Below are 87765 nucleotides of genomic sequence, written 5' to 3'. Positions count from 1 at the left end.
CGCCCATGAAGGTGCCGCAGATGCCGAGGATGTGCAGTTTCATGCGTGCGATGCGCGGGCCGCGGCGAACCGCGGCGGCGCTCAGCCGATGTCGGGCGTCGGCGCCAGCACTTCGATGATGCGCTGGAGCACCGCGTCCATCGCGCCCACGCCATCGACGCAGGCCAGGCGGCCCGAATTACGGTAGAAGTCGACCACCGGCGCGGTGGCCTGGTTGTAGACGTTCAGGCGGTTGCGCACGGCTTCCGGGGTATCGTCGGCGCGGCCCTCGGCCTGGGCACGGCCGGCCAGGCGCTCGATCAGCAGCTCGGTGTCCACGTCCAGCTGCACCGCGATGTCGACCGGCTGCTGCAGGCGGGCCAGCAGGGCGTCGAGCGCATTGGCCTGGGCCAGGTTGCGCGGGTAGCCGTCGAGGATGAAGCCGTTGCCGGTGTCGCCGGCGGTCAGGCGCTCTTCGAGCATGCCCAGCACGATCTGGTCGGACACCAGCTCGCCGGCCGCCATCACGGCCTGCGCCTGCAGGCCCAGGGGCGTGCCGGCCTTGACCGCGGCGCGCAGCAGCTCGCCGGTGGAAATGTGCGGCACCTGGAGGTGTTCGCGCAGGCGCGAAGCCTGCGTGCCCTTGCCCGAGCCGGGCGCGCCGAGGAGAACCAGTCGCATGCTTCAAAACCCCTATAAACAAGGACGCACGGCGCCGTCCTCACCCCGTTTGGCTATAGTGGGGCCGCTGACTGGCCGTGCGAATGTGGAAACGCTACTGGCCGGGCCGGTCCAAGTCAATGAAAAGCAGGAAAAAGCCATGAGCAAAGGAACGCTCCTCTACGCCCAGTCCGGCGGGGTCACCGCCGTCATCAATGCCACCGCCAGCGCGGTCATCCAGGCCGCCCGCGGCCGCAAGGTCAAGGTCCTGGCCGCCCGCAACGGCATCCTCGGCGCCCTGCGCGAGGACCTGGTCGATACCTCCCGGGAGTCCCCGGCCGCGATCCGGGCCCTGGCCCATACCCCGGGCGGGGCCTTCGGGTCCTGCCGCTACAAGCTCAAGTCGCTCGAGGAGGACCAGCCCAAGTACCAGCGGCTGCTGGACGTCTTCGACGCCCACGACGTGCGCTGGTTCCTCTACAACGGCGGCAACGACTCGGCCGACACGGCCCTGAAGCTGTCGCGGATGGCGGCCGCCACCGGCTACCCGCTCACCTGCATCGGCGTGCCCAAGACGGTCGACAACGACCTGGTGGTCACCGACTGCTGCCCGGGCTTCGGCTCGGCGGCCAAGTACACCGCGGTCTCGGTGGCCGAGGCGGCGCTGGACGTGGCGGCCATGGCCGACACCTCGACCAAGGTCTTCGTCTACGAAGTGATGGGCCGGCACGCCGGCTGGCTGGCCGCGGCCGCGGGCCTCGCGGCCACCGGCAAGGACGCCGCGCCCCAGGTCATCCTGTTCCCCGAGGTCGCCTACGACGAGGCGAAGTTCCTGGCCCGGGTCCAGGACGTGGTGAAGAAGGTCGGCTGGTGCGTGGTGGTGGTGTCCGAAGGCATCCGCCACGCCGACGGCCGCTTCGTGGCCGACGCCGGCGCCGGCAAGGACGCCTTCGGGCATTCGCAGCTGGGCGGCGTGGGTCCGCTGGTCGCCGCCACGGTGAAGGACAAGCTGGGCCTGAAGGTGCACTGGACCGTTCCCGACTACCTGCAGCGCTCGGCCCGGCACCTGGCGTCGAAGACCGACCTCGAGCACGCCCTGGCCGTCGGCCAGGCCGCGGTCGACTACGCGCTGGAAGGCCGCAACGGCGTGATGCCGGTGATCGTGCGCACCTCGCACAAGCCCTACCGCTGGAAGGTCGAGGCGGCCCCCGTGGCGCGCATCGCCAATCGCGAAAAGACCATGCCCAAGGGCTTCATCGACCGCAGCGGCTACGGCATCACCGCCGCCTGCCGGCAGTACCTCGAGCCCCTGGTGCGGGGCGAGGCGCCGCCGCCGTACCGGCCGGACGGCTTGCCGGATTACGTTCGTCTCAAGCTGTCGACCGTGGCGAAGAAGCTCCCGCCCTACGGCTGATCCCGAGGCCGTGCCCTCCGGCCGGATGGCACGGTGACCGCCGGCACATCCGGGAACGAAAGGCCGCTGGGAGCATACGCACCCCTTGGCCCACCCCGTTCCCGGAGAGTCCCGTGAAACCGATCCAACCCTTCCTCGTCCTGGCCGCCGCGCTCGGCCTGGCGTCCGCGGGCGCCGCCTGGTCCCAGGCGGGTAGCGGCAACCTCTATCGCGTCACCTCGAAGGTGGAGATGGCGGGCATGCCCTTTTCCATGCCGGCCTCCACGGTCGAGGTCTGCGGGCCGAAGGAGCAGGCCAGCGACAAGATGGTGCCGCACGACGAGAACTGCACCGTCAGCAACTTCCGCGTCGTCGGCAACACGTCCAGCTTCGACATGGCCTGCCGCGGCGACAACGCGATGACCGGGCGCGGCGAGTTCGAACGCCTGGGTCCGGACGCCTACCGCGGCCGCATGCAGATGCAGGGCAAGATGGAAGGCCAGTCGGTCGACATGACGATGCAGTTCGAGGGCAAGAAGATCCGCGACTGCAATTACGCCACCGAATCCCCCCAGGCCCAGGGCCAGGCGATGATGGCCAAGACCTGCGAGGACCTGCTGCGGCAGCCGTCACCGCTGGCCTTCCAGAGCTTCGCCGGCGCCGACGCGGTCTGCGCCAGCTACAAGCCGCGCTACTGCAGCGCCATGCTCGCGCAGTCGGTGAATCCGGCGTTCATCCGCACCAACGACGACATGCTCAGGCAGTCGCCGGGCCTGACCAGTTTCTGGGACGCCTTTGCCGCCTGCGGCACGCCGCGTCCGGCTGCCCTGGCCAAGGCCTGCCCGATGGCGGAAAAGAGCCGCGACTATCCCTTCCTCACCGAGTACTGCCCGAACCTGGTGGCCAAGGCCTGCGCCAGCGCCGATCCGCGCACGGAGGCCGAATTCGTCGTCGCCAGCTGCCCGGCGCAGGCCCAGGCCGCGGCGGCCGCGCACTGCGCGGGTCGCGACTACACCGCGATGCGCGCCTCGCCGTACGCGAACTTCTGCGGCCGCTACGCCGGCGGCCAGCTGCAGCAGCGCAACGCCGGGGCCGCCAGCCCGGTGCCCGCGGCGACCCCGGCGACCCCGGCCGCCGGGGACGCGCCGAAGAAGCCGTCCTGGCGCGATCGCCTGCGCGACGCCAAGGACAAGCTGACCGGCGAGGACTGATCCGGTGCGCTGGCTCGCGCTGGCCCTGCTGTTGGGCCTGGTCGGCGCGGGCGCGCGCGCGGCGCCGCCGGCCAATGCCTTCCCGGACGTCGCGCGCGCCTACTGGGTCGAGGTCAACGGCCAGCCGGTCTGGGCCGGCGCCAGCGACGAGCGCCTGCCGATGGCCAGCCTGGCCAAGCTGATGACCGCGCTGCTGCTGGCCGAGTCGGCGGACCTGGACCAGACCCTCGCCGTGAGCGACGCCGCGGCGCGCGCCACCGGCTCGCGCATCGGCCTGCGGGCGGGCGAACGCATGCGTGCATCCGACCTGTTCGACGCCATGCTGGTGCGCTCGGCCAACGACGCCTGCCGCGCGCTTGCCGACTGGCACGGCGGCGACCTGGCGAGCTTCGTGGCGATGATGAATGCCCGCGCCGCGACGCTGGGCCTGCACGACACCCGCTTCGCCAATGCCTGCGGCCACGACGCGCCCGGCCAGGCCAGCAGCGTCCGCGACCTGGCGCGGCTGGCGCGGGTGGCGATGGCGCAGCCGCGGATCGCCGGCACCGTGGCCAGGACCCACGTCGGCTTCCGCAGCCCGGGCGGCCGCGACTTCGCGATGGACACCACCAACGCCCTGCTGCTGCAGTTCGACGGTGCGCTCGGCATCAAGACCGGCTACACGCCCGGCGCCGGCCGCTGCCTGGTCGCGCTGGCGCGTCGCGGCGACGACGAGGTCCTGGTGGTGATGCTGCATGCCCCGGACCGCTGGTGGGACACGGTGGCGCTGCTGGAGCTGGGCTTCGACCACGCCCGACGGTCACGCCACCCTTCGCCATGAACCTGCGCGGACGCGCCGCCGCGGCCGTGGCCCTGCTGCTGGCCGTCGCCTGGGCCTATGCAGCGGCGCTGTCGGCGCCCTTCCACTTCGACGACTACCACGTGATCGTCGACAACCCCCGCGTGCACGGCCTCGCGGCCTGGTGGGCGTCGATGCCCGGCATCCGCCCGTTGCTCAAGCTCAGCTACGCGCTCGACGCGGAACGCGCGGCGGGCGCGGCGGGATTCCATGCCACCAACCTCTGCCTGCACGGCATCAACGCACTGCTGGCCTGGGCCGTCGCGCGCCAGTGGATCGTCCGGCTCGCCCCGCGGCTGACGCAGCCGACGGTGGCCGCCTGGGGCGTGGCGCTGCTGTTCGCCCTGCATCCGTCCGCCACCGAGGCCGTGACCTACGTGAGTGGGCGCTCGCAGTCGCTGATGGCGATGTTCTACCTAGCGGCGCTCTGGGCCCACGGCCGCGTGCAGCCGGCCGCCGGGGTAGCGGGCGTGCAGCTGCTGTCGCCGCTGCTGTTCGCCGCGGCGCTGGGGGTGCGCGAGACCGCGGTCACGCTGCCTTTCGCGCTGGCGCTGATGGCGTGGTACGCCGGGCAGTCGCCGTTGGCCGCGCTGCGCGGGCTGGGTGGCCATGGCGTGGTGCTGGTGCTGGCGGGCGTGGCGGCGCTGGCCTGGCCGGGCTACGACCGCTTCTTCGCCACCAGCCTGCAGGTGCGCGGGCTGACGGACCAGCTGGCCGGGCAGGCCGTGGCCTACTCCCATCTGGTCGGGCACAGCCTCATCGGCCTGCAGACCAACATCGACCCCGACCTGCGCGTGCCCGCCGGCCCGGACGGGCGCGTGGCGTGGGTCGGCGTCGCCTGGATGGCGACGGTCGCCGTGGCCCTGGCCTCCCGCCGGCGCTGGCCCTGGCTGGGATTTGCGCTGGCGTGGAGCCTGCTGCAGCTGGCGCCGACCCAGTCCCTGGTGCCGCGCCTGGACCTGGCCAACGACCGTCATCTGTACCTGGTGCTGCCCGGGGCGGCGATGGCCGTGGTGGTGGCACTGGCCAGCACCGTGGGGGCGCGGCTGGCCGCGGCGGGCGTGCTGGGGCTGGCGCTGGTGCTGGCGACCGCCACCCGGGCGCGCAACGAGGACTACCGCAGCGAACTCGCCCTTTGGCAGGCCACCGTGGCCGCGTCGCCCGGCAAGGCCCGGGCCTGGAGCAACCTGGGCTGGGCCCGCCAACAGGCCGGCGACCTCGACGGCGCGCGACGCGCTTACGCCTGCGCCCTGGCCCGCGACCCCGGCCATCGGCAGGCCGCCATCAACCTGTCCCTGCTGCCGCCGGGACCCGCCGGGACCGCGCGGGAATGCCCGCCGCCGGGCCGTGTGGCTTCCCCCTCCCCCCTTTGACATACTCGGGCGAGGCGGCCAATCGGCCGCTTATGTTTGTTCCGTGTCTGAACTCTGGGGAGGGTTTACATGTTCGAGCAATACGGTTTGCACCTCGCGCTCGCCTGTGCGGCGATCGCCATCCTTTACGGCATCGTGGTCGCGAAATGGATCGTCGGCCAGCCGGCCGGCAACGACAAGATGCAGTCCATCGCCGCGGCCATCCAGGAAGGCGCCGGCGCCTACCTGCGGCGCCAGTACATGACCATCGCCATCGTCGGCGTGATCCTGTTCCTGGTCATCGGCTTCGTGCCGGTGCTGGGCTGGCCCACGGCGATCGGCTTCGCCATCGGCGCCATCCTGTCCGGCGCGGCCGGCTTCATCGGCATGTTCGTGTCGGTGCGCGCCAACGTGCGCACGGCGCAGGCGGCCACGGTCAGCCTCAACACCGCGCTCAACGTCAGCTTCAAGGGCGGCGCCATCACCGGCATGCTGGTGGTCGGCCTGGGCCTGCTCGGCGTCGCCGGCTACTTCTGGTACATCCTGGGCGGCAGCGGCGTGCAGAGCGCCGAAGCGGTGAACGCCGCGCTGCAGCCGATGATCGGCCTGGCCTTCGGTTCGTCGCTGATCTCGATCTTCGCGCGCCTGGGCGGCGGCATCTTCACCAAGGGCGCCGACGTCGGCGCCGACCTGGTGGGCAAGGTCGAGGCCGGCATCCCCGAGGATGACCCGCGCAACCCGGCCGTGATCGCCGACAACGTGGGCGACAACGTCGGCGACTGCGCCGGCATGGCGGCCGACCTGTTCGAGACCTACGCGGTCACCGTGATCGCGGCGATGCTGATCGCCGGCATCTTCTACACCACCTGGGGCTGGGCCGGCGTGCTCTATCCGATGGTGCTGGGCGCGGTGTCGATCATCGCCTCGATCGTCGGCACCTTCTTCGTGAAGGTGCGCGAGGGCGGCAAGATCATGAACGCGCTCTACCGCGGCCTGGGCGTCTCCGGCGTGCTGGCGGCGGTGGCGTTCTACTTCGTCACCGACAGCATGTTCGCCGATGGCGCCGGCATGCAGCTGTTCTACTGCGCGCTGATCGGCCTGGGCCTGACCGCCGCGATGGTGGTGATCACCGAGTACTACACCGCGACCGAATACGGCCCGGTGCAGCAGGTGGCCAAGGCCTCGGAAACCGGCCACGGCACCAATGTCATCGCCGGCCTGGCGGTGTCCATGAAGTCCACCGCGGCGCCGGTGCTGGCCGTGGTCGCGGCCATCTGGGGCTGCTATGAGCTCGGCGGCCTGTTCGGCATCGCCATCGCCGCCACGTCGATGCTGTCGATGGCGGGCATGGTGGTGGCGCTGGACGCCTACGGCCCGATCACTGACAACGCCGGCGGCATCGCCGAGATGTCGGGCATGGACAAGGAGATCCGCAAGACCACGGACGCCCTGGACGCGGTGGGCAACACCACCAAGGCCGTAACCAAGGGTTACGCCATCGGTTCGGCCGGCCTGGCCGCGCTGGTGCTGTTCGCCGACTACGCCCACAAGCTGCAGGAGTCGGGCCAGGAAGTGAACTTCTCGATCGACAACCCGAACGTGGTGATCGGCCTGCTGATCGGCGGCATGATCCCCTACCTGTTCGGCGCCTTCGCCATGCAGGCGGTGGGCCGGGCGGCGGGCGCGGTGGTCGAGGAAGTGCGGCGCCAGTTCCGCGACATCCCGGGCATCATGGAAGGCACCGGCAAGCCGCAGTACGACAAGGCCGTGGACCTGCTGACCAAGTCGGCGATCCGCGAAATGATCGTCCCGTCGATGCTGCCCCTGTTCATCCCGATCCTGGTCGGCCTTATCCTGGGCGCGGACGCCCTGGGCGGCCTGCTGATGGGCACCATCGTGACCGGCCTGTTCGTGGCCATCTCGATGTGCACCGGCGGCGGTGCCTGGGACAACGCCAAGAAGTACATCGAGGAAGGCCACCACGGCGGCAAGGGCAGCGAGGCCCACAAGGCCGCGGTGACCGGCGACACCGTCGGCGACCCGTACAAGGACACCGCGGGCCCGGCCATCAACCCGCTGATCAAGATCATCAACATCGTGGCCCTGCTGCTGATCCCGATGCTCTGATCCGGGATCGATAGCCAGTAACGACGAAGCCCCGGGAAACCGGGGCTTCGCTTTTGGGCGGTTTGTAGGAGCGCCTTCAGGCGCGAAGCTTTTCGCCGAAGGGCTTCGCGCCTGAAGGCGCTCCTACAAAGGAGGGGTCAGATCTGGGGGACTTCCTGGAGCAGCAGGATCAGGGAGTCGCGGACGGCGCGGCGCAGTTCGTTGAACTTGTCGGCCATGGCCGGGGCTGCAATGTCGGCGTCGTCCAGGCGTTCCAGGCCCTGGCAAACCTCCACCAGCTGGCTGGCGCCCATGGCCAGGGCGGCCGAGCGCAGGTAGTGCGCGGCCTTGCCCAGGGCGTCGGTGTCGCGGGCCACGTGGGCCTGCTCCATCTGGCGCACCAGGTCCGGGGCCTCGTGCACGAACATGCGCACGAACTCGCTGAACGAGCCCGGCCGGTCGCGGTCGAGCATGCGCAGCAGTTCCAGGGCCTTGGGTTCGAGCAGGGACAGGGCTGCCATGGCGGTGATTTCCGACGGACCAGCCCGCATTCTGGCCGCTGGCCCGACCCCTGCCTAGCCCCACCTTCGTCCACCCCCCTTCGTCCACCCCCCCTGTAGGAGCGCCTTCAGGCGCGAATCTTTTCGGAGAAGAGCTTCGCGCCTGAAGGCGCTCCTACAGGGAAGGCCTCGGGGAGGGGGATGCGCAGGGGGGGCTGAGTGCGGGCTCCACCCCTTTCCCGTATCCTTTGCGCCCCCACTTCACCGCCCTTTTCCGGGCAAAGCAGGAGTTTCCCCATGGCCCTTGACCTGGTGCCCACCGGCCGCGACGTGCCGAACGAAATCAATGTCGTCATCGAGATCCCCAAGGATGCCGACCCGGTCAAGTACGAGGTGGACAAGGCCACGGGCGCGATCTTCGTCGACCGCATCCTGTCGACCCCGATGCGCTACCCCTGCAACTACGGCTACGTGCCCCACACCCTGTGCGGCGACGGCGACCCGGTGGACGTGCTGGTCATCCTGCCGCTGCCGCTGATCCCGGGCTCGGTGATCCGCTGCCGCCCGGTCGGCATGCTGAAGATGAAGGACGAGGCCGGCGAAGACACCAAGCTGCTGGCGGTGCCGGTGGACAAGGTGTTCGGCGGCTACTCGCACATCCACGACATCCAGCAGGTCAGCCCGCACTGGCTCGAGCGCATCGGCCACTTCTTCGAGCACTACAAGGACCTGGAGAAAGGCAAGTGGGTCAAGCTCGACGGCTGGGAAGGCGCCGAGGCGGCGCGCCGGGAGATCATGGACTCGGTCGAGCGGTTCGAGGCCAGCCCCGAGAAGCTCAACTTCTGAGCCCGCCCCTGTAGGAGCGCCCTCAGAAAAAGGGGTCAGAGTCATTTATTCGGCCAGCACCCCCGGCGAACCGTCGTAACCTCGCCCGAATAAATGACTCTGACCCCTTTTTTTGGTCCGGATGCAAAAAAAAAGCCGCCCATCGGGCGGCTTATTTGTTGCGCGGGTGCGGGGGCCTCAGCGGGCCGCCGCCCGGTGCGGGTATTCCGCGAAGATCTCGGCGATGGTCGAATCGATCCGCGCCGCGCGCTCGGCCGGCTTCAGGCGGGACATGCGGCCCACGGCCACGCCCTCCCAGACCAGCGCCTTCTCGCGCGCATCGACCAGGTCCACGTTCAGCGTGCCCTCGGTGTAGCGATAGACGTCGGTGCGGTTGGTCCAGTACGGCACCGCCACGTAGGAACGGGCGCGGTAGCTGTAGTACAGCGCGGTTTCCACCTGCGGAGTGCTGTAGACGTCGGTGCGCTCGTCCACGTAGGCGTTGATGTTGACCATCAGGTCGGGCGAGGCCTCGTCGTAGACGTAGCCGCGCGACTCGAGCTCGCGGCGCACCGCGGCCTTCATGCGGCTGCTCGAGGGCGTCGAGTAGTCGTCGGTTTCCACCGCCAGCGGGCTGTAGAACGCGAAGCTGCGGTAGTTGCCGAAGTCGGCCGAGGGGTCGGCATCGGTGCTGATGCGGGGGCCGGTGGCGCAACCGGCCAGCAGGATCATGGACAGCAGGGCCAAGGCCTGCCAAAGGCGTGAGACTGACATGACGCACCTCCCGGTTGGATGGCTCGAAACTAGCATGCGGCCGGTGGTCGGGGCATGAATCAAGGCTGAGCCGAACCCCGGATCGCCGGCCGCCGGCAGGCGGCGGCCGACGAGTGGCGCAACCGGTTCAGTCCCGGCGGTAGAGCTGGGCGCCCTGGGCCCGGAACTCGTCCGCTTTCTCGGCCATGCCCTTCTCCAGCGCCTCGGCCTCGTCGGCCACGCCCTGGCTGGCCGCGTACTCGCGCACGTCCTGGGTGATCTTCATCGAGCAGAAGTGCGGGCCGCACATCGAGCAGAAGTGGGCGACCTTGTGGGCGTCCTTGGGCAGGGTTTCGTCGTGGTACTCGCGGGCGCGCTCCGGGTCCAGGCCCAGGTTGAACTGGTCCTCCCAGCGGAACTCGAAGCGGGCCTTGCTCAGCGCGTTGTCGCGCGCCTGCGCGCCCGGGTGGCCCTTCGCGAGGTCAGCGGCATGGGCGGCGATGCGGTAGGCCATCAGGCCCTCGCGCACGTCGTTCTTGTCCGGTAGGCCCAGGTGCTCCTTCGGGGTCACGTAGCAAAGCATCGCGGTACCGAACCAGCCGATCATGGCCGCGCCGATGGCGCTGGTGATGTGGTCATAGCCCGGCGCGATGTCGGTGGTCAGCGGGCCCAGGGTGTAGAACGGCGCCTCGCCGCAGACGGCGAGCTGCTTGTCCATGTTCTCCTTGATCAGGTGCATGGGCACGTGGCCCGGGCCCTCGATCATGGTCTGCACGTCGTGCTTCCAGGCGATCTTGGTCAGCTCGCCCAGGGTCTCGAGCTCACCGAACTGGGCGGCGTCGTTGGCGTCGGCGATGGACCCCGGGCGCAGGCCGTCGCCCAGCGAGAAGGTCACGTCGTAGGCCTTCATGATTTCGCAGATTTCCTCGAAGTGCGTGTAGAGGAAATTCTCCTTGTGGTGGGCCAGGCACCACTTCGCCAGGATGCTGCCGCCGCGGCTGACGATGCCGGTGACGCGCTTGGCCGTCAGCGGCACGTAGCGCAGCAGTACGCCGGCGTGGATGGTGAAGTAGTCCACGCCCTGCTCGGCCTGCTCGATCAGGGTGTCGCGGAAGATCTCCCAGGTCAGGTCCTCGGCCTTGCCGTCGACCTTCTCCAGCGCCTGGTAGATCGGCACGGTGCCGATCGGGACCGGCGAATTTCGCAGGATCCACTCGCGGGTCTCGTGGATGTTCTTGCCGGTGCTCAGGTCCATCACCGTGTCGGCGCCCCAGCGGATCGACCAGACCAGCTTCTCGACTTCCTCGGCGATGCCCGAGGACACGGCGCTGTTGCCGATGTTCGCGTTTACCTTGGTGAGGAAGTTGCGGCCGATGATCATCGGCTCGAGTTCCGGGTGATTGATGTTGGCCGGGATCACCGCACGGCCGCGGGCGACCTCGTCGCGCACGAACTCGGGCGTGATGAACTTCTGGATGCTGGCGCCGAAGGCCTCGCCCGGGTGCTGGCGCAGCAGGTGGGCTTCCTTGATGGCGTCGATGCGCTGGTTCTCGCGGATGGCGATGAACTCCATCTCCGGCGTGATGATGCCGCGGCGCGCGTAGTGCATCTGGCTGACGTTGGCGCCAGCGGTGGCGCGGCGCGGCGGGCGCAGGGCCGGGAAGCGGACGCTGTCCAGGCGCGCGTCGGCGGCGCGGCCGCGGCCGAACTCCGAGCTCAGGCCGGGGAGCGGCGAGGAGTCGCCGCGCTCGGCGATCCACGGCGCGCGCAGCGGGGCCAGGCCGGCGCCCAGGTCGATGCTGGCGTCCGGATCGCTGTAGGGACCGGACATGTCGTAGACGGTGAAGGGCGCATTCGGCTCCTGGATGCCGTAGATGCGCGGCGTCGGGTCCAGCGCGATCTCGCGCATCGGCACCCGGATGTCCGGGCGCGAGCCCTCGACGTAGATCTTGCGCGAGCCCGGCAGCGGGCGCGTCACGGACTCGGACAGCTGCTGGGCCTGGCGCAGCAGCTCGGTGGGCAGGGCATTCATGCGATTCGTCCTCTAAGGCCCCGGACGGGGCGGAACGAAGCGGCGGCGCCGGGGCGCCGGCACGGGGCCAGCACCACGAAGCTCCCTACGCCGGTGCGAGCCGGATCAGGTTCGAAGGGTAATTCTCAGCCCGCTGACGCCTGGGCACCCCCGCTTCAAGGCGGCATTGTTCCACGAGTCCCACCGCAACGGTAGTGTGCTCCAAGCGTGATGCCAGGAGACAGGTGCTGAACACGCCAGCCCTGCACAACGGAGGCTGATCACCTTTCCAATTCTTCAACCCGTTTCGCCATGCCGAGAATGTACTTGAAGGAAACCTTCGCCAATAGCGAAGAAAAAACCATGCCAAGCACCAACCCGACGCCAAAAGGCACGCCTCGACTGACCCATTTATCGGCGTCGGGCAGAATGACAAGCGCCACTACCAGCACGGATCCAAGACCAAGAAGGAAAATATTTAGAATGGCAGCCGTCCAGAAAGCAAACCTGACTGCCGGTCGGCATTGCTTGATCACCACTTGTCCAACCAGCTGTACAAAATAGCCAGAACAAATGGTGGCTCCGGATGCGTACCCGAGGGAAGTGAACAAAACGACGGGTAGAACCGAAAAACCTGCCACAACCGCTTTCTCCAGGTAACGCGCCGAAATTTCTGAAGAGATTTATCGCTCAGCACGCTACGGCAGCAAGGGCATTCGTGCGATTCGTCTCCCAAGGTCCCGGACGGGGCGGAACGAAGCGGCGGCGCCGGGGCGCGGACAGGGCCAGCACCACGAAGCTCCCTGCGCCGGTGCGAGCCGGATCAGGTTCGAAGGGTAATTCTCAGCCCGCCTTATGCCTGGGCACCCCCGCTTCTGAGACTATTGTTCCACGACCAAGGACGGACAGCCACCACCAGGCCAGCGGCTGACAACGAACGAGGCACGAATGAGCCAAAGTAGCCTTTCGTCTTCGTAGGCCCGATCCGAAACCGGGTGTTCCGGCCAAGCGTAGCTTCAGCGCGCGCGACACCCAAAAGCAGGCATATCGTGGAAACACTAAACCTGTCCCGATTTGCCTCGATGAACGCGCTCACCGAGTCCCGTAGCTTCGCGTGCCAGATGGGACCGCGGGGAATCGCCCTTATATGGCGGGAAGAGGCAATCAATCAGAACCCTGATCTCGTCAGAATGATCCGAACTCGCATGAAGCACGCTGGGAGTTGCCGCGTAGAACGTCTCGCTACACTCGTAACGAGCGGCCTCCACGTACTTCCTGCAATCCTCAGCATTCAACCCCGTCTTGACTTGTACACGGCCTCGCTCGCAACGCCCTCCGACGATACGGACTACCCGCTCAAGCATCATCTCTCTGGAAATGGGATAAATTGTTGACCGCCCCGAACCGGCCGAAGGTGCATCACGGCTAGCCAGGCGGGCATCCGGGCGCCCAGGAGAGATGCCTGGGCTCGCGAGGTACAGTACCTGCGATGATTGTTCGGGCAATAGGCCGTCGGCGCTGCCCTGCAGAGCGAGACCGCCTAGTGACAAGATCGTCGTTAGTATCCCGGCCAGGGTCCAAGCCACCACTCTCACTTCCAACTCTCCACGGTCGCCACTTCTGGTCAGTCTCGGCTTTACGCTCGTGCGGACCAGTGAATGCATACTCCCTAACCCCTTCGTATGCAACGGGTGCTACCTCGGCGTATGCATCTGCTGCGTCAGAAACCACGGGGACCTTAAGCAGTCCAACGGCAGTCAAGGCATCGGTCACGAGACTCATAAGCCCATTCGCGTCCTTGCGCCGGTGCGAGCCGGATCATGCTCGAAGGGAATTCCAAGCCGACTGACGCCTGGGCATCACCGCCTCTCGTGGCGTTGTTCCATGGCCAATGGCCAACCGCCAGCGCAAAACCGCCGGTAGGCACGGCCCACCGCAAGAATCCGGGTCTCGCATTCCTCGGGGCCAAAGCCAGCGCCCGAGATCGCCGCCCAACTGGCTAGCGACCGCCTTGGGAATACCTGGCTCAGGTCGAAACCGAACCGGTCGACCGCTTGCCTGCGGTGGAGTCTGGAAGGTGGTCTGGGTGTCCAATTTTGAATCGCAACGGCCAGTTCGGCACGCGCTTGATGAGGCCGGCTCCCCCTGCCCAGAGCCGGATAGGGCCTGCATCGTCAGTCGGACGCCATAGGCCGAAAATCGCATTACCCGGGCGCGCCGTTCTGGCCGCCGCTCCTACCTGGCCAGATTGATTTCAAGCACTTCGGCGTTGCGCTTGGAAATCCTCACCTCAAGGCCAATCGGCATCTCCAGCGTGATGGAATCCGCATGAAGCTCAGAGACATCGCCGGCCCCCTGGCAATGACAGACCGTCCAGGCATCCCCATCGTCATACGCATCAAGCTCCCTGATCGACAGGAGCCGATTGAATGCCTCCTCGCCTTGATAGGCCTGAAGGATGACGTGAGCCAACCCAATGGCTGTTTCCTTGTCGGGAACCAGCGGACGATCAAAGTCCCTGGCCGACGCATGTCCCGCGCACAGCAGCAACGTGACCGCCAACCCGTGGAATGTCTTCATCAAAGCCATGGCCGTTACCTCCCGCCTTTATCAAGACAGGAGCACACGCTTCGTACTCGTCGCCGTCAAGGCCAAGCGGTGATCCCGCTCTAGCCGGACCAATCCAGCCTGCCCCCTCCGACCCCAGGGTTCAGGCCCGGTAAACGACGAAAATCCCGGCCGCATTTCACAGCGCGACCGTCCTGGCTAGATCCTGGCAGGGCGCGGCACGCGGAACCAGGCGGCGTAAAGCGCCGGCAGGAACAGCAGCGTCAGCGCGGTCGCCACGATCAGGCCGCCCATGATCGCCACCGCCATCGGGCCGAAGAACACGCTGCGCGACAGCGGGATCATGGCCAGCACCGCGGCCAGCGCCGTCAGCACGATCGGGCGGAAGCGGCGCACGGTCGCGTCGACGACCGCCTGCGCGGGCGGGTGCCCGGCGGCGATGTCCTGTTCGATCTGGTCCACCAGGATCACCGAATTGCGCATGATCATGCCGCTGAGCGCGATCGTCCCCAGCATGGCCACGAAGCCGAAGGGCACGCGGAACACCAGCAGGAACAGCACCACGCCGATCAGGCCCAGCGGCGCCGTCAGCAGCACCATGGCCGTGCGCGGGAAGCTGCGCAGCTGCAGCATCAGCAGGGTGGTGACGGCGAACAGGAACAGCGGCACGCCGGCGGCAACCGAGGCCGAGCCGCGGTTGGAGTCCTCGACCGTGCCGCCGGTCTCGAGCAGGTAGCCCGGCGGCAGCGCGGCGCGGATCTCCTCCAGGGTCGGCAGGATCTCGGCGGTCACGCTCGGCGGCGTCTTCTCGCCGTAGATGTCGGCACGCACGGTGATCGTCGGCAGGCGGTTGCGGTGCCAGATGATGCCGTCCTCGAAGCCGTATTCCAGCGTGGCGATCTGCGACAGCGGCACGCTGCGGCCATTGCCGGCCGGCACCGACAGGCTGCCCAGCAGCGACAGCTGCTCGCGCTCCTGCGCCGGGCCGCGCAGCAGGATCTCGATCAGTTCGTTGCCGTCGCGGTAGGTGCTGACCGTGGTGCCCGACAGCGAACCGCGCAGGAAGGCCGCCACCTGGGCCGAGCTGATGCCCAGCACCCGGGCGCGGGCCTGGTCGATCTGCAGGCGCACGACCTTGCTGGGCTCGTCCCAGTCCAGGTTGACGTTGGTGACCGCCTCGTTGGCGCGCACCTTTTCGGCGACCTGGCGGGCGATGCGGCGGACGTCGTCGACGTGTTCGCCCGAGACGCGGAACTGGATCGGGAAGCCCACCGGCGGCCCGTTCTCCAGCCGCGACACGCGCGCCTGCACGTCGTTGAACTTCTCGTCGAAGAGCCCGATCAGCCACTGCCGCACTTCTTCGCGGGATTCGATGTCGGGCGTGAGCACCACGAACTGGGCGAAGTTGGCCTGCGGCAGCTTCTGGTCCAGCGGCAGGTAGAACCGCGGCGTACCCGAGCCGACGTAGGCCACGTAGCTTTCGATGCCCTCGCGGCCCTTGAGCTCGGCCTCCAGCCGCTGCGCCACTTCCTCGGTGGCATGCAGCGAGGCGCCCTCGGCCAGCTCCAGGTCCACCATCAGCTCCAGCCGCGTCGAGGACGGGAAGAACTGCTGCGGCACGAACCGGAACATCAGGATCGAAGCCACGAAGGCCGCCACCGTCACCGCGATCACGGTCTTGCGCTGGCGCACGCACCAGGTGACCCAGCGCCGCACGCCGCGGTAGAACTTGCTGGCGTAGGGATCATGCGCCGGGCCGTCGCCGTGCGGCTTGGGATCGGGCAGCAGCTTGTAGCCCAGGTAGGGAATGAAGACCACGGCCGCGATCCAGGACAGGATCAGCGAGATGGTCACCACCTGGAAGATCGAGCGCGTGTACTCGCCCGTGCTCGAGGCCGCGGTGGCGATCGGCAGGAAGCCCGCCGCCGTCACCAGCGTGCCGGTCAGCATCGGGAAGGCCGTGGACTGGTAGGCGAACGCGGCCGCCTTCATGCGGCTGTAGCCCTGCTCCATCTTCACCGCCATCATCTCGACGGCGATGATGGCGTCGTCCACCAGCAGGCCCAGGCCCAGCACCAGCGCGCCGAGCGAGATCTTGTGCAGGCCGATGCCGAAGTAGTGCATGGCCGCGAACGTCATCGCCAGCACCAGCGGGATCGACAGCGCCACCACGAGGCCGGTGCGGAAGCCCAGCGAGAAGAAGCTGACCAGCAGCACGATGATGACGGCCTCGGTCAGCACCTGCACGAACTCGGCCACCGAGCTGCGCACGGCCTGCGGCTGGTCCGACACCTTCTTCAGGGTCATGCCCACCGGCAGGGTTTCCTGCAGGCGCGCGAACTCAGTGTCGAGCACGTCGCCGAGGCGGATGATGTCGCCACCGGCGCGCATCGACACCGCGATGCCGATCGCGTTCTCGCCCATGAAGCGGACGCGCGGCGCCGCCGGATCGGCGAAGCCGCGGCTGACCTCGGCCACGTCGCCCAGCCGGAAGCTGCGGTCGCCGACGCGGATCGGGAAGTTCCGGATTTCCTCGACGCTGTCGAAGCGCCCCGAGACGCGCAGCTGCACGCGGTCGGTCGGCGTCTCGAAGAAGCTGGCCGGCGCGATCGCGTTCTGCTCGTCGATCGCCCGCTGCACCGCCTCCAGCGGCACGCCCAGGGTGGCCAGCTTGGTGTTCGAGAGCTCGATCCAGATCTTCTCGTCCTGCAGGCCCACCAGTTCGATCTTGCCGACGTCGGGAACGCGGTGCAGCTCCAGCTCGATCCGCTCGGCATAGTCCTTCAGCGTCGCGTAATCGAAACCGTCGCCCGACAGCGCGTAGATGTTGCCGAAGGTGTCGCCGAATTCATCGTTGTAGAACGGCCCCACCACGCCCGCCGGCAGCGTGTGGCGGATGTCGCCCACTTTCTTGCGCACGTCGTACCAGAGCTGCGGCAGTTCGCGCGACACCATCGAGTCCTTGCTGGCCAGCATCACCAGCGACTCGCCCGGGCGCGAATACGAGCGCACGAACTGGTAGCGCCCCGTTTCCATGACCTCTTTCTCGACGCGGTCGGTCACCTGGCGCGCCACTTCCTCGGCGGTCGCGCCCGGCCAGAAGGTCCGGACCACCATGATCTTGAAGGTGAAGGGCGGGTCTTCCGACTGGCCCAGGCGCTGGTAGCTGAACCAGCCCACGATCGCCAGCACCACCATCGCGTAGAGCACCAGCGAGCGGTTGCGCAGCGCCCACTCGGAAAGATTGAAGTTGGAAGCCATGGCGTCGGGGCCTCAGTTCGCCGCGGCGGGCGCGGCGGCGGGCGCCAGCGCGACCGGCCGGTTCTGGCGGTCGATCGGCGTGATGCGCTGGCCTTCGAGCAGCAGGTGCACGCCGGCGGCGACCACCCACTCGCCCGCGTCCAGCCCCGACACCACCGGCACCAGGGTTTCGCCGAAGGCGCCGGTCTTCACCACGCGCAGGCTCACCGTCGAGGTGGCCGGATCGACCACCCAGAGCGCGGTCTCGCCGTCCTTCTGGTCGATCGCGGAGAGCGGCACCGACAGGGTCGCTTCGCCGTCCTGCAGCGCGTAGACGCGCGCACTCTGGCCGACCTCGACGCGGGCGTCGCCGGCCTCGAAGCTGACCCGCGCCGCGAAGGTGCGGGCCTGGGCGTCCGCGGCCGGCGAGATCTCGCGCAGCGTTGCCGGCAAGCGCTTGCCCGGCGCCGACCACAGTTCCACCGCGAGCGCGCGGCCCGGGCTGAAGTCGGCGGCGCTCTGCTCGGGCACGCTGATCAGCACCTCGCGGTCGCCGTTCTCGGCGAGCAGGAAGACGGTCTGGCCTGCGGCGACCACCTGCCCGGCGTCCACCAGGCGCTGCGCGATCACGCCGTCGGCCGGCGCGCGCAGCACGGCATAGCCGGCCTGGTTGTCGGACACGCGGGCCTGGGCGCGGGCCTGGCGCACGCGCGCCTCGGCCGCCTGCAGCGCCGATACGCGCGCGTCGTACAGGGAGCGGCTGACCAGCTGGCGATCGAGCAGGCTCTGGTAGCGCTCGAGCTCGGACTTGGCCAGGGCCTGGTCGGACTCCGCCGACGCCAGCGCCGCGCGGGAGGCTTCCAGCTGCAGCGCCACGTCCGAGGCGTCGAGCTCGGCCAGGGCCTGGCCCTTCTTCACCGCCTGTCCGACGTCGGCCTGCACGCGGGTGAGCTTGCCGCCGATGCGGAAGGCCAACGCCGGCTCGTAGCGGGCGCGGACTTCTCCAGCGTAGACGCTCAGCACGTCCGAGGCCGGGGCCGGCTGCACCACCAGCGCCGGTCGCGCCGGGCTTTCGGCGGCTTCGTCGCTACCGCAGGCCGCCAGCACCAGCACGGCGAGGATCAGGAGGAATCTGGAAATCATGGCGGGGGCGCTCATCGGGGAGTCAGGATTTAGTGAACCGGAAGGTATACTATCTTTACCAAACCGCCCAGTTCAATAATAATCTCGCGATGACCCGAGCCACCCGCCCCGCCGCCCCAGGCCGCCCCAAGGACCTGGAAAAGCGCGCCGCCATCCTCGACGCCGCCAAGGCCCTGTTCCCGGCCCGTGGCTACGACGGCGTGAGCATGGATGCGATCGCCCAGGCCGCCGGCGTGTCCAAGCTGACCGTCTACAGCCACTTCCAGGACAAGGACACGCTGTTCGTCGAGGCCGTGCGGGCCCGCTGCGAGGACCTGCTGCCCTCCGACCTGTTCGTGGCCCGGTTCGAGGGCCCGATCCGCGGCCAGCTGCTGCGCATCGCCCGCGCCTTCTTCGGCCTGATCACCAGCGAGGACGCGGTCAACATCCACCGGATGATGTCGCGCCAGCTGCCGGACGACTCGCATCTGCCCAAGCTGTTCTGGGAGGCCGGCCCCAAGCGCACCACCGAGGCTCTGGCCGCGTTCCTGGCGGCCGAGCACGCCGCCGGCGAGCTGCACATCCCCGACTGTGGCCTCGCCGCCTCCCAGTTCTTCTGCCTGCTCAAGGGCGAACAGCACGCCAAGCTGACCTGCGGCTGCCAGGAACCGCTGGACCCGGCGGGGGTCGAGCGGCACCTGGAGGCCACCGTCGACCTGTTCCTGCGCGCCTACGGCCCCGGCCGCCATGGCGCCTGAACCCTGCCTCCCCTGTCGGGCGATCCGGTGACTATCGGCACTACTGGCGCCCCGCGGCCGGCCAGCATCCTGTTGGCGCAACGTGGCGACCGGTTCCGGTCAACGCTTTCACACCCCCGCCGTTCCTCGTCCTGCATCCTGCCTTTCGCCGGACACCGGGCGGGGCGTAAAATCACGACCCTTGCGATTCAAGGATTTAGCCGACATGCCGATTGATTTCCAGCAGGCCCGCTTCGCGATGGTCGAACAGCAGGTCCGCCCCTGGGACGTGCTCGACCCGCGCGTGCTCGAGGCCCTGATGACGATCCGCCGCGAGGACTTCGTGCCGCTGCGCCACCGCAAGCTCGCCTTCGCCGACCTGCCGCTGCCGCTCGAGCACGGCGAGGTGATGATGAAGCCCGTGGTCGAGGGCCGCATGCTGCAGGCGATGAACCTCGAGCCCGGCGACGAAGTGCTGGAGATCGGCACCGGTTCGGGCTTCATCACCGCCTGCCTGGCCGCGCTCGCGCGCGACGTAACCAGCGTCGAGCGCCACGCCGACTTCGTCGAGCGCGTGCGCGTGCGGCTGGCCGCCGACAACGTCACCAACGTCCGCCTCGAGTGCGCCGACGTCTTCGCCTGGCAGCCGGGCCGGCTGTTCGACGCCATCTGCGTCACCGGCGCCGTCGCCACCGATCCCGAGCGCTTCGGCGCCTGGCTCAAGCCCGGCGGCCGCCTGTTCGTGATCCACGGCGATTCGCCGGTCCAGGAAGCGCTGCGCATCACCCGCCGCGGCGAAGGCTTCCACCGCGAAAGCCTGTTCGAAACCGACGTTCCCTACCTGCACGGCGCCGCCCCGGCGCCGCACTTCGCCTTCTAAATTAGAAAACAGGACCTCCCCATGCGCCTGAGCCTCCGCCCCCTGACCTTCGCCATCCTGATGGCTTCCGCCGCCGGCAGCGCCAACGCCGCCGACCTGCTGGAAGCCTATGAAATGGCCCGCCAGAGCGACCCCGTGCTGTCGGCCGCCGAGTCGCGCAGCCTGGCCACCGGCGAGGGCGTGGTGCAGAGCCGCGCCGCGCTGCTGCCCCAGCTCGACGGCAGCGTCAGCTGGAGCCGCACCCAGACCGACAGCACCGGCTCGCAGGCCTTCGGCGCCGTGGTGCAGCCGCCGTCGGAAACCTCCAGCGAGAACACCAGCCGCGGCTGGGGCGTGAACCTGCGCCAGAGCCTGTACGACCACGGCAACTACACCCGCCTGAGCGCCGCCCGGGCGCGCGCCGCGCAGTCCGAGGCCGACTACAAGGCCGCGCAGGACGAGCTGATCGTCCGCGTCTCCACCGCCTACTTCAACGTGCTGACCGCCATCGAGACCCTGGCCTCGTCGCGCGCCGAAGAGCGCTCGGTGAAGCGCCAGCTCGACCAGGCCGAGAAGCGCCTGGAAGTCGGCCTGGCCCCGATCACCGACGTGCACGAGGCCCGCGCCCGCTTCGACACCGCCCGCGCCAACGCCATCGCCGCCGCCAACGCGCTCGATGACGCCCGCGAAGCCCTCGCCGAGATCACCGGCACCGAGGTCGCCAACCTCAAGGGCCTCAACGCCGAGTACAAGCCGACCGACCCGACCGACCTGATCAGCCAGGACTGGGTCGCCGTGGCGATGGAGAACAACCCGTCGCTGCTGGCCCGCGAACTGGCCGTCACCGCCGCCGAGAAGGACATCGCCACCGCGCGTTCCGGCCACCTGCCCTCGCTGGGCCTGACCGCCAGCTACAACGACGGCAATGGCTACGGCGACAACGAAGTCTTCGCGCCGCTGCCGGGCACCACCACCTTCGACAACACCAGCGAATCCACCCGCGTCGGCGTCACCCTGTCGGTGCCGCTGTACGCCGGTGGCGCCATCCAGTCGGGCGTGCGCCAGGCCGTGCACAACCGCGACGCCGCCGCCGACCAGCTCGAGCAGCAGCGCCGCGCCGTGGTGCGCCAGACCCGCAACGCCCAGCGTTCGCTCGGCGCCGGTTCGGCCGAGGTCGAGGCCCGCCGCCTGTCGGTGGTGTCGGCCCAGGCCGCCTACGAGGCCAGCGAAGCCGGCCTGGAAGTCGGCACCCGCACCATCGTCGACGTGCTGATCACCCAGCAGTCGCTGTTCCAGGCGCAGCGCGAATACGCCCGCGCCCGCCACGACTTCCTGGTCAACACCCTGCGCCTGAAGCAGGCCGCCGGCACCATCGCCCTGGTCGACCTGCAGGAAGTGAACCGCGTGCTGGTGCAGGACGCGGAAGCGGCGCTCGACGAGTCGCTGTCGCAGTAATCCCCGCGGCCGGCGCGCCTAGGCGCGCCGGCCCGCCAGCACGTCGTCCAGCAGGTCCAGGGTCCGGCCCAGCGCGCCGGCGTGTTCCCCGACCTGTTGGCGCCCGGCCTCGCCCATCCGCGCGCGGCGCGGGGCATCCCCCAGCAAGGCCAACACGTCGTCGCCCACCGCCGCCGCATCCGCGGCCTGCACCAGCGCGCCCGCGTCACGCAGCCGGCGGGTGGCCTCGGCGAAGTTGAAGGTATGCGGCCCGACCACGCTGGGCACGCCCAGCGCCGCCGGCTCGAGCACGTTGTGGCCGCCGATGTCGCACAGGCTGCCGGCGACGAAGGCCAGGTCGGCCGCGGCGAAGAAGGACAGCAGTTCGCCCAGCGTGTCGATCACGAAGGCCTGGTGGCCGGCGCCCGGCAGGCCCTCGCCGCGCCGCGTGGCCACCGACAGGCCGGCGGCGGCCAGTGCCTCGACGCTGGGGCCGAAGCGCTCGGGATGGCGCGGCGCCCACAGCAGCAGGGCGTCGGGATACCTCGCCAGCACGCGCTGGTGCAGGGCCACCACCGCCGCCTCTTCCGGCGGATGGGTGCTGGCGGCGATCCACACCGGCCGCGCCGCGCCCCAGTGCGCGCGCCACTGCGCGGCCTGCTCATCCAGGCCGGCCGGAATGGCCAGGTCGTACTTGAGATTGCCGGTGACGTGCACCCGCGCCGGATCGGCGCCGATGCGCGCCAGCCGGGCGGCATCGGCGTTGGACTGCGCCGCCACCAGCCGCACCGTGCGCATCGCCAGCCGCGCCAGCGCCTGCACCGGCAGATAGCCACGCAGGGAGCGCTGCGACAGCCGCGCGTTCACCATCACCAGCGGGATGCCGCGGCGACTGCATTCGACGTACAGGTTGAGCCAGATCTCGGTCTCGACGATCACCGCCAGCGCCGGCCGGGCGCGGTCGAGGAAGCGCCGCACCATGCCGCGTAGGTCGTAGGGCAGGTATACGTGGTGCACCCGGTCGCCCCACAGCGCCCGCACGCGCTCCGAACCGGTCGGGGTGATGGTGGTCACCAGCAGCGGCCGCGCCGGGTACTTCGCCAGCAGCGCGTCCACCAGCGGTCGCGCGGCCAGCACTTCGCCCACCGACACGGCGTGCACCCACAGGGTGTCGTGCAGGTCGAGCTGGTCCTCGATCCAGCCGTAGCGCTCGGTCCAGCGGCGCAGGTACTCGCGCTGGCGCATGCCGCGCCAGACCAGGTGGTAGAGGGTAACGGGGAACGCCAGGTGCAGGACCAGCGAATACAGGCCCAACAGCACGCGCTGCCCGAGGGTGAGTGGCATGCGCGAGAGGATACCCGACCGCGCCGGGCGCGCGCTGCCAGCGGATAGAATGGCGGCCATGGCCGAACCCTCGCCGCCGCTGTCCCCGCGCCACTGGCCCACCTGGCTGATGATTGCCCTGGGCTGGGCGCTGGCGCGCGCCCCGCTGCGCCTGCACCGTGCGCTGGGGCCGGCGCTGGGCGCGGCGCTGTACCGGCTGCTGGGCGCGCGCCGCCGCACGGCGGCCACCAACCTCGCGCTGTGCTTCCCGGAACGGTCCGAGGCCGAACGCCAGGCCCTGCTGCGCCGCAATTTCCGGGCCCTGGGGCTGGGCGTATTCGAGTTCCTGCGGGCCTGGTGGGGCCGGCTGCCGGCGCCGTCCGAGTGCGAACTGTCAGGGCTGGAGCACCTCGAGGCGGCGCGCGCCGGCGGCCGCGGCGTCATCCTGGTCTCGGCCCACTTCACCACGCTGGAAATCAGCATGCGCATGCTGTGCCAGCACATCCCGCTGGCGGGCATGTACCGCCCGCACGAGCAGCCGCCGATGGAGTGGGCGGTCCGCCGCGGCCGCCTGCGGCACGCGGTGGCGATGTTCGCGCGCGACGAACTGCGGCCGGTGATCCGCTACCTCAAGCAGGGCGGCCTGCTGTGGTTCGCGCCCGACCAGGAAACCCGGCGCGGCGACAGCGTGTTCGTGCCCTTCTTCGGCCAGCCGGCCTGGAGCCTCACCTCCACCCACCAGCTGGCGCGCCTGTCGGGCGCGGCGGTGCTGCCGCTGTTCCACGAGCGACTGGCCGATGGCCGCTATCGCATCGAGATATTGCCGGCGCTGGACGACTTCCCGTCGCGCGACGCCACCGCCGACACCGCCCGGGTGATGGCGGCGCTCGAAGCCTTGGTGCGCCGCTGTCCCGAGCAGTACCTGTGGCTGCACCAGCGCTTCAAGCGCCAGCCCGACGGCAGCCGGCGCCGCTACGACTGATCAGTACAGCGGCGGTTCGCCCGGCGGCCGCGTCTTGAAGCGGCGATGCACCCACAGGTACTGCGAGGGCGCGTCGCGCACCGCGGCTTCCAGCCAGGCCAGGTAGCGCGCGGCATCGCGCCCCTCGTCGCCGCTGGGCCAGTCCGGCCAGGCCGGTTCGATCCGGAGCCGGTAGCGGCCGTCCTCGCCTCGCCGCACCTGCAGGGGCAGCGCGATCGCGCCGCTGGCCTGCACCAGCCCGGGCACGCCGGCCAGCGTCGCCGCCGGCACGCCGAAGAAGGGCACGAACACGTGCCGGTAGCTGAAATCCTGGTCGGCCAGGTAGCCCACCACCTCGCCGGCGCGCAGCGCGGCCAGCAGCGGCTCGCGTCCGCGCTTCTTCGGCAGCGTCGGTCCCGACACCCGCCGTCGCGAGGCTTCGATCCAGGCCTGCAGGCAGGCGTGGTTGTGGTCGCGCGCCACCAGCCGCACCGGCCGCCCCAGCGCCTCGCCCAGCAGCCGCAGCGCCAGTTCGTAGGACGTGAAGTGCCCGGTGAGCAGCAGCACGCCGCGGCCCGCGGCCAGCGCAGCCTTCACGTGTTCCAGGCCCTCGACCTCGGCCAGGCCGCGCAGCCTGCCGGCGGGCGCATGCCAGGCGCGCAGCATCTCGAGCGCACCGACCACCGTGTCGGCGACGGTGGCGTCGGCGAGCCGGCGCTGCGCCTTGGCCTCGAGCGCGGGGAAACACAGCGCGACGTTGATGGCGGCGATGCGCCGGCGCGAGCGCAGCAGCGGCCGGCCCAGCCACGCCAGCGCGCGGCCCAGCGCCAGCAGGGCGCGCTGCGGCAGCCGCGCCACCAGCGCGGCCGTGGCCTGCAGGGGCGCGGTCAGCAGCCGGCAGCGCACGGCCTGCGGATCACTCGGCGGCGCGTGCCGGCGCGGCCAGCAGGCTGCCGGCGTACAGCGCCGCCAACAGCAGCGTCAGTCCGCCCCAGAACGTCGAATAGAACGCGAGGTGGGTGTTGAGCGGGAACACGGTGACGAACAGCGCCAGCGCGGGCGCCCGCGCCTGGTCGCGCGCCTCCGGGGTCGCGAAGCGCCACGCCCGCCACGCCAGCGCCACGCCACCCAGCCACAGCAGCAGGCCCAGGCCGCCGGTTTCGCTCAGCACTTCGAGCACGATCTGGTGTGCGTGGTAGCCGGCGCCGTGCTCGGCATCGGCAAGCCAGGGATCGTCGGGCGCGGCGTAGTCGGCGTAGGCCTTGCGGAAGCCGCGCACGCCGACGCCGTTGACCGGATGCGCCAGGGCCATGTTCCAGGCCGTGCGCCAGATCGGCAGCCGACCCGACAAGGCATGGTCGACGCCCTCGGTGCCGCCTTCGAGCGCCGCCTCGGTGCGCTCCACGCGCTCCTGCAGCTTGTCCGACATCGTCACCGACAGCGTGAACAGCAGCAGCCCGCCAAGCCCCAGCACGACCAGCGAACGCTTCAGTCCCAGGTGCCGCCAGCCGCTGAAGGCCAACACCAGGGCCAGCGTGAGCCAGGCCGCGCGGGCGCCGGCCAGCAGCACCACCACCACCAGCGCCGCCGCGACCAGCCCCCAGCCGATCGCGCCCAGCCGCTGGGCCGCCGCGGCCAGCGGGAACGGCGCCAGACTGGCCAGCACCAGGCCCAGCTTGAGGTTGTCGGCCCCGAACACGCCGCTGAGACGATCGGCGGTGGCCGGCCCGCCCAGGCTCCAACCGGTGCCGGCCTGCACCAGGGCATCGGCCAGCCACAGCCCGGCGATGACCGCGAGGCCGCCGAACGTGAGGCGACGGCCGCGCGCGCTCGACACCGCCATCGCCACCAGCCACAGGAACGGCAGGTAGCGCAGGTCGACCAGCGACTCGCGCAGCGCGCGGCCGGCATCGACGGCGTCGACCGACGAGAACACCTCCGGCAGCCAGTAGGCAAAGAACAGCACGCTGGTCAGCGCCCAGGCCTCGTGGCTGAGCAGGGCCATGCCGCCGCGGAAGCGCGACAGCGCCAGCCAGGCCAGCGCCACCAGCGCGCCAAGCGAGAGCACGACTTCGGCCGGCCCGGGCAGCGGCCACAGCGCCACGAAGGCGAGCACCCACCACGGGGCCCAGCGCAGGCTGGCGTCAGTCGGCGACGAGCTGGTCATAGAGTTCCAGGGTGGCGGACTGCATCGCCGCCAGGGTGTGGGGGATGGTAACCGGCATCGGCGGCGGCGCGGCAAGCAGCGCACGCGCCGCCTGCGCCAGCGCGGCGCGATCGCCGAGGGGCACGGCGCCGGCGGGACACAGCGCGCGCAGCAGTTCGCCGACGCCGCCGTGGTCCCAGCCCAGCACCGGCCTGCCGATCGACAGCGCCTCGACCACGGTGCGGCCGAAGGCTTCGGGCTTGGCCGAGAGCTGCAGCACCAGGTCGGACACTGCGTACGCCTCGCGCATGTCGTCGCGCGGCGGGCTGGCGACGACCGCGTCGGCCACGCCGCGGGCGGCGGCCAGCGCGCGCAGTTCGTCGAGGTAGGCGCCGCGGCCGGGCGCGTCGGCGCCGGGCAGCCACAGCCGCAGGTCCAGGCCCTGCCCGCGCAGCGTCGCCAGCAGTTCGATGGCCTCGGCGTGACCCTTGAGCCGCGTGCCGCGACCGGGCATCAGCAGCACGCGCCCGCCCTGCAGCGCCGGATGGCGCGCGGCCCAGGCGGCGCGCCAGGCCGGATCGGGCTCGAAGCCGCGCGGAAAGTCCGCCGGATCGACGCCGCGCGGGATCACCCGCAGGCGCGCCGGATCGGTGCCGGGCCAATGGCGGCGCACGTAGTCGTGCACGGTCGTGGACACGCAGACCACGGCGTCGCCGCGGCACATCACGCCGCTGTAGCGGCCCGGCGAGTTGAGGCCATGCACGGTGGTGACCAGGCGCGGCCGCGGTGCCGGCAAGCCACGCAGCGCGAACCGCGCCAGCCAGGCCGGGAGCCGCGAGCGGGCGTGCACGATGTCCGGCGCCAGCGCGGCCAGCCGGCGGCGCAGTGCGAAAGCGGCAGGCAGGATGGCCGGCGACTTGCGGCCAAGGGGCAGTGCGATGTGCTCGCTGCCGCCCGCGACCAGGGCGTCGACCAGGCGACCACCTTCGGAAATGACGATCGAACGGTGCCCGGCGGCGACCAGGGCCGCGGCGATCTCGAGGGTGGAGCGCTCCACGCCGCCGCTGTGCAGCGCCGGCAGCAACTGGACGACGGTGAGCCGGCGCATGCGAGCGCCCGGGTCAGTCCTTCAGGACGAACACGGCGCCGCAGTACGGGCAGGTGGCGCTGCCGTTGGCTTCGACCGGCAGGTAGACGCGCGGGTGCGAGTTCCACAGGGCCATGGCCGGCGTCGGGCACGAGAGCGGCAGGTCGGCGCGGCGAACTTCGTAGCGGCGCTCGGTGTTGGCCGCGGCACGGCCGGTGGCGGTGTCGGTTCGCGACATGGCGGGGATCCTCGTGGACAGACGGCGATTTTACACCCCAAACGCCCCGCCGAGCGCCACGAAAAAGCGGAAAAGGGGTCAGGGTGGATATCTGTTTGAAACAGATATCCACCCTGACCCCTTTTTGTCGGTAGGAGGGCCTTCAGGCCCGAAGCCTTTCGGCGAAAAGCCTCGGGCCTGAAGGCCCTCCTACGGTACGGGGGATTACTGGGCGAGCGTGGCTTCGACGGTGATGTCGATGCGGACCTCGTCGCCGACCACCGGCACGTAGCCGCCGACGCCATAGTCGCTGCGCAGGATGGTGGTGGTGGCGTCGAAGCCGGCGGCCGGGACCTTGGCCATCGGGTGCTCGCCGATCTTGTTGATGGTCACGGCCAGCACCACCGGACGGGTGACGCCGTGGATGGTCAGGTCGCCGGCCACGTCGAGCTTTCCTTCGCCCGCGGCGGTGACGCCGGTGCTCTTGAAGGTGGCGGTCGGGTAGGTGGCGGCGTCGAAGAAATCGGCCTTGAGCAGGTGCTCGTCGAGCTTGTCCACGCCGGTGCTGATGCTGTCGACCGGAATGGTGATGTCGACGCTGGACTGGGTCGGGTTGGCCGGGTCGAACAGGAACTCACCCTGGACCGTGTCGAAGCGGCCGGTGATGTTCGAGAAGCCCATGTGGCTGTAGGTGAACTCGACCTGGGTGTGGGTCGGATCGATGCGGTACTTGTCGGCGGCCTGGGCACCGAAGGCGGCGACGGCGAGCAGGCTGGCAAGGGCGAGGCGCTTGAGGTTCATGCGGGGTCTCCGGGGTGGGCCGCCAGCCTGTGGGCCGGCGAGTGAGGGCAGTGTAGTCATCCTGCTGCTGCAACATAGGCGGGGCCACGCAACGTATCGTTGCGCGCCAAGCCCTCCGTGGCGGGTCCTTGCCCCAGCCGGACGCCAAATTCCGTCTTGTGAAGTGGGCCCGGCCTTTCCGCCGTCCCCTCGCCGCGCCGCCCGGCGCGCGAGCCTCGCCACGGAGACGTCGCATGACCCGCACCGCCCTGTTCGCCGCGCTGCTTGCCCCCGCCATCGCGCTGGCCGCCCCACCCCCGGAGGCCGACGGCTTCCGCTCCCCGCCGCTGGCGGACGCGCTGGCCGCCGGCCAGCAGACCCTCGCCCGCGAGGCCAAGCCGGCCAAGGCCGGCGCCATCACGCCGTTGGCGCTCACCGTCGAGGACGTCGGCGACCCCGACACCTTCGGCAAGGCCGTGAAGTGGCTGGGCCTGGTCTCGATCAACATGACCCTGACCGACAACTGCTCGCCGGTCGCCGGCGAGCCCGCGCTGGAGAACTGCATCGAGCTGGCGCCCGCGCCGGCGCCCACGCCCATCAACGCCCCGGACCTGGCCAGCATCACCCTGCCCGGCCGCAGCGCCGAGAGCCTGCTCTGCCACTGGCAGACGCCGATCGTGTCCTACAGCCTGGCCAACTACACCGGTGCGCCGGCGCAGTACAGCTTCCGCCTGACCCCGACCTACCGCTTCGAGAGCGAGGTGCTCGACGACCCGGCGCTGATCAACCCGGCCACCGGCCTGCCCTTCGGCGGCTCGCTGAGCACGTCGCTGACCTCGGTGAACCGCTTCGGCACGCTGCAGCCCGACGAGTACGAAGTGCAGTACGAGTCCGGCACCCGCATGTGCATCGGCGGCGTGCTGAGCCAGCGCAGCCTGGTGCAGCAGTGGGGCCTGACGGAAGCGCAGGCGCGGCGCTTCTTCCGCCGCCCGATCACCATCGTGATGGGCCTGAGCGGCAATACCCGCCTGGTTGACGGCGCCAGCATCAACTTCGGCACCCGCTTCGTCGGCGACTGATCCCGACCCGCCGGCGGCGCGCGATTCGCGGCGCCGCCGGTTTTCCGGCTAGGCTTCGGCCATGCCGCACGACTCCCCGACCTGGTGCCTCCACGACGGCGCCGCCGGCCACCGCCAGCAGGCGTGGGCTCTGGCGCGCGCGCTCGACCCCGCGGCGCGCGAACTGGCGCTGGTGACGCGCGCGCCCTGGTCCTGGCTGGCGCCGCGGCGACTGCCCGGCGCCGACGCGGCCTTCGGCGCCGCCTTCCGCACGCTGCTGGACGCGCCGCCGGCGCTGGCGGTCGGCTGCGGCCGGCGGCCCGCCCTGGCCACGCGGCTCCTGGGCGCGCGCGGCACGCGGACGGTGCAGCTGCTCGACCCGCGCCTGGATCCGTCGCACTGGGACCTGGTCGTGGCCCCCGCGCACGACGGCCTGCGCGGTCCGAACGTGGTCACGCTGTGCGGCAGCCTCAATCCGGTCGACGACGCCTGGCTGGCCGACGGCCGGGCGGCCTTCCCCGGCTTCGCCGCCCTGCCCTCGCCGCGCACCGTGGTGCTGCTGGGCGGGCGGACGCCGGCGGTGCGCTTCGACCGCGGCGCGTTCGAGGTGATGGCGGCCAGGCTCGAGCACTGGCTGGCGGTGCAGGGCGGCAGCCTGCTGGTGATCGGCTCGCGGCGCACGCCCGCGCAGCTGGCGATGCTGTCGCGCAGCTACTGGGCCGACACCCCGGGCCTGCGCTGGTTCGACGCCAGCGACGGCCCCAATCCCTACGCCGGCGCGCTGGCCTGGGCCGACCGCGTGGTGGTGTCGCCCGACTCGGTGAACATGGTCTCGGAAGCCTGTGCCACCGCGGCGCCGGTGTACGTCGCCGAACCCGGCCGCGCGACCGGACGCGTGAAGCGCTACCTCGACGACCTCCTGGCCCGCGGGCGCATCCAAGCGCTGGGCAAGCTGCCGCATGACGTGGCGGCCGAACCGGTGCGGGAGTTGGCGCGGGTCGTGGCGGCTTTGAAAGAACGGCTTTGAAAGAGCGGTTTTTTGGACACGGATCAGAGCGGAAAGAGCGGATAAAAGCGGATACGGCAAACAGGGATGGGCGCACGGCGGGACGTCATTGCCTTGCGAAAACCCATCCCAAGTTTTTTAGCCTTATCGGCTCTTATCCGCTCTTTCCGCTCTGATCCGTGTTCAATACGCCAACCCGACTTCGCGACAGGCCTCCATCACCGCGCGGCGGGCCGCGTGGAGGGCCTCGTCGGGGGCGACCAGGCGGGGCCGGAGGTCGAGGGTGCAGTCCAGGCCCATGTCGAGCATCAGGGCATGCGCCGCCAGCAGGGGCTCGAGGCGTTCGGGCGGCAGGGCGCCGGCGTCGGCCAGGGCGTGCAGCAGGGCGGGCGTGTCGCGCGGCTCGCACAGGGCCGGGTGGGCGTGCGCGAACTGCAGCACGCGGGCCTGCACCAGGAACTCCAGGTCCACCAGGCCGCCCTCGCCCTGCTTCAAGTCGAAGCGCAGCGCATTGCTGCGGTCGAGTTCGGCGCGCATGCGGCGGCGCATCGCCACCACGTCGTCGCGCACGCCGTCGGGCTCGCGCGGCTGCGCCAGGGTCTCGCGGCGGATCTGTTCGAAGGCCGCGCACACCGCCGGGGCGCCGGTGATCGCCCGGGCGCGCACCAGCGCCTGCCGCTCCCAGGTCCAGGCGCGCTGGCGCTGGTAGTCGGCGAAGCTGTCGATCCCGGACACCAGCATGCCGGTGGCGCCGTCGGGCCGCAGCCGCACGTCCACCTCGTAGAGCTTGCCGGCGGCGGTGACCGTGCCCAGCAGGCTGACCAGGCGCTGCGCGAGGCGGCCGAAGTAGCGGGTGGCGTCGAGCGGCCGGGCGCCGTCGGAGGGCGCGTCGGCGGCGGCGTCGTGCAGGAACACCAGGTCCAGGTCGGAGCTGAAGCCGAGCTCGTGGCCGCCGAGGCTGCCGTAGCCCAGCACCGCCAGGCCCGCCCCGGGCACCCGCCCGTGCGCGGCGATGATGTCGGCCTCCGCCAGGTGCAGGGTCGCCGCCAGCAGCTCCGCCGCCAGCGCCGCCAGCCGGCGCGCGGCGTCGGCCGGCGGCAGCCGCAGGCCCAGCGTGGCCAGCGCCAGCCGGAAGCCGATGGCCTGGCGCAGTTCGTTGAGCGCGGTCAGCGCGGCTTCCGTGTCGCCGGGCGGGAAGGCCGCGCGCGCCGCCGCGACCAGTGCGGTGATCTGTGCTTCGTCCGGCACCGGGCCGGCGGCGCGCGAATCGATCAGTTCGTCGAGCAGCAGCGGATGCGCGGCCAGGCGTTCGGACAGCAGCGCGCTGCGCGCCGTCACGTCGGCCAGCCGCGCCAGCGCCGCGGGCTGTTCCTCCAGCAGGGCCAGGTAGCTGGTGCGGCGGGTGACCGCCTGCAGCAGGGCCAGCCCGCGCGGCAGGGACGCGTCCGGCGCCTCGCTGCGCGCCGCCGCGGCCAGCAGGGCCGGCATCACGTTGTCCAGGCGCTGGCGCCCGCGGCTCGACAGCGCGCGCACCGCGGGCGTGCGGGCGAAGTCGCGCAGGGCCGCGTCCTGGCGCTCGGGCTGGGCGAAGCCGGCGTCGGCCAGCGCCTCGGGCGTGCCGCCGTCGGGCAGCGCGCGCCAGTACTGCACCAGCGCGCTGGTCGGGGCGCGGCGGCGACCGCGGGCCTCGAGCAGCCCGGCGAACTCCTCGGCGACCACGCTGCGGTGGCCGTCGAGCGCCTCGAGCATCGCCGCCTCGTCGCGGTGGCCCAGCGCCAGCGCGATCCGGCGCCGCGACAGTGGATCCTCGGGCAGCGCGTGCACCTGCTGGTCGGCCAGCATCTGCACGCGGTTCTCCAGCCGGCGCAGCCCGCGGTAGGCGGCGGCCAGGCGCTCGGCCGTGGCGGGACGGACGTGGCCGGCGCTGGCCATGCCGGCCAGGGCCGGCAGCAGTGCGCGGCCGCGCAGCGCCGGCTCGCGCCCGGCGCGGATCAGCTGCAGCGCCTGTACCAGGAACTCGACCTCGCGGATGCCGCCGGGGCCGAGCTTGAGGTCCTCGGCCAGTTCGCGCCGCTGCACTTCGGCGCTGATCAGCGCCTTCATCTCGCGCAGGCCATCGAGCGCGCTGTAGTCGAGGTAGCGCCGGTAGACGAAGGGCCGCAGCGTCGCCAGCAGGCGTTCGCCGGCGGCGAGGTCGCCCGCCACCGGCCGCGCCTTGATCCAGGCGTAGCGTTCCCAGTCGCGGCCTTCGCGCTGGTAGTACTGCTCCATCGCACCGAAGCTCAGCGCCAGCCGGCCGCTGGCGCCGAAGGGCCGCAGCCGCAGGTCGACGCGATGGCAGAAGCCGTCGGCGGTGACGTCGCCCAGCAGCTGCGCCAGGCGCTGGCCCAGCCGCGTGAACCAGGCTTCGGCATCGAGCGCGCGGGCGCCGTCGCTTTCGCCGTGTTCGGGGAAGGCGTAGACCAGGTCCACGTCCGAACTGAAGTTGAGCTCGCCGCCGCCCAGCTTGCCCAGGCCGAACACCACCAGCGACTGCTGTTCACCGGCGGCGTTGCGCACCACGCCGTGGCGCTCGGCCAGCTGGTCCGACAGCGCCGAGACCGCCGACTGCAGCGCCAGGTCGGCGATGCGGCTGCTGCCGGCCAGGGTGGCGTCGACGTCGTCGAAGCCATGCAGGTCACGCCACACCAGGCGGGTCGATTCGGCCGTGCGCCAGCGGCGCAGCAGGGTGCCCCAGTCGGCGTCGGCGCCCGCCTCGAGGCCCGGCGGCGCGGTCATGGGCGCGTCCAGGGACCGTGCCAGCGCGGGCTGCCGGCACAGGGTGTCGATGGCGAAATCGCTGCACAGCGCCAGCCGCGCCAGCCGCGCGCGATCGGTCGGGTCGGCCACGGCCTCGGGCGCGCGCTCGGCCAGTCGCGCCATCGCGCGCTCCAGCAGTGCGGCGAGGTCGGCGTCGAGGTCGGGCAGCGGGGTCATGCCGCGATTCTGTCATGCACGGGGTGGTTTGCACGCGCGGGGGCGCTCGGGCGTGCGGGGCTTTTCGTGCTTGCGGCGCTTCTCGTGCTCGCGGGGCTTCGCTTGCTTGCGGCGCTTCTCGTGCGTGCGGGGCTTCGCTTGATTGCGGCGCTTTTTGTAGGAGCGCCTTCAGGCGCGAAGCTTCTCGCGAAAAGATTCGCGCCTGAAGGCGCTCCTACAAAAAACAGGGGAATCGCGGGGGGAGGGGGGGGCGGCGAAAAAAGAAAAGCCCGCAGCGCTTGGCAGCTGCGGGCTTTTCGGCTCCCTCCCCCACGTCGGAAGCGAAAACATCGTGGCCCGGGCCCGGGATCGATGCACGTTGCAGTGCAGCAATCATTGCTGCACCCCGGCGTCAGAGCACCAGCCAGGCCACCAGGCCGAGGAAGCTGCCCATGCTCACGACGTCGGTGAGCGTGGTCAGGAAGATGCTGGAGGCCGTGGCCGGGTCCGCACCCAGGCGCTTGAGCACCAGCGGGATCAGCGAACCCGCCAGGCCGGCGACCATGCAGCTCAGCGCCATCGCCGCCAGCGTGATCCCGCCCAGCAGCAGCGCATTGCTGCTGCCGTCGCGCGACACCACGAAATACATGGCCGCGCCCGCCAGCGCGCCCGTCACCAGTCCGTTGAGCAGGCCCAGCAGCGCTTCCTTCATCACCAGCCGGGCCACGCCCAGGCCGCGCAGTTCGCCCAGGGTCATGCCGCGCAGCATCACCGCCAGCGCCTGGCAGCCCAGGTTGCCGCTCTGCCCGCCCAGCACCGGCAGGAACATCGCCAGCACCACCACGCGCTCGAGCGTGTCCTCGAAGTAGCCCACCACGCCGGCCGCGACGAAGACCGTGAGCAGGTTCACCAGCAGCCAGGGATTGCGGAACCGGAAGGCACGCCACAGCGGCGTCGCCAGCCGTTCTTCCTTCTCGACGCCGACCATGGCGCCGGCCTGGGCGGAGATCTCGAACGCCTGCTGCTCGAACAGGACCTGCCCGCGCACCTGGCCGACCAGCCGGCCGTCCTCCTCGCAGACCGGGTACACCGGGTAGTGGCGGGTCACCACCTCGCGCATGGCTTCGACCAGCGTGGTGGCCGGGCGCAGGCAGAACGGCGAGCGGATCATCACCTCGTCCAGGCTGCGCGCACGGTCGGCGTACAGCAGCTCGCGGAAGGCCACCACGCCCAGCAGGCGCTGCTGGCCATCGACCACCCACAGGTAGGTGACCATGCGCGTCTTCACCACGTCGCGCAGGGCGTCGATCGCCTCGGCCACCGGCGTGCCGCTGGCGAACACGGCCGGCGGATCCTCCAGCAGGCGGCCCACGGTGCCCTCGGCGTAGCGCTGGCCGTCGCCCCAGTCGGTGCCCGCCGGCGCCGCCGCCATCACGCTGGCGCGGCGACCGGGCTCCATGTCGGCCAGCAGGCTGTTGGCGCGGGCCGGCGGCATCCGCCCCAGCAGGTTGGCGATCTCGAGCGGGGCCGCGTCCTCCAGGCGCTTGAGCGCGGTGTCGTTGTCCAGCGCCGCCAGGCGCTTGGCGCGATCGGGCGCCTCGGTATCGGCGTGCGGCGTGGTGGTCATGCTGGCTCCAGAGACGGCCCCGGTAGGAACGGCAACAGGCTACCCAAAAGGACATCGCCCGGGGTGGCTTAAGCCGCGCCAACCCGGGCGGCGCCGCTCACGTCCGGCCCGCGGTCGGCTCTGCGACAATGCGCACCATCGCTTCCGCCGGCCCCTTGCCATGACCCGATCGCGCCTCCCGGCCCTGCTCCTGCTGTCCACCCTGCTGCTGGCGGCCTGCGCCGACGACGCGCCGCCGGCCGAGCCCGCGCCCAGCCTGACGGTGAGCGTCGCCGCGCCGCTGCAGCAGACGCTGCCGCAGCGGGTGGTCGCCTCGGGCTCGATCGCCGCCTGGGAGCCGATGGCCCTGGGCGTCGAACTGTCCGGCCAGCGTGTCGCCGAGGTGCGGGTGGAAGTCGGCGACGTGGTCGCCAAGGACCAGCCTCTGCTGCAGCTCGACACCCGCAGCCTGCAGATGGAGCTGCGCCAGGCCGAGGCCGTGCTGGCCCAGGCCGAGGCCAGCCTGGCGGTGGCCAGCGCCAACGCCCGCCGCGGCGAAACGCTGCGCCGCGAGCGGCTGATCTCCGACAGCGAGGCCGACCAGCTCGCCTCCGGCGAACTCACCGCCAAGGCCCAGCGCCAGACCGCGCAGGCCCAGCTCGACAACGCCCGCCTGCGGCTGGGCTTCGCCACCCTGCGCGCGCCGGCGGCCGGCGTGATCTCGCAGCGGCTGGTGCAGCCGGGCCGGGTGGTGTCGGCCGGCACCGAGCTGCTCACCCTGATCCGCGACGGCCGCCTGGAATGGCGCGCCGAGCTGCCCGAGCGCGACCTGATCCGCATCACGCCCGGCGTCGCGGTCGAGCTGCAGGGCCCGGACGGCGCCGCCGTCGCCGGCACCGTGCGGGCGGTGTCGCCAGCGCTGGATGCGCAGAGCCGCACCGGCGTGGTCTACGCCGACCTGCCCGCGCCCGGCGCGCTGCGCGCCGGCATGTACGCCCAGGGCGCGCTGGTGCTGGGCGACCTGCCCGCGCGCACCGTGCCCGACCAGGCCATCGTCGAGCGCGACGGCTACCGCTACGTGTTCGTGCTGGGCGAAGGCGACGTCGTCGCGCAGCGCCGGGTCGCACTGGGCGTGCGCGAAGGCGGCGTGGTGCAGGTGCTCGAGGGCCTGGCGGGCGACGAACAGGTCGTGGTCGAAGGCGCCGGCTTCCTGGCCGACGGCGACCGCGTGCGCGTGGTCGCGGCCACCGGGGGCTGAGCCGCATGAACTTCTCCGCCTGGTCGATCAACCGGCCGCTGCCGGCCATCCTGCTGTTCATCCTGCTGACCCTGGTCGGGCTGTTCGGCTTCCGGCAGCTGGCGGTATCGCGTTTCCCGGACGTGTCCTACCCCGGCGTCACGGTCACCGTGGCGCTGCCCGGCGCCACGCCCAGCCAGCTCGAGACCGAGGTCACCCGCAAGGTCGAGGACGCGGTCGCCAGCCTGGCCGACATCAACAAGCTGGTCAGCACCGTGGTCGAAGGCTCGTCCACCACCTTCGTCGAGTTCCGCATCGGCAAGCCGCTGGACGATGCGCTGGACGAGGTGCGTGACGCCGTCACCCGCATCCGCGCCGAGCTGCCGGCCGACATCGAGGATCCGGTGGTCGCGAAGATCGAGATCGTCGGCGGCACCCTGGTCACCTACGCGGTCTCGTCCGACAGCCTGGGCGAGGACGAGCTGAGCTGGTTCGTCGACAACGACGTGACCAAGAAGCTGTTCTCGGTGCGCGGCGTCGGCACCGTGGTGCGCAGCGGCGGCATCACCCGTGAAGTGCAGGTGGACCTGCGGCCGGGCGTGCTGGCGGCCTATGGCATCACCGCCGGCGACGTGTCGGCGCAGCTGGCGCGCTCGCAGCTCGAGCGCTCGGGCGGCCGCGCCACCCAGGGCAGCAGCGAGCAGGCGATCCGCGCGGTCGCCACCGTCGACAGCGCGCGCCAGCTCGAGCAGTTCCCGATCGCGCTGCCCGACGGCCGCCAGCTGCCGCTGTCGGCCCTGGCCACGATCACCGACGGCAACGCCGAGCGTCGCCAGCTGGCCATGATCGACGGCCAGCCGGTGGTGAGCTTCGGCATCAGCCGCACCCGCGGCTCCAGCGAGATCGCGGTCGGCGAAGGCATCGAGGCGGCCATCGAGGAACTGCGGGCCGAGAACCCGCGCATCGAGTTCAAGCTCGTCAGCACCGCAATCGACGAGATCCGCGCCTCGTTCGGCTCGTCGATGGCGATGCTGTGGGAAGGCGCGGCGCTGGCCGTGCTGGTGGTGTGGTGGTTCCTGCGCGACTGGCGCGCCACCTGGATCTCGGCGCTGGCGCTGCCGCTGTCGATCATCCCGACCTTCGGCGTCATCTGGCTGCTGGGCTTCAGCCTGAACATGATCACGCTGCTGGCGCTGGCGGTGGTGGTGGGCATCCTGGTCGACGACGCCATCGTCGAGGTCGAGAACATCGACCGCCACCTGGCCATGGGCAAGTCGCCCAAGGCCGCCGCCACCGAGGCCGCCGACGAGATCGGCCTGGCCGTGATCGCGACTTCGGCGACGCTGGCCGCCGTGTTCATCCCGGTGGCCTTCATGCCCGGCATCGCCGGCAAGTTCTTCCTGGAGTTCGGGTGGACCGCGGCCACCGCGGTGATCTTCTCGCTGATGGTGGCGCGCCTGCTGACGCCGATGATGGCGGCCTACCAGCTCAAGCCCAAGCCGCACGTCGAGAAGGAATCGGCGCTGATGACGCGCTACCTCCGGCTGGTCGAATGGGCGCTGGCGAACCGCTTCCTGACGCTGGGACTGGCGCTGGCGATGTTCATCGGCTCGCTGGCGCTGGTGCCGCTGATCCCGGCCACCTTCATCCCGGGCTCGGACCTGGGACGCAGCAACCTGAGCCTGGAGCTGCCGCCCGGCGCGCGCCTGGAGCAGACCGCGGCGATGAGCGAGCGCGCCCGCGCGCTGATCAGCGACATCCCGGAGCTGCGCCAGGCGTATGCCACCGTCGGCGGCGTGCTCGACCTCGGCGACCCGGCGGTGAACGGCATCGGCGAAGTGCGCAAGGTGACGATGGTGCTCGACTGGGGCCCCGAGGGCAGCCGCGACCGCAGCCAGAAAGACCTCGAGCGCGAGGTGCGCCGGCGCCTGGAGCAGCTGCCCGGCGTGCGCCAGCGCTTCCTGAGCAGCGAGCCCGGCGAACAGCTGATGCTGGTGCTCAGCGGCGACGACCCGGTGCGCCTGTACCAGGCGGCCGGCGAGTTCGAACGCGACCTGCGCTCGCTGCCCGGCCTGGGCACGGTCAGCTCCACCGCCTCGCTGCTGCGTCCCGAGCTGGTGATCGTGCCCGACCCGCGCCGCGCCGCCGACCTGGGCGTGTCCACGGTCGACATCGCCGAGGCCGCGCGCATCGCCACCAGCGGCGACTTCCGCCAGCGCCTGGCCAAGCTCAACCTGCCCGACCGCCAGGTGCCGATCCGCGTGCGCCTGTCCGAGGACAGCCTGTCGGACGACGCCCTGCTGTCGCTGCTGCGCGTGCCCAGCGCCAAGGGCGGCACGGTGCCGCTGTCGGCGGTGGCCGAGATCCGCTCCGGCACCGGCCCCTCGCAGGTCAACCGCTTCGGACGCCAGCGCAACATCACCTTCACCGCCGAGCTCAACGGCCGTCCGCTGGGCGACGTGATGGCGGAGGTGCAGAAGCTGCCGTCGCTGCAGCGGCTGCCGCCCGGCGTGCAGGTTCAGAACACCGGCGACTCCGAGATCTTCGTCGAACTCTTCGTCGGCTTCGCGCTGGCGATGGGCGCGGGCCTGTTCTGCGTGTACGCGGTGCTGTTGCTGCTGTTCAACCACGCCAGCCATCCGCTGATCATCCTGATGGCGGTGCCGCTGTCGGCCGGCGGTGCCTTCGGGCTGATGCTGGTCACCGGCACCCTGCTGTCGCTGCCGGCGCTGATCGGCCTGCTGATGCTGATCGGCATCGCCACCAAGAACTCGATCCTGCTGGTGGACTACGCGGTGATCGCCGAGGACGAAAAGGGCATGCCCATGCACGACGCGCTGGTGGATGCCTGCCGCAAGCGCGCGCGCCCGGTCATCATGACCACCATCGCCATGACCGCCGGCATGCTGCCGATCGCGCTCGGCCTGGGTGCCGACGCGTCCTTCCGCCAGCCGATGGCGGTGGCGGTGATTGGCGGCCTGATCACCTCGACCCTGTTGAGCCTGGTGGTGATCCCGGCGGCGTTCGCGGCGATGGAGGACTTCACCCGGCGCTTCACCCGCAAGCCGCAGGCCGGCTGAGCACGGGGCGGGAGGCGCCCCCGGGCGCTTGGGCCGCCCCGGGGTGGCCGAAGCGGCCCGCCGCCCGCGTTGGTCTTGGTCAGGCGCCCGTCCGTGGATGGACAGGCCGCGCCGGGGGACGTCCATGGGCCAGGCGACGATCGCGTCCTCGATGACGCGCCGGCAGCTGCTTCGGATGATCGGCATGACCGCCGGCAGTGCGGTGATGTACCAGGCCATGACCAGCCTGGGCCTCGCCGCCGAATCCAGCTTCCGGGCCATGCCTTCGCTGGGGGCAGCACCCCCGGGCGCCTCGGTGCTGGTGCTGGGCGCGGGCATCGCCGGCATGGTCGCCGCCTTCGAGCTGCGCAACGCCGGCTACCGGGTGCAGGTGCTGGAGTACAACCACCGCGCCGGCGGTCGCGTGATGAGCCTGCGCGGCGGCGATACCTATACCGAGCTGGGCGGGGAAACCCAGCACTGCCAGTTCGACGAAGGCCTGTACATCAATCCCGGGCCGTGGCGGCTGCCGCATCACCACCACGGCATCCTGGGCTATTGCCGGCGGCTGGGCGTGCCGCTGGAGAACTTCGTCCAGTGCAACTACAACGCCTACCTGCACAGCGCCCAGGCGTTTGGCGGCAAGCCCCAGCGGATGCGCGCGGTGAAGGCCGACTACCAGGGGCACGTGGCCGAGCTGTTGGCCAAGGCCACCCAAGGCGGCGCGCTGGATGCGCCGCTGAGCGCGCAGGACCAGGAGATCCTGCTGGCGTCGCTGCAGTGGTGGGGTGCCCTCGACCAGGACTACCGCTACGCCCCTTCGAATTTCAGCAGTGAGCGTCGCGGCTACGACAAGGATCCCGGCGGCGGCCTGGGCGGGCGACCGGTGTTCTCGCGCCCCATCGGGGTTTCCGACCTGCTCGGCGCCGGGCTTTGGGGCTCGCTGCCGATCGCCGACCTGTACGAGATGCAGGGCACGCTGATGCAGCCGGTCGGCGGCATGGACCGGATCGCACAAGCCTTCGCCCGCGAACTCGACGGGCTGATCCGCTTCAATGCCCGCGTCGTCGAGATCCGGCAGGACGGCGGCGGGGTGCGCGCCATCTACGAAGACACCGGCGACGCCGGCCGCCACCACGAAGCCCGTGCGGACTGGTGCGTGTGCACGATCCCGCTCTCGATCCTCGGCCAGATCCCCATGGACGTGGGCAGCGCCATGACCCAGGCGATCAACGCCGTGCCCTACGCGTCGGCGGTGAAGGTGGGCCTCCAGTTCAAGCGCCGGTTCTGGGAAGAGGACGAGCACATCTATGGCGGCATCACCTACACCGACCTGCCCATCGGCAACATCAGCTATCCCAGCCACGGCTACCACGACCGCGGCAAGGGCGTGCTGCTGGGTGGCTACCTATGGGGGCCGGATGCGATGAGGTTCACCTCGATGTCGCCGGCCGAACGGGTGCAGGCGGCGGTGGCGCAGGGCCGGCAGATCCACCCGCAGTACGACGCCGAGTTCGACAGCGGCGTTTCCGTCGCCTGGCATCGTTCGCCGTTCACGCACGGCTGCTTCGGCCTGTGGACCGACCAGACGCGCGAACGGCACTACGACGACCTGTGCGCGTTCGACGGCCGGATCGTGCTGGCGGGCGAACATGCGTCCTTCCTTCCCGCCTGGCAGGAAGGCGCCGTCACCTCGGCCCACGACGCCATCACGCGACTGCACCAGCGCGCCCTGTCCGGGAGCCAGGCCGCATGAGCCCGCGCCCGGGAACACGACGCTTCGCCGGCTGGCGCCTGCTGGCCCTGGCCGCGGGCCTCGCCGCGCCGGCGCTCGCGGTCGAGCCCGCGGCGCCCGATCCGGCCGGCATGCTGGGCGTCACCGGCGGCGCAGAGATCTATGCGCAGGTCTGCCAGGGCTGCCACATGCCCGGCGGCCGCGGCGCCCAGGGCGCGGGCCAGTACCCGGCACTGGCCGGCAACCCCCGGCTCGCGTCGGCGCCGTTCGTGATCACCACCGTGCTGGGGGGGCGGCGCAACATGCCCGCCTTCGACGCCGACCGGGCGCCCGCCGGATTCTTCCCGCCCACCTGGCTCACCGACGAGCAGGTGGCCAACGTGGTCAACTACCTGCGCACCCAGTGGGGCAATGACTACCCTGATCCGGTCACCGCCGCCGACGTGCGCGCCGTTCGTCCCGAAAAAGGAAACTGAGCATGCGCAAGTTCCTCCTGTTCCTGCTGCTGGCCCCGACGCTTGCGACGGCGGGCGACGTGGTCCGGCACAAGCTGCCCAACAACAGCACCTTCCCCATTGCCGCCGCCGTCGAAGTCCCGGCGGGTGCGACCACGGTCTACCTCAGCGGAACGGTGCCGCCGGTGGCCGACGCGACCGCGCCTGCCGGCACACTGGCGGCCTATGGCGACACCGAGCAGCAGACGATCAACGTGCTCAAGGCCATCCAGGCCCAGCTCGAGGGCCTGGGGCTGACGATGGGCGACGTGGTGAAGATGCAGGTCTACCTGGTCGGCGTTCCCGCGATGGACGGCCGCATGGACTTCGGCGGCTTCATGAAGGGCTACAGCCAGTTCTTCGGCACCGAAGGCCAGCCGAACCTGCCGGTGCGCTCCACGTTCCAGGTGGCGGCGCTGGCCAACCCCGGCTTCCTGGTCGAAATCGAAGTCACCGCCGTCCGGCCCTGACGGCCGGCCCGGGCGGTCGCGAAGCGCCGCGCGATCACGGCAAGGCCGGCTCGGTCGGCGTGATGCCGGCGCAGGACGGCACGGGCGGCGAACGCGGGCGGCGGCACAGGCCGTCGCGCGTATAGCGGGCGCCCTGCACCACGTAGTCCGGGGGTTCCGCCAGGCCCGCCAGCTCGGTCTCGGCCAGCACCAGCGTTTCGCCGGCTTCCAGGAAGCGCTTGCTGTTGATCAGGGCACCGGCCCGGATGAGCTTGGCGAATACGGTGTACTCGTTGGCCTCGGGATAGGCGCGGCCGGCGACACCGACCGCTTCGGTCGCCAGCGCCAGGCCGTCCTCGGCGTCGCCGCGCATCAGGGCGACCTGGGCCAGGTCCAGCAGCGGCATCACCATCGCCGGATGGCTGTCGCCCAGCACCGAACGCCGCATCGCCACGGCGCGCTGGCGCATCGCGTACGCCTCGTCGGCCTTGCCCTGGTCGTCGAGCAGGAAAGCGCGGTTGTTGAGCAGCGACGCCAGCTCGGCGCTGCCCAGGTCGCTGACCCGTGCGAACTCGGCCTCGGCCTCGGTGAACAGCCGATCGGCTTCGTCCAGCTCGCCCAGCCCGTGGGCGGCATAGGCCAGGTTCGACAGCAGCACCGCCTGCGCCGTCGGCGCCAGCGTGCCGGGCGCCGGCTCGGGCAAGGCCCGGGCCTGCTCGAGGGTGGTGCGCGCTTCCGGGTAATTCTCCCGGGTCAGGTAGTACTGGCCCAGGTTGGTCAGCACCAGGCGCCGGAGCGGCGCCTCGTCCCGGCCGCTCGCGACCAGGTCGTCGAGCAGCGAGCGCAGCATGGCCTCGCCTTCCTCGTCGCGACCCTGGGCCAGGCGGAGCTGGGCGATGGCCTCGCGGATCTGCAGGGTGCGCAGGTGCCGGGCGCCCATCGACTGCTCGCTCTCGGCCAGGGCCTTGGCCAACTGGGTCTCGGCCGCCGCGAGCTGGCCGCGGTTGAGCAGGCTGTAGCCAAGCGAGAAGCGCACGCCCGAGGCCAGGTGGGGACGCCCGGCGAAGCGCTTGTCGACCGCGTCCACCGCCAGGTCGACGGCCTCGTTGAGGGTGAACTCGCCGCCGGAGGAATACGGGTCGGTCAGCTGCAGCACGCCCATCAGGAACTGGTTGATCTCCTCCATGTCGCTGGCGGCGCGCCGGGCTTCGCCGGCCTGCCAGAAGGCCACGCCGCTGGCGCCCAGGATGGCGGCCAGCGCCAGCGAGGCGGCGGCGGCGCCGATGCGGTGCCGGCCCAGGAACTTGCGCAGGCGATAGCCCGTCGAATCAGGGTGGGCCTGCACCGGTTCGCCGGCGAGGTAGCGGCGGATGTCGTCGGCCATTTCCTGCGCCGAACCGTAGCGGCGGCCGGCGTCCTTGTGCATCGCCTTGGCGACGATTCGTTCGACGTCCACGGTCAGCTGCGCGCGCCGGCGCCGACGCTCTTCGTCGGTGATCGCGGCGCTCCCGAGCTTGCGGACCATCGGCTCGGGCAGGGTGTCGCAAACCACGTGCTCGGCCTCGGCCGGGCGCAGGCCGCCGAGTTCGTAGGGCCTGACGCCGGCCAGCAGCTGGTAGAGCATCACGCCCAGCGAATACACGTCCGAGCTGGTCGTCAGCGCTTCCTGGCGGACCTGCTCGGGACTGGCGTAGGCCGGCGTCATCGCGCTCAGCGAGGTCTGCGGCTTGCCGTCGTCGCCCAGCGGCTCCTGGCCCAGGATCTTGGCGATGCCGAAATCAAGCAGCCGCGGTTCGCCGTTCGCAACCACCAGGATGTTGTCGGGCTTGAGGTCGCGGTGCACCACCAGGTGGCGGTGGGCCTCCTGCACGCCGTCGCAGACCTTGCAGAACAGCGCCAGCCGCGCGGGCACGTCGAGCTTTTCGCGCTTGCAGTACTCGGTCAGCGAGATGCCGTCGACGTACTCCATCACCAGGTAGGGGATGCCGGTGGCGGTGCTGCCGCCGTCCAGGATGCGGGCCACGTTAGGGTGGCTCATGCGGGCGAGGATCGTGCGCTCTTCCTCGAAGCGGGTGATCAGCTGGCGGCGGAAATCCGCGGTCGCCAGCAGGTGCACCGGCCGCACGAGCTTGATCGCCACCTGCTGGTCGTAGGCGTTGTCGGCGCGGCGGCCCAGGTAGACCACGCCCATGCCGCCGGCTTCCAGCGGCCTCACCAGCTCATAGTTGCCCAGGCGCTCTCCGGCCTGGGGAAATTCCGGCGGGGTTTCGTCCGGCAGCACCTCGGTCTCGTCCATCGTCACCGACGTGGCCAGTTCGGCACGCAGCAGGCCCTGCACCCGCCCGGCCACTTCGGCCGGCACCGCCTGCGCGGCCAGCCAGGCCTCGCGCTGGCCCGGCGGCTGCGCCAAGGCCTGCTCGAACAGCTGCAGGACCTGGATCTCAAGTGACGTTGCCATGCGTTTCCCCCCGGCCGCCCAGCGCCACGACGTTACCAGATGTCGCGGGCAGGCCGGAAAGCGACGCGTCCGATGCCGGGCGACGCAGGAACGAAGCCAAAAAAAGCCCCGCCGGAGCGGGGCTGGATAACGATTCCGGGTGGCTCAGCGGGCGCAGGCCTGGCCTTCACCGGGAATGCAGACGTTGCGCAGGGTGTCGTTGGCGCCGGAGCGGGCGCCGCGAGCCTTCTCCTCGCGCTGGGCGACGGTCAGGCACTCGGTGGTCGGGAAGCGGGAACCCAGGCGGATTTCCTTCTTGCAGACCATGCGGCCCTTGTCGTCGTTGCGGATCATCGCGGTGATCAGCTCCTGGGCGTTGTAGAGCTCGATGCGCTCGTCGGGCTGGAGCTCCATCGCGTTCTCGTGGCCTTCGAGCAGGTCGGCGATCTTGTTGCGCGCGGTCTCGGCCTGGGCCATCGAGCCGCGCTTGAGCCGGCCGTAGGTTCCTTCGCGGGCCAGGGCCAGGCTCTCGTCGATTTCGTCGACGAAGGCCTCGGCGTCGGTGATCTTCTCGGCCTCGGCGTCGGCGCGCTGGGCCAGGGAGGCGGTTTCGGTGTCTTCGGCGATGCGCGCCTGGGCGGCGAGCGGCAGCGCCAGCAGGCAGGACAGGAACAAGGTGCGGAGCTTCATGATGGGTCTCCTGTTGTCGGGGCGGGTTGGCCGGTGCCGGACCCTCGGACCTCCGAGCATACCGTGCAGGCCGCGTGAAGCAAGTGCCGGGCGCGGGGCACGCCACCTCGCCCGCGCTGGCGCTGTTTTCCGGGCGCACGGCGGGTATATGCTCCGGCAACACGAGGGCCGCGGGCCGGCGCAGGGGACAAGGCGCCCGCCGGCGGCCCTGGTTCGTCCCACCCACGCATCCACCCCAGGGGTCGTCCTATGAACCGTTCCTCCATTGCTCTCGGGATTCTCATCGGCTGCGCCGTGCTCGCCGGCAGCGTCGGCGCAGCGTCCGGCGACAGCCGCGAACAGCAGCGCCGATCGGACCTGGTGCTGCGGATCGTGGAAAAGTGGGGCGAGCACGTCGAGGGCGCCTACGCGCGTCCGGCCGAGGCCTGGAGCAAGGACATGGTGCCGCTGCTGATGCGGACGCCGATGGCGTCGCTGCAGCGTGCCGCCGATGCCCGCACTTTCGAGGAAATGAACGACGCGCTGCTGGCCAAGGCCGCGCCCGTGCCGGAGATGCCGCGCGCGGACCTGGCGCGCCCGCGGGTCTCGGGCAGCAGTGCCGCGCAGCCGGCCGAGGCCGACGCCACCCCCCAGGCCATCGGTGACGCCAGCCGCGACCTGGTGTACGTGCCGGTCACGCCCTGCCGCGTCATCGACACGCGCCTGGCCGGCGGTCCTATCCCGGCCGGCGGCACCCGCGACTTCGACATCGCCGCCGCCACCGACTACACCGCCCAGGGCGGCGCCGCCACCAACTGCAACGTCGGCAACGTCGGCACCATCGGCTCGGCGGTCATCAACTTCACCGTGGTGACCCCCAGCATCGCCGGCTTCATCACCGCCTACGAAGCCGGCGGCACCCTGCCGCTCGCCGCCACGGTCAACTACGTCGCCGGCGACATCCGCGGCAACCTCGCCATCGTGCCGCTGGACAGCAGCTCGGCCGGCGCCGACATCAGCGTCTACACGTTCGCGCAGACCCACGTGGTGGGCGACATCGTCGGCTACTTCATTGCCCCGCAGGCGACCGGCCTGGACTGCACGGCGACCTTCGTCACCCAGAACGTCGCCGCCAACGGCGTCTTCGACATCGCCATCCCCGCCTGCCCCGTCAGCTACGCCGTCACCGGCGCCGGCTGCCGCACCCCGGGCTTCAACGAGGCCAACTGGGCCATCAACGGCCTCTACTTGAACAACGGTTCCATGCTGGCCTTCTGCTCGGGACAGAACACCACGGCAGGCGTCATCACGGTCGAAGGCACGGCGCAGTGCTGCCGCGTGCCGGGGCGCTGATCGGCCCTGGCGTCCGCGATGGGATTGCGTAGCCTGGCATTCGCCGGACTGGCCGCGCTGGCGCTGGCAGGCTGCACGGCGCGCACGCCGCCCGCCAACGCCCCGATGGCGCCGGCAGCCGGGCCGGCCGTCTCGCAACAGGCCGACCCTCAACAGGCCGAACTGCAACAGACCGACCCACAACAGGCCGACCCACAACAGGCCGACCCGCAGCCGGCCGCCGACGTCCCGCGCCTGGCCGGGCAGTTCGCCGAACCCAGCCGCAGCTGCAGGACCGACAGCGATTGCGCGGTGAAGGACGTGGGCAACTGCTGCGGCTACTTCCCGATGTGCGTCAACAAGGACGCCAGGACGGATCCGGCCGCGGTCCGCGCCCAGTGCGGGAAGGACGGCATGTCGTCGATCTGCGGTTTCCGGGAAATCAGCGGCTGCCAGTGCGTCGACAACCGGTGCGTGGACCTCACCGACGATGCGGTCGCCCGGTAGACCCGGCGGCGTGGCCGGCAAGCGACCGCCCGCGCAGCCGCATTGAACCCGGAAAAAGGGCCCTGATTCCTCCGGGCCCTCCTGTTTCGATCCCGGCGCGAGCCGGTCAGGGCGTGACGGTCAGCCGCACCGGCACCGCCACCGCCGGCGACACCGGGTCGTTGCTGTTGACGCAGACGAAGCCGCCGTAGGTCGCCGCCGCCAGCGCGGACGAGGCCAGGGCGAGGCCGGTGGCCTGGCTGGCACCTGGCGCCACGGAGCCGCTGGCCGGGCTGAGTGCGCCCAGCCACGGCGCGCCGCAGGCCACCTGGCCGGTGATCGTCGTGTTCAGGCCGGCGAACGCCACGTTGGGCGCCCAGGCGCCGGCATTGGCGAGGTCGATGCTGATCGTCATGAAGCTGCCGCTGCCGGTGGCGGAGCCGAACCGCGCCCACCGGTTGGCGAAGGTGCCGCGGGTGCTGACCACCAGCCAGTAGGTGCCCGGCGGCAGGACCAGGTTCTGGCCCGCGGCGGCGAGGTTGAGCGTCAGGAAGCCCGCCGCCGTGCCCACGCCCGGGGCGTTGGCCGCCGCCGTGTAGCTCCACACTGCCGCGCCCGGATTGGTGGCGGGATTGCCTGCCGGCACGCCGGCCAGGTCCGGATAGATCGACCAGGTCAGGTCGACCGCCGCGCCCGGGAAGGCCGCCCCGCTGACCACGAAGCCTTCGGTGCTCAGGCCGGTGACCTGCGTGCTCGCCACCACCTGGAAATCGTCGGCGGCGAACTGCGCGTTGAAGCCGGCCGTCGCCGGATCCGTGTAGATCGTGCTGCGGAAGCCGCTGTTCACGGCGCCCCGGTCGGCACGGTAGACCGTGGCCGCCGCGTTGCCCGTCGTGGTGGCGGTGTACACCAGCGGCGAACCGCCGGTGTTGCCGATGTCGAAGCTGGTCGAGCCGTCGTTGCCGACCGCGACGCTGGCCGACACCAGGCCGGGCACCGACAGCACCGGCGGCGCCACCGTGACGCCGATCGGCAGCCTCAGGGTGCTGTCCGCGGCCGACTGGGCGCCGCTGTAGATCCGGGTCAGCACCAGCTCGCCGAAGTTCCAGGCGTTGTTGGCCGGGATCGCCGACGTGTCGATGGTCACCGTAACCGTGCGGGACGTGCCGGCGGGCACCCAGATCAAGGGACTGTCGACGCTTCCGGCCAGGCCGGACACGCCCAGCGACCACAGCCCGCCCGAGGTGCCCGGGTTGCGGAAGGTGCGGACGAACTGGCAGGTCGGCGCGCAGTTGGCCCGCGCCATGCTGGGCAGGTTGAGCGTGTGCGTCAGCCCGCCCGTGCCGGGATTGGCGGCCAGGTAGCTGGCCTTGGATTCATCCAGCACCAGGCCGGCCCGGATGGCCCGCTCCAGGCGGATGCGTCCCGAGCCACGCGCGAACGGGTCGGCCGGCGACACCTCGTCCTCGAGGTAGACCTGGGGCGTCGCGGTCATCAGCAGCGCCGACTTGATCTCGGCCACCGTCCAGGTGGGACGCGCCTGGCGGATCAGCGCCGCGGCGCCGGCATTGTGCGGCGACGCCATCGACGTACCGCTGATGACGCCGACCAGCGATTCGGAGCCGGTGATGGTGGTGCCGGCCAGCGTGGCCAGGATGTCCACGCCGGGCGCGGTGATGTCGGGCTTGACCAGGTCGAAGTTGCCGGCGGGGCCGCGCGAACTGAACGAAGCCAGCGCATCGACGACGTTGGGCACGCCCACGGCCGGGAAGGCGATTTGCGCCGTCGTGTTGGCCGGGTTGGCGTTGCCGAAGCTGGCCAACGCATTGCCCTCGGCCTCGGTCACGCTGAACACGGGGACCGTGGTGCCGGGCACCGACGGAACGAGGCCGCCCGCCTGGTTGTTGGCGATGACGACCGCGACGGCGCCCGCGGCGGCGGCGTTGTTGGCCTTGATCGAGAACGAGCAGGTTCCGCGGCGGATGAGCACGATGCCGCCGGTGAAGGCGTCGGCCGCGAAGGCGTTGCAGCCGTCGCTGGTGGTGGCGATGCCGGGGCTGATGAACAGGCGCGTGGTGCCCGGGAGGGTGGCCGAGAACGCCACGCCGCCGCTGCCCGGGGTCACCACGATCGGCTGCAGCGGGGCCGGCACGGGTTCCGGGCCGGTCACCTGCATCAGGAACGCGAAGCCGGCGCGGCCGTGCTGCGACGCCGCGGTCGATGAGGTCCAGGGCTCGAGGTGGCCCATCGTGTTGGGTCCCGGACCGCTGTTGCCGGCCGAGGTGGCGACGAAGATCCCGGCGTCGGTGGCATCGAGGAAGGCCAGGGACGTCGCTTCGGACCAGGGCTCGGCGCCGCCGCCGATCGAGTAGTTGATGACGTCGACGCCGTCGGCCACGGCCTGGTTGATCGAGGCCACGGTGGCCACGTTCGGGCACAGGCCCTGGCCGGTGGCGGTGTTGGTGTAGCAGGCGTCGTAGGCAATGAGGTTGGCGCGCGGGGCCACGCCCGAGATCCGGACCTGGGCGCTGCCGAAGACGACGTCGCGGCGGTTGCCGCCGGCGGTGGACGCGGTATGGCTGCCGTGGCCGTTGGTGTCGCCGAAGCCGGGCTCCTCGCGCACGTCGGTCGCGCCGCACTGGTTGCCGGGGGCGAGGCAGACGAAGTCGTAGCCGCCGATCAGCTTGTCGTTGCAACGGCCGACGTCTTCCCCGCCGGCGGCGCAGGAGCCCAGGTAGACGCCGGCGCCGAGCGGATTGACGTGGACGTAGCCGTCCACCGGGTCGATGGCCGCGAACGACGGACTGCCGAAGTTGATGCCCGAGTCGATCATGCCAATGACGATGCCTTCGCCCTGGACCGCGCTGGCGCCGCCCGGCTGGCTGCTGCTGCCGGCCCACGCGACGGGCGCACCGATCAGGGTCGGGCCGACGTCGGTGTTCGCCAGGTACTCGCGGTAGCCCTCGACCAGGCGCACGCCCGGCAGCTTGGCGACACGGGCCGACGCCTCGGCGGTCATGTCGACCACGATGCCGTTGACGGCATGCTGCATGCGCATGCGCACGTCGAGCGCCCGTCCGGCGACCCCGGCCATGCGTGCCTCCATCTCCAACTGGCGGCCCTGCAGGTAGCCCAGGTAGTCGCGGGCCTCCCGGCTCTGGACGTCGATGCGACGCTTGCCGTCCTTGCCCGACGTCCGGGGCGGCGCCGACAGCGCCGCGAGGTCGCCGCGGTAGGCGGCGAGCGAGGGCTCGTCGAACAGCACGATGTAGGTGCCCGGCGCGGCGTCATCGCGGTGGCCGACCGGGGCCGCCGGACGCTCCACGCCGTCGCCGGCGTTCAGCGCGGGGTCGTAATGGAATCCGCCGCCGGGAAGCCGGGTGCGCGGCATCACGACGAAGCGGCTGGCGTCGGTGCCGCGGCTTCCGGCCTGGCCGCGACGCGCAGCGGGGGCGCTGTCGTCGGCGGTGCCGACGGCGCGCGCAGCAGCCGCGTCGCCACGCGCGCTGCCTGCCGCCTGTGCGGCGGGCGCATCCACCGGACGCGCGGGACGCGCCGCGTCCGCCCGGCGTTCCGGCGCGAAGCGCTGGGCCACGGGACTGGCCACGGCGACCAGGGCCACCAGCGCGAGTGCAGCACCCCACTTCTTCATGCTCACCATGTGTGTCCCCGAGACAACCCAATGAAGGCAACGATGCGGATGGTCCCGGGCGTGCAGTCCCTGCAAGCCATCCCCTGGGGATGGACCGGGCCGATAGGGGGGCGGACCCGGCCGCCATGCGCCAGGCCCCTCCCCGCGCGCCGAGTTTAGGCAGAGTTTCCGGGACTTTGCCAACGGCGCGCCGGGCGGCGGGGCGGTGACCGCGCGGGCCGGGCGCGCCAGCGCCCCGGGACAAAAGAAAAGCCCCGCCGGAGCGGGGCTTTTCGATGTCGCGGGGGGCGCGGAGGGACTTAGAAGTCCATGCCGCCCATGCCACCCATGCCGCCACCCATGCCGCCGGCGGCACCGGCGCCGCCGTCGTCCTTCTTCGGGGCCTCGGCCACCATCGCTTCGGTGGTGATCATCAGGCCCGCGATCGACGCGGCGTTCTGCAGCGCGGTGCGGGTGACCTTGGTCGGGTCCAGGATGCCGAACTCGATCATGTCGCCGTACTCGCCGTTGGCGGCGTTGTAGCCGTACGCGGCCTTGCCCTCGACGACCTTGTTGAGGATGACCGACGGCTCTTCACCGGCGTTGGTGACGATCTCGCGCAGCGGGGCCTCCATGGCGCGCAGGGCGATCACGATGCCGTGGTTCTGGTCCTCGTTGGCACCCTTGAGGCCGGTGATGGCCGCCTTGGCGCGGATCAGCGCGACGCCGCCGCCCGGGACGATGCCCTCTTCCACCGCAGCGCGGGTGGCGTGCAGGGCGTCTTCGACGCGGGCCTTCTTTTCCTTCATCTCGATCTCGGTCGAGGCACCGACCTTGATCACGGCCACGCCGCCGGCGAGCTTGGCGACGCGCTCCTGCAGCTTCTCGCGGTCGTAGTCCGAAGAGGTCTCTTCGATCTGCGCCTTGATCTGCTTGATGCGGGCCTGGATGCCGTCGGCCGCGCCGGCGCCATCGATGATGGTGGTGTTTTCCTTCGAGACCTGGATCTTCTTCGCGCGGCCCAGGTCCTTGATGGTGGCCTTCTCGAGCTGCAGGCCGACTTCCTCGGAGATCACGGTGCCGCCGGTCAGGATGGCCATGTCTTCCAGCATCGCCTTGCGGCGGTCACCGAAGCCCGGGGCCTTCACGGCGCAGACCTTGACGATGCCGCGGATGGTGTTGACCACCAGCGTGGCCAGGGCCTCGCCTTCCACTTCCTCGGCCACGATCAGCAGCGGCTTGCCCGCCTTGGCGACGCCTTCGAGCACCGGCAGCAGCTCGCGGACGTTGGCGATCTTCTTGTCGTACAGCAGGATGAACGGGTCTTCCAGCTCGGCCGACATCGACTGCTGGTTGTTGATGAAGTACGGCGACAGGTAGCCGCGGTCGAACTGCATGCCCTCGACGACGTCGAGCTCGTTCTCCAGGCCCGAACCCTCTTCGACGGTGATCACGCCTTCCTTGCCGACCTTGTCCATCGCCTTGGCGATGAGCTCGCCGATGTTGGCGTCGGAGTTGGCCGAGATCGAGCCGACCTGGGCGATTTCCTTCGAGGTCGAGCACGGCTTGGACAGGGTCTTGAGCTCGCCGACGGCGGCCACGACGGCCTTGTCGATGCCGCGCTTGAGGTCCATCGGGTTCATGCCGGCGGCGACCGCCTTCATGCCCTCGCGGATCAGCGCCTGCGCCAGCACGGTGGCGGTGGTGGTGCCGTCACCGGCGATGTCGGAGGTCTTGGACGCGACTTCCTTCACCATCTGCGCGCCCATGTTCTCGAACTTGTCGGCCAGCTCGATCTCCTTGGCGACGGACACGCCGTCCTTGGTGATCGTGGGGGCGCCGAAGCTCTTGTCGAGCACGACGTTGCGGCCCTTCGGGCCCAGGGTGGCCTTGACGGCATTGGCGAGGATGTTCACGCCCTTCACCATGCGGGCGCGGGCGTCTTCACCGAAACGAATTTCCTTGGCAGCCATTTTCTAAACTCCAGAATTCTGTGTGGGGTTGTTGCGGGGCCGGTCGCGCAGGCGCGGGCCGGCGGGGTACGGAGGGACCGAAAGCCTCAGCCGAGGATGGCGAGGATGTCGTCTTCCTTGACCACCAGGATTTCCTGGCCGTCGACCTTCACTTCGGTGCCGGCGTACTTGCCGAACAGCACCTTGTCGCCAACCTTCACGGTCGGGGCGCGGGTCGAACCGTTGTCCAGGGCCTTGCCGGCGCCAACGGCGAGCACTTCGCCCTTGATCGGCTTCTCGGTGGCCGAGTCCGGAATGACGATGCCGCCGGCGGACATCTTTTCTTCTTCCATACGCTTGATGACCACGCGGTCGTAGAGCGGCTTGATGTTCATGGGTATCCTCGTTATTCCTGTGATTTCAACGACATGGGCCTGGTGTGTTAGCACTCGGCCCCGGTGAGTGCCAATGATACGCGCAAGCCTACCCGACAGGTAGGCCGCGACCCGCCCTTGATGGGGTCGGCCCGTGGGCACACAAGGGGGGGCGGGTGTTCGGCCGGGCGTCAGCGGGGCTCACTCCCCCACCCCGACAGGTCCAAATAGCCTGATGCCGGTCACGGTTGATATGTGACCTCAATCTCACTTTACAATCACGCCAGGGACGGGGTCCCGGTATTGGGCGTAAATGTCGGCAAGCCGCCGTCAACTTGCGCCCCGGAAGACCCCGGTGACCGGAAGCCACGACGGCGGCGAAAGCCAATGCGAAGGTCCCGGCAGGCGGACACCGCGAGGTGCCGCCACCCGCAGGACGACGGATGCCGCGAGGTCCTCAGGGGAGGCCGACAGTGGCTGTGTACCGCGCCTGCCCACCACGCCCAGGACCCACGCAGAGGGGGCCGGGCGCTGCAACACGATTTTTTCCGGGGATACACCATGACCTTGCTGTTCAACCGCATCAGGCAGGCGCGCCGCGGCGCCGAACTTTCACAGTCCGAGCTGGCCAACATCGTCGGCGTCGCGCGCAGCGCCGTGGCCCAGTGGGAGCGCCGCGACGGCGCCAAACCCACCACCGACAACATGGCCAAGATCGCCATGGCCACGACCGTCAGCTTCGAATGGCTGGCCACCGGCCGCGGCGGCCGCTGGCTGGGCGGCGACGCCGAAACGCCGGCGATGATGCTCAACTTCTACGCCCAGTGCGGGCTGGAAGAGCGGCTGCTGCTGGCGTTCCGCACCCTGCGCAGCCCCGAGCAGCAGCCGCTGGTCGACTTCGTCGAGGCCATGACCGACCGGGCATGAGCCCTCGCCGGGGCGGGATTCTCGCCCCGGCGACGAACTTCCGGGGATACTTGGGGTCGTAAAGGCCGGCCCGCCGCGGGCCGCCCTCCCAAACGAGACGTCCGCATGACCCGTTGGCTGTTGGCCGCCCTGGCCGCGCTCCTCCTTGCTCCCACCGCCCGGGCGGTGGATGAGTCCGACCTGCTGCCGATCGACGAGGCCTTCGCGCTGACCGCCCGGGCCACCGACCGCGGCCGCATCGAGTTCGCCTGGGACATCGCGCCCGGCTACTACCTCTACCGCCACCGCACCGGCGTCGAGCTGGCCGAGGGCGGCTTCAAGGCCAACCCGGTGGAGCTGCCGGACGGCGAGGCCTACACCGACGAGTTCTTCGGCGACGTCGAGACCTACCGGAACCAGCTGACGGCCGTGGTCACCGGCGCCGCGGCCGATGACGCCACCGCACTGCGGTTCCGGGTGAAGTACCAGGGCTGTGCCGATGTCGGCATCTGCTACCCGCCGCACACCAAGACCCTGACCGTGATGCTGCCGGCCGCCGGCGCCGATCCGCTGGCGGCGCTGGGCGGCAGCCGCGGCCCCGACCTGTTCGGGGGCGGCGACGGCCTCCGCGCCGCCGCCGGCCTGCCCCTGCCCGAAGCCCAGGCCTTCCGCTTCGAGGCCATCGCCGGCGGCCCGGACAAGCTGCTGCTGCGCTTCAACCCCGCCCCGGGCTACTACCTCTACCGCGAGCGCAATTCGGTCGAGGTCGCCGGCGACGGCGTCACCGCCGGCGCCCTGCAGTGGCCGCCGGCGCAGGCGCACCGCGACGAACACTTCGGCGACGTGCAGGTCTACTTCGACCCGGTCGACGCGGTGCTGCCGCTGCAGCGCTCGACGTCCGACGCCACCGTGGCCACCGTCACCGCCACCTTCCAGGGCTGCCAGACCGACGGCATCTGCTACCCGCCGATGACCCGCACCGCCACGGTGACGCTGCCGGCGGGCGCCGCCACGGCGGCGCCGGCCGAGGTCGCGCGCGAAACCCCGCCCGCCCGCGGCGCCACCCCGCTGTGGCTGGCCCTGGCGCTGGCGCTGGGCGGCGGCGTCATCCTCAACCTGATGCCCTGCGTGCTGCCGGTGCTCTCGCTCAAGGCGCTGTCGCTGGCCCAGGGCGGCGGCCAGGCCAAGCGCCAGGCGCTGTGGTACACGGCCGGCGTGCTGGCCAGCTTCGCCGCGGTCGGCGCGATCGCGCTGGCGCTGCGCCAGGCCGGGCTGGCCCTGGGCTGGGGCTTCCAGCTGCAGCAGCCGGGCGTGATCGCGGCGCTGGCGCTGGTGATGATCGCCATCGGCCTGTCGCTGTCGGGCGTGGTCAGCTTCGGCGCCTCGCTGGCCGGCACCGGCCAGTCGCTGGCGCAGAAGTCCGGCCCGGCCGGCGACTTCTTCACCGGCGTGCTGGCGGTGGTGGTGGCCAGCCCGTGCACCGCGCCCTTCATGGGCACGGCGCTGGCGTTCGCCTTCGCGGCGTCGCCGGCGGTCGCGATCCTGGTCTTCCTGGCGCTGGGCCTGGGCCTGGCGCTGCCCTTCCTGCTGATCGGCTTCGTGCCGGCGCTGGCTTCGCGCCTGCCCAGGCCCGGCGCCTGGATGGACACGCTCAAGCAGGTGCTGGCGTTCCCGATGTACCTCACGGCGGTCTGGCTGCTGTGGGTGCTGGCCAAGCAGCGCGGCGCCGACGCCATCGGCCTGGTGCTGGCCGGCGCGGTGGTGCTGGGCCTGGGCCTGTGGTGGTGGGAGAAGGCGCGCTGGGGCCGCCTGCTGCCGCGCCTGCTGGCGGGCCTGGTGGTGCTGGCGGCGCTGTGGCCGGTGCTGGTGGTGCAGCGGATGCCGGCACCCGAGCGCGCGGCGACGACCCAGGAAGGCGTGGTCGCGTTCTCGCAGGAGAAGCTCGACCAGCTGCGCCGCGACGGCCGCGTCGTGTTCGTGAACATGACCGCCGACTGGTGCGTCACCTGCAAGGCCAACGAGCGCACGGTGCTCGGCCGCGACGGCTTCCGCGCCGCACTCGAGTCCGCCGGCGCGGTCTACATGAAGGGCGACTGGACCGACGTGGATCCGGCCATCACCGCCTTCCTGGAATCGCACGGCGCGGTCGGCGTGCCGCTGTACGTGGTCTACCCGCGCCAGGGCGAGCCCCGGGTGCTGCCGACCGTGCTGACCCCGGACGGCGTGGCCCAGGCCCTGGCGGACGCGGCGAACTGATGGCCGCCGCCGGGCATCCACCCACCCAACGAGACCAACGGACGTGAAACGCGAAGCCTTCCTGACCTGGGGCGCCATCGTGGTGCTCGGCGCCACCAGTGCCGGCCTGGGCTGGTGGCTGGGCCACCGCACGATGCTGCCCGCCGAACAGCCGCCGCCGCCCGGCCTGGTGCAGGTCGAGCCCGGCCAGGCGCTGCCACCGATGACCCTGCCCTACCTGGCGCAGGCCGGCGAACGCCGCCTCGACGGCCCCGGCCGGCCCCGCCTGATCAACTACTGGGCCAGCTGGTGCGGCCCCTGCCGCAAGGAAATGCCGATCCTGGACGCCTTCGCCGCCCAACAGGGCGGCAACGGCATCCAGGTGCTCGGCGTGGCCCTGGACACGGCCGAAGAGGCCCGCGCCTTCCTGCGCGAGGTCCCGGTGGGCTTCGAGACCCTGCTCGAGACGCCCGGCCCGCGCGACAGCTCGGTGGTCCTGGGCAATCGCCGCAACATCCTGCCGTTCACCGCACTGGTGGACGACCAGGGGCGGCTGGTGAAGACCCGCTACGGCGAATTCCCCAGCCTGCAGGCCCTGGACGAGTGGGTCCGCGCGCCGGCCGAATGAATTCAAACGCCCGTTAAAATCCGGGAAGTCGCGGCGATCGTCTGGACAGCGGCCCGGCCTTGCCCCCAGACTGTGCCTCCCCCGGGGAGGCTGGCGTGGCGAAGATCCTGGTTTTGCATGGTCCCAACCTGAACCTGCTCGGTGAACGCGAGCCGGGCATCTATGGCCATGCCACGCTCGCCGACATCAACGCCGCCCTTGCCGCCCGGGCCACGGCCGCCGGCCACGTGCTGGTCGACTTCCAGTCCAACGCCGAGCACGAACTGGTCGACCGCGTACAGGCCGCCCGCCGCGACGGCACCGCCTTCATCCTGATCAACCCGGCCGCCTTCACCCATACCTCGGTGGCGCTGCGCGACGCGCTGGCGGCGGTGGCCCTGCCCTTCATCGAAGTGCACCTGTCGAACCCGCACGCCCGCGAGCCGTTCCGCGCCCACAGCTACTTCTCCAGCCTGGCGCTGGGGGTGGTCTGCGGCTTTGGCGCCGACAGCTACGGCTATGCCCTGGAGGCGGCGCTCAAGCGCCTCTCCGCTTCCGAGTCCCCGGCCGGCCGCTGAGGCCGCCGCTTCCGAACCACCCACTCCAACGACGAGACGAGGCCTTCATGGACCTTCGCAAGATCAAGAAACTCATCGACCTGCTCGAGGAATCCAACCTTTCCGAGATCGAGATCAAGGAAGGCGAGGAATCCGTGCGCCTGGCCCGCCATTCGACCGGCGGCTACGCCGCGCCGGCCCCGGTGGCCGTGCAGCACGTCGAGGCGCCGCGCCCGGCGCCCGTCGCGCCCGCCGCCGCGATGTCGGCCGAGGCCGTGGGCAAGTCCACCAAGGACGTGCCCGAGGGCCACACGGTGCGCTCGCCCATGGTCGGCACGTATTACGAGTCGCCCAGCCCGGACAAGCCGCCGTTCGTGAAGGTCGGCCAGACCGTCAAGCAGGGCGAGACCCTGGGCATCATCGAGGCGATGAAGATGTTCAACCCGATCGAGGCCGAAGTGTCCGGCACCGTGACGGCCGTGCTGGTCAAGAACGGCCAGCCGATCGAATTCGACGAGCCCATGTTCGTCATCAGCTGAAGGCGCTTCCCATGCTCGACAAGATCGTCATCGCCAACCGCGGCGAGATCGCGCTGCGCATCCTGCGCGCCTGCCACGCCCTGGGCATCAAGACCGTGGCCGTGCACTCCACCGTGGACCGCAACCTCAAGCACGTGGCCATGGCCGACGAGTCGGTGTGCATCGGCCCGGCGCCGTCGTCGGAGAGCTACCTCAACATCCCGGCGATCATCGCCGCGGCCGAGGTCACCGACGCCCAGGGCATCCACCCGGGCTACGGCTTCCTGAGCGAGAACGCCGACTTCGCCGAGCGCGTCGAGAAGTCCGGCTTCGTCTTCATCGGCCCGACCGCCAACGTGATCCGCATGATGGGCGACAAGGTCGAGGCCATCCGCGCCATGAAGGAAGCCGGCGTCCCCTGCGTGCCCGGTTCGGGCGGCCCGCTGCCGGATGATCCGGCCGAGTGCATCAGCCACGGCCGCGACATCGGCTACCCGGTCATCATCAAGGCCGCCGGCGGCGGCGGCGGCCGCGGCATGCGCGTGGTGCACAGCGAGGGCGCGCTGATGACCGCCATCGCGGCCACCAAGCAGGAAGCCAAGGCCGCGTTCGGCAACGACATGGTCTACATGGAGAAGTTCCTGGAGAACCCGCGCCACGTGGAGATCCAGGTGCTGTCCGACGGCCAGGGCAACGCCATCCACCTGGGCGAGCGCGACTGCTCGATGCAGCGCCGGCACCAGAAGGTGGTCGAGGAAGCGCCGGCCCCGGGCATCACCGACGAGCAGCGCGCCGAGATCGGCCGCATCTGCACCGAGGCCTGCGTACGCATCGGCTACCGCGGCGCCGGCACCTTCGAGTTCCTGTACGAGAACGGCCGCTTCTATTTCATCGAGATGAACACCCGCATCCAGGTCGAGCACCCGGTGACCGAGATGATCACCGGCGTCGACCTGGTGCGCGAGCAGCTGCTGATCGCCAGCGGCCAGAAGCTTTCCATCAAGCAGAGCGACATCAAGATCAACGGCCACGCCATCGAGTGCCGCATCAACGCCGAGGATCCGGAAAGCTTCCTGCCCAGCCCCGGCCTGATCCGCCACTTCCATGCGCCGGGCGGTCCGGGCGTGCGGGTCGATTCGCACATCTACGAGGGCTACAAGGTCCCGCCCAACTACGACTCGATGATCGGCAAGCTGATCGTGCACGGGGCGACCCGGGCCCAGGCCATCGCCCGCATGCGGGTGGCGCTGAGCGAGATGGTGGTCGACGGCATCAAGACCAACGTGCCGCTGCAGCAGCGCATCCTCGCGGACGTGGGCTTCCAGCAGGGCGGCACCAACATCCATTACCTGGAAAAGCGGCTGGCCGAGCGCAAGGAAAAGGCGATCGGCCTCGGATGATCGGCGCGATCGCCCTGGCGCTCGCGGTGGCGGGCGCACCGGCCCCGGTGCCGGCCGACGACACCGGCTGGCTGCGGGTCGAGACCTCGCGCGTCGTGACCGTGCAGGCGCTGTGGGAGCAGCTGCTAGTGCAGCGTGCCCGGCGCTACGGCGCCGCCATGCCCGGGCGCAACCCGGAGCCGCCCGACCTGCGCTTCGACCCGGCCTATCCGCGCGTGGTCGAGACCGAGGGTGAACTGGCCGGCGAATGGCGCTTCCTCGCCGCCGAGGGTGCCGAGCGCCCGCACGCGGGCTACCGCCTGCGCTGGGCCGGCGAGGACCGCTACCGCTGGATCGCCGACCTGTACTGCGAGCCCGGCGCCGGCTGCGAGGCGGCGCGCGCGGCGCTGGACGCCGAGCGCGCGCCGCCGCCGCCCACGCCGGACCACCGGCCGGACTGGGTGGCCATCGTCGGCACCGAGGCCTGCGAGCCGGGCCCGGTGCATACGCCGGCGCCGGACTATCCGTCGCGCGCCCTGCGCGCGGGGGCCAGCGGCCGGGCCACCCTGGTGCTGTTCGTCAATCGCTGCGGCGACGTGCGCCAGGCCTGGGTGGTCGAATCCACCGGCGACCGCACCCTCGACCGCGCCGCCGTGCGCGCCGCGGAACGCTGGAAGACCGCGCCGGTGCCCGACGGCCAGGCCACCGGCACCTATCGCGTGGTCCTGGACTTCGCGCTGCCGGTGGACGAATAACCCGGACTGAACGCAGGCCGGGGCCTTACGGATTTTTGACACGCGACCGCGCCGGTTAGCCGACGATGTCGCCGCACCGACCGGGCGATGGCCACGGTCGCCACCCTGCGCGAGGCTCCCTTGTCGAACCCGACCGTCACCCCCGCCCCGCGAGGCATCGGCGCCAATACCCTGACGGCGATCGTCGCCGCGCTGCTGGCCCTGGCCTACAGCGCCAGCTTCTGGCGGAACCTGGTGGCCGCCGACCTGCCGGGCGGCCTGCGCGGTGCGCTGTTCCTGCTGGCGGCGTTCGCCGTGCTGTTCGTCGCCAACGGCCTGCTGCTGTCCTTCGTCGCCTGGCGCGGCCTGCAGAAGCCGGCGCTCGCGCTGGTGCTGGTGCTGTCGGCCAGCGCCGCCTACTTCATGGACGGCTACGGCGCAGTGGTCGACCGCCACGCGCTGCAGAGCGTGCTCGAGACCGACCTGCGCGAAGGCAGCGAATGGCTGTCGTGGTCGATGGCCGGCTACCTCGCGGTGCTGGGCCTGCTGCCGGCGCTGCTGCTGTGGAAGCTGCCCGTGCGCTACCGCCCCTGGCCACGCGAACTGGCCGCGCGCGCCGGTTTCATGCTCGCCCTGTTGGCGGTACTGGGCCTGGCCGTCCTGCCCTTTACCCGCGAGTTTTCCTCGACCGCGCGCAATCACGCCGAGCTGCGGCACCTGGCCACGCCCACCAACCTGGTCAACGCCGTGCGCGGCTACCTCAAGCACGCCGCGCCGAGCGCGCCCGTGGTCGTCACGCCGCTGGGCGCCGACGCCCGCGGCGGCAGCCGCTACGGCGTGCGCAAGCCGCTGCTGATGGTGATCGTGGTGGGCGAGTCGGCCCGCGTCGACAGCTTCAGCCTGGCCGGCTACCCGCGCGAAACCAATCCCGAACTGGCCAAGATCGCGCCGGTGTTCTTCCCGAACGTGAGCTCCTGCGGCACCAACACCGCGACCTCGCTGCCCTGCATGTTCTCGGACCTGGGCCGCGGCGGCTACGACGAGTCCGATGCGCGTGGCCGCGAGAACCTGCTCGACGTGATCGCCCACGCCGGCCTGCAGGTGGAGTGGGAGGACAACAACACCGGCAGCAAGGGCGTGGCCGCGCGCCAGCGCGAGGAGTCGATGGCGAAGCTGCCGGCCGCGGTTCCCTGCGATGCCGACGGCTGCCAGGACGAGCGCCTGGTCGAACACCTGCGCGATGAACTGGCGGTGCCCGGCACCGGCGACAAGGTCTTCGTGCTGCACCAGATCGGCAGCCATGGCCCGGCCTACTTCAAGCGCTACCCGAAGCCGTTCGAGCGCTTCACGCCCACCTGCCAGAGCGTGGCGCTGCAGGACTGCAGCCAGGAAGAGATCCGCAACAGCTACGACAACACCATCCTCTACACCGACCACGTCCTGGCCGCACTGATCCGCCTGCTCGAGCAGGAGGCCGGCGACCGCACGCCGGCGCTGCTGTACCTGTCCGACCACGGCGAATCGACCGGGGAACATGGCCTCTACCTGCACGGCGCGCCCTACGCGCTGGCCCCCGAAGAGCAGACCCGGGTGCCGATGCTGCTGTGGACCTCGCCCGAGTTCCTTCGCTGGCGCGGCCTCGACGCCGCCTGCCTGCAGTCGCGCCGCACCCAGCCGCTGAGCCACGACAATTTCTTCCACACCGTGCTGGGCCTGCTGGACGTGCAGACCACGGCCTACCAGCCCGGCCTGGACGCGCTGGCCGCCTGCGCGCCGGCCTGAGGCGACCCATTCGGCGTCCCGATCAGGACGGTGCGACAATGGCGGCCCCGCCGTCAGTCTCGCCGCCATGCCCTTCCTTGAACTTTCCTTGCGCGTCCGCGCCGAAGACGAGCACCGCGCCGAGAACGCGCTGATGGACCTGGGCGCGCTGTCGGTGACGCTGATGGACGCCGACGCCGCCACGCCCAACGAGCAGGCCGTGCTGGAGCCGGGCGTGGGCGAGACGCCGCTGTGGCCCGAGATCACGCTGCTGGCGCTGTTCCCCGGCGACACCGTGGCCGAGCTGGTGCTGCACGCGCTGGAATCCTTCGACGACGCCATCGACCTGTCGCAGGCCGACTTCCGCGAAGTGGCCGACCAGGACTGGGAGCGTGCGTGGATGGACCAGTACGTGCCGCTGCAGTTCGGCCGGCGCACCTGGATCGTGCCCTGGAACATGGACCCGCCGCCGGAAGCGCGCGACGGCGTCATCGTCCGGCTCGACCCCGGCCTGGCCTTCGGCTCGGGCACGCACCCGACCACGGCGCTGTGCCTGCAATGGCTCGACTCGCTGGTGCTGCGCGACAAGGTAGTGCTCGATTTCGGCTGCGGCTCGGGCATCCTCGCCCTGGCCGCGCTCAAGCTCGGCGCCAAGGCCGCCGTCGGCGTCGACAACGACCCGCAGGCGCTGGCGGCCACCGCCGACAACGCCGAGCGCAACGGCGTGGGTGACCAGCTCACCGTGTATTCGCCGGAAGACGAGCCGGCCGCGACCTATCCGGTGGTGGTCGCCAACATCCTGGCCTCGGCGCTGGACCTGCTGGCGGAAACGCTGGCCTCGCGCGTCGCGCCCGGCGGCGTGATCGCACTCTCGGGCATCCTGCATGGCCAGGAAGGCGCGCTGCTGGCGCGCTACGCCGAATGGTTCGACGGGCTCGAAGCGGTGCAGGAAGGCGACTGGATGCGGATCACCGGGACCCGGAAGGCCTGAGCGCCAGCGCTTCGCCGTTCCTGTTTCCCGTCCCCCTCGCCCGCTATCATCCCCGCATGCCCCCGCGCGCCCCCCGTTTCGCCGTCACTGACGACGCCCCGCCGACGCTCCGCCGCCTGCCCTGGGGCTGGGCCGGGCTGGTCGTGGCGCTGTTCGCGTTGCTGCTGCTGCAGCTGGTGCTGGCCGACCGCGCGCGCCTGGCCGGCGACGCCCGCTGGCGGCCGCGGCTGGAGCTGGCCTGCGGCCTGCTGGGCTGCGACCTGCCGCCGTGGCATGCGCCCGACGATTTCCGCGTCACCAGCCGCGAGGTGCAGCCGCACCCGACCGTGCCGGGCGTGCTGCTGATCACCGCCAGCTTCCGCAACGACGCCCGCTGGGGCCAGCCCTGGCCGGTGCTCGAGATCGCCCTGCAGGACATCGACGGCCAGGCCCTGGGCCTGCGCCGGTTCCAGCCCGTCGAATACCTGGGCAGCCCGCCGGCCTCGCCGCTGATCGCCCCGGGCCAGTCGGCCAGCGCCACGCTGGAGATCCTCGACCCGGGCAAGCGCGCGGTCGCGTTCACCTTCGACTTCCACTGAATCTTTCGCCCCCGCCCTGTCCGGAAGGACAGGTCGCACGGCGTTTTGGATTGACGTAGACTCCCTTCCCCCGTCGCCCACCGGCGGGACCGCAAGGAAGCGGACGATTCCCCCACGGAGCTGCCTTCCAGTGAATGCCTTGCCGGCCGCGCGCGCGGATTCCAACCCCTCGACCCCCAGCCATACCCCGTTGCGGGACCACGTCTCGCGATCCGTGCGGCGTTACCTGCACGACATCAACGGCTGCGAGATCGACGACCTGTACGAGGTCGTGCTGCGCGAAATCGAGGCCCCGCTGTTCGCCGAAGTCCTGCGCCACTGCGACGGCAACCAGAGCCGCGCCGCCGCCATGCTCGGCCTCAACCGCGCCACCCTCCGCAAGAAGCTCAAGGCCTACGGCCTGGCCTGAAAGCGTTTTTTGCCACGGATGAACACGGATAAACACGGATAGGGCTTTTTTGGCCTGGCCCTGGCCAAGCGCGGGGGCCCGCCCTGCCGACCGTTGAATATCCAGCGGCTTTTTGGCTTCTCGTCCGTGTTCATCCGTGTTCATCCGTGGCAAAAGAAGCACTTCCCGCCGGTATAATCGCGGCTTCCCCACGAGGTGCCCGATGACCGCCGAACGCCAACCCGTCCGACGCGCGCTGCTTTCCGTTTCCGACAAGACCGGCGTGGTCGGGCTGGCCCGCGGCCTGGCCGCGCAGGGCGTCGAACTGCTGTCCACCGGCGGCACCGCCAAGGCCCTGCGCGAGGCCGGGCTGGCGGTGCGCGATGTCAGCGAAGTCACCGGGTTCCCCGAGATCATGGACGGCCGGGTCAAGACCCTGCATCCGAAGATCCACGGCGGCCTGCTCGGCCGCGAGGGCGTCGATGACGCCGTGATGGCCGAGCACGGCATCGCCCCGATCGACCTGCTGGTGGTCAACCTCTATCCGTTCGCGCAGACGGTCGCCCAGCCCGGCTGCAGCTACGACGACGCCATCGAGAACATCGACATCGGCGGCCCTGCGATGCTGCGCGCCACCGCCAAGAACCACGCGCGCACCAGCGTGCTGGTCGATCCCGCCGACTACGACGCCTTCCTCGAAGCGCTCGCGCAGGGCGGCAGCACGCCGGCGATGCGCCGCACCTACGCCGCCAAGGCCTACGCCCACACCGCCGCCTACGACGGCCAGATCGCGCAGTGGCTGTCGCCGCGCGCGGAAGACCCGGCGCAGCCCGAGGCCTGGCCCAGGACCTTCCACGCCTCGCTGCAGCTGGCCTCGGCCCTGCGCTACGGCGAGAACCCGCACCAGCGCGGCGCGCTCTATGTCGAGGCGAACGCGCCGCAGGGCATCGTCGCCACCGCGCGTTTCCTGCAGGGCAAGGAGCTGAGCTACAACAACCTGGCCGACGCCGACGCCGCGCTGGAATGCGTCAAGGCCTTCGACGCCCCGGCCTGCGTCATCGTCAAGCACGCCAACCCCTGCGGCGTGGCCGTGGCCGCGAACCTGATGGACGCCTACGACCGCGCCTTCGCGGTCGACCCGACCTCGGCCTTCGGCGGCATCATCGCCTTCAACCGCGAGCTCGACGCCGCCACCGCCGCCGAGATCCTCAAGCGCCAGTTCGTCGAAGTGGTGATCGCGCCGTCCATCGCCGCCGACGCGATGCCGCACTTCGCGAAGAAGGCCAACGTGCGCGTCCTGGCCTGCGGTGACCTGCGCGTCGCGCCGGGGCTGGAGTACAAGCGCATCGCCGGCGGCCTGCTGGTCCAGGACGCCGACACCGACGCCCTCGGCGCCGCCGACCTGAAGGTCGTCTCGAAGATCGCCCCCAGCGAGACCCAGCTGCGCGACCTGCTGTTCGCCTGGAAAGTGGCGATGTACGTCAAGTCCAACGCCATCGTCTACGCCCGCGACCTGCAGACGGTGGGCATCGGCGCCGGCCAGATGAGCCGCGTGGTCAGCGCGAAGATCGCCGGCATCAAGGCGGCGGAAGCCGGCCTGGTCGTGCCCGGCTCGGTGATGGCCTCCGACGCCTTCTTCCCCTTCCGCGACGGCATCGACGCCGCCGCGTCCGCCGGCATCGCCGCCGTGATCCAGCCGGGCGGCTCGATGCGCGACGCCGAGGTCATCGCCGCCGCCGACGAACACGGCATGGCGATGGTGTTCACCGGCCGCCGCCACTTCCGCCACTGAGGCCCCGCCCATGACGCCCGCCAGCCCGCCGCCGCCCGCCCCCGCCCCGCCGCCGGGCCCCGCGCGGACCGGACTGGCCCTGGGCCTGATCGGCGCCGGCCTGGGGATCATCGCGCTGCTGGTCTGGCTGGCCTACCGCACGCCGCCGCCGGTGCTGGCGCCGGCCGATCCGGTGCAGGCCATCGCGACCGAACTGGTGCGCAAGCTCAACGCCGACCTGCCGCGCGACCTGGGCGACGGCCTGGTGCTCGAGCGCATGGACGTCGAAGGCCGCAACATCATCATGACGATGCGCAGCCGCGGCATGACCCTGGCCGAGGCCGCGCGCGATCCCGCGCTGTTCGCCCAGGTGAAGCTGGACGAGCAGGCGCGGCTGCTGTCGCTGTGCCGCAACGCCGATTTCGCCCTGGTGCTGGACGAGGGCGTGGTCATCACCCGCCGCTTCCTCGACCGCGAAAACCAGCGCTTCTTCGATGTTTCCGTAGCGGCCGCCGACTGCGCCTCGAATCCTTGACCGAACCTTTGACCGAACCGTTCCCGGAGCTGCTTCCCATGAAAGTCCTCGTCATCGGCGCCGGCGGCCGTGAACACGCCCTGGCCTGGAAGCTGGCGCAGTCGCCGCGCGTGAGCGAAGTGCTGGTCGCGCCCGGCAACGCCGGCACCGCCACCGAGGCGCGCTGCCGCAACGTGGCAGTGAAGGCCACCGACATCGAAGGCCTGCTGAAACTGGCCGCCGAAGAGGATGTGGCCGTCACCGTGGTCGGGCCCGAGGCGCCGCTGGTCAAGGGCGTGGTGGATGCCTTCCGCGCCGACGGCCGCCGCATCTTCGGGCCCACCGCCGCCGCCGCGCAGCTCGAGGGCAGCAAGGCCTTCGCCAAGGATTTCCTGGCCCGGCACAAGATCCCGACCGCCTACTACGGCGTGTTCGAGGACAGCGCGCTGGCGATCCAGCACGTGCGCGACCACGGCGCGCCGATCGTGATCAAGGCCGACGGCCTGGCCGCGGGCAAGGGCGTGGTGGTGGCGATGACCGTCGCCGAGGCCGAGGCCGCCATCATCGACATGCTCGAGGACGAAGCCTTCGGCGACGCCGGCGCGCGCGTGGTGATCGAGGAATTCCTGGAAGGCGAGGAAGCCAGCTTCATCTCGATGGTGGACGGCCGCACCGCGCTGCCGATGGCCACGTCGCAGGACCACAAGCGCGTGGGCGACGCCGACACCGGTCCGAATACCGGCGGCATGGGCGCCTATTCGCCGGCGCCGGTGGTGACGCCCGCCGTGCATGCGCGCGTGATGCGCGAAGTGGTCGAGCCGACCGTGCGCGGCATGATCGCCGACGGCATCCCGTTCACCGGCTTCCTCTACGCCGGCCTGATGATCGCGCCGGACGGCGCGCCCAAGGTGATCGAGTTCAACGTGCGCTTCGGCGACCCGGAGACCCAGCCGGTGATGCTGCGCCTGCGCAGCGACCTGCTGGACCTGGTGGACGCCGCGATCGACGGCCGCCTCGACGGCGTCCAGGCCGACTGGGACCCGCGGCCGAGCCTGGGCGTGGTGATGGCGGCCGACCACTACCCCGGCACGCCGCGCACCGGCGACGCCATCGCCGGCCTGGGCACCGACCCGGGCCGCGACGCCAAGGTCTTCCACGCCGGCACCGAGCTGCGCAACGGCATCGTGGTCACCGCCGGCGGCCGCGTCCTGTGCGCCTGCGCCCTGGGCGACACGGTCGCCGACGCCCAGCGGCGCGCCTACGCCGCCGCCGACAACATCCACTGGGAAGGCTGCTTCTACCGCAGCGATATCGGCTGGCGCGCCATCGAGCGCGAACGCAACGCCTGACGCCCGTTCGCGTGCCGGACGCCCGTTCGCGTGCCGGCCTCTGTAGGAGCGCCTTCAGGCGCGAAGCTTTTCGGCGAAAAGATTCGCGCCTGAAGGCGCTCCTACAGAGGGTCCGGATCAGGCAACATCGGGGTTCGTCCATCGCGGGGTCCCGCCCATGAGCCACCGAACCCTTGCCCGCCTGCTGGCCGCGCTCGCCCTGTCCCTGGCCGGCACGGCGGCCGCCGTCGACCAGCCGTCGACCTATCCGGGCTGCGCCACCCGCAGCGTCACCGTGCCCTGGGGCGGGAGCGTCGAGGTGGACCTCAAGACCTGCCACTCGTTCGGGCTGGGCGCGGTGTCGCAGCCGCCCCGGCACGGCACCGCCACGCCGGGCGCGAACGTGCCGGTCGATGGCTACCGCTACACGCACGGCGGCGGCGCGCCGGCGGGCGGCGGCCGCGACCAGTTCGTGGTGCTGGACGACAACAGCGACACCATCACGGTCAGCGTCAGCATCCAGGCGCCCGCCTCGGCCCTGGCGATCACGCCCGCGGCCCTGCCGGCGCTGCGGACCGGCCAGGCCGCCCGGGTCGGCCTGGCGGCCGGCGGTGGCCGTGCGCCCTACACCTTCCGGCTGGCCTCGGGCGGACTGCCCGCAGGCCTGGCCCTGGCCGCGGACGGCGCCCTGTCCGGCGTCCCGACCTCGCGCGCGTCCTTTGCCTTCGAGGTGGAGGTCCGCGACGCCGCCGGCGCCAGCACCCGGCGCAGCTTCGCCGGCGTCGTGCTGCCGGGCGCGATCTCGATCACCCCGGCCGGCGCCGAGGCCACCCGCGGCCAGCCCTTCCGGCAGGTCCTGGCCGCGCGCGGTGGCGTCCCGCCGCACCACTTCCGGCTGGAGGGCGCCGGGCGGCTGCCCAAGGGCCTGGTGCTGTCCCCGGAGGGCGTGATCAGCGGCACCCCGGTCGACCCGCCCGGCCGCTACCCGCTGACGCTGCGGGTCACCGACCGCAGCGGCGGCGACGGGGACTACTTCGAGATCGAGGCCTTCGAGCTGCGGGTGCTGGCGCCGCCGGCACCGGCCGGCGCCGGCGGCGGCTGAGCCCCCCCCGCCCGTTATTCCAGCTTGCTGGCGTGGGGCGTTCGCGATACAACTGGCGGGGTAAACAGGGGAAGGGGAATACCATGAGCCGCAGCGACATGATGGCGCGGCTGCTTCGCATGGCGCGTCTGTCCGAGCGCTGCGAGCAGACCGGCGAAAGCCCGCAGGAAGCCATCGACCGGGGCGAGCCCGGCAGCGAAGGCCGGCGCAAGTTCGCCAAGGGCGTAGTGGCCGCGACCTCGGCCGCCGCGGCCTGGTCGCTGGCCCCCGGGGCCATGGCCCTGGACAAGCGCATCGGCCTCAAGCCGATCACGCCCCGCCTCGGCGGCAACATCGCCATCGTCGGCGCCGGTATCGCCGGCCTGGCCTGCGCCACCGAACTCACCCGCCAGGGCATCCAGGCCCGCGTATTCGAGGCCTCCGACCGCGTCGGCGGCCGTATCGCCAGCCTGCGCGACGTGTTCCCGGGCCAGGTGGTCGAACGCGGCGCCGAATTCATCGGCGCCTCGCACCACGCCATGATCGGCTACGCCCGCGAACTCGGGCTGACGCTCGAGAGCCATGTCGCGGGCGCCGGCGAAACGTTCTACCACTTCGGCGGCCAGCGCTATTCCGAGTCGCAGGTGGTGTCGGAATACCGCGAGTTCGCCGCCTCGATCCGCGAGGACATCGGCACCCTGGGTTCGCCCACGGCCGACCGCTTCAAGGAAAGCGACGCGACGCTCGACTACATGAGCATCGCCGACTACCTGGACCTGCACGGTGCCGGCGCCCTGCTCCGCCGCGTGATCGGCAGTGCCTACCTGGCCGAGTACGGCGCGGGCATCGACGAGCTCAGCGCCATCAGCTTCCTGCGCTTCGTCCACGGCGACCAGCGCAGCCAGCAGGCGCCGTTCGGCGTGCACGGCGGCGAATACGTGCGCGTGCTCGAGGGCAACGACCGCATCACCAGCGGCCTGGCCGAGCGCCTGCCGATGCCGGCCGCGCTGGGCCACCGCCTGGTGTCGATCCGCAAGCTCGCCGGCGGCATGATCCGCCTGGCCTTCGACGCCGGTGGCCGCACGGTCCAGAGCGACCACCACGCCGTGGTCCTCACCCTGCCCTTCAGCGTCCTTCGCGACGTCGAACTGCACCCCAGCCTGCAGCTTCCGGCCTGGAAGACGCTGGCGATCAAGTCCACCGACATGGGCCGCCACAGCAAGCTGATGGTCGGCTTCGACGGTCCGGTCTGGCGCGAGGCGCATGGCCTCAACGGCACCGGCTTCAGCGACCTGCCCTCGGTGCAGTCCACCTGGGAAACCAACCCGATGCGCGCCACGACCGCGCACGCGGTGATGGCCGGTTACTTCGGCGGCCAGCGCGCGCAGGGCATGAGTGCCGCCACCGTGCAGGCCGACACCGGCGCCTTCCTGGCCGGACTCGAGCGCGTGCTGCCGGGCGCCACCCAGGCGGCCGCGCGCGACGCCCGCGGCCAGTTCGTCGCCTACACCGAGAACTGGGCCAACAACCCCTACAGCAAGGGCTCGCACAGCACCAACCGCCCGGGCTACTTCACCAACATCGCGCACCTCGAAGGCAAGGCCGTCGGCAACCTGCTGTTCGGTGGCGAGCACACCTCCAGCTTCTACGAGTGGCAGGGCTTCATGGAGGGCGCGGCGCTGTCGGGCCTGCGCACCGCGGGTGAAGTGCTTGCGCTCGCGAAAGCCTGACGTCCACGGCCCGCGCACGGCCTGAGCCGTGCGCGAGCTCGATCCGATCCTGCTGACCTCGCCCACGGTCCGCAGCGGCACGACGCTGCTGCAGCGTCTGCTGTGCTCGGCTGGAAACACCCTCGTTTACGGCGAAGAGGTTGGCAAGGACCTCGACCTGCAGCTGCAGGTGCTGGCCGCGCGCGAGCAGGTCTACACGCACCAGCGTGCCGCCTTCGCCGATCGCCTGGCGCGGGTGCTGGCCGGCGGCCAGGATGACTGGCTGGTGGACCTGATGCCCGACATCGACGGCTACCTGGCCGCGCTGCGGCAGGGCGCCCTGGCCGGCCTGGCGAACTGCCGCGACCACGCCGCCGGCGTCGGCCGCCCGGTCTGGGGCTTCAAGTACCCCGGCTGGCCGCCGCCGCTGATGCAGCTGCTTCAGCGCGCCCTGCCCCGCACGCGCACCGTGTACGTGATCCGCGACCTGGGTGACACCCTGCGCTCGGCCAAGACCTGGCTGGGGCTGAAGGCGGACGCCGACACCGAGGCGTTCTGCGGGCAGTGGCGAGACCATGTCCGCTTCATGCGCGAATGGGCCCGGGAACACCCGGTGCTGCTGCTCCGGCACGAAGCGCTGCTGGCCGCCCCCGGCGACACGGTGGCGGCACTGCAAGCCTTCCTGCCGATCGGCGCGGTGGACACCGGCCTGCTGGCGCGCCGCATCAACCGCTCCACCGAGGGCGCGGAAACCTGGCAGGGGGCCCGGCCCTACCTCGAGCCGACGCCGCTGACGGCACGCGAGCAGGCCTGCGTGGACGCGGCGATGGCCGCGAGTGGACTAGAATAACGGCGCAAAACAGGGGAACACATGGAACTGCTGACACTGGAGCACTTCGCGGGGTGCCTGAACGAGACTTTCCGCGCCGCGCTCAACGACGGCGACGTCGAGTTCGTGCTGGTGGAGGCGCGGCCGCTGCCCAATTCGCTGCCCAACCCGATGCGCCAGCCGTTCTCGCTGCTTTTCCGCAACGGCGCCGCGCTGCTGTTTCCCCAGCAGATCTACAGCATGTCGCATCCGCGCCTGGGCGAGGTCGCCATCTTCCTGGTGCCGGTCGCCCGCGAGCGCGAGGGTTTCCTGTACCAGGCGGTCTTCAACTGAGCGCGGGCGGCCAGCGCATGCGCTGGTGCGTCGCGGTGCCGCCGTCGCAGTCCTCGAAACCCAGGCGCTGGTAGAGACGCCAGGCGCCGGTGTTGTTGCGCACCACGTGCAGGCCGACGCCGCACCCGAGCGCCGCGGCCTCCGCCTGCGTCGCCCGGATCATCGCCGCGCCCAGGCCCTGCCCGCGAAAGGTCGCCAACAGGCTGATGTCCACCACCAGGTGCTCGGGCGGCGTGCGCTGCAGGTAGTAGCGGCCGCACAGCCGCCCCTCGCGCTCGACCACCATGAAGTCGGCGTCCGCGTAGTGCGTGACGTAGTGGCGGTGCTGGAGCTGGAACTGCTGGTCGAGGAAACCCTGCTTGGCCACCTGCGGCCAGGGCACGCCGGCCATCTCCTCGGCACGGGTATCGGCGTACAGGGCGGCGAGTCCTGGCAGGTCGGCGTCGCCCGCGGCCCGCAGCCGGAAGCCGCGGTCGAGCAGGTAGGCCGGCGTGCCGGCCACGGGCCGGTCCCGGGCCGGGAACGGCGGCAGTGCATTCATGCGCTTACGGGAACGACGGGTAGATGCCCTGCAGCGCGATGCAGAAGTTGACGCCCAGGTAGGGCTGCTCGTTCGTGTGCGGGAAGCCGCCGCCGGCACTGGGCTGGATCATGTTCGCCGGGAAGGCGCTGTTGAGCGACGCGCCCGGACGGAACGCCGTGGCGGTGGTGGACGAGGCCACGGACAGGGCATTGCCGGCCGACGGCGAGGAGGCCCGACTGGCGGTGTTGTTCTGGGCGTAAATGACCACGTTGTGGTTGTGCTGCGGGATCTGCGCGCTGGTCAGCGTGACCGTGCTGGCGCCGAACGACTGGCCGAGGGTACGTGGCGTCAGGCCCGGGCCCTGGCCCTGCTGGGTGGCGGCGCGGCCGGCGAGGTTGGGCAGCTGGAACGTGGTCTGGCCGTTGCCGCCGTAAATCGTCCCGATCAGGGAGAACAGTGCGGTGTTCTGCGAGATGGCCAGGGTGGCGCCGTTGCAGAACGCCCAGCCGCGCGGGTTGAAGTTGAATCCGTAGAGCTGGATTTCGCCGATGTAGGGCTGGGTCATGGTGCTTTTCTCCGGGGTGGCCGCAGGCGCCGGCTGGCGGCCATGGGGCTGGGCGAATCGGGGCGGTCGGTCAGGCTTGGCTCGGGAAGATGCCGAAGGTGGCGATGCAGAACTGGACCGTGAGCGTCGGCATGCAGTTCTCGTGGGGCTGCGAACCGCCCGCCAGGCTCACCGTCTGGGCCGAGGGACTGAACGGCGTGGCGCCCGTCAGGGTGGTCGCGTACATCGTCTGCCCCGACACGGCGCCGGGGATCACGCCGGAGCCCGGGGTACCGGTGGAGGCCGCGGCCGTAGTGGCGACGACGGTGTGGGTGTGGGCCGGCATCTGGGTCGGCAGCACGGCCACCGTCTCGGTGCCGGCCCGCTGGCCGAGCACGTAGGTGCTCAGGCCCGGACCGGTGCCCTGGTGCACCGGCACCCGGCCGCGCAGGTCGGGCACCGCGAAGGTGGTCTGCCCGTCGCCGCCGTAGGTGGTGCCGATCAGCGCGAACAGGGCGTCGAACTGGGAGATCGGCAGCAGGCTGCCGTCGCAGGCCTGCCACCCGTTGGGCGCGCCGCGCGTGCCGAAACTGAACATGCGGATCTCGCCGATATAGGGAGTGGACATGGGGTTTTGCTCCGTGGAGTGAGGGCGGTCGCGCGCAGGGGCAGCGCGTCCCGGGGCCGGGTCGGCGTCAGTTCCTGGACGGGAAGATGCCCGACAGGGCGATGCAGAAGTTGATCACCGAGTAGGGCTGCAGGTTCGGATGCGGCTGGTTGCCGCCCGCCGGCGAGAGCGTCGTGGGGCTCAGGGGCACCAACGACCCGGTGGAGGCACCGTAGAGCGGCACGCTGGTGCTGGCGAACACGTTGCCGTTCGGATTCCGGGTGCTGCCGGCGTCGGTGCTGCCGATCGCCGTGTGCGAATGGGCCGGCAGGTTGGTCGACAGCAGGGTGACGTTCTCGACGCCGGCCACCTGGCCGATCTGCACCGACGGCGGCTGCCAGGACGGGTCGACCGAAGAGGCATAGCCGATCGGCGTGCGGCTGCGCAGGTCCGGCAGGGCGAAGTTGGTGGTGCCGTTGCCGCCGTACTGGGTGCCCAGCAGCGAGAACAGGGCCTGGTTCTGGTTGATCGGCAGCAGTTGCCCGTTGCACTGGGCCCAGAACCTGGGCGCGAAACCGAAGCCGGTCATCATGACCTGGCCGATGAAGAATTCACTCATTGCCGCTTCCCCCTGGAATGCACGCTTTGCGCAGGGAGCGGTCGCCTGGCGAGGGCCCCCCGACCCCGAAGGCCACTTTGCCGCCAGCGGCGGGCCAATACAAGAGAGGATTTCAGTGCACTGCGTCATGGCGCCGCCCCGGGCCTTGGGTTAACTTGGCCGCTCGGGGAGGGGGCCGCCGTTGACCCCCTAGCCGGCCGGGACTGAGCGCCCGGTAGGCAGACACATCCACAGGGGAGCAGGTCAATGCATCACTCATCGAATGCGGCGGGCACGTTTGCCCGGGGCACACGCGGTCTTTCCGGTTTCTGGGCCTTTGCCCTGCTGCTGATGGCCTTCGCCTGGGCCTCCGGCGCCGCCGCCGTCGGCCTGCCCTCCACCTATGCCGGCTGCCAGGTGCGCAACGAGACGGTGGCCTGGGGCGGCACCGTCAACGTCGACCTGTCGGCCTGCCACTTCTTCGGCCTGGGCGTGGTCTCCACGCCGCCGGTGCACGGCACCGCGACCGAAGGCGACATCGCGCCGGTGGACAGCTACAACTACAACCACAACGGCAGCACCGGCACCACCGACCAGTTCGTGGTGCTCGATGACAACAGCGACTTCATCACCGTCAACATCACCATCCAGCCGCCGACCTCGGCGATCACGGTGAGCCCGGCCACCCTGCCCGCCCTGACGGCCGGCACGCCCTTCAGCCAGACGCTGACGTCGGCCGGCGGTACCGCGCCCTACACCTACACGCTCGAGAGCGGCACGCTGGCCACCGGCATCACGCTCAGCAGTGCCGGCGTGGTGTCGGGCACCCCGACCCAGCGCGGCGCCTTCAGCTTCACCGTGCGCAGCACCGACAGCCTCGGCGACTTCGTCACCAAGAGCTACAGCGACACCGTCAACAACCCCACCCTGTCGATCCCGGCCTCCGGCACGGCGATCCAGGGCGTGCCCTTCAGCCAGACGCTGACGGTCACCGGCGGCGTGGCGCCGCATTCCTTCCTGCTCGAGACCGGGGCCTTCCCGGCGGGCATCACCGTGTCCTCCGCCGGCGTGGTCAGCGGCACCACCGCGGAGGCGCCCGGCAACTACCCGGTCACCCTGCGCGTCACCGATTCGAGCACCGGCCCGGGCAGCTACTTTGAACTGGAGTCGTACACGCTCACCGTGTCGCCGCCGCCGAGCGTGTCGATCGCGGTCGCCCCGGCCTCGGTCTCCGAGGACGGCGCCACCAACCTCACCTACACCGTCACCCGCAGCCTCAACCTCAGCTCGCCGACGGTCGTGAACATCACCACCACCGGCACGGCGACCGCCGGCACCGACTACACCGGCAACGTCGCCACCGTCACCATCCCGGCCGGGGCCACCACCGCCGTCGTCACCATCAACCCCTCGGTCGACGGCACCGTCGAGCCGGATGAAACCGTCACCCTCACCGTCGCCGCCGGCACCGGCTACACCGTTGGCGCACCCGCCAGCGCCACGGGCACCATCCTCAACGACGACGTGCCCAGCGCGACGATCTCCGTCTCGCCGGCCGCGGTGGCCGAGGACGGCGCGCCGAACCTCATCTACACCGTCACGCTGAACCAGCCGGCGTTCTCGGCGCTGTCGCTGAACTACACCATCGGCGGCACCGCGGCGAACGGCACCGACTACGCGACGATTGCTTCGCCGCTGGTGATCCCGGCCGGCAACAGCACCGGCACCGTCACCGTGAACCCGACGGCCGACGCCACCATCGAGGCCGACGAGACCGTCACCCTGACGCTCGCCGCCGGCGCCGGCTACACCGTGGGCGTGCCCAACAGCGCCACCGGCACCATCCTCAACGACGACCTGCCGAACCTGACGATCAACGACGTCACGGTGAGCGAAGGCAACGCCGGCATCACCAACTTCACCTTCACCGTGAGCCTGAGCGCCCCGGCCGGTCCGGGCGGCGTCACCTTCAACATCGCGACCGCCAACGGCAGCGCCACGGCGGGCGTGGATTACGTTGCGCAGAGCCTGACCGGCCAGACCATCCCGGCCGGCAGCAGCACCTACACCTTCACCGCGCTGGTCAACGGCGACACGCTGAACGAGCCGTCGGAGACCTTCTTCGTCAACGTCACGGGCGTGGTCAACGCGGTGGTCGTGGATGGCCAGGGCGTGGGCACCATCGTCAACGACGACCCGCTGCCCAGCCTGGCCATCAACGATGTGACCGTGGTCGAAGGCAATGCCGGCACGGTCAATGCGGTCTTCACCGTCACGCTCGGCGCCGCCAGCGGCCAGACCGTGTCGGTGAACTACGCCACCGCGGACGGCACGGCGACCCAGCCGGCCGACTACACCAACACCAGCGGCACACTGACCTTCACCCCGGGCCAGACCACCCGCACCATCACCGTCCCGGTGATCGGCGAGACGGTGCCCGAGGCCAACGAGACCTTCTTCGTCAACCTCAGCGGCGCCACCAACGCCACCATCTCCGACAACCAGGGCGTGGGCACGATCACCAACGACGACGTGCCGGTGACGGTGTCGCCGGGCGCGCTGCCCAATGGCACCGTGGCCGCGGCCTACAGCCAGGCGATCTCGGCCAGCGGCGGCGTCGGCCCCTACAACTTCGCGGTGACGGCCGGCGCCCTGCCGGCGGGCCTGACCCTGTCGCCGGGCGGCGTGCTCTCGGGCACCCCGACCGCGGGCGGCAGCTTCAATTTCACCGTCACGGCCACCGACAGCTCGCCCTTCCCGGGTCCGTTCTCGGGCAGCCAGGCCTACCTGCTGACCATCGCGCCGCCGACCATCAGCCTGCCGGCCACCGCGCTGGCGGGCGGCACGCTGGGCAGCGCCTACAGTGAGTCGATCACCGCAGCCAGCGGCGGCACCGCGCCGTACGCCTACGCGGTGACCGCCGGCGCGCTGCCGGGCGGCCTCACGCTGAACCCGGCCTCCGGCGCCATCACTGGCACGCCGTCGGCGCTGGGCACGTTCAACTTCAGCATCACCGCCACCGACAGCAGCACCGGCACCGGCCCCTACACCGCCACCCAGGCCTACGCGATCACCGTGATCGACGTGCCGCCGGTCGCGAATGCGGTCTCGGTGACCGTGCCGTTCAACGCGGCGGCCACCAATGTCACGCTCGACATCACCGGCGGCGCGCCGGTCTCGGTCGCCATCGGCACGGCGGCCAGCAACGGCACGGCCATCGCCTCCGGCACCAGCATCACCTACCAGCCGAACGCCGGTTACTCGGGTCCGGACAGCTTCACCTACACCGCCACCAACAGCGGCGGCACCTCGGCGCCGGCCACGGTCACCGTGACCGTCACCGACCCGGTGATCAGCATCACCAACGGCAACCCGCTCACGGGCACGGTCGCGGTGGCCTACACCCAGACCTTCAGCTTCAACGGCGGCACGGCGCCGTGGTCGGGTTACCAGGTCACCAACCTGCCGGCGGGCGTGTCGATCACCGGCACCACGGCCAACACCGTCACCGTGTCGGGCACGCCGACCGAGGCGGGCACCTTCACGCTCAACGTGTCGGCCACCGACAGCAGCACGGGCAACGGTCCGTTCACCGTCGGCCAGGCCTTCAGCCTGAGCATCGGCGCCCCGACGCTGACGCTGTCGCCGGCGGCGGGCTCGCTGAACGCGCCGTACGCGGTGGCCTACTCGCAGGCCTTCAGCGCCGGCGGCGGCACGGGTCCGTACAGCTACGCGGTCACCGGCGCCCTGCCGGCCGGCATCAGCCTGGTCGGCGATACGCTGGCCGGCACGCCGGTCGCGCCGGGCAGCTACCTGATCACCATCACCGCCACCGATACCGGCAGCACCGGCACCGGCGCACCGTTCACCATCGCGCAGGACTACACGCTCGTCGTGCCGGCCCCGGTGATCGTCGTGGATCCGACCACCTTGCCGGCCCCGACCGCGGGTGCCGCCTACAGCCAGACGATCACGGCCACCGGTGGCGTCGCGCCCTACGGCTTCGCGGTCACCGCGGGCAGCCTGCCGAACGGCCTGGTGCTCTCGGCCGGCGGCACGCTGTCGGGCACGGCCACGGAAGTGGGCGCCTTCAACTTCACCGTCACCGCCACCGACGCCAACGGCCAGACCGGCAGCCGCGCCTACAGCTTCAACGTGGCGGCCCCGGTGCTGACGATGACCCCGGCATCGGGCACGCTCAACGCGCCCTACGCCGTGGCCTTCTCGCAGGCCTTCACCGCCGGCGGCAGCCCCGGCCCGTACAGCTACGTGCTCACTGGCACCCTGCCGGCGGGCATGAGCTTCAGCAGCGGCACGCTGTCGGGCACCCCGACGGTCCCGGGCAGCTACCCGGTCACCGTGACGGCCACCGACACCGGCCTGACCGGCGTCGGCGCCCCGTTCTCGATCGCGCAGAACTACACGATCGACGTGCCGGCGCCGACCATCGTGGTCAACCCGGCCACGCTGGCCAACGGCACCGCGGGCCAGGCCTACGCGGCCAGCCTGTCGGCCACCGGCGCGGTCGCGCCCTACGGCTTCGCAGTCACCGCCGGCGCCCTGCCCCCGGGCATGGCGCTGTCGACCGGCGGCGCGCTGTCGGGCACCCCGACCAGCAGCGGCACCTTCAACTTCACCGTCACCGCCACTGATCCCAATGGCCAGACCGGAAGCCGCGCCTACGGCCTGGTGATCGACGTGCCGGTGCTGGCGATCACGCCGGCCACCCTGCCCTCGGGCATCGTCGGCGTGGCCTACGGCCAGACGGTGAGCGCCAGCGGCGGCGTCGCCCCGTACAGCTTCGCGGTCACCGCCGGCGCGCTGCCGGGTGGCCTGGCGCTGGCGCCGGACGGCACGCTGTCGGGCACGCCGACCGCGGCGGGCATCTTCAACTTCACCGTCACCGCCACCGACAGCACCGGCGGCACCGCGGCGACGGCGGCCCAGGCCTACAGCGTCGAGATCGTGTTCGCCCCGCCGGTGGCGGTGGATGACACGGCCACGGTGCTGGCGGGCGCGTCGGTGACCATCCCGGTCACGGCCAACGACACCAGCGCGGCGCCGATCACCTCGATCGCCATTGCCTCGCCGCCGGCCACCGGCACGGTCACCGTGTCCGGCCTGGACGTGGTGTACACCGCGCCGACCCTGTCGCCGGCCAGCGTTACCTTCACCTACACCGCGACCGGCCCGGGCGGCACCTCCGCCCCGGCCACCGTCACGGTGACGGTGAACCCGCTGCCGATCCCGGCCAACTTCGACGTCACCACCACCCCGGCCACGCCGGTGTCGGTGACGCTGACGGCGGGCGCCACCGGCGGTCCGTTCACCGGCGCCAGCGTGGTGTCGGTGAATCCGGCGGCCTCGGGCACGGCGGTCATCACCGCCTCGGGTGCCGACTACGTGCTGACCTTCACCCCCGACGCCGCCTTCAGCGGGTCGGTGGTGGTCGAGTTCACCCTCGACAACGCCTTCGCGACCTCGGCGATCGGCCTGGTCAACATCACCGTCGAAGAGCGCCCGGATCCGTCGCAGGATCCGGAGGTGCAGGGCATGCTCGACGCCCAGGCCGAAGCGACCCGTCGCTTCGCCACCGCCCAGATCGGCAACTTCCAGCAGCGCCTCGAGCGCCTGCATCGCGGCGGCGGCGGCACCGACGGCATCGACAACACGCTGGGCTTCTCGATCCGCCCGCAGTGCGTCGAGTCGGTGGTCACCGACTGGATGGATCCGTGCAGCGACACCCTGGGTTCGAACGAGGGTGGCCGCGGCCCGGCCGGCAACGGCGCGGCCAACGGCGGCCGCACCGGCGGCGGTCGCGACTCGGCGCTCAACGCCTGGGTCGGCGGCGTGATCCGCTCGGGCAGCGCCGACGGCCGCAACGGCAGTGCCGACGTGTCCTTCGAGACCGACGGCGCCAGCGCCGGCATGGACTACCGGGTCAGCGAGTCGCTGGCGCTCGGTGCCGGCATCGGCTACGGCCGCGACGACAACGAGATCGGCAGCAACGGCAGCCGGGTCAAGGGCGACGCGACCACGCTGGCGACCTACGCCAGCTACCACCCGGGCGAGAGCTTCTATCTCGACGGCCTGCTCGGCTTCCAGCGCCTGTCCTTCGACCTGCGCCGCTACGTCACCCCGACCGATGCCTTCGTCTACGGGCAGCGCGACGGTGACCAGTGGTTCGCGTCGATCTCGACCGGTGCCGACATCCGCCGCGGCGCCGTGAACTGGAACCCGTACCTGCGCCTGGACCTGGCCCGCGCCACGCTCGACGGCTACACCGAGACCGGTGACGCGATCTACGCCCTGCGCTTCGGCGCGATGGACGTGGACACGACCACCGGCAACCTGGGCCTGCGGGTCGACAGTGCCTACCCGATGGGCTGGGGCGTGTTCTCGCCGATGTTCCGGGTCGAGTACCAGCACGACTTCCACGACCGCGCCAACGCCAGCGTGCAGTACGCGGACCTGGTGGGCGGCCCGGCCTTCCCGCTGGTGGGCACCGAGTACGACAACAACCGCTGGGTGCTGGGCCTGGGCGCACGCTTCGACCTGACCAGCGACTGGTCCTTCGGCCTGGAGTACCGCGGCCAGGTCGGCAGCGACGGCGAGCGTGACAACGGCCTGCTGCTGAACGTGCAGAAGGACTACTGATCCTTCGGCAAGCCATGAAAGGCCCCTCTCCGGAGGGGCCTTTTTTTTGCGCGTTGGTAGGAGCGCCTTCAGGCGCGAAGCGCTTCGCCAAAAGATTCGCGCCTGAAGGCGCTCCTACAGGGTCCGGGGTGTCGGCGGGTTCCGGTGTGTCCACGGGTTCGGGTGTGCCGGCGGGCAAACGGGATGGGGGGCGTCTGGTAGGCTGCGCGCTGACCCCGGGGGAACCATGGCCCACAACCAGTTCGAGCTGCTGAAACAGCGCCGCTTCCTGCCCTACTTCGTGACCCAGTCGCTGGGCGCGTTCAACGACAACGTCTACCGACAGGCGATCATCGGGCTGCTGTTCGCCCTGGGCATCGACCTGGAGCAGCGCACGCTGTACACGAACCTGGCGCCGGCACTGTTCATCCTTCCCTACTTCCTGTTCTCCGGCCTGGCCGGCCAGATCGCCGAGAAGCTGGAGAAGTCCCGGCTGGTGCGGATCACCACGATGATGGAGATCGTCATCATGTCGGTGGCCGCCGTCGGCTTCGTGCTCGAAAGCCTGCCGGTGCTGCTGGTGGCGCTGTTCCTCACCGGCCTGCAGTCGACCCTGTTCGGGCCGGTGAAGTATTCGATCCTGCCCAGCGTGCTCAAGCCCGAGGAGCTGACCGGCGGCAACGGCCTGGTCGAGATGGGCACCTCGATGTCGATCCTGCTGGGCATGATCGCCGGTGGCCTGGTGTTCGTGGTGGCCGGCGAGCACGGCCCGGAGGCGGCGGCCTTCACCATCGTGGCCCTGGCGATCACCGGCAACCTGGTCAGCCGCGCGATTCCGCGCGTGGAGGCCTCGGCCCCGGACCTGAAGATCAACTGGAACCCGCTGCCGGAATCGCTCAAGGCCCTGCGCCTGGCCCGGCGCACGCCGGCCGTCCGCAATGCGGTGCTGGGCGTGTCGTGGTTCTGGTTCGTCGGCACGGTGATCACCGCGCAGCTGCCCACCTACGCCGAGCTTCACCTGGGCGGCGGCAACACGCTCTACCTGTTCTGCTTCGTGCTGTTCTCGGTCGGCACCGGCATCGGCTCGCTGCTTTGCGAGAAGCTGTCGCGCCGCACGGTCGAGATCGGCCTGGTGCCGCTGGGCGCCTTCGGCATGACCGCGTTCTGCGTGGACCTGTACTTCGCCCGGCCCGGCCTGGCGCTGGCGGCCGGGCTGGATGTCGCCGGGTTCATCGATGCCCCCGGAAGCTGGCGGATCATGGCCGACCTCACGCTGATCGGCCTGTTCGCCGGCCTGTACATCGTGCCGCTGTTCGCACTGGTGCAGAGCCGTACGCCGAAGGGGGAGCTCTCGCGCGTCATCGCCGGACTCAACATCCAGAACGCTTTCTTCATCGTCCTGGCCGCCATGATCGGCATCGCCGTGCAGCGCTTCCTGGGCTGGTCGATCCCGGAAGTGTTCCTGGCCCTGGGCATCGCCAACGCCCTGGTGGCGATCCTGATCTTCTCGATCGTGCCGGAGTTCTTCCTGCGCTTCATCGCCTGGATGTACGTGACGCTGTTCTATCGCGTCACCATCCGGGGCGTGGAGGAGCACGTGCCCGACGAAGGCGCCGCGCTGCTGGTCTGCAACCACGTCAGCTACATGGACCCGGTGCTGATCAGCGCCGCGGTGCCGCGGCCGATCCGCTTCGTCATGTACTACAAGATCTTCCGCGTGCCGATGATGAACTGGGTGTTCCGCGCCTACCGCGCGATCCCGATCGCAGGCGCCAAGGAAGATCCCGAGGTCATGGAAGCCGCGTTCGAGGAGATCCGCGCCGCGCTCGACGCCGGCGAGCTGGTCTGCATCTTCCCCGAGGGCGCGCTGACCAAGGACGGCGAGATCGCGCCCTTCCGCGGCGGCGTCGAACGCATCCTGGCCACGCACCCGGTGCCGGTGGTGCCGATGGCGCTGACCGGCCTGTGGGACAGCATGTGGAGCAAGCGCGACTCCCGCCTGGGCCGGCTGCGCGTGCCGCGCCGGCTGCGCGCGGCGGTGGCCGTCATCGCCGAAGCGGCGATTCCCGGCGCCGTCGCCACGGCCGCCTCGCTCGAGGCCCGGGTGCGCGCGCTGCGCGGCAACCAGCCCTGAATCCGGACCGATGCCGGCGCGCGGCATTGACCGCGCGCCCGGCCAGCGGCTAGTTTCCTCCCCACGGCATCGGCGCCGCGCGCCGGCTTCCAGGGGAAAACCATGTACTGCCAGAACTGCGGCCAGAGCAATCCGGCCGACGCCGTCCAATGCAGCGCCTGCGGCGTCACGCTGGCCATCGCCGTGCCCGCGCCCCAGCCGCCGCCGCCCTACATCCCCAACCACCTGGTGTGGGCGATCCTGGCCACCCTGTTTTGCTGCCTGCCCGGCGGCATCGTCGCGATCGTCTATGCCGCGCGCGTCGACGGCAAGGTCGCCGCCGGCGACATCGCCGGCGCCCGCAGCGATTCCGAGAACGCCAAGCTGTGGTCGATGATCTCGATCGGCTTCCCGGCGGCGTTGTTCGTGCTGTACTTCCTTTTCCTCTTGTTCGCCGGCGCCATCGGCGCGATCAACAACTAATCCCCGGGAGCCTCCGATGTATTGCCAGAACTGTGGACAGAGCAACCCGCCCGAGGCCGTGCAGTGCTCCGCCTGCGGCGTCACGCTGGCCATCGCCGCGCCGGCGCCACCGCCGCCGCCGGCCGCGCGCCCGCACGTCGAGAACAACCTGGTCTGGGCCATCCTGTCCACGATCTGCTGCTGCGTGCCCTTCGGCATCGTCGCGATCGTCTATGCCGCCCGGGTGAACACCAAGCTCGCGGCCGGCGACGTGCAGGGCGCGATGAGCGACGCCAACAACGCCAAGATCTGGAGCTGGGTCTCGTTCGGCCTGGGGCTGGTGGTCGGCCTGCTGTATCTCGCGGCCGGGCTGTCGGATGTCAACAACTACTGACCGATCCGCCGACCAAGGCGCCCGCCGCTGGCTGGCGCTGGCGCTCGCGCTGGGCGGCGTCGCCGCCGCCCTCGTGCTGCTCCGGGTCGATCCCAACGCCGCCGGCAACCCGCTGCCGCCCTGCCCGTCGCAGTGGCTGACCGGCCTGTACTGCCCCGGCTGCGGCGCCACGCGGATGCTGCACGCGCTGCTGCACGGCGACCTGGGCCAGGCGCTGGCGATGAACCCGCTGCTGCTGTTCGCGCTGCCGCTGATGCCCTTCCTGCTGCTCGAGCCGCTGGGCTTCGCGCCCGAGCGCTGGAAGCCGGCGCTGCGCCGCCTCGGCGACGCCCGCCCCTGGGCCGTGCTGGTGATCGGCTACGCCATCGCGCGCAACCTGCCCTGGTGGCCCTTCAGCTGGCTGGCGCCAGGCTGACTCAGGTCGCCCAGCCGGCCAGCACGAACAGCGCCAGCAGGCCCAGCCAAAGCAGCAGGATGCGCCAGACCAGGCTCATCGCATCGCGAAGCTCCAACAGGTCGGGCGCCTGCGCGGCGCCGTCGACGGCGTAGGCGTCTTCCTCGGCGAGCTCGCTGGCGACGCTGGCGCGCGCGGCGGCGTCCAGGAAGCCGAGCTCCAGCCGCACGCCCTTGGCATGCCAGTCGCGCCAGGCGCTGAGCACCTTGTCGAAATCGGCGGCCAGCGCCAGCGCAAAGGTCATCAGCTGCGCCACCGGCCAGTTCAGCACCGCCAGCGCGGTGCGGGCCAGGCCGCGCTGGGCTTCGGGCAGGCTGCGCCGGGCCTCGCCCTGGGCGCACAGCGACACCAGGCGATAGCCGATGGCGCCGACCGCGCCCGCCACCACGAACCAGAACAGCACGCCGAACCAGCGCCACAGCGCGCAGTGGAACACCGCCGCGACCAGGGTGGGACCCTCGACCACCGGCTCGCCGCCCTCGGGGAACAGCGCCGCGGCGGCGCTGCGCCGCGCCTCCGGGCCGCGCGCGTCGATCACCGCCTCGACGTCGAGGTTCAGGTCGCGCGGGCCCCAGGTGTAGACCAGCGCCAGCAGCGCGAGGAAGAAGGCCGGCAGGCCGTACCAGAGGTCGTCGATCAGGAACTGCACCGCGCCGATCGCCAGCAGCGGCAAGCCCACCGCCAGCAGCAGGCCGATGCGGTTGGGCCATTCGTCGCCGCTGGTTTGCTTGCCCAGCCAGTGCAGCCAGCCGATGAACCAGTCGTAGCGCCGCAGCAGCGGCAGCGACGGCACCAGGTGGCCGAGCAGCAGGGAAACGACGACGGCGATGAGCGCGGCGGACATGCCCGGATTCTAGCGCTGAATCAGGTGGCCGTTGCCGCCGCGCGGCGGGCGCGTGCGCCGGCGACCCATTCGTCGACCAGCCAGCGCGAGATCGACAGCACGGGCGGGAGCTTGACCTCGCCGGTGGCGATCGCGCTGTCTAGCGCGTCCACCGTGAACCAGCGCGCCTGCTCCAGTTCATCGCCCACCGACGGCGCCAGCGGCAGGCCCTGGGCCTGGAAGCCGATCATCAGCGCGGCCGGGAAGGGCCAGGGCTGGGAGGCGGCGTACTGGCACTCGAGGACCGGGATGCCGGCCTCTTCCATCACCTCGCGGGCCACGGCCTGCTCCAGTGATTCGCCCGGCTCGACGAAGCCGGCCAGCACCGACCAGCGACCGGCCGGCCAGCTGGCCTGGCGGCCCAGCAGCAGCCGCTCGCCGTCGCTGACCGCGACGATGATGGCCGGGTCGGTGCGCGGGTAGTGCTCCAGGCCGCACTGCGTGCAGCGCGCGCACCAGCCGCCCTTGCACAGGCCCAGCGCGTGGCCGCAGCCGCCGCAAAACTTGTTGCGCTGCTGCCAGTGCAGCAGGGCGCGGGCCTCGGCCAGGGCGGCGGCGTCGCGCGCCGGCCATTCGGTCGCGGCGGCGCGCAGGTCGATCTTGCCGGGCAGCGGGTCGGGCAGGACCTCGTGCGGCAGCGCGAACCACGCGCCTTCGTCGCCCAGGCCCAGGAAGCTGGCGGCCTCGGGCAGCTCCGGCATCAGCTCGGCGCCGAGGCAGTAGCCGACCGCGCCGGAGGGATCGGGGAAGCGGCCGTGGCCGTCGGCGTCCACCACCAGCACGCGCGCCGCGGCCCAGCGGGCGCGCAGGTCATCGGGGCGTTCGCGGAGCAGCTCGGACCGGTCCAGGCCCGGACCGCGGAAGGCGTAGCCGGGCGCTGACGAGGCCATGCGTCCGGGCGCCGGGATCAGGCGGAGAAGCTGCTGCCGCAGCCGCAGGTGGTCTTGGCGTTGGGGTTGCGGATGACGAACTGCGCGCCCTGCAGGCTTTCGCGGTAGTCGACCTCGGCGCCCATCAGGTACTGCAGGCTCAGCGGATCCACCAGCAGGGTGACACCGTCGCGCTGCAGGGCCAGGTCATCCTCGGCCTGCTGTTCGTCGAACTCGAAGCCGTACTGGAAGCCCGAGCAGCCGCCGCCGGTGATGTAGACGCGCAGCTTCAGGCCCGGATTGCCCTCCTCGGCGATGAGGGAGGCGACCTTGGCGGCCGCCGCCGGCGTGAAGTCGAGGGGCGCGTCGAGCGACTGGTAGCTGGGCGTGGTTTCCATGGGGCCAAGATGGGCGCCGCGGCGCCCTTTATCAAGTTCGGTCAGGCTTCCTGGGCCTCGCCCTTGGCCTTCACGCGGCCGCCGGCGGCCGGGGTCTCGGGGCCCGTGAGCTGGGCCAGCGGCGCGTCGGCGTGGATCAGGCGGCCGGTGATCATGGCACCCGCGGCCATTTCGACCACCTTGTAGTGGATGTTGCCGTTCACGCGGGCGTTGGCGGCCAGCTCGATGCGCTCGCCGGCGTAGACGTCGCCGGTCATGCGGCCGCTGATCACCACCACCGGCGCGCGGACCTCGCCTTCGATGTGGCCGTCGTCGGCGATGGTCAGCACCGCCGCCGAACCGTCCTCGGCGGTCACCTTGCCGTGGATGCTGCCCTCGACGTACAGGCCGCCGGTGAAGCCGACGTCGCCGCGGATGACCGCGCGCGGGCCGATCAGGGTTTCGACGGCGTGGCCGCCTTGGCGGGGGGATTTGCTCTTGCCGTTGCCGAACATCTCAGTCTCCTCGTGGACCCGGGGTCTGCCAGGGGAACGCCTGGTCCACGGTGCTTCCGTCCGAGCGCAGCTGCACCCGGACGCGTTGGGGGGTAAAGCCTTCGGGCAGCATGATGCTCCCTTCGAGCTGCTGGAAATAGCGGAACGAGAACGGCTGGCCAGGGGCCTCCGGCTTCTGCAGGAGGTCTTCCCAGCGCAGGCTCTGCAGGCGGCCCTCGCGGACGCCTTCCACTGACACCCGCGCCTCGCCCTTGCTGATGGCGCCGCGGTTGAGGTTCTGGGTGAGGGTGACGGTGTAGCGCCAGGTGCCGCCGGCCTCGGGCTGGAACACCACTTCGTGCACCGACAGGCCGCGGCGCTGGCCGGTGGCGCCGACCAGGCGCTCGTAGAAGGCGACGTCGGCGCGCAGGCCGGACACTTCCTCCTCGCGCTCGGCCAGGCTGGCCTGCAGCTCGGTGTTGGCGCTGCGGCTGATCTGGTCGCTGCGGCGCAGGGTGGACACGTTCTGGCGCAGCTGCTTCACCAGGGCCTCGGCCTGCACCGCGCGCTTGCTGGCCACCGCCAGGTCGGCCCGGGCCTTGGACAGGCCGGGCGCCGCCCGGCTGCTGGCCCAGTAGCCCACCGCGACCAGGCTGGCCAGCCAAAGCACGGCCGCGATCACCAGCAGCGCCCGGGCATGGGGCCGGTGCGGCACGATCACGAAGCGGTGCTTGTCGGGCGAGGGCGTGCTCATGGGCGGGGGCAGGCAGGGGGATCGCGAACATCGCTGGCGCGGTAAGCCAGCGTCAAGGCGGGGCCTCACTATACTGTGAACTGCGTCACCCTCCGGGAGCCCGTGATGACCGAAGCGCACATCTTTGCCCTGGGCCTGGCCCTGGCCTGCCTGGCCGGCGTCCGCGCCTACCTCACCGTCTTCGGCGTCGGCATCGCCGGCCTGATGGGCTGGGTGGACCTGCCCCAGGCCCTGGCCGCCACCACGTCGCCCTGGGTGCTGGGCACGGCCGGCGCCCTGGCGGCGGTCGAGTTCGCCGCCGACAAGATCCCCGGCGTGGATTCGGGCTGGGACCTGCTGCAGACCCTGGCCCGGATCCCGGCCGGCGCCTTCCTGGCGGCCGCCACCCTGTCCGACGACGGCCAGCTGGGCGGCACCGCCCTGGCCCTGGGCGCCACCGCGGCGCTGGGCACGCACGCGCTCAAGTCCACCACCCGCGCGATCATCAACGCCTCGCCCGAGCCGGTGTCGAACTGGACCGCGTCGCTGGGCGAGGACGCCACCGCCCTGGGCGCGCTGGCGCTGGTGTTCACGCATCCGTTCATCGCCCTGGGCCTGCTGCTGGGCGTGATGGGCGCGGGCGCGCTGGTGGTGTTCGCGCTGGCGCGCTGGGTGTGGCGGCTGGGCCGGCGCCGGCGCCCGGCGGCGCCTGCGAACGCGGCGTGAAATGCGCTCGCGCTGGCCGGTGCGCAGGGGCGAGGGCGTTTGCCCCCTCGTGACCGAAGACAGACTGACAGCCGCCACCCCCGGGGGCATAATCCAAGGCCAACCAGGGGCGAAGTGATGAATCCGCACGACGAGTCCAGACTCGCCGAACACCGCCATGCCTTCCTGCGCCTGCTGCCCCGGCGCGTGGAGGTCATGGGCCGCCGGCTGCATCGTTTCCTGCAGGACGGCTGGGACATCAACGGCCTGTCGCTGATGCACGACGAGGCGCGCTTCCTCGGCGACGCCTGCAGCCGCCACGGGCTGGACGACGCCAGCGGCCATTTCCAGCTGATGCACCAGCTGCTGGGCGACACGCTGCAGCAGCAGGCGCTGCCCGATCCGAGCCTGGGCGAACGCCTGTGGCATCTGGTCGAAGACATCGGAAGCTCGGTGCCGATGAACACCGAACCCGCGCCCGACCTGGCCGCGCCGCGCCAGTCCGACCACGGCGGCCGCGCCGAAACCCCGCCCGCCAACTACTGGCGCCGCTGGGGCGACGACGCGCCGAT

74 protein-coding genes and 2 riboswitches are annotated in these 87765 nt (G+C 71.0%); of the genes, 44 read left to right on the top strand and 30 right to left on the bottom strand.

Going from position 1 to position 87765, the window contains the following annotated elements:
* Positions 1–81: 81 nt before the first annotated feature.
* A complete protein-coding gene (locus VFQ84_RS06285) occupies positions 82–660 on the bottom strand; it encodes an adenylate kinase (protein ID WP_325130336.1) in 579 nt (192 codons plus the stop codon).
* Positions 661–799: 139 nt separating this feature from the next.
* Between VFQ84_RS06285 and VFQ84_RS06280 the strand changes: the two genes are divergently transcribed.
* From VFQ84_RS06280 to VFQ84_RS06260, 5 genes are all read left to right on the top strand, one after another.
* The gene (locus VFQ84_RS06280; protein WP_325130335.1) at positions 800–2053 is read left to right on the top strand and encodes a 6-phosphofructokinase; all 1254 of its coding nucleotides are present in this window, start codon (positions 800–802) and stop codon (positions 2051–2053) included.
* Positions 2054–2166: 113 nt separating this feature from the next.
* Positions 2167–3243 (top strand): DUF3617 domain-containing protein, encoded by a 1077-nt coding sequence (locus VFQ84_RS06275; RefSeq protein WP_325130333.1) that lies wholly within the window; start codon positions 2167–2169, stop codon positions 3241–3243.
* A 4-nt stretch (positions 3244–3247) separates the two neighbouring features.
* Entirely contained in the window at positions 3248–4063 is an 816-nt protein-coding gene (locus VFQ84_RS06270; RefSeq protein ID WP_325130331.1) for a D-alanyl-D-alanine carboxypeptidase family protein, read from the top strand.
* Positions 4060–5454, top strand: a complete 1395-nt coding sequence (locus tag VFQ84_RS06265) for a hypothetical protein (protein ID WP_325130329.1) — start codon at positions 4060–4062, stop codon at positions 5452–5454. The genes VFQ84_RS06270 and VFQ84_RS06265 overlap by 4 nt, the downstream gene beginning before the upstream one ends.
* 69 nt (positions 5455–5523) lie before the next feature.
* Complete coding sequence (locus VFQ84_RS06260; RefSeq protein WP_325130327.1) at positions 5524–7560, top strand: sodium-translocating pyrophosphatase; 2037 nt, start codon at positions 5524–5526, stop codon at positions 7558–7560.
* Between the two features lie 137 nt (positions 7561–7697).
* Here VFQ84_RS06260 and VFQ84_RS06255 read toward each other — a convergent pair whose 3' ends face one another.
* Positions 7698–8060 (bottom strand): Hpt domain-containing protein, encoded by a 363-nt coding sequence (locus VFQ84_RS06255; RefSeq protein ID WP_325130325.1) that lies wholly within the window; start codon positions 8058–8060, stop codon positions 7698–7700.
* A gap of 276 nt (positions 8061–8336) precedes the next feature.
* Here VFQ84_RS06255 and ppa point away from each other — a divergent pair, with 276 nt between their 5' ends.
* The gene (gene ppa / locus VFQ84_RS06250) at positions 8337–8885 is read left to right on the top strand and encodes an inorganic diphosphatase (RefSeq protein ID WP_325130323.1); all 549 of its coding nucleotides are present in this window, start codon (positions 8337–8339) and stop codon (positions 8883–8885) included.
* A 177-nt stretch (positions 8886–9062) separates the two neighbouring features.
* Here the strand turns inward: ppa and VFQ84_RS06245 are convergent, their stop codons facing one another.
* The 6 genes from VFQ84_RS06245 to VFQ84_RS06220 form a co-directional block, all read right to left on the bottom strand.
* Positions 9063–9638, bottom strand: a complete 576-nt coding sequence (locus tag VFQ84_RS06245) for a DUF4136 domain-containing protein (protein ID WP_325130321.1) — start codon at positions 9636–9638, stop codon at positions 9063–9065.
* Between the two features lie 127 nt (positions 9639–9765).
* The gene (gene thiC, locus VFQ84_RS06240; RefSeq protein WP_325130320.1) at positions 9766–11649 is read right to left on the bottom strand and encodes a phosphomethylpyrimidine synthase ThiC; all 1884 of its coding nucleotides are present in this window, start codon (positions 11647–11649) and stop codon (positions 9766–9768) included.
* 65 nt (positions 11650–11714) lie between these two features.
* Positions 11715–11811, bottom strand: a riboswitch (TPP riboswitch).
* Between the two features lie 98 nt (positions 11812–11909).
* Positions 11910–12164: a hypothetical protein gene (locus VFQ84_RS06235; RefSeq protein ID WP_325130318.1), complete on the bottom strand. Its 255-nt coding sequence runs from the start codon at positions 12162–12164 to the stop codon at positions 11910–11912.
* Between the two features lie 247 nt (positions 12165–12411).
* A riboswitch (TPP riboswitch) is annotated at positions 12412–12509 on the bottom strand.
* Positions 12510–13863: 1354 nt separating this feature from the next.
* On the bottom strand, positions 13864–14217 hold the full coding sequence (locus VFQ84_RS06230; protein WP_325130316.1) for a hypothetical protein: 354 nt from the start codon (positions 14215–14217) through the stop codon (positions 13864–13866).
* Between the two features lie 177 nt (positions 14218–14394).
* Positions 14395–17457 (bottom strand): efflux RND transporter permease subunit, encoded by a 3063-nt coding sequence (locus tag VFQ84_RS06225; protein WP_325130313.1) that lies wholly within the window; start codon positions 17455–17457, stop codon positions 14395–14397.
* A gap of 12 nt (positions 17458–17469) precedes the next feature.
* Positions 17470–18594 carry an efflux RND transporter periplasmic adaptor subunit gene (locus VFQ84_RS06220; RefSeq protein ID WP_325130311.1) on the bottom strand — a complete coding sequence of 375 codons (1125 nt, stop codon included), beginning with the start codon at positions 18592–18594 and terminating at the stop codon, positions 17470–17472.
* Between the two features lie 74 nt (positions 18595–18668).
* Between VFQ84_RS06220 and VFQ84_RS06215 the strand changes: the two genes are divergently transcribed.
* The 3 genes from VFQ84_RS06215 to VFQ84_RS06205 all read left to right on the top strand — a co-directional run bounded on the left by VFQ84_RS06215 (position 18669) and on the right by VFQ84_RS06205 (position 21609).
* Positions 18669–19316: a TetR/AcrR family transcriptional regulator gene (locus VFQ84_RS06215; RefSeq protein ID WP_325130309.1), complete on the top strand. Its 648-nt coding sequence runs from the start codon at positions 18669–18671 to the stop codon at positions 19314–19316.
* A gap of 205 nt (positions 19317–19521) precedes the next feature.
* Positions 19522–20175, top strand: a complete 654-nt coding sequence (locus VFQ84_RS06210; protein ID WP_325130307.1) for a protein-L-isoaspartate O-methyltransferase — start codon at positions 19522–19524, stop codon at positions 20173–20175.
* A 21-nt stretch (positions 20176–20196) separates the two neighbouring features.
* A complete protein-coding gene (locus VFQ84_RS06205) occupies positions 20197–21609 on the top strand; it encodes a TolC family outer membrane protein (protein WP_325130305.1) in 1413 nt (470 codons plus the stop codon).
* Positions 21610–21627: 18 nt separating this feature from the next.
* Here VFQ84_RS06205 and waaA read toward each other — a convergent pair whose 3' ends face one another.
* Positions 21628–22932 carry a lipid IV(A) 3-deoxy-D-manno-octulosonic acid transferase gene (gene waaA, locus VFQ84_RS06200; RefSeq protein WP_325130302.1) on the bottom strand — a complete coding sequence of 435 codons (1305 nt, stop codon included), beginning with the start codon at positions 22930–22932 and terminating at the stop codon, positions 21628–21630.
* A gap of 58 nt (positions 22933–22990) precedes the next feature.
* On the opposite strand from waaA, the gene lpxL reads away from it, so the two are divergent.
* Positions 22991–23893 (top strand): LpxL/LpxP family Kdo(2)-lipid IV(A) lauroyl/palmitoleoyl acyltransferase, encoded by a 903-nt coding sequence (gene lpxL / locus VFQ84_RS06195; RefSeq protein WP_325130300.1) that lies wholly within the window; start codon positions 22991–22993, stop codon positions 23891–23893.
* On the opposite strand, the gene VFQ84_RS06190 is transcribed toward lpxL, so the two are convergent.
* From VFQ84_RS06190 to VFQ84_RS06170, 5 genes are all read right to left on the bottom strand, one after another.
* Complete coding sequence (locus VFQ84_RS06190) at positions 23894–24778, bottom strand: lysophospholipid acyltransferase family protein (protein ID WP_325130298.1); 885 nt, start codon at positions 24776–24778, stop codon at positions 23894–23896.
* Between the two features lie 10 nt (positions 24779–24788).
* Positions 24789–26039 (bottom strand): O-antigen ligase family protein, encoded by a 1251-nt coding sequence (locus VFQ84_RS06185; protein WP_325130297.1) that lies wholly within the window; start codon positions 26037–26039, stop codon positions 24789–24791.
* A complete protein-coding gene (locus VFQ84_RS06180; RefSeq protein ID WP_325130295.1) occupies positions 26017–27126 on the bottom strand; it encodes a glycosyltransferase in 1110 nt (369 codons plus the stop codon). The genes VFQ84_RS06185 and VFQ84_RS06180 overlap by 23 nt, the downstream gene beginning before the upstream one ends.
* A 13-nt stretch (positions 27127–27139) precedes the next feature.
* Positions 27140–27343, bottom strand: coding sequence for a zinc-finger domain-containing protein (locus tag VFQ84_RS06175; RefSeq protein ID WP_325130291.1), 204 nt, complete (start codon positions 27341–27343; stop codon positions 27140–27142).
* 204 nt (positions 27344–27547) lie between these two features.
* A complete protein-coding gene (locus VFQ84_RS06170; RefSeq protein ID WP_325130289.1) occupies positions 27548–28123 on the bottom strand; it encodes a YceI family protein in 576 nt (191 codons plus the stop codon).
* Between the two features lie 233 nt (positions 28124–28356).
* On the opposite strand from VFQ84_RS06170, the gene VFQ84_RS06165 reads away from it, so the two are divergent.
* On the top strand, positions 28357–29181 hold the full coding sequence (locus tag VFQ84_RS06165) for a hypothetical protein (protein ID WP_325130287.1): 825 nt from the start codon (positions 28357–28359) through the stop codon (positions 29179–29181).
* A gap of 61 nt (positions 29182–29242) precedes the next feature.
* Positions 29243–30187, top strand: a complete 945-nt coding sequence (locus VFQ84_RS06160; protein ID WP_325130286.1) for a mitochondrial fission ELM1 family protein — start codon at positions 29243–29245, stop codon at positions 30185–30187.
* 162 nt (positions 30188–30349) lie between these two features.
* On the opposite strand, the gene glnE is transcribed toward VFQ84_RS06160, so the two are convergent.
* Positions 30350–33142: a bifunctional [glutamate--ammonia ligase]-adenylyl-L-tyrosine phosphorylase/[glutamate--ammonia-ligase] adenylyltransferase gene (gene glnE / locus VFQ84_RS06155; RefSeq protein ID WP_325130284.1), complete on the bottom strand. Its 2793-nt coding sequence runs from the start codon at positions 33140–33142 to the stop codon at positions 30350–30352.
* 391 nt (positions 33143–33533) lie between these two features.
* Entirely contained in the window at positions 33534–34748 is a 1215-nt protein-coding gene (locus VFQ84_RS06150) for a magnesium transporter (protein WP_325130282.1), read from the bottom strand.
* A gap of 160 nt (positions 34749–34908) precedes the next feature.
* Here VFQ84_RS06150 and VFQ84_RS06145 point away from each other — a divergent pair, with 160 nt between their 5' ends.
* The 5 genes from VFQ84_RS06145 (at position 34909) to VFQ84_RS06125 (ending at position 41722) form a co-directional block, all read left to right on the top strand.
* The gene (locus VFQ84_RS06145) at positions 34909–35985 is read left to right on the top strand and encodes an efflux RND transporter periplasmic adaptor subunit (RefSeq protein ID WP_325130280.1); all 1077 of its coding nucleotides are present in this window, start codon (positions 34909–34911) and stop codon (positions 35983–35985) included.
* A gap of 5 nt (positions 35986–35990) precedes the next feature.
* Complete coding sequence (locus VFQ84_RS06140; protein WP_325130278.1) at positions 35991–39044, top strand: efflux RND transporter permease subunit; 3054 nt, start codon at positions 35991–35993, stop codon at positions 39042–39044.
* A 151-nt stretch (positions 39045–39195) separates the two neighbouring features.
* Positions 39196–40779, top strand: a complete 1584-nt coding sequence (locus tag VFQ84_RS06135; protein ID WP_325130344.1) for a flavin monoamine oxidase family protein — start codon at positions 39196–39198, stop codon at positions 40777–40779.
* Positions 40776–41234 carry a cytochrome c gene (locus VFQ84_RS06130; RefSeq protein ID WP_325130275.1) on the top strand — a complete coding sequence of 153 codons (459 nt, stop codon included), beginning with the start codon at positions 40776–40778 and terminating at the stop codon, positions 41232–41234. Before VFQ84_RS06135 ends, VFQ84_RS06130 begins: the two co-directional genes overlap by 4 nt.
* Before the next feature lie 2 nt (positions 41235–41236).
* Positions 41237–41722, top strand: coding sequence for a RidA family protein (locus VFQ84_RS06125; RefSeq protein ID WP_325130273.1), 486 nt, complete (start codon positions 41237–41239; stop codon positions 41720–41722).
* A 34-nt stretch (positions 41723–41756) separates the two neighbouring features.
* On the opposite strand, the gene VFQ84_RS06120 is transcribed toward VFQ84_RS06125, so the two are convergent.
* Both VFQ84_RS06120 and VFQ84_RS06115 read right to left on the bottom strand, forming a co-directional pair.
* A complete protein-coding gene (locus tag VFQ84_RS06120; protein ID WP_325130271.1) occupies positions 41757–44159 on the bottom strand; it encodes a serine/threonine-protein kinase in 2403 nt (800 codons plus the stop codon).
* Between the two features lie 144 nt (positions 44160–44303).
* Positions 44304–44828, bottom strand: a complete 525-nt coding sequence (locus VFQ84_RS06115; RefSeq protein ID WP_325130269.1) for a hypothetical protein — start codon at positions 44826–44828, stop codon at positions 44304–44306.
* Positions 44829–45077: 249 nt separating this feature from the next.
* On the opposite strand from VFQ84_RS06115, the gene VFQ84_RS06110 reads away from it, so the two are divergent.
* Both VFQ84_RS06110 and VFQ84_RS06105 read left to right on the top strand, forming a co-directional pair.
* On the top strand, positions 45078–46160 hold the full coding sequence (locus VFQ84_RS06110) for a hypothetical protein (RefSeq protein ID WP_325130266.1): 1083 nt from the start codon (positions 45078–45080) through the stop codon (positions 46158–46160).
* 18 nt (positions 46161–46178) lie between these two features.
* Positions 46179–46646, top strand: coding sequence for a hypothetical protein (locus VFQ84_RS06105; protein ID WP_325130264.1), 468 nt, complete (start codon positions 46179–46181; stop codon positions 46644–46646).
* Between the two features lie 106 nt (positions 46647–46752).
* On the opposite strand, the gene VFQ84_RS06100 is transcribed toward VFQ84_RS06105, so the two are convergent.
* The 3 genes from VFQ84_RS06100 to groES form a co-directional block, all read right to left on the bottom strand.
* On the bottom strand, positions 46753–50277 hold the full coding sequence (locus VFQ84_RS06100; RefSeq protein WP_325130342.1) for a S8 family serine peptidase: 3525 nt from the start codon (positions 50275–50277) through the stop codon (positions 46753–46755).
* Positions 50278–50576: 299 nt separating this feature from the next.
* The gene (gene groL, locus VFQ84_RS06095) at positions 50577–52229 is read right to left on the bottom strand and encodes a chaperonin GroEL (protein WP_325130262.1); all 1653 of its coding nucleotides are present in this window, start codon (positions 52227–52229) and stop codon (positions 50577–50579) included.
* Positions 52230–52315: 86 nt separating this feature from the next.
* Positions 52316–52603, bottom strand: coding sequence for a co-chaperone GroES (groES, locus tag VFQ84_RS06090; RefSeq protein WP_034213129.1), 288 nt, complete (start codon positions 52601–52603; stop codon positions 52316–52318).
* 540 nt (positions 52604–53143) lie between these two features.
* Between groES and VFQ84_RS06085 the strand changes: the two genes are divergently transcribed.
* The 18 genes from VFQ84_RS06085 (at position 53144) to VFQ84_RS06000 (ending at position 70801) form a co-directional block, all read left to right on the top strand.
* Complete coding sequence (locus VFQ84_RS06085; protein ID WP_325130260.1) at positions 53144–53509, top strand: helix-turn-helix transcriptional regulator; 366 nt, start codon at positions 53144–53146, stop codon at positions 53507–53509.
* 105 nt (positions 53510–53614) lie between these two features.
* Positions 53615–55744 carry a protein-disulfide reductase DsbD gene (locus tag VFQ84_RS06080; protein ID WP_325130258.1) on the top strand — a complete coding sequence of 710 codons (2130 nt, stop codon included), beginning with the start codon at positions 53615–53617 and terminating at the stop codon, positions 55742–55744.
* A gap of 43 nt (positions 55745–55787) precedes the next feature.
* Complete coding sequence (locus VFQ84_RS06075; RefSeq protein ID WP_325130254.1) at positions 55788–56351, top strand: TlpA disulfide reductase family protein; 564 nt, start codon at positions 55788–55790, stop codon at positions 56349–56351.
* A 95-nt stretch (positions 56352–56446) separates the two neighbouring features.
* Positions 56447–56908, top strand: a complete 462-nt coding sequence (gene aroQ, locus VFQ84_RS06070) for a type II 3-dehydroquinate dehydratase (RefSeq protein WP_325130252.1) — start codon at positions 56447–56449, stop codon at positions 56906–56908.
* 47 nt (positions 56909–56955) lie between these two features.
* Positions 56956–57426, top strand: a complete 471-nt coding sequence (accB, locus tag VFQ84_RS06065; protein ID WP_325130250.1) for an acetyl-CoA carboxylase biotin carboxyl carrier protein — start codon at positions 56956–56958, stop codon at positions 57424–57426.
* Positions 57427–57437: 11 nt separating this feature from the next.
* Positions 57438–58805, top strand: a complete 1368-nt coding sequence (gene accC / locus VFQ84_RS06060; RefSeq protein ID WP_325130248.1) for an acetyl-CoA carboxylase biotin carboxylase subunit — start codon at positions 57438–57440, stop codon at positions 58803–58805.
* Positions 58802–59539, top strand: a complete 738-nt coding sequence (locus VFQ84_RS06055) for an energy transducer TonB (protein WP_325130247.1) — start codon at positions 58802–58804, stop codon at positions 59537–59539. Before accC ends, VFQ84_RS06055 begins: the two co-directional genes overlap by 4 nt.
* A gap of 87 nt (positions 59540–59626) precedes the next feature.
* On the top strand, positions 59627–61300 hold the full coding sequence (locus tag VFQ84_RS06050; RefSeq protein ID WP_325130245.1) for a phosphoethanolamine--lipid A transferase: 1674 nt from the start codon (positions 59627–59629) through the stop codon (positions 61298–61300).
* Positions 61301–61367: 67 nt separating this feature from the next.
* On the top strand, positions 61368–62270 hold the full coding sequence (gene prmA / locus VFQ84_RS06045) for a 50S ribosomal protein L11 methyltransferase (protein ID WP_325130243.1): 903 nt from the start codon (positions 61368–61370) through the stop codon (positions 62268–62270).
* Positions 62271–62326: 56 nt separating this feature from the next.
* A complete protein-coding gene (locus tag VFQ84_RS06040) occupies positions 62327–62848 on the top strand; it encodes a DUF3426 domain-containing protein (RefSeq protein ID WP_325130241.1) in 522 nt (173 codons plus the stop codon).
* A 130-nt stretch (positions 62849–62978) separates the two neighbouring features.
* Complete coding sequence (gene fis / locus VFQ84_RS06035; protein ID WP_325130239.1) at positions 62979–63257, top strand: DNA-binding transcriptional regulator Fis; 279 nt, start codon at positions 62979–62981, stop codon at positions 63255–63257.
* A 202-nt stretch (positions 63258–63459) separates the two neighbouring features.
* On the top strand, positions 63460–65028 hold the full coding sequence (gene purH, locus VFQ84_RS06030) for a bifunctional phosphoribosylaminoimidazolecarboxamide formyltransferase/IMP cyclohydrolase (RefSeq protein WP_325130237.1): 1569 nt from the start codon (positions 63460–63462) through the stop codon (positions 65026–65028).
* Between the two features lie 10 nt (positions 65029–65038).
* Positions 65039–65542 carry a cadherin repeat domain-containing protein gene (locus VFQ84_RS06025; RefSeq protein ID WP_325130235.1) on the top strand — a complete coding sequence of 168 codons (504 nt, stop codon included), beginning with the start codon at positions 65039–65041 and terminating at the stop codon, positions 65540–65542.
* A gap of 38 nt (positions 65543–65580) precedes the next feature.
* Positions 65581–66870 carry a phosphoribosylamine--glycine ligase gene (gene purD / locus VFQ84_RS06020; protein WP_325130233.1) on the top strand — a complete coding sequence of 430 codons (1290 nt, stop codon included), beginning with the start codon at positions 65581–65583 and terminating at the stop codon, positions 66868–66870.
* 157 nt (positions 66871–67027) lie between these two features.
* Positions 67028–67951 (top strand): Ig domain-containing protein, encoded by a 924-nt coding sequence (locus VFQ84_RS06015; RefSeq protein WP_325130231.1) that lies wholly within the window; start codon positions 67028–67030, stop codon positions 67949–67951.
* 83 nt (positions 67952–68034) lie between these two features.
* The gene (locus tag VFQ84_RS06010) at positions 68035–69660 is read left to right on the top strand and encodes an NAD(P)/FAD-dependent oxidoreductase (protein WP_325130229.1); all 1626 of its coding nucleotides are present in this window, start codon (positions 68035–68037) and stop codon (positions 69658–69660) included.
* A gap of 28 nt (positions 69661–69688) precedes the next feature.
* The gene (locus VFQ84_RS06005; RefSeq protein ID WP_325130227.1) at positions 69689–70489 is read left to right on the top strand and encodes a sulfotransferase; all 801 of its coding nucleotides are present in this window, start codon (positions 69689–69691) and stop codon (positions 70487–70489) included.
* Positions 70490–70510: 21 nt separating this feature from the next.
* A complete protein-coding gene (locus VFQ84_RS06000) occupies positions 70511–70801 on the top strand; it encodes a DUF6916 family protein (RefSeq protein ID WP_325130225.1) in 291 nt (96 codons plus the stop codon).
* On the opposite strand, the gene VFQ84_RS05995 is transcribed toward VFQ84_RS06000, so the two are convergent.
* From VFQ84_RS05995 to VFQ84_RS05980, 4 genes are all read right to left on the bottom strand, one after another.
* Positions 70794–71342, bottom strand: a complete 549-nt coding sequence (locus VFQ84_RS05995; RefSeq protein WP_325130223.1) for a GNAT family N-acetyltransferase — start codon at positions 71340–71342, stop codon at positions 70794–70796. The two genes, VFQ84_RS06000 and VFQ84_RS05995, sit on opposite strands and share 8 nt — an antisense overlap.
* A gap of 4 nt (positions 71343–71346) precedes the next feature.
* Positions 71347–71889 (bottom strand): phage tail protein, encoded by a 543-nt coding sequence (locus VFQ84_RS05990; RefSeq protein ID WP_325130221.1) that lies wholly within the window; start codon positions 71887–71889, stop codon positions 71347–71349.
* A 70-nt stretch (positions 71890–71959) separates the two neighbouring features.
* Complete coding sequence (locus tag VFQ84_RS05985) at positions 71960–72496, bottom strand: phage tail protein (protein ID WP_325130219.1); 537 nt, start codon at positions 72494–72496, stop codon at positions 71960–71962.
* 67 nt (positions 72497–72563) lie between these two features.
* Positions 72564–73094, bottom strand: a complete 531-nt coding sequence (locus tag VFQ84_RS05980) for a phage tail protein (RefSeq protein WP_325130217.1) — start codon at positions 73092–73094, stop codon at positions 72564–72566.
* A gap of 330 nt (positions 73095–73424) precedes the next feature.
* On the opposite strand from VFQ84_RS05980, the gene VFQ84_RS05975 reads away from it, so the two are divergent.
* The 5 genes from VFQ84_RS05975 (at position 73425) to VFQ84_RS05945 (ending at position 83093) form a co-directional block, all read left to right on the top strand.
* Positions 73425–79730, top strand: coding sequence for a putative Ig domain-containing protein (locus tag VFQ84_RS05975; RefSeq protein WP_325130215.1), 6306 nt, complete (start codon positions 73425–73427; stop codon positions 79728–79730).
* 226 nt (positions 79731–79956) lie between these two features.
* Positions 79957–81843 carry an MFS transporter gene (locus VFQ84_RS05970; RefSeq protein ID WP_325130213.1) on the top strand — a complete coding sequence of 629 codons (1887 nt, stop codon included), beginning with the start codon at positions 79957–79959 and terminating at the stop codon, positions 81841–81843.
* Positions 81844–82026: 183 nt separating this feature from the next.
* Complete coding sequence (locus VFQ84_RS05960) at positions 82027–82305, top strand: CD225/dispanin family protein (RefSeq protein ID WP_325130340.1); 279 nt, start codon at positions 82027–82029, stop codon at positions 82303–82305.
* Positions 82306–82321: 16 nt separating this feature from the next.
* Complete coding sequence (locus VFQ84_RS05950) at positions 82322–82678, top strand: CD225/dispanin family protein (protein WP_414637005.1); 357 nt, start codon at positions 82322–82324, stop codon at positions 82676–82678.
* A complete protein-coding gene (locus VFQ84_RS05945) occupies positions 82662–83093 on the top strand; it encodes a DUF2752 domain-containing protein (RefSeq protein ID WP_325130211.1) in 432 nt (143 codons plus the stop codon). The genes VFQ84_RS05950 and VFQ84_RS05945 overlap by 17 nt, the downstream gene beginning before the upstream one ends.
* A gap of 1 nt (position 83094) precedes the next feature.
* Here the strand turns inward: VFQ84_RS05945 and VFQ84_RS05940 are convergent, their stop codons facing one another.
* The 5 genes from VFQ84_RS05940 to VFQ84_RS05920 are packed head-to-tail and all read right to left on the bottom strand — an operon-like array spanning position 83095 to position 86509.
* A complete protein-coding gene (locus VFQ84_RS05940) occupies positions 83095–83976 on the bottom strand; it encodes a hypothetical protein (protein ID WP_325130209.1) in 882 nt (293 codons plus the stop codon).
* Between the two features lie 20 nt (positions 83977–83996).
* Entirely contained in the window at positions 83997–84905 is a 909-nt protein-coding gene (nudC, locus tag VFQ84_RS05935; RefSeq protein WP_325130207.1) for an NAD(+) diphosphatase, read from the bottom strand.
* Between the two features lie 17 nt (positions 84906–84922).
* Positions 84923–85282 (bottom strand): iron-sulfur cluster insertion protein ErpA, encoded by a 360-nt coding sequence (erpA, locus tag VFQ84_RS05930; RefSeq protein ID WP_325130204.1) that lies wholly within the window; start codon positions 85280–85282, stop codon positions 84923–84925.
* Positions 85283–85323: 41 nt separating this feature from the next.
* On the bottom strand, positions 85324–85776 hold the full coding sequence (locus VFQ84_RS05925) for a polymer-forming cytoskeletal protein (protein WP_325130202.1): 453 nt from the start codon (positions 85774–85776) through the stop codon (positions 85324–85326).
* A 1-nt stretch (position 85777) separates the two neighbouring features.
* The gene (locus tag VFQ84_RS05920; RefSeq protein WP_325130201.1) at positions 85778–86509 is read right to left on the bottom strand and encodes a DUF6776 family protein; all 732 of its coding nucleotides are present in this window, start codon (positions 86507–86509) and stop codon (positions 85778–85780) included.
* Between the two features lie 105 nt (positions 86510–86614).
* Here VFQ84_RS05920 and VFQ84_RS05915 point away from each other — a divergent pair, with 105 nt between their 5' ends.
* Together VFQ84_RS05915 and VFQ84_RS05910 are read left to right on the top strand one after the other, a co-directional pair.
* Positions 86615–87214 carry a DUF4126 domain-containing protein gene (locus VFQ84_RS05915; protein WP_325130199.1) on the top strand — a complete coding sequence of 200 codons (600 nt, stop codon included), beginning with the start codon at positions 86615–86617 and terminating at the stop codon, positions 87212–87214.
* 117 nt (positions 87215–87331) lie between these two features.
* On the top strand, positions 87332–87765 hold a 434-nt coding region (locus VFQ84_RS05910; RefSeq protein WP_325130197.1), incomplete at its 3' end, for a hypothetical protein.

Source organism: Arenimonas sp., assembly GCF_035721105.1.
Lineage (GTDB): Bacteria > Pseudomonadota > Gammaproteobacteria > Xanthomonadales > Xanthomonadaceae > Arenimonas.
Note: the sequence above shows the minus strand (reverse complement) of the source record. Positions and strands in the feature narration are given on the sequence as shown.

Bases quoted from the DNA above. Each gene is read 5' to 3' on its own strand.
- VFQ84_RS06285 (WP_325130336.1), bottom strand. From the start codon at position 660: ATGCGACTGGTTCTCCTCGGCGCGCCCGGCTCGGGCAAGGGCACGCAG.
- VFQ84_RS06280 (WP_325130335.1), top strand. From the start codon at position 800: ATGAGCAAAGGAACGCTCCTCTACGCCCAGTCCGGCGGGGTCACCGCC.
- VFQ84_RS06265 (WP_325130329.1), top strand. From the start codon at position 4,060: ATGAACCTGCGCGGACGCGCCGCCGCGGCCGTGGCCCTGCTGCTGGCC.
- VFQ84_RS06260 (WP_325130327.1), top strand. From the start codon at position 5,524: ATGTTCGAGCAATACGGTTTGCACCTCGCGCTCGCCTGTGCGGCGATC.
- VFQ84_RS06255 (WP_325130325.1), bottom strand. From the start codon at position 8,060: ATGGCAGCCCTGTCCCTGCTCGAACCCAAGGCCCTGGAACTGCTGCGC.
- ppa (WP_325130323.1), top strand. From the start codon at position 8,337: ATGGCCCTTGACCTGGTGCCCACCGGCCGCGACGTGCCGAACGAAATC.
- VFQ84_RS06245 (WP_325130321.1), bottom strand. From the start codon at position 9,638: ATGTCAGTCTCACGCCTTTGGCAGGCCTTGGCCCTGCTGTCCATGATC.
- thiC (WP_325130320.1), bottom strand. From the start codon at position 11,649: ATGAATGCCCTGCCCACCGAGCTGCTGCGCCAGGCCCAGCAGCTGTCC.
- VFQ84_RS06230 (WP_325130316.1), bottom strand. From the start codon at position 14,217: ATGGCTTTGATGAAGACATTCCACGGGTTGGCGGTCACGTTGCTGCTG.
- VFQ84_RS06225 (WP_325130313.1), bottom strand. From the start codon at position 17,457: ATGGCTTCCAACTTCAATCTTTCCGAGTGGGCGCTGCGCAACCGCTCG.
- VFQ84_RS06220 (WP_325130311.1), bottom strand. From the start codon at position 18,594: ATGAGCGCCCCCGCCATGATTTCCAGATTCCTCCTGATCCTCGCCGTG.
- VFQ84_RS06215 (WP_325130309.1), top strand. From the start codon at position 18,669: ATGACCCGAGCCACCCGCCCCGCCGCCCCAGGCCGCCCCAAGGACCTG.
- VFQ84_RS06210 (WP_325130307.1), top strand. From the start codon at position 19,522: ATGCCGATTGATTTCCAGCAGGCCCGCTTCGCGATGGTCGAACAGCAG.
- VFQ84_RS06205 (WP_325130305.1), top strand. From the start codon at position 20,197: ATGCGCCTGAGCCTCCGCCCCCTGACCTTCGCCATCCTGATGGCTTCC.
- waaA (WP_325130302.1), bottom strand. From the start codon at position 22,932: ATGCCACTCACCCTCGGGCAGCGCGTGCTGTTGGGCCTGTATTCGCTG.
- lpxL (WP_325130300.1), top strand. From the start codon at position 22,991: ATGGCCGAACCCTCGCCGCCGCTGTCCCCGCGCCACTGGCCCACCTGG.
- VFQ84_RS06185 (WP_325130297.1), bottom strand. From the start codon at position 26,039: ATGACCAGCTCGTCGCCGACTGACGCCAGCCTGCGCTGGGCCCCGTGG.
- VFQ84_RS06180 (WP_325130295.1), bottom strand. From the start codon at position 27,126: ATGCGCCGGCTCACCGTCGTCCAGTTGCTGCCGGCGCTGCACAGCGGC.
- VFQ84_RS06175 (WP_325130291.1), bottom strand. From the start codon at position 27,343: ATGTCGCGAACCGACACCGCCACCGGCCGTGCCGCGGCCAACACCGAG.
- VFQ84_RS06170 (WP_325130289.1), bottom strand. From the start codon at position 28,123: ATGAACCTCAAGCGCCTCGCCCTTGCCAGCCTGCTCGCCGTCGCCGCC.
- VFQ84_RS06165 (WP_325130287.1), top strand. From the start codon at position 28,357: ATGACCCGCACCGCCCTGTTCGCCGCGCTGCTTGCCCCCGCCATCGCG.
- VFQ84_RS06160 (WP_325130286.1), top strand. From the start codon at position 29,243: ATGCCGCACGACTCCCCGACCTGGTGCCTCCACGACGGCGCCGCCGGC.
- glnE (WP_325130284.1), bottom strand. From the start codon at position 33,142: ATGACCCCGCTGCCCGACCTCGACGCCGACCTCGCCGCACTGCTGGAG.
- VFQ84_RS06150 (WP_325130282.1), bottom strand. From the start codon at position 34,748: ATGACCACCACGCCGCACGCCGATACCGAGGCGCCCGATCGCGCCAAG.
- VFQ84_RS06145 (WP_325130280.1), top strand. From the start codon at position 34,909: ATGACCCGATCGCGCCTCCCGGCCCTGCTCCTGCTGTCCACCCTGCTG.
- VFQ84_RS06140 (WP_325130278.1), top strand. From the start codon at position 35,991: ATGAACTTCTCCGCCTGGTCGATCAACCGGCCGCTGCCGGCCATCCTG.
- VFQ84_RS06135 (WP_325130344.1), top strand. From the start codon at position 39,196: ATGACGCGCCGGCAGCTGCTTCGGATGATCGGCATGACCGCCGGCAGT.
- VFQ84_RS06130 (WP_325130275.1), top strand. From the start codon at position 40,776: ATGAGCCCGCGCCCGGGAACACGACGCTTCGCCGGCTGGCGCCTGCTG.
- VFQ84_RS06125 (WP_325130273.1), top strand. From the start codon at position 41,237: ATGCGCAAGTTCCTCCTGTTCCTGCTGCTGGCCCCGACGCTTGCGACG.
- VFQ84_RS06120 (WP_325130271.1), bottom strand. From the start codon at position 44,159: ATGGCAACGTCACTTGAGATCCAGGTCCTGCAGCTGTTCGAGCAGGCC.
- VFQ84_RS06115 (WP_325130269.1), bottom strand. From the start codon at position 44,828: ATGAAGCTCCGCACCTTGTTCCTGTCCTGCCTGCTGGCGCTGCCGCTC.
- VFQ84_RS06110 (WP_325130266.1), top strand. From the start codon at position 45,078: ATGAACCGTTCCTCCATTGCTCTCGGGATTCTCATCGGCTGCGCCGTG.
- VFQ84_RS06105 (WP_325130264.1), top strand. From the start codon at position 46,179: ATGGGATTGCGTAGCCTGGCATTCGCCGGACTGGCCGCGCTGGCGCTG.
- VFQ84_RS06100 (WP_325130342.1), bottom strand. From the start codon at position 50,277: ATGAAGAAGTGGGGTGCTGCACTCGCGCTGGTGGCCCTGGTCGCCGTG.
- groL (WP_325130262.1), bottom strand. From the start codon at position 52,229: ATGGCTGCCAAGGAAATTCGTTTCGGTGAAGACGCCCGCGCCCGCATG.
- groES (WP_034213129.1), bottom strand. From the start codon at position 52,603: ATGAACATCAAGCCGCTCTACGACCGCGTGGTCATCAAGCGTATGGAA.
- VFQ84_RS06085 (WP_325130260.1), top strand. From the start codon at position 53,144: ATGACCTTGCTGTTCAACCGCATCAGGCAGGCGCGCCGCGGCGCCGAA.
- VFQ84_RS06080 (WP_325130258.1), top strand. From the start codon at position 53,615: ATGACCCGTTGGCTGTTGGCCGCCCTGGCCGCGCTCCTCCTTGCTCCC.
- accB (WP_325130250.1), top strand. From the start codon at position 56,956: ATGGACCTTCGCAAGATCAAGAAACTCATCGACCTGCTCGAGGAATCC.
- accC (WP_325130248.1), top strand. From the start codon at position 57,438: ATGCTCGACAAGATCGTCATCGCCAACCGCGGCGAGATCGCGCTGCGC.
- VFQ84_RS06055 (WP_325130247.1), top strand. From the start codon at position 58,802: ATGATCGGCGCGATCGCCCTGGCGCTCGCGGTGGCGGGCGCACCGGCC.
- VFQ84_RS06050 (WP_325130245.1), top strand. From the start codon at position 59,627: ATGGCCACGGTCGCCACCCTGCGCGAGGCTCCCTTGTCGAACCCGACC.
- prmA (WP_325130243.1), top strand. From the start codon at position 61,368: ATGCCCTTCCTTGAACTTTCCTTGCGCGTCCGCGCCGAAGACGAGCAC.
- VFQ84_RS06040 (WP_325130241.1), top strand. From the start codon at position 62,327: ATGCCCCCGCGCGCCCCCCGTTTCGCCGTCACTGACGACGCCCCGCCG.
- purH (WP_325130237.1), top strand. From the start codon at position 63,460: ATGACCGCCGAACGCCAACCCGTCCGACGCGCGCTGCTTTCCGTTTCC.
- VFQ84_RS06025 (WP_325130235.1), top strand. From the start codon at position 65,039: ATGACGCCCGCCAGCCCGCCGCCGCCCGCCCCCGCCCCGCCGCCGGGC.
- purD (WP_325130233.1), top strand. From the start codon at position 65,581: ATGAAAGTCCTCGTCATCGGCGCCGGCGGCCGTGAACACGCCCTGGCC.
- VFQ84_RS06015 (WP_325130231.1), top strand. From the start codon at position 67,028: ATGAGCCACCGAACCCTTGCCCGCCTGCTGGCCGCGCTCGCCCTGTCC.
- VFQ84_RS06010 (WP_325130229.1), top strand. From the start codon at position 68,035: ATGAGCCGCAGCGACATGATGGCGCGGCTGCTTCGCATGGCGCGTCTG.
- VFQ84_RS06000 (WP_325130225.1), top strand. From the start codon at position 70,511: ATGGAACTGCTGACACTGGAGCACTTCGCGGGGTGCCTGAACGAGACT.
- VFQ84_RS05995 (WP_325130223.1), bottom strand. From the start codon at position 71,342: ATGAATGCACTGCCGCCGTTCCCGGCCCGGGACCGGCCCGTGGCCGGC.
- VFQ84_RS05990 (WP_325130221.1), bottom strand. From the start codon at position 71,889: ATGACCCAGCCCTACATCGGCGAAATCCAGCTCTACGGATTCAACTTC.
- VFQ84_RS05985 (WP_325130219.1), bottom strand. From the start codon at position 72,496: ATGTCCACTCCCTATATCGGCGAGATCCGCATGTTCAGTTTCGGCACG.
- VFQ84_RS05980 (WP_325130217.1), bottom strand. From the start codon at position 73,094: ATGAGTGAATTCTTCATCGGCCAGGTCATGATGACCGGCTTCGGTTTC.
- VFQ84_RS05975 (WP_325130215.1), top strand. From the start codon at position 73,425: ATGGCCTTCGCCTGGGCCTCCGGCGCCGCCGCCGTCGGCCTGCCCTCC.
- VFQ84_RS05970 (WP_325130213.1), top strand. From the start codon at position 79,957: ATGGCCCACAACCAGTTCGAGCTGCTGAAACAGCGCCGCTTCCTGCCC.
- VFQ84_RS05950 (WP_414637005.1), top strand. From the start codon at position 82,322: ATGTATTGCCAGAACTGTGGACAGAGCAACCCGCCCGAGGCCGTGCAG.
- VFQ84_RS05945 (WP_325130211.1), top strand. From the start codon at position 82,662: ATGTCAACAACTACTGACCGATCCGCCGACCAAGGCGCCCGCCGCTGG.
- VFQ84_RS05940 (WP_325130209.1), bottom strand. From the start codon at position 83,976: ATGTCCGCCGCGCTCATCGCCGTCGTCGTTTCCCTGCTGCTCGGCCAC.
- nudC (WP_325130207.1), bottom strand. From the start codon at position 84,905: ATGGCCTCGTCAGCGCCCGGCTACGCCTTCCGCGGTCCGGGCCTGGAC.
- erpA (WP_325130204.1), bottom strand. From the start codon at position 85,282: ATGGAAACCACGCCCAGCTACCAGTCGCTCGACGCGCCCCTCGACTTC.
- VFQ84_RS05925 (WP_325130202.1), bottom strand. From the start codon at position 85,776: ATGTTCGGCAACGGCAAGAGCAAATCCCCCCGCCAAGGCGGCCACGCC.
- VFQ84_RS05920 (WP_325130201.1), bottom strand. From the start codon at position 86,509: ATGAGCACGCCCTCGCCCGACAAGCACCGCTTCGTGATCGTGCCGCAC.
- VFQ84_RS05915 (WP_325130199.1), top strand. From the start codon at position 86,615: ATGACCGAAGCGCACATCTTTGCCCTGGGCCTGGCCCTGGCCTGCCTG.